Source organism: Moritella sp. Urea-trap-13 (genome assembly GCF_002836355.1).
Classification (GTDB): domain Bacteria; phylum Pseudomonadota; class Gammaproteobacteria; order Enterobacterales; family Moritellaceae; genus Moritella.
This window is the reverse complement of record NZ_PJCA01000031.1, coordinates 1,384,118-1,499,460: the sequence shown is the minus strand read 5'-3', so window position 1 is coordinate 1,499,460 and position 115,343 is coordinate 1,384,118. Positions and strand designations below refer to the sequence as shown.

Sequence of the window (115,343 nt, the reverse complement as noted above, 5' to 3'; positions counted from 1 at the left end):
TTAGTGTCGATGGTGATGCTTTCTGCTCGCGTGATTTTAGTGATCACGGTGTTAAATCTGATGTTGTGTTCCTTGGCAACACGTGTCCACAGCCCCTGCATTCCCTTGGGAAAAACGTAAACTTGTTTTTTGAAATGCGAGACTATGGTTGCCCAGTTGGCGTACTTCAGCACATAAGCTGTTGGCACATGATCCGCATAGCAATAGCCAAACCCCGTAAGGCATAAGCTAAAGACATCTGCTAAATCGGTGATTTTATTTTCTTTGGCAAATTGCCCAAACGGTACGGTGACGGAAGGATGAAGATTGTGAAAGCCTGGATGTTCCAGTTCTTTGTACTTGTTTAAAATTCGCCTATAGCGAAATACTAGCTGCCATAGTACTTTCAACTTTAGTATCAGCGATTGTTTAGGCAGTCGTTTGCCATTTTTGTTCACCATAATACTATGGCCAAAATCTGCTGGCGCGATAGGGACATTATATTTTTTTGCCAAGCGAAGAGGGATTATATTGTTAGCCGTTAAAATACCCGCGCCAAGCTCATAGCTTTTTGAGTTAACGTCGACACTCAAGCATTTTCCACCGGCATGATCACTACGTTCAAATAATGTGACGTGCTTATACCCTTTTAATTTGAGCGCCTCCGCCGCACTTAGCCCTGCGGCACCCGCACCTAAAATGGCAATACGTTGATTAAAATCTATTTTATTGCCTTGTTGACTGTCCATAGTAGGTTCTCCTTCAAAACTGTCGACGCACACAATAGCCCCGACATGGTGCCACCCGCGATACTTGCGGTCATGACATCTTGTCCCGAAAGAAACAGGTTTTTTATGGGAGTATGAATACGTAAGAATTTTTGTCTAAAACGCTTTGGAGAGTGTGCAAGACCATAAATCTCGCCTTGCTTATGCTGTGAAAAGTGGCGAGTACTGAGCGGTGTAGACACCTCATAATAATCTATCTTTCCTTTCAGCTGTGGTGCGATACGATACAACTGCTCTAGCATTTGTTGCGCTAATTTTTCTTTGAGCGCTTTATATTCGTCATCCCGCTTTTGCCATTTTGTATTCTCCCATTGAGTAAACCACTCATAAGGGACTAACATGATCACTTCGGCAGTTGATCTATCAGGACGCCTCTTTTCTGCTAAGGGGTCTTTCGCAGAAGGAAATGAAACAAAAGAAACCGGTATTGTGGCATTAAAGTCTTTGTACTCTTCTCGCCCTTTGTCGTGGTCATATTGATTAGGGTAAATCCAGTAATTACATTTCTTCAAGGCTAGCGATGTCGAAGACTCTTTCAGACCCACATATAATCCGACATGGGCGGTTGCAGGCTCCAGCTCGTCAAGTAACTTATCTAGCTTATGGCCCTTGCTCACTTTTTCCGGCAATAAATGTGAATATGTATTGGTAATACCGGCAGCACTGATAATGGTTTTAGCGTAAAGCGCTTCACCGTCTTTCATGCGCACACCGGTGGCAGTATTGTCTTCAACAATAATTTCATCCACATTGGCCAGTGTCAGGGCTATTCCTTCCGACTCATTAATAATAGGAATAATACATTCGGCAATTTTGGCTGCGCCTCCTACAGGGTAGGCAGCCCCTTCCATATAGTGATTGGCGAGCAATGCGTGCATGTAAAAACTGCTCTTTGCAGGCGTTAAACCGTAATCACCGTATTGCGCCGTTAGTACGCCAATCAGTTTAACGTTGTCGGTAATTTCTTTTAATGCTGCTAATGTCGTTTTATCGGAAACCTTAAGCGTGCTGCGACGTAAAAAATTACCCACTATTTTTGATAACATTGGCGGTAAGGTTTTTTCTAAATAGTAACCGCTGCCTAAGTTTTGAGCGTCATCGAGTAATGAGAAGTATTGATCGATTGAGATCCTGTCCTTTTCTTCTGGAAAATAGGCCTTTAACTTGGCCTTAAGATTATCTCTTCCTCTAGGGAATTGATATTCTTCATCACCGAATATAGCTCTGTCATAAATGTTGTCCAGCGGCTCCCATTTGAGTTTATCTTTCGCAATATAGCGAAAGACCTTATTCAATACGCTGCCCTCGATATGAACTTGGCCGACATAGTGCAAACCAACATCCCAAATATAACCACTACGTTCAAACGTATGCGTAAAGCCCCCGAGTACGTAATGTTGCTCTAGCAAAAGTACGCGTTTACCCGCTTGAGCCAAAAAAGAGGCGGCACTCATGCCCCCAGTTCCAGAGCCAATAATAATGACATCAAAGGTTCGTGCTTCTTTTGTTTGAGCCGACTTTATATAATTCCGGTATGTCTTGCTGGTCATGTTGCGCACCCACCATAACTATTTCGATTCAAGGGTCAGAGTTGCTCAAAAACCAACGGTTTTATCGAGCTGAAATTTTGGCTTCGAGCTAAGTGTTTTTTACCTATATATTTTGCCATTGTTTATTCGATACCAAAGATTGATGGTTTTTCTAAAAAGAAAATCCAATCATAAATTCACCCGTGGCGTCCTCGTTAGAAAATATAGCTCTGTCTGAGGTGTATTTTTCTTGGCGAAGTCCGGCGCTAAAGAACATGGGTGAGTTAATATAGGCGATGCCAACACGATAACCATAAGCATCTATATCTGCATTATCTTCGACAAAGTAATGGCTATACAACAAACCGAAATAGGGTTTTAGCTGCTCGGATGCGGGGAGATAATAAGTGGATTCTAAAGTGGCTTTTGATACTGTCGGTTTACCTGAAAACCAGTATTCATAAGCGGTACCAACAGCAAGGTTATCTAAGGCAAAGTAATTAATCGAGACACCTGCGACGGTATAGTCTTCTGAACCAATAGAAGCGCTCCCCAGTTTTATGCCCAGTGACTTACTACTTGCCGTTAATGAGGCTGAATAGGCAAGATTGCTGAATAGTAGGCAAGTAGTTAAAAGTATAAGTCTCATGATGTTCCCTTGCAAAATTAGCTTAGTCTATAAAGTTTATACCAATAATAGTCCTCTCACTTTCTTATGCTCAAACTTTATAATCCTGAAGTGTGTTCCGTGAAGCCTTTATTTACCTTATATGACATAAGCTGATAGATTTTTCTTATCAAATGACAGAATTTTCCAGTTATGTTTATTGCTAAGAAGCAGGTAGGGTAAAGATCTTATTGTAGAGAGTGAAGCATGCCCATGGCTGAACAAAAAACACACCCCGAAAACGATCCCCCAGTTGTTAACGATGCTGTCTTTAATGTGGATAGCCAGCTAGATACGCATAAAAATAATCAATCTCGCCCATATGCACTCTCACACTCCTCACATCAGGTAGGTGTTGCGACATGTTCTCTTCAGCATATTAATGGCGTAAACGTTAGCCTTGCAATTGACGCTGTGATTATTGAAGAGCCTTTAGAGATACGGCTTATTTATAGTGATAGCGCGGGCAAAGAGCAAGAACGGGTGTATTTAGTCACGATGCGTACACCGGGTGATGATCTTAACTTGGTGACAGGTTTGTTATTGGCGGAAGGAATCATCAACAAGGCTAATGATATTGTCGGTATTAATGAGCAATTTGATTTAGATGACATTTACCGCAATGGCCTTTACGACAATGACGCACGCCAAAACGAAATACATGTACAGTTATCACCAGATGTTGTTGTCGATTGGACGTTAATCAATCGTGATACCACATCTTTTTCCAGTTGTGGCGTGTGTGGCAAGTCATCGATAAAGTCTTTAGAGCTACGTAATATTGCCGACTTAGACCCAACCGAAGGCTGGTTATCTGGTCATGTCATCCCGCACTTTAGTGAGCAACTCCGTCAATACCAATCGATGTTTAATCAAACCGGTGGCGTACATGGCTGCGCTTTATTCGATGCTCAAGGGGCGTTATTAATGAGCTGTGAAGATGTCGGTCGTCATAATGCATTAGACAAATTGATGGGTAAATTAGCCAGAAGCTCTGAGTTTGATCAGCAAGGTAAAGTCGTATTCTTAAGCGGCCGTATCAGTTTCGAGTTAGTGCAAAAAGTGCTGGTGTCGGGTATCTCGGTACTGATTGCTGTTGGCGCACCCTCTAACCTTGCCATCAACATGGCAAAGCGCTTTAACCTGACACTGATTGGCTTTAGTCGCGATGGCGGCTTTAATGTCTACCATGGCGCTTTTCGTTTAAATCTACTTAATGACAATAGAACGCCTGAGATAGTTTGATATAGGCTATTGGATATCGAGAATCGACATGACAATTAAAAAATACACAGGGTCAGCTGGTGGCTGGGGTGCGTTATTAAGCACCACTCAACATCTGGTGAAAAGTGAAAATGTATCACGTAATATTCGCAATTTACTTAAAACTAACCAAGACAAGGGCTTTGATTGTCCTGGTTGTGCTTGGGGTGAATCAAAAGAACAAACCCGGTTTAAATTTTGTGAAAATGGCGCCAAAGCGGTGAACTGGGAAGCCACAAGTCGACGTGTAACGCCGGATTTTTTCGCACAACATCCGGTAACTTGGTTAACGCAGCAAAGTGACTATTTTTTAGAATCCCAAGGGCGGCTTAGTCATCCTGTTAAGTACAATCGTCTGACGGATTGCTATGAAGCAGTGAGTTGGCAGCAAGCATTTACCCTCATAGCCAAACATTTGAATGCCCTTGAACACCCTAACCAAGCCGAATTTTATACTTCGGGTCGAGCGAGTAATGAGGCGGCTTTTTTATATCAGCTTTTTGTGCGTAAGTTTGGTACCAATAACTTTCCAGATTGTTCCAATATGTGTCACGAAGCCAGTGGCGTTGGCTTAAAGCAAGCGATTGGTATCGGCAAAGGTACGGTAACACTAGAAGACTTTGAGCATGCGGATGCTATTTTTGTGTTTGGTCAAAATCCAGGAACAAATCATCCACGTATGTTAGATACGCTTCGTCAGGCATCGCGCCGAGGAGCGGCTGTCGTTACTTTTAATACCCTAAAAGAACGAGGTTTAGAGCGTTTTACCAACCCACAATCAGTGGCAGAGATGCTCACCGATGGCTCGACACAAATTAGCCAATGCTACTTCACGCCTAAACTCGGTGGTGACATGGCTGTTGTGCGCGGTATGGTTAAAGCACTTTGTGTGATAGATAAGGCTGAATTAGCAATAGGGCGGAAATCTATATTTGATCATGCATTTATTGCCGAGCATACCCAAGGCCTCGATGACTACTTAACAGCTGTTAAAGCAACGTCATGGAGTGAAATAACCGAGCAGGCTGGGTTATTCCAAGCTGAAATAGAGCACGCCGCCAACATTTATCGCCAAGCTAATCGCGTTATTATTACCTGGGCGATGGGCATTACACAGCATAAGCATTCGGTGAACACCATTCAAGAAATTGCCAATTTACAATTACTGTTTGGCCAGTTGGGACAGCAGGGCGCAGGGTTGTGTCCAGTGCGTGGGCACAGTAATGTGCAGGGCGATCGTACTATGGGCATAGATGAAAAACCGAGTGCAGCATTCATCGACAGCATATCTCAGCAATTTGATTTTTCAGCGCCGTCAGAACCTGGGCATAATACCGTTGCCGCGATCAAAGCGATGCTTGCTGGTGACAGTAAAGTATTTATTGGGCTTGGGGGCAATTTTGCGGCGGCCACACCAGATACGGCATTAACACAGCAAGCGCTTTCTAACTGTCATTTGACGGTTAATATCGCCACCAAATTAAACCGTACCCATTTGATATATGGTAAAGACTCGCTGATATTACCTTGCCTAGGCCGCACAGATATTGATATGCAAGCATCTGGACCGCAAAGTATTACTGTTGAAGATTCTTTTAGCATGGTGCATGCATCTGCTGGTGTGGTGGCAGGTGATACCGGCGAAATGCGCTCGGAGCCAGCTGTTATCGCTGGTATTGCAGAAGCAACATTGGGCAAGCAGCCTATTGATTGGCGTTGGGTGATTGAAGATTATGCTCGGATCAGAGATTTAATTGCAAAAAGCATTCCTGGCTTTGATGATTTTAATGACAAAATACAGCAACCAGGCGGTTTTTATCTTGGTAACAGCGCTGCTAATCGGCAGTGGAACACTGCCTCTAACAAAGCACAATTCATGCGTCATGATCTGCCTGTTCATTTACTGCCTGCAAACTTACGGGAGCTAAGTCAAGATCCTGTGTTGGTATTACAAACTATGCGTTCACATGACCAATACAACACCACTATTTATGGTTTTAATGATCGCTACCGCGGTATTTCTGGAGAGCGTAAAGTACTTTTTGTTAACGAAAACGACATTGCAGCATTAGGCATGGAGAATAGCCAATTAGTCGATATTGAATCGCTTTGGCCTGATGGTATTGAACGTAAAGTGTTTGGTTTTAAGCTGGTGGCTTATGATATTCCAGAGGGTAATATTGCTGCTTACTTCCCTGAAACTAATGCCTTGGTATCTATCGATGGCAGAGGGGATTTGAGTGATACGCCCATTTCCAAAGCTATCCCTGTTGTGTTATCCAAGACAGTGTTGGAGAGTAATAAAATTGATACTGTGACCGCTTAATCTGATTTTTAAACGCGGAGTTAGACAAGGACAGCCTGCTGAAATAGCAGGCTTTTTTGGTTTTAGGGAACCGTGAAAGTAATGCTTAGGCGGATGAAACTGCTGAAGTTAAAGGCTTAGGGAGTCAGTAACAGAAATAATCGTTATTGTGCAAGATCATAGTTCTAGGATATTGATGTCTGTAATTTACCGCGGTCATTTGCAATATTATCATTAACGATGCAATATAATATTTTATAATCCACAGTGGTATATTGTTTTGTTCCTGCCAGTAAAAAATAGCTTTCGGATCTACTTTGCTATTGCGATCTATGTAATGTGGGTAGTCATTTTTTCAGCATTAAATTATTTTAAAGAAAAACAGCACCTGTATTCTGAACTGGATGAAAAACTGAAAAATGCCGCGCTGACCATTCCCGCTATTTTACCCAAAGGATTTCATCATAAGGACATGAACAAAGCAGATCTGTCTAAGCAACAAGATCTTGCTATTACCTTAGCGCTATCTGAATATACTCAACGCACTGATATTGTGTATCTCTATACCTTGATCTTGCGGGATAATAAAATTTTCTATACCACTTCAAGTGCTTCTGATGCTGAACTGAAGTCCAATACGTTTGCGGTTAACTATTTTGAACATTATGACGATGCGGCTTCGGATCTTGCGGCTGTTTTTGGGCAACATTATAGCCAAATTAATGAAATTAGTGATAAGTGGGGCGATTTTCGTAGTATCCTCATACCGATCAAGGCGGATGATGGTAGCGTATATATTGTTGGTGCTGACCTTTCAATTAGCCATATTGATACGCTATTAAATGAAACCTTATATTTAACTTTAATCATCTCGGCGTTATTTTTATTGTTTGTCTGTCCGCTATTTGTTGTGCTTAGTTTAGAACCTCGTCGACAGGTTCGTATTTTGGCAAACAAGGTAACAAAACAAACATCAGAATTGGTTGAAAGTGAAGCAAAGCTCACGTCCATTTTTGAGTACTCTCCCGTTGGCATATTCCACTATGATAATAATGGTGTGATCCAAAAAACTAATAAACGTTTTGAAGAAATCCTCGGTGCTGACAGGGATACACTTATTGGTTTTAACATGCTGGAACGGCTTGAAGATACTGAAATACTCAACATGGTGAAACAGTCACTACAAGGTAAAGTGAGTGTGTATGAAGGTCCTTATACATCCGTATCTGGTCAACGGTGTATGCATTTACATGCCAATTTCGTCCCGCTTTATTCCAGTACTGGAGAGTTAGAAGGCGGTATCGGTGTCTATAATGACGTAACGGAAAAACAGCAAAGTACTGCGAACTTAAAAAAACTCTCTATGGTTGTTGAATACAGTCCTGAAAGTATATTTATAACAGATACTCGCGGTATTATTGAGTATGTAAATCCTAAGTTCACCGTTACCACAGGTTACACTGGAACTGAAGTTGTCGGTAAAAAAGCCAATTTTTTTCGTTCTAACGATACGCCTGATCGTGTATACAGAAATCTATGGGCAACGATATTAGCAGGCCAAGAATGGCGTGGTGAATTAAAAAACTGCAAGAAAAATGGTGAACTATTCTGGGCTAAAGTCTGTATTGTACCAGTCACAAATGAGGGGGTTATAACCCATTTTATTGGTATTCAAGTCGATGTAACCAAAGCAAGAATTTCGTCACGAAAAATTTCCTATCAAGCTACTCATGACATGCTGACAGGGTTAATTAATCGTTATGAATTTGAAAACCTCCTTGCGCAAAACATTACGTCAGCACAGCAAGATAATACGACTCATGCATTATGCTTCTTAGACCTTGATCAGTTTAAGATTATTAATGATACCTGCGGCCATATGGCAGGAGATGAACTGCTGCGCCAATTAGCTTTGTTGTTAAGTGAAAATATTAAACCACAAGACATATTAGCCCGGTTAGGGGGGGATGAATTTGCCATTTTAATGACCCAATGTGATCTCGCCCAGGCCGAGAAAACGGCGCAGGATATACAGGCATTAATTGCGAACTTTCAGTTTATGTGGGAAAAAAATATATTCAGTATCGGCGCTAGTATCGGTTTGGCTGAGATTAACAGTCAAACTAAAAATATCACCGAAATATTAATAGGTGTCGATTCAGCTTGTTATGCCGCTAAAGACTTAGGTCGTAATCGTATTCATATCTATCATTCAGAGGATGAACTGTTAGTTAAACGTGATGGTGAATTCCGTTGGGTTAATGAACTAAAATACGCATTAAATGAGAATAGATTTGAACTCTATGCACAGCCGATTGTGTCGCTTTCAGATTCATCGAAAAAGCCGATCTATGAGGTATTACTCCGCCTGCGCACTCGAAGTGGTGACATTGTCCCCCCTGGTGCATTTTTACCTGCCGCAGAACGCTATAATTTATCCAATGCGATAGACCGTTGGGTCGTCGATCATACCTTTGCTTGGATGGGACAGCATTTACAGCATTTAGACCATGTTGATCACCTCGCTATTAACTTATCTGGTGCATCATTGGGGAGTCTTACGCTACTCAGTCATATTATGCAGCAGATCACATTGCATAATTTACCGCCCAGTATGATCAAGTTTGAAATAACAGAAACTGCAGCGATCAGTAATTTGCGTGATGCGACCTTATTTATCAAAACATTACGTGACTTTGGTTGTCAGTTTGCGCTGGATGATTTTGGCAGTGGCTTGTCTTCATTTGCCTACTTGAAAAATTTACCTGTGTGTACGTTGAAGATTGACGGTATGTTTGTTAAAGATATTTTGGACGATCCGATCGATGAAGCTATGGTTAAATCAATCAATGATATTGGTCATGTCATGGGCATGAAAACGATAGCTGAGTTTGTTGAAAATGATGCCATTAGGCAGCGATTACAGGACATGGGCGTCGATTATGCCCAAGGTTATGGGATCGGTAAACCGGCTCCGATTAACGAAATCTTGCAATCGATGGGTAAAGGGACTTGAGTGATACGCCGATTTAGATAATGAAAGCCTGCATTGCTAGCAGGCTTTTTTGCTGAGGGGCGTTAACGCAAAAGTGATTAATTTATATGAAAAAAATCGATTGGACGATTACTTTAAATACAGTGGCTTACGAGTTTTCTGGGATGCCGATAACAATTATATTCAATCACAAGCTTGAAAACCCCATAAATAATCCACATTATTTAATTAAGCGCTCATCAGAGGCTTAACCGAATAAGAGCACTGCCGTTAGGAGTTAACTCTTATTCATTACAATTTAAAGATTAAACACATTAGTCATGTAATAAACGCGAATGATTCGGTTTATGTCACATGAAATATTGCTCAATGGAGAATATAAATATGCCTACTTTTGATTTCACACCACTATACCGCAGTGCAATTGGTTTTGAACGTCTAGCTCAGCTAGCTGAAACCGCATCTCAAACTCGTCAGTCGGGTAACAACTTTCCTCCGTACAACATCGAACAGCTTGATGAGAACAACTATCGCATCACTATGGCTGTGGCTGGTTTTGACCTAGATGAAGTAGAGATCGTGACACAAAATAACGAACTCCTTGTCAAAGGCACTAAAACGGCAGCCGAAGATAAAGACACCCGCAAATTCTTACATCGTGGTATTGCAGAACGTAACTTTGAACGTAAGTTTGAACTTGCCGACCATGTGTTTGTAAATGGCGCGGATATGAAAAACGGTCTGCTTTATATTGAACTCGAGCGTCAATTACCTGAAGCGATGAAACCTCGAAAAATTGAAATTAATGGCGCTAAGACACTGTCAGCTAAATAATTTCGACAAACAATTTCGACAAAAAATCAATTCTATTCGCTAACTGAACAAAATCAGTTGGCGAGATAGCATCCAAGATTTAAAAACTGAATTTAATAAATAGAGTGCTACTCAGTAGGCTCGACACTATAACTATGCTTTAAGGAAGATAGATTATGACAACACATTTTGATTTTACCCCATTATACCGCAGCGCTATTGGCTTTGATCGTTTTGCTCAAGTTGCAGAGCGCCTAACAGAGCAAGGTAAATGTACCGATTATCCTCGTTATAACATTGCTCAATTAGCAGATAATAAATATGAAATCACCCTTGCTGTCGCTGGTTTTGAGCTAAGCGAAATAGACATTGAAGTGAGAGTAGATGAAGTTATTATTGCAGGTAAGAAAGCGGCAAATACAGCAGGCGCAGAAAATGCTGATAGCCAGAAAGCAGCGGAATCTAAGTTCTTACATCGTGGCATTGCACTGCGTAACTTTACTCGCAAATTTGAATTAGCGGATCACATCGAAGTGAAAGGGGCTGATTTAATTAATGGCTTACTCACGCTATCGTTAGTACGTAATGTTCCTGAAGCATTGCAACCGCGAAAAATTGCAATAGGGGCGTAGTTGCTCTGATTGATATTTACTGATTAAGGCGCCGAGTGGCGCCTTTTTTGATCTTGTAAACTGTTTATATTAACGATTTAACTTACCCTAAACAACCCTCGAAAACATTACTTCCTTCTTCCGAGAATATTGATTTTACGTATTTTTTATCAAAAATAATCTTCTCAATACATTTAGCTCGCGGCGGTAATCATACTTAGATTACATAAAAAAAATCTCAAAATATAAAAAAGTTAAAATTTAATGAGAGATAGTTCACAGAGGGAAGTAAGTTTGATATTTATTTGTGTTCATAAAAAATGATCTTAAAAAACTCATTTGTATACTTATTTAACATATACGCCAAACGGTATTATTTAATGTAACAGTTTGTTTTATAGTTGTATTTTAATTTAACCTTAAGTGTGAAGTCTTAGTCATTCTTTATAGTGTACGTAATAATATACTTACCACTTGATTTAACTAATTCAAATTGAAACATATTTCAGATCACAAATTAAGTTTTTTACATTTGTAATAAAAAATACATTGGCGCAACATATACCTCAAAGGGGAGTGTGGCGGTTCGGCTGTTGATATCGATTGTCTATTTTCTTTAAATTATTTTAAATTTATTAATCAAGAGGTTATTAGAAATGATTAGAATTTTCCTTTGCTGTGCAGCAGGTATGTCTACGTCTATGGTTGTTAATAAAATGCGTAAGGCTGCTGAAGAAGCGGATATTAAAGCTGAGATTAATGCTTACTCTATTTCTGCATTCGAAACTGAAGTTAAGAACAATGATGTTTGTCTCGTCGCCCCACAAGTGAAATACAAGTTTGCTGAATTCAGTAAGCGTTGTGAAGAAGAAAATGTGGCATGTGGGCAAATTGACATGATGCAGTACGGCATGATGAAGGGCAAAGAAATTCTACAACAAGCGATTAACTTAAAAGGCTAGTGGTCGGTTGTATTAAATAATTAATCAGTGCGTGGTGTTATAGCTGCGCATTTTTTAAATGAATTCAATATACATTTTTATAAATAAGGAAGTTTTATGTCAATTATGAATTCCACCATGGATTTTGTAGAGCGAGTCATTGCGCCAGTTGCAGGCAAGGTTGCTAACCAAAAGCATATTTGCGCAATTAAAGATGGTTTCATTTCTACAATGCCATTCCTGATTGTTGGTTCTTTACTGCTGGTATTTGCTAATCCTCCTGGTACAGGTAACTGGTTCTTAGACGGCTGGCATGCAGTTGTTCAGTTCATCGGTCGCGATAACATTGTTGGCCCATTCTTTGTCAGTATGGGTATCTTCGCGCTGTACTCTTCTTACGGTATTGCATATAACTTAGCTGAGACGCTTAACACTAAAGGTGTTAGCCCAATGAACTCTGGTATGTTGTCTATGTTCTCTTTCCTACTCGCTGTTGCGCCAGCTGTTTGGGTTGGTGGCGAGCTAGGTAGTGTGATCCCTATGGCTTACTTAGGTGGTGCGGGTGCATTTACTGCTATCATTTGTGGTCTATTGGTGCCTACGTTACAAACTTTCTTGGTTGAAAAAAATATTCGTATCAAAATGCCAGAAGCGGTGCCTGAAAAAATCTCAGCGTCATTTGACCTACTTATCCCTGTAGTCGTAATGATCTTAATTGTACAAATTGTAAATGGTGTATTGGGTAACTTTGACCTTAATATTGCCACTGGCATCATGGAACTGTTCAAGCCACTTGTTTCCGCTTCTGATACCTTCTTTGCCTTTGCTCTAGCTATCTTATTAATCCAATTATTATGGTTTGCTGGTATTCACGGTGCATCAGTTGTTGGTGGCATTATTGGTCCACTACTGCTTATCAACCTAGGTGCAAACCAAGAAGCACTTGAAGCAGGTAAAGAATTACCGGCTATCTTTATCAACCCGGTGATGGACTTCTTCGTATTCGTTGGTGGTTCAGGCGGTACATTAGCACTTGTTTGTATGATGGCTCGTTCTAAATCCGCTCATTTACGTACTATCGGTAAAATGTCATTTATCCCTGGTTGTTTTAACATTAACGAACCTGTGACTTTTGGTACGCCAATCGTTATGAATCCAACCTTCTTTATCCCTTGGATTGCAGCACCATTAGTCAACGCATGTATCGTTTGGGGTGCATTCAAATTTGATTTAGTGTCTAAAGTTGTGGCTTTACCACCATGGACAATGCCTGCGCCAATCGGTGCTGTAATGTCGACGAATTCTATGTTCGCTGCCGTTATCGTTGCAACTTGTTTTACCGTGAGTGGATTAATTTTCTACCCATTCTTCAAAGCCTATGAAAAAGAATTATTAGCGCAAGAGAAATTTGAAGAAGTAGCTGAAGAAAAAGCATTATCACCAGCGACTGCAGCTTAATAAATAGCTGTAAGCATTCACAATAGCCATCTTTTACATTCAAATTTAAAGTAATAGATGGCTGATTAAAGCCCAAATTAAAATTCAAAGATTAGGAATGGATGATGGAAATTACAGAAGAATTTTTGATGACACTTTTATGCCAAGCCGGCGCAGCTCGTTCAGCAGTCATGCAAGCAATGCTAGAAGCAAGGCAGGGTGATTTCGAATCAGCAACTGCATCACTTAAAGCGGCAGATGAAGCATTAGAAGAAGTGCATAAATCACAGACCGAACTTATCAGCTTCGATGAAGGTGAAGGCAAAGTCAAAATGACGCTGATCTTAACGCATATTCAAGATCACATCATGAATGCTATGTTGTGTAAAGACCTCGCATTCGAAATCATTGAGCTGCAAAGACGAATTCAAAACGAGGACTAAATCATGTTAAAAATTACAATTATCGGTGGTGGTTCGAGTTACACACCAGAAATTATCGAAGGCTTCATTAATCGTCATCACGAACTGCCTGTAACACACATCGATTTGTTTGATATCGAGGAAGGTCGCTACAAAGTCGAGACTGTTGGCGCATTAGCAAAACGTATGATTGAAAATGCTGGACTCGATATTGAACTAAATATTGAATTTGATCGCCGTAAAGCATTAACGGGCGCTAACTATGTCTGCTCTCAGATGCGTGTCGGTATGATCCCTGCGCGTATTCAAGATGAATTATTGGGTAACAAGTACGGCATGATAGGTCAGGAAACCAATGGCATCGCCGGTTTTGCTAAGGCCATGCGTACCATTCCTGTGACCCTGTCTTTATGTAAAGACATGGAAGAGATCTGCCCTGACGCTTGGCTGATTAACTTCACTAATCCATCGGGTATCATCACTGAAACTGTACTAAAACATACCAATGTCAAAGTAATTGGCCTATGTAATGTGCCAGTGTGTACCCAGTTTGGTATTGAAGAACTGATGGGCACTAAAGATCTACAAGTGCAATTTGCTGGTCTAAATCACTTTATCCATGCATTCCATATTTGGGACCACGGTAAAGATCGTATTGGTGAATTAATCGATAAAGTTTGTTCTGGTGAAGAGTTTGCATTGCCTAAAAACTTAGGCGAAGTGACTTGGGTTCCTGAGCAATTAAAGCACTTAGGCGTACTACCGTGTGGTTATCATCAGTATTACTACAAGCAAGATGACTTAGAGCAAAAAGAAGTGAAGTCAGAAGGTTACGTTACTCGTGGTGAACAGGTTCAAGAAATTGAAACTGCACTATTCAAATTGTACGAAGATGTGAATCTTAATGTTAAACCAGCACAATTAGAAGAACGTGGCGGTGCCCATTATTCTGAAGCAGCGTGTGAATTAATTAATGCCATTCACAATGACAAGCGTACATTGATGCACGTAAATATTCGCAATAACGGTACTATTTCCGAATTACCCAATGATTGTGCAATTGAAGCGACATCTGTTATTACTTCATGTGGCCCTCAGCCGTTGAACGTTGCACCAATCACTAATCCGGCAATTCGCGGTACCTTACAATTGCAAAAAGCATTTGAAGAACTGGCTGTTGAAGCGGGTGTATTTGGTGATTATGGCGCCGCATTACAGGCATTAACAATTAATCCGTTAGTGCGTAAAGGCACTGTAACCAAGCAAATTCTGGATGAGATGATTGAACTGAATGCTAAGTATGTACCTCAGTTTAACACTAAGTAGCAGAGTGATTTATGAAACTAATCGTAAACATAGATGATTTAGGTCTAACTGAAAAAGTAAATGAGTCTGTTGTAGCATGTTTTAAAGTCGGTATTGTGCAGTCAACGACGATAATGATGAACCAACCTGCAACCGAGCATGCGATTGCATTAATCAAGCAGGGTTTAGTGCCTAATGTTGGTCTACATGTCACGCTAACCAGCGGCAAACCAATTTTAGATCCGAGCCTGGTGCCTGATTTAGTTGATAGTGATGGTTTCTTTTTAAAGCAAGATAAAGTGATCGCATCTGAGACACTCAGTTTTGACCAAGCTTATAGCGAGTTTAAAGCGCAATATGATAAAGCCATCAATGCGGGGATTAAATTAACCCATATTGATAGTCATCATTTCGCCGCAGTATTCCCGCCATATAAAGCAGCATTTATTGCTTTTGTGAATGACACGGGTATACCGGTACGCCGTGTTGATCATGTTGTTCCGGGTTGTGATGACTTAACCGTACCAACAACGGAAGCGTTTAGTGCCAAGTTCTACGACGATGGCGTTACATTGGCACGACTGCAAGCGGTGATCCTTGATTTTAGTACTCAGATCCCCAATGGCACGTTAGAGTTAATGAGTCACACCACGCTGGAGGGGGATACGCGATTGCCAACGCTTTCACGTTACGTTGATAAGCGTGTTGATGAGTTTAATATTTTGACGTCTCGAGCATTAAAAGACTGGTTAGAAATTCAGGGTATCGAATGCATAGGGTTTGATTCTCTTTAATTTAAAAATGACTAACTCACTAAAATGAATGCTCATTGCATTAAGGCAGGGGTAATGGGCATTCATCTCTTCAGTATAATGTGATAGCTAAAGTTAACCACATGTTACATTCTTTGCGATATGTTATAGATTTATGTACACTCCATACAAATCTATAGAGTATCGTATGAAACACAGTTCTTATTTTAAAAAATCAATGTTGCTTGCTAGTCTACTCAGTTGGGTTTTAGTCACGCTAATGCCTGTGCTTAACGCCAATAATAGCGTTGGTGTATGGGCGACATTGTGTACCGTCAATGGACTGGAACTGGTTCAGATCGAAAAAGGTAAACCTCAAAGTCATGAGGGGAAACCTTGTCCATTCAGTCACTTTTCTTCATTTCATGATCTTGCGTTATTAACCGCGCCAACATTGGTAGGCGTTAGCTTTTCAATCCAAGAACATTATTCGTTTTTAGCGCATAGCATGCGTTATCAATGGCAAGTACCTCGCGCACCGCCCGCAGTCCTTTCTTAACTTAAATCATCGCTGTACTCGTCACTGTACTGTTTACTGCTCTATGTCTATTTATTGCAACAGTGACTGTGAGCATACGGCGCATTCACGTGGTCAATATACCGTTAAGCTTTTGTGTTTATCGGAAATTGATGACGAAAAAAATTAGTTTATATGGATTACCATCGTTAACGCGATAGGGACTTTGTAGAAAGGAATATACAAAAATGTCGAAAACCTCTACGCCGATGAATAATAGGCCGATAAATAATGCTCCATCTCATAATGAGAGGCATGCACGTTCGAAGCATCGTTACTTTTTAACGTGGCGCTGGCACTTTTATGCTGGGCTATTTGTCGTACCGTTTATGCTGATGTTGAGCTTAACAGGTCTGGTCATGTTGTTTGATGATGAAATTGAATTTAGCCGTTACCAATCAGTATTAGAAGTCGTCCCACAAAACTCGGCTGTGGCTGTTTCTGCGCAAATGGATAATGTATTACTCGCTTATCCAGATGCAAAAATAACGCAATTCGTGCCAGCGCCAAGTTCTGATTTGGCTAACCGATTTTCCATTACCCTAGATTCTGGTAAGACGGTATTTGTGACTGTTAACCAATATAGTGGCGACATTATAGGCTCGATAGATCGCAGTGATAGTTGGTATCAACTTGCCAATGATATTCACGGTACTTTGCTGTTAGGCGATTGGGGAGATTACCTGATTGAAATAGCGGCAAGCTTGGGCGTGATCTTATTAGTGACAGGTGTTTATTTATGGATACCACGGGATAACGCCAGCAAAGCCGGCTTTCTTAAAATTAGAACGACAAATGGTCCCCGTATTTTGATGCGTGACTTACATGCCAATATTGGCGGGTTGTTGTCTTTGGTATTGTTGTTTTTCTTTATTTCCGGCTTAGCATGGGCAAGCGTTTGGGGTGGCAAGTTTGTGCAGGCGTGGAGCAGTTTTCCGGCAGAGAAATGGGATGATGTGCCACTTTCTAGCCAAAATCACGCATCAATGAATCACGGCAGTGAAGAAGAGATGCCATGGAATTTAGAACAAACGTTAATGCCTGAATCACATGATCATGCTGCGATGTTAGCAGCCATGTCAGTTACAGAAAATAGCCAGGATGGTGAGGCAGCTGATGATGCTAATATGAACATGGCAGCTAAATGGGGTGTTGATGACGTATTGGCACAAGCTAAGACACTTGGCTTTAGCCAGTTTAAAGTTAACTTTCCGCGCACTGATACAGGGGTTTATACCTTAGCGGAAAATACCATGAGCGGTGATATTACCGATCCAAGATTGGATCGAACCACGCATATCGATCAATACTCGGGCAGGGTTTTAGCCGATGTTACTTGGAACGAATATAACCCAATGGCCAAGTTTATGGCTGCCGGTATTGCCCTGCATCAAGGTGATGTAAGTGTATTGAACAAGATCGTTAATGTACTGTTTTGTTTGGCCTTTATATTTATCGCCATCTCAGGTGGAGTAATGTGGTGGATACGCCGACCTACGGGTAAAAAAGTACTTGGCGCACCGCCACGATTTGAGCATGAAGGTGTTTGGAAAGTTGGTTTAGTGACTATGATTGCATTGTCGTTTATGTTGCCAATGGCTGGAGGCACTATAGCGCTAGTACTGCTGGTTGATTGGTTAGTCATCAACCGCGTAAGTAAAGTTAAATTGGCATTGAGTTAATGCCTTAACATTTTATTAGTGCCTTAATTATTGATTATAATAGATAAAATAAAAGCCTGCTTAATCGCAGGCTTTTTGCTTTTCACTTCAAGAACAGCTAATTAAACGCTATTATGCTGGTAAACAAAGTGGCATTCTGAGCTAGTATTCAAATGAGTCCAACTCACATGCATTTAATTAAATAGCGAGGGTAGTATGTTTAAAAATATATCAGCAGCACTGGGCTTTGGTGGTGCAAAAGTAGATACCATTCTCGATCATAATGAAGTGGTTCAAGGTGCTCTGGTATCTGGACATGTAAAAGTAGTCGGCGGTAAGGTAGATCAGAGTATTGATGCGATCACTATTCGATTAATGACTAAAGTGAAGCAAGAAATTGATGGTAATGTTGAATTTGTGGATCATGTGTTGGCGCCATTCAGTATTTCAGACCCGTTTGATGCTAGGGCGGATACTGAGTATCGCTTTGATTTTGAATTTGACTTACATCCAGAAGCACCGATCACGACACTCGCGGTTGCTAACAACCAATGCGTAGTGTGGTTAGATACTCAACTTGATATCGATTATGCTATTGATGCGAGCGATAAAGACGTTATTCATGTTTTACCTTTACCTGTTATCGCTAGTATTATTCGCAAAATAATCGAAGATAAAGACTTAAAATTAGTCAAAACGGACATGGAATCAGGCACTATTTCGATGTCTGGATTTACCAATGAATCTGGCGCATATCAAGAAATAGAATTTCGTAAAAGTAGTATTTTTAGCCGAGGTGAACTCGAGCTTAGCTTTGCATTAAAAGGCGATACTATTTACGGCTTAGCCGAGATTGATCGCGTGTTAAGAGGTGATACTTATAAACGTTTTGATATCTCAATCCATGCTTCGGATGTAGAGATCGACGACTTAGTAGATTATTTAGTTTAAGTTTATTCGGTGTGAGTTCTGTGTAAATATTAATGCACAGAACTATATTTTTCTTCATTTAACTCTTCATTTAATTCTTCATTTTTATGTATTTCATTCTGCAATACCCCCCAAATTATACATCAAACAGTATAAGTATTTTCCTGCTTATAAATAATATTAGACCTCAATATGGCTGTTGTTTTTTTGTTGCAATTCAGTCTATTCCTTAGATTTATAATTATTATGGTTGAAACTATTAATTTATTTACGGCTAATTTACCTCTCGTTAACCAAAATTTAACGGTGGAACATTAACCTTTCAAAACAGTGGTTTAATCTTATATTTGTCATAAATATATGTATGGCATATTTGATTTTAACTAGACGAACTATAAAAACGGGGTTGATAGTTACAGCTCTAACTATTATAGTTGTTATTAATTGAGCGTTCAATTAACACTTATTGGCGACGTAATTAACAAAAACCAAACATGGAATGTTACTTTTTATGCCCAGACCAGTTATGAAAACCGTAAGGCAGCAACAACTGATTGACGCGACGTTGATCTCTGTTGAACGTCACGGTTTACACCACACAACTATCAATACTATTAGTGGATTCGCTGGATTGTCATCTGGCCTTATCAGCCATTATTTTGGTGGTAAACAAGGTCTGATTGAAGCAACGCTCAAATATCTACTTGAGGAACTGAAACAAGCATTATTAAGCCGCATCTTAGGTAAAAACTTATCTCCCGCGGAACGCTTGTCGATGATCGTCGAATCTAATTTCACTGAATTCCAACGCTCAACTGCAGCGACTAAAACTTGGTTAAGTTTTTGGTCTCAAGCCGCCCACGATCCGGGACTCGCGAGATTACAACACATTAACTGCCAGCGTTTGTACAGCAACCTCGCATTCTCTTTTAAACAACTCATGCCCAACGTTGAAGCTATCAACTGTGCCAAACAAACCGCGGCAATGATTGATGGTTTCTGGTTGCGAAGTGCCTTGAGCAGTTGTCCTGAACAAGAATTCGAACAAGCCCAAATTTTATGTAAAGCCTTTATCGAGGCGGTGATTACACCGCACGGAGAAAATGAATGTCGTTAATTACTTATCAGAATTATGTCCACGGACAGTCTATCGCCAATGAAACGGGCGAAACTTTTGAAGTTATCAACCCAGCCACCGGAGCGGTGAGTTATTTAGTTGAAGTTGCAGATGCAAGTGTTCAGCAAGCGGCAATTGACAGTGCAAAAGCAGGTTTTGCAATCTGGTCTAAAATGACGCCGATGGAGCGTAGCCGTATTTTATTAAAAGCCGTGGCTTTGTTACGTGAACGTAATGATGAGTTAGCTGCTATAGAAGTGCAAGACACAGGTAAACCTTGGCAAGAAGCCTCTGTGGTTGATGTTGTAACGGGTGCTGATTCAATTGAATTCTTTGCTGGTCTTGCACCAAGTATCGAAGGCAATCAACAACAGGTCGGTGATGATTTTTATTATACCCGTCGTGAGCCATTAGGCATTTGCGCTGGTATTGGCGCTTGGAACTACCCGCTACAAATCGCGTGCTGGAAAGCTGCACCGGCATTGGCTTGCGGTAATGTGATGATCTTTAAACCATCAGAAGAAACCCCACGTGGCGCGATTAAATTAGCCGAAGTATTTACTGACGCTGGCGTACCAAACGGCGTATTTAACGTTGTGCAAGGTGATGGCCGTGTTGGCGCTTGGTTAACCACACATGACGAGATTGCGAAAGTATCCTTCACTGGTGAAGTCGGCACTGGCAAGAAAGTAATGGCAGCAGCAGCGGGTTCGTTGAAACAAGTAACGATGGAATTAGGCGGTAAATCACCGTTAATCATCTTTGATGACGCCGACGTTGATAACGCGGTATCAGCTGCAATGTTAGCTAACTTTTATACCCAAGGTGAAGTATGCACCAACGGTACGCGGGTATTTGTGCAAGATGCTATTTATCCACGCTTTATCGAAAAACTACGTCAGCGCACAGAGAACAACATAATCTGTGGCGATCCGATGGATCCAGAGACTAACTTTGGTGCCTTGATCTCGAAAGATCATCAAGAAAAAGTGCTTAACTTTATTGAAATTGGTAAATCAGAAGGTGCAGAACTACTTACTGGTGGTCATGCCTTACAACCTGAAAATGCCCCGAACGGTTACTTTGTTGCGCCAACTATCTTTACTCAGTGCACAGATGAAATGACATTAAGCAAAGAAGAGATCTTTGGTCCAGTGATGTCAGTACTTACATTCTCAGATGAAGATGAAGTTGTACGTCGTGCTAATGATACTCGTTTAGGCTTAGCAGCGGGTGTATTCACCCAAGACATTACCCGGGCTCACCGTGTTATTCATCAAATGGAAGCCGGAATCTGTTGGATCAATGCGTATGGCGCATCACCTGCTGAAATGCCTGTTGGCGGTTATAAAATGTCGGGTATTGGTCGTGAAAACGGTAGCGAAACCTTAAAAGCGTATACCCAGATTAAAGCTGTGTATGTTGGTATGCAACCACTTGAAAGCCCATTTTAAGGGGCTATTTTTAAGAGGTTGTTTTAAGGCATTGTTTTAACACATGGTTTTAAGTTTTAATTTTAAGGAAAGGTTATGACTACATCACAAGGATTGTACGATTACATTATTGTTGGCGCGGGTAGTGCGGGTTGTGTATTAGCCAATCGCTTATCTGCCGATCCAGCTAACAAAGTCTTGCTGCTAGAAACGGGTGGCAGTGACAAGAGTATTTTTATTCAAATGCCAACTGCGTTATCGATACCGATGAACAGTAAAAAGTATGCATGGCAGTTTGAAACCCAAGCAGAACCTACGTTAGATAATCGCCGTATGCATTGTCCTCGTGGCAAGGTATTAGGCGGTTCGTCTTCTATTAATGGCATGGTTTACGTGCGCGGTCATGCCCGTGATTTTGATGAATGGCAGCAAGGTGGCGCCAAAAATTGGGATTATAGCAATTGCTTACCCTATTTTAAGAAAGCCGAAAGCTGGGCATTTGGCGGTGATGACTATCGTGGTGACACTGGTCCGCTTGCTGTTAATAACGGCAACAACATGAAAAACCCTTTGTATAAAGCGTTTGTGGCTGCTGGTGTTGATGCTGGTTACATGGCGACCAACGATTACAACGGTAAGCAGCAAGAGGGTTTTGGCCCGATGCACATGACCATCAAAAAGGGTGTGCGTTGGTCGACTGCAAATGCGTATCTAAGACCTGCTATGCAGCGTAGTAATTTAACTGTTATTACCCATGCTTTGGTACACAAGGTATTGTTTGAAAGTAAACAAGCCGTCGGCATTGAGTTTGAACGTAAGGGCAAATTAACGACCTTACATTGCAACAAAGAAGTGATCCTGTCTGCGGGTTCTATTGGTTCACCGCATATCCTGCAATTATCGGGTATTGGTAAAGCAAGTACGCTAGCAGAAGCGGGTATTGAGCAATTACATGAACTGCCTGGCGTTGGTGAGAACTTACAAGATCATCTTGAGTTTTACTTCCAGTTCAAATGCCTTAAACCGATTTCATTGAATGGCAAATTAGATCCATTAAATAAATTGTTTATTGGTGCGCGTTGGTTCTTCCATAAATCAGGTCTCGGCGCAACTAATCACTTTGAGTCTTGTGGTTTTATCCGTTCAAAGCCCGGTCTAGAGTGGCCAGATCTGCAGTATCACTTTTTACCTGCTGCGATGCGTTATGACGGTAAAGAAGCGTTTGCTGGGCATGGTTTTCAGGTGCACGTTGGGCATAACAAACCTAAGAGTCGTGGTTTTGTCAAAGTGGTATCGAAAGATGCACACGTGGCGCCGCATATTCAGTTTAACTACCTTTCTGCAGCTGAAGATATTGCAGCATTCCGCGCGTGTGTTCGATTAACGCGTGAGATCATCAATCAACCTGGGTTAGACGAATTCCGCGGTGAAGAGATCCAACCTGGTACCGCGATCCAAACTGATGAAGAGATCGACAGTTTTGTCAGAAGCACGGTTGAAAGTGCTTACCATCCTTCTTGCTCGTGCAAGATGGGCGAAGACGCGATGGCTGTGGTTGACTCTGAAACTAAGGTTCACGGTATCGATGGGTTAAGGGTGGTTGATTCCTCTGTTTTCCCAACCATTCCAAATGGTAATCTGAACTCACCGACTATTATGCTGGCAGAGCGCGCCGCCGACCTTATCCTTGGCAATACCATGCTTAAAGCGGATGAGGCTACGGTAGTGGTAGCGCCAGAATGGCAGACTACACAACGATTACAAGCACCAAAAAGACAACCTGCTTAATTGTTAATAAATAATATCGCTAATAAAGAATATTATTAATAAAGAGTACTGTTAATGCGTGATGAAAATGGCGCATTAGCTATTTAGGTATCTGACCAGCCTAAGCCGTTCTGGCTGAATGGTCTTTAACGCCAAACTCAATTTATCAGGGTTTAAATATCTGCAATATGATATTTAAGGTTTGAGGGTTAGTGCTATCTAAAAAGAGCCTAACTTAAACGTTGAGGTGGCTATATTAGAACACAAGAGGGATCAAACTTGTGTTTTATACAAAATTACATGGAGTTTAATTTATGATGACTAGTTGGCTTACCATAGGTATTTTATTTACCTTTGCTGCAATTGCATTTGTGATCTACCGTTGGGGTAATGTGAAATGCGTTGGTGTCACCCCCGTACGTACATTCACGTTTATCGCTATTCTATTTACCTCTGGTTTGGACGTGGGACTGATCATGTTCCCGCTGACTGAATTTGCTGGTTATGCAAATCTTGCAGCTAGTCCTGAATACAGCTTTAGTAATCCATTGGCGATTGAATTTGGGTTCTGGGCATTCTTAATTTGGGCATTCTACTTTTTAACTTGTTTCTATTTTTGTGTTATTGAACCAAGAGTAAAATTCTTTGAGATCCCACTAATCAAATTCGTCAATAACTTTATCATTATCGGTACGTGTGCCTTTACTGCTTACTTGTTACTGACTAATTTACCTTGGTATTTACCTGAATTAGGCGATGGCGAAACGATAGTGGGTAGTTTCTACCTGATTGTGTTTGTGGTTATCGCAGCTGCGGTTTATTCAAGCACCAGTATTCGTTATGTACGAATCTTAAGTTTAGCCAGTACTTGGTTGTTCTTGGGCCTTATCGTATTGATGTGGGCGGGCGCGTTCCTATCTGAAGGTTCAAGTGTGAGTGAATTCACCAAGACGTTTGCCTTGATTGGCGATTACTTTGGTAACTTGCATCACTTTGTTTTACCAATGAATGATTACCATGAATTTTACTTATTCTGGTGGTTCTCTTGGAGCATCATGATTGGTCAATTCACGTCGCGTTTTGTTGGCGGCATGAAGACTTACCAAGTACTAATTGCAATGATGGTATTCCCGTCTATTCCAATCGCAGTATGGTTCTCGGTACTTTATTACTACAGTGTTAATGAAATCGCGACAACGGGTTTCTATAACTTGGCGATGATATTAGTGGGCATCACCTTTGTGATCAACTCGTTGGATTCATTAGTACGACTGTATACTGATAATTTAAACTTAACTGTAGAACGTTTTGGTAAGGCTAAATACATCATAGGTAACGTTGCCCTGATGAGTGGCTTAACATTATTGTTCAAATTGGATTTCTTACAAATCCAGTGGGTTGGAGCATTAGCTATCGCGCTTATTCTAGGCTGTTTCGTGTATATATTAGCGAAAAAATACCAGCAGGTTGCGGCTATTGAGCAGTCACCAAAAGAGAATGAAATCGATTTTGATAAAATTGAATTGGCTAACTAACATATAAATAGTGCCTATTTTGGTAACAAGCAAAATAACGTGTAGGCGTTATTTTGTCTTTTTTATATTTGCAGTGTGAGTCGAGTTAATTTCTGTTATTGTTGCGGAAAATGACATGTTATCCATTCGGTTACCTGTTATCTATTCGGTTATCAATTTAGGCTATATTTATGGAAAAGTACGAAGAGCTATTAGTGTCATTGCGCCGTGTAATTAGGGCCATTGATATACATTCTCGCCAGTTAAATAAGCAATCAGGCTTAACCGGTCCTCAGCTTATGGTAATGCAAAATATTGCCTTGCTTGATGCGCCGTTAGCAAAAGATATTGCCAAAGAGATCGCACTCAGTGCCGCGACAGTGACAACCATTATCGACCGACTTGAAAGTCGAAATTTGGTGGTCAGAACGCGCAGTAAAACCGATAAACGTAAAGTGCACTTATCATTGAGTGATGCAGGAAAGACGCTATTAAGCAGTTCACCTAAACCACTGCAAGAGCATTTTATTACCCGTTATCAGAACCTTGAAGAATGGGAACAGAGCCAACTATTATCATCTGTCGAACGTATTGCATCTATGATGGATGCGGAAAAACTAGATGCTGCACCGGTACTATTGGTTGGCCAAATACAGGCCGAAGAGTAATGTAATTACTTGACTGATTTTACCCTGTTTTAATCATTATTTATAAATGCTTACCGTAAATGTTTTTAAGAATTTTGTACGGATGTTTACGGTTTTTGGTACTTATTTAAGCTTTTAGCAGCAATTTACTGTAGTATTGCTGATACTTCATAACAATAATAAGGATATTATTAATATGCGGAAGACTTTCGCTACGACCCTACTTATCGCTTCAACCTCTCTTTCTACCTTCGCTAATGCTAGTGAATGCGGCACTGTTACTATTGCTGACATGAACTGGAATTCAGCTACCTTAATCGCTAATATCGACCGCTTCATTCTCGAGCATGGCTTTGATTGTGACGCCGAACTTGTCCCTGGTGATACCATGCCAACGGGCACGGCTATGATTGAAAAAGGTCAGCCTGATATTGCCCCAGAATTCTGGAGTAACTCGATGAAATCGGCGCTTGATCAAGGCGTTGCAGATGGGCGTATTCGTTATGCTGGTGTCACCCTTAGCGATGGCGGTGAAGAAGGTTTTTGGGTTCCTGCCTATATGGTTGAGAAAGACCCAAGCTTAGCCACTATTGCTGGCATTAAAGCTAATGCAAAATTATTTAAACACCCAGAAGACCCTAGTAAATCTGCCTTTATGGGTTGCCCTGCCGGTTGGAATTGCCAAATTTCAACATCACAACTCTTTGACGCGATGAATCTTGCTGATTCTGGCTTTGATTTAATTGACCCAGGTTCAGGCGCTGGTTTGTCAGGTTCGATTGCCAAAGCCTATGAGCGCGAAGAAGCTTGGTTTGGTTATTACTGGGCGCCGACCGCTGTATTGGGTAAATACAAAATGGTTAAGGTTGATTTTGGTACCGGTATAGATGAAAAACATTTCAAAGAATGTATCACCCAAAATGATTGCTTAACACCGAAAGCAACCATGTATCCGCCATCTGCAGTAGACTCTGTTGTGACAGAAGAATTTGCGGCTAGAGCACCTGAAGTCATGGCTTATCTTGCTGCCCGCTCGTTCCGTAATGCGCAGATGAATGAGTTACTTGCTTGGATGGAAGATCAACAAGCTGACGGTGAATACAGTGTTGAACACTTTATTACCAACTATGAAGATACCTGGTCACAGTGGGTTGATTCAGCTACCGCGAAAAAAATCAAGAAAGCAGTCTCAGAGCTATAGCCTTTCACTATACCCGACTACTTCAGCATGCAGATTGTGCATTTGCAGTAGCTTGGGTATATATAGCCCGAGCGATTCGGGCTTTTTCATCTTAGGAAACAAATCATATGTCAGACAGTTCATGGCTTTCGGAAATACCGCAGCTAGATCGTCACCAATTACTTGATATTAGAAAAACATTGGATGGCGCTTATCGCGGTTTTTCGCGTGAATACGGTGATAGTATTGAAGCATTCTTTGATCCTTTACTTACTTTTCTTATTTGGTTTGAAAAATTATTACTTGGCAGCCCTTGGTGGTTAGTGGTTGCTGTATTAGCGGTATTTGCTTATGTCGCGAGTCGCTCATGGAAATTAACTTTAGGCGTTGCAGTTGCCTTTTTCCTCATTGGCTTCTTTGGTATGTGGGACAACACCATGCGTACCATGAGTATTATTCTAGTCTCCACTTTACTCGCCATACTCATTGGTATTCCAATTGGGATCGCGATGTCACGCTCTGACCGCGTGCAGTCAACTGTGACCCCCATTCTCGATATTATGCAAACCATGCCCGCTTTTGTGTACTTGATCCCAGTGGTGATGTTATTAGGTATCGGTAAAATTCCCGGCGTTATCGCCGTTATTATTTACGCCGTGCCGCCAGTGATCCGGCTAACCAATTTAGGTATACGTCTTGTTGACAAAGAAGTATTAGAGGCCGCAACGGCTTATGGTGCCAGTCCTACGCAACGTTTGTTTGGCGTGCAGTTACCACTGGCCATGCCTAATATTATGGCGGGTATTAACCAGACCATTATGATGGCGCTTGCTATGGTAGTTATCGCGTCGATGATTGGTGTGAAAGGCTTAGGTCAACCGGTATTGAAATCAATTACCAACCAATACTTCACCCTTGGCTTGATGAATGGTTTAGCGATTGTTGCATTAGCGATTATCTTTGATCGGATCTCGCAAAGTTATGCAAAACGTACATTACAAAATTTAGGAGGGCACTAATATGAATTCGCATAACAAGAGCAGTTCAACTGACATTAATTGTCCGAGTAAAAGTCCGTTAATTCGTATTAAGAATTTATACAAAATTTTTGGTAAAGATGAAAAAAAGATACTCGAACAAGTTAAAGCCGGTAAATCAAAAGATGCCATCTTAGCTGAGACCGGTCATACCGTTGGTTTATCGAATATTAATCTGGATGTTTATCCGGGGGAAATATTCGTGATCATGGGCTTGTCAGGTTCAGGTAAATCAACCTTGATCCGCCATTTTAACCGCTTGATAGAACCGACATCCGGTGAGATAGAAGTCGCGGGCAGTGATGTCATGCAACTAACGAGTAAAGACCTACAAGATTTCCGTCGTCATAAAATGTCGATGGTATTCCAACGTTTTGGACTGATGCCACACCGTACCGTATTAGAAAATATTGGTTATGGTTTGCAAGTACAGGGCGTTAAAAAGGTTGAATGGAAACAGAAGGCAACAGAGTGGTTGGAAACCGTAGGATTAGATGGTTATGCCAATCAATATCCAGGACAACTGTCTGGTGGACAGCAGCAACGTGTCGGTTTAGCCCGCGCACTGTGTACCGATGCTGATATCCTGTTAATGGATGAAGCATTTTCAGCACTGGATCCGTTGATCCGCAGTGAAATGCAAGACCAGCTGATTGAACTGCAAGAAAAACTGCATAAAACCATTATCTTTATTACCCATGATCTTGATGAAGCATTACGCTTAGGTGATCGCATTGCAATTTTGCGTGATGGGGTATTAGTGCAACAAGGTGAACCGGTTGATATTTTGCTTAATCCGGTTGATGACTATGTTGAAGCCTTTGTTAAAGATGTAAACCGTGCGCGTGCATTGACGGTGGAAACCGTGATGCAGCCGCAAATCTGCCGTATTTCGGCAGAAACAATCGGTGAAGCTGTTTTACAAATGCGTAAGTCAAAACAAGATTATGGCTATGTCGTAAACGAAGACGGTTATCAAGGGGTGCTTACCCAAGATACTTTAGACGGTGTCGATAAAAATGATTACAGCAATGTCCTTGATGCGTCGTTATTAGATGACGTACCAGCGGTACAAAGTGATGCGTTAATCGAAACGGTTATTCCTGAAATGCTGGATAATATATTGCCATTACCGGTATTGAATATTGATGGTGAAGTCGAAGGCAATCTGTGTCGTTCTACACTGGCAGATGTATTAAGTGATCAGCCTAGCGTGGAGGAGGACAAGGACAAGAAGTCAACTTACGCTTAATACGACGGCATTATGATGTGGTATTACGAGTAAGTTAAATATAAAAATGCCCATTACGCTCGGTCGAGGTAATGGGCATTAACTAATATCAATAACCAGTATCAATAATCAATAAATGATCGAAATCAATTAACGCTAATATATTCTATTGAATGATAAGGATGTTAGTGGGTAATTGACTAAAGTCATTCGCTAGTATTAACAGACTATTTACTATACTCCTTATGGACAGCAACTTATTCCTCATGAGTTGCAAATTAGGGGACGATTATTGTGGTTATTTTTAACTCTTTAGTGAATAAAAAAACTATATTTCAGCAAGACATACTTAAGAAAGGAGCCTTAGCTGCTATCACTGTGCTGCTGTTGATGGTCACTTTTTTTATTCCGCCAAGTTATGCGCTGTTTGTTAGTCCCCCCAAAGATCCTATGCCGTTTATTCAGGCGCAATTCCCCGATGCCACTGCGATTTCGGATAAAACCCCAACCAAAGTCGGTGGTTACCCTATCTGGACAGTACGTAAAAACGATGAAGTTTTAGGTTATGCTTTTGAAACCAACGATATTGCTAAGATCCCTGCTTATTCTGGTGAACCCGTCAATATGCTGGTGGCTATCGATCCACAAGGTGCCTACCTCACGGCCAAAGTATTAGAACATCATGAACCGATTATTCTTGCTGGTATTCCTGAGAGCAAGTTATGGGCTTTCACGGATCAATATGCTGGTTTATCCGTGCGCGATAGATTAAAGGTCGGTGGTAATAAGAACGAAGGCTACATCGCCATTGATGGTCTTTCCGGCGCTACTGTTACTGTTATGGTGATGAATGTTGGCATCACCAAATCGGCCAAAAAAGTCGCGCAAGCACTGGCTATTATCGAAACGTCCAACGGTATTATCCAACCTATTTCAACCATAAAAACTGAATTATTTACCGCCGCTGATTGGACTCAGTTAACGGGTGATGGCTCTATTCGTAAGTTATATCTGGATCGTAACGCGGTTGATAACAGTTTTGAAGGGACTGCTGCAGAGTACGTAGATGAAGCCAGTGCTGATGAAAAACAAGATATGTTTGCCGAGATCTATTACACCCTTGTTGATATTCCCACCATAGGTAAAAACTTGTTTAGCGCGACTGATTACCAATGGTTAACCGATCCCCTGAAACCGGGTGAGCATTTGATCGGGGTATTTGGTAATGGTTACTCATTTAAAGGTTCGGGTTATGTGCGCGGCGGTATTTTTGACCGTATCCAAATCCATCAGCAAGACAATGCTATTTCATTTCGAGACTTACAGCATGAGCGGGTGACCGATATATTCATTGCTGGCGCGCCAACGTTCAAAGAAATGTCAGTATTTAAAATCGAAGCGCATCACGAGTTTGATCCCGGTGCTGAATGGGCGTTCGAGTTGTTAGTTCGTCGTCAAACCGGCCCTGTAGACAGCTTATTTAACAGCTTTAAAGGCCAGTATGCCATGCTGGAAAAATATGTTGATACCCCGCCTGCAATTATGCCAGAACCCGAATTAACCCTGACTCAGCAAGTATGGCAAGAACGTCATACCGAGGTCGTGCTCCTGATTGCTTTACTCATCGTATTATTACTGATCTTGTTCTTCCAAGATGTGTTGGTTAGACATCCTAAATTTATGCATAACTTACGTCATGGTTTTCTGGTCGTCACCGTGGTACTCATCGGTTGGTCGTGGGGTGGGCAGTTATCCATTGTTAATGTGTTTACCTTTTTACAAGCGCTGATGCATGACTTTTCATGGGATCTATTTTTGCTTGACCCGATCATCTTTATTTTGTGGTGCGCAGCAGCTGTCACCATGTTGTTGTGGGGACGGGCGGTTTATTGTGGCTGGTTATGCCCGTTTGGTGCTTTGCAAGAATTGGTGAATGTGTTTGGTCGGTTTATTAAATTACCGCAACTGGAATTACCTTATGCCGTGCATGAACGTTTGTGGGCAATCAAATATCTGATCTTATTGGCTCTGTTTGGTATGTCGCTAGATTCATTAGCGATGGCGGAGCAGTTTGCGGAAATCGAACCATTTAAAACCACCTTTTTATTAAAATTTGATCGGGAATGGCCATTTATTGCCTGGGCAAGTCTGATGATCTTAACTAGCCTTGTTAATCGTAAAACATTTTGTCGCTATTTATGCCCGTTAGGCGCGGCTTTATCTGTGCCTAGCAAACTGAGTTTATTCCAGTGGCTTAAACGCCGTTCTGAATGTGGTCAACCTTGTAAAACATGTGCCAAAGAGTGTGAAATTCAAGCCATACAGCCAAATGGTGTGATCAACATGCGTGAGTGCCATTACTGTCTGGATTGTCAGGTGACGTATTTCAATGAGGAAAAATGCCCACCCTTGAAAAAATTGGCAAGAAAGAAAAGAAAAATCAGTGATGAGCAAATCATTGCCATTACCAACACTGAATAAAAAATGGAATAAAGAGCACTTAATCAAAAATCGAATAAAGAACACCTAGTCGCAGCAAAATAAAACAATTTTAATATCACGGAGAGTCTTATGATTGATAATAAAAAAAACGACAATATTGAAGTATCGGAAGAAACAACCCTAGAAAATGCTGATCGCCGTAGTTTATTTAGCAAAACCGCTATGTTAGGTGCGGGCGCTGTATTAGCCCCTATGTCCGCGGCAATGTTTTCATCAATGGCGCAAGCCAAGCGTGTTGAATATGCCAATAGCCCAGTAGTACATCCTGGCGAACTGGATGAGTATTATGGTTTCTGGAGTGGTGGTCATTCTGGCGAAGTCCGTATCATGGGTGTACCTTCAATGCGTGAATTAATGCGTATTCCTGTGTTTAATATTGATAGTGCGACAGGTTGGGGTTTAACAAACGAAAGTAAACGTATTAAAGGTGACAGTGCCCATCTGTTGGCGGGTGATTCACATCATCCTCACATGAGTATGACTGACGGCCGTTATAACGGTAAGTATGTGTTCATTAATGACAAAGCCAATTCTCGTGTTGCCCGTATCCGCTGTGATGTGATGAAAACGGACAAGATGATTACGGTGCCTAACGTGCAAGCTATTCATGGCTTGCGGGTACAAAAAGTGCCGCACACCAAATATGTGATCTGTAATGGTGAATTCGAAATTCCAATGAATAATGATGGTAAAGCATCAATGGAAGACGTAAGCACATACCGTTCATTGTTCAATGTCATTAATGCAGAAACCATGGAAATGGCTTTCCAAGTAATGGTCGACGGTAATCTAGATAATACCGATGCTGATTATGACGGTAAATATTTCGCATCAACTTGTTATAACTCTGAAATGGGCATGAGCTTAGGGGAAATGATTTCTGCTGAGCGCGACCATGTGGTGGTATTCAGTTTAGCGCGTTGTGAAGCGGCGCTAAAAGCCGGTAAATTTAAAACCTACAATGGTAATGATGTGCCAGTACTTGATGGCCGTAAAGGCTCTGATCTTACCCGTTATATCCCAGTGCCAAAATCACCACACGGAATGAATACCTCACCAAATGGTAAATATTTTGTCGCTAATGGTAAGTTATCGCCAACGGTATCTATTATTGCCATTGATAAACTTGATGCCTTGTTTGATGACAAAATTGAACCACGCGATAGCATAGTGGCAGAGCCGGAACTGGGGTTAGGTCCACTGCATACTGCCTTTGATAACCGTGGTTTTGCTTATACAACTTTATTCCTTGATAGCCAAATTGCCAAATGGGATGTCGAAGAAGCGATCCGTGCGCACAACGGCGAAAAAGTGAATTACATTAAGCAAAAACTCGATGTGCATTATCAACCAGGTCATAACCATACATCACAAGGTGAGACCCGTGATGCTGATGGCAAATGGTTAGTGTCTTTATGTAAATTCTCGAAAGACCGTTTCTTACCTGTGGGTCCTTTACGTCCTGAAAATGATCAGTTAATTGATATTTCCGGTGATGAAATGAAATTGGTACACGATGGTCCGGCATTCGCAGAACCACATGACTGTATTATGGTGCACCGTAGTAAAGTGAAACCACAGAAACTGTGGACCCGTGATGATCCTATGTTCGCAGACACAGTAGCAATGGCGAAAGCTGATGGTGTTAATCCGATGTCGGATAACAAAGTTATTCGTGATGGTAACAAGGTACGTGTGTACATGACCTCTGTTGCGCCTGTGTATGGCATGAATGAGTTCAGAGTCAAGTTAGGTGATGAGGTGACGGTTGTGGTTACTAACTTGGATATGGTTGAAGACGTTACTCATGGCTTCTGCATGACCAATCACGGTGTGCAGATGGAGATTGGTCCACAAGCGACAGCTTCAGTCACCTTTATAGCCGACAAACCTGGTGTGCAATGGTATTACTGTAATTGGTTCTGTCATGCTTTACACATGGAAATGCGTGGTCGTATGCTCGTTGAAGCATAACGTTAATAAAGGCGATAAGGCATAGACCTGTAATAGGTTAAGTCTTATTAAATAACAGGGAGTCGCACAGTGAAGACTCCCTGTTATTATCTTTTTATGACTGAAAAGAGAATGTTAATGGCTAAACATGCATTTACCGTATTAGCGTGGTTTATATTATTGCTCAGTGTGCCATTGGCTGTTTTGGCGAAAAACATTCATGTTACTCCTGATGACGATCTCCAAGCCTCGTTAAATCGTGCTGATGATGGCGACGTTGTCATTATTGCAGCGGGCGAATACATCGGTAATTTCATCGTTAATCAAGGCATCACTGTTAGTGGTGAAATAGGCAGTACTGCTGGTGAAACAGAGAGCCTAGCGGGTGCAAATCGCGCGGTGATTAATGCTAACGGTGTAGGTCATGGCATTGAGTTACGCAATTCAAATATTACTATTAAAAACCTGACTATTATTAACTGGGGCAGAGACTTAACAGAGCAGGACTCGGGTATTTATACCGACAAAAAGTCCACTAACATCACAGTGCAAGACAATACGCTAACGGGTGATGGTTTCGGTATCTGGGTGCAACGCAGCCAAGATGTATTAATCAAGCACAATCGAATCTCAGGTAATGCCAAATTGCGTACCGCTGATCGCGGCAATGGTATTCAGCTTTCTATGGTGACCAAGGCCTTAGTCGAAGGTAATACGGTAAGCGAGACCCGTGATGGTCTGTATGTTATTTCCAGCCAAGATAATGAACTCAGAAATAATACCCTGCATGATCTGCGCTTTGGGGTGCATTACATGTATTCGCATAATAACAAGGTAGTGAATAACTTCTCATATAACGCCCGAGTGGGTTATGCCTTAATGAGCTCGCGTAAATTAATCGTGTCGGGAAACCGCAGTTTGAATACCGAAGACTATGGCTTTTTACTTAATTTCATTACCTTTTCGGAGATCTCCAACAATCACGTAAAAGACGTTTGGACCAAGCCTGAAAACAAGGTGTTAGGACGTGATGGTAAAGGGCTATTCATCTACAACTCAGGTTACAACACCATCAAATACAATACTGTTGATACTGCCGAGATTGGTATTCATTTAACCGCGGGTTCTGAGAATGTAAAAGTATATGGTAACAACTTTATTAATAACCCCATTCAAGTGAAATACGTGTCCAATAAACGTCAAGAATGGAGTGTTGATGGCATCGGTAATTACTGGAGTAATTATCTCGGTTGGGACTTAAATGGTGACGGCAAAGGTGATACCGCATTTGAACCGAATGACGGTATTGATAAGATGGTATGGGAATACCCTGAGGCGAAAGTGTTACTCGATAGTCCGGCGGTATTGTTATTACGTTGGGTACAAAATCAATTTCCGATATTAAAACCCGGCGGTGTAAAAGACAGTCACCCATTAATGATGCAGAGCCGTATTGCCAGCATTGTTGATTCAGGCAGCGCGGCAGTTAATAACGACTCTTTAACCAAGAATATTTTCACAAAAAATAGCGAGGCAACAGACTCATTATGACCTCTTCAATTGTAGCAATGACCAATGTCAGTAAGCATTTTCAGCAATTAAAAGCATTAAACAACATTTCCCTTCAGCTTGCAGAAGGTGAAGTACTGGGGTTGTTTGGCCACAACGGTGCCGGCAAAACCACCATGATGAAAGTTATCTTAGGTATTGAAAAAGCCAGCAGTGGTGATGTCACTATTTTTGGTCGAGATCCGCAGTCAAAACAAGCCTGGCAAGATCGTCGCCATATCGGTTACCTGCCTGAAAATGTGAGTTTTTATGACCATCTCACTGGCGTGGAAGTATTACGTTATTTTGCCAAATTAAAGTCGGTGCCACGGAGTCAAGTTGCTGAGTTGCTGGCGTTAGTAGGCTTGACCCATGCGATGCAACGTCAGGTTAAAACCTATTCGAAAGGCATGCGCCAACGATTAGGTTTAGCGCAAGCTTTTCTTGGTGAGCCTAAATTGTTGTTACTTGATGAACCTACAGTGGGTCTCGATCCCACTGCAACCCAAGAGTTTTATCATTCGGTAGACAGCTTAAAGCAGCGTGGTGCCAGTATTATTTTATGCTCTCACGTATTACCAGGTGTTGAACAACATATCGAACGGGCGATGATCTTATCGGGCGGACAAGCTATTGCGATTGGCAGTTTGGCACAATTACGTCAACAAGCCCGTTTACCGGTGATTATTCAGACTCGGGGTATCAGTACGCAATTAAGTGCCGATCCGCTATTAACCCCTTTCATCCAAGAAAACGGTAGTTTACATGTGCAAGAGCATGAAAAAATTAGTGTGTTAAAGCAGGTCATGGCGTATGACGGTATACTTGATATCAGTGTCGAACCGGCTAGTTTAGAGCAGTTGTATCAGCATTATTTGGCTCATGCTAGCGCTATTCAAAGTTTGTCTAGTACAGCTGTAAAGCTTGCTGAAACGGCTAATGCAGCTGTTAGTGTCACTGTGACTGCAACGAAAGGAGTCGTATCATGAGTGCTATTTTAGCAGTTGCTACAAAAGAGTTTCAAGACGGGTTAAGAAACCGTTGGTTTGTGTCTATTACCGCGGTGTTTGCTATTTTATCGTTAGGCTTGAGTTATTACGGCGCGGCGGCATCGGGTGGTGAGGGGGGCGCTTCGCTGTCTTCAACGATTGCTAGTTTATCTAGCCTTGCAGTATTTTTGATCCCACTTATTGCATTATTACTGAGTTACGACAGCTTTGTCGGCGAGCAGGAAGCGGGCACCTTACTGTTGCTACTGACGTATCCGCTCAGTAAGGGACAACTGTTACTGGGCAAGTTTGTCGGCCAAGGCGCCATTATTACCTTAGCGACGGTACTGGGTTTTGGCAGTGCTGCCGTTATGATTGGCTTGCAATCTGGATTTGAGGGAGTGTTTGCTGCCTTTGGATTATTCATTGTCACTGCAACCTTGCTTGGGCTGGTATTTATCAGCGTGGCTTACGTGATAAGCATTGCGGTGAATGAGAAATCAAAAGCCGCTGGTATCGCCTTATTGGTGTGGTTTTTCTTTGTATTGGTATTTGATTTGGCGTTACTGGCGGCGTTAGTGGGGGTCGATGATGGTTTGACTCAACAAGGGCTAGTCAATGTGATGATGTTTAATCCTGCCGATGTGTTTCGCTTAATTAACCTAGCGGCGCTAGATAGCGGCGATGTCAATGGCGTGATTGCGGTGGCGATTAACTCTAGCCAATCTATCTCGGTGTTAATGACGATCATGGTGGCGTGGGTCCTCGTGCCTTTAACGGTGGCGAGAGTTGTGTTTGCCAATAAGAAACTTTAGCTCAATAGCATTAAATTAATGAAGGAACAGGTATGTTTAACTCGAAATTAAAAGGCTTTTTATTAGGAACACTATTAGATAAATCGTTAGGAAAGTCGTTAAGAAAGCCATTAGGAATGTCGTTAGTAATATTGTTCACCCTTGTTGGTTGCGGTGAACAAAGCGAGCAAAAAATGATGGTGCAGCAAGCGGTAAAGATTGAACAAGCGGATAGCTGCCATTTATGTGGCATGACAATCAGTAATTTCCCTGGGCCGAAAGGCGAAAGTTATACTGCCAACCAAGACAATATTAACAAGTTTTGCTCTACGCGGGATCTGTTTGGTTTTATTCTTCAACCTGAAAACAAACGTCAAGTGAAAGAAGTCTTTGTGCATGACATGAGTAAAACACCTTGGGGCCAACCAAACGATGAGCACTTTATTGATGCTAAACAGGCTTGGTTTGTTATTGGCTCAAGCAAGACAGGTGCGATGGGGCAGACGTTAGGTAGTTTTAGTACTAAATCGGATGCTGAAATTTTTGCACAGGAATTTGGTGGTAAACTGTATAAATTTGCTGATATTACGCTTGCAGACCTTTAATTAGAGCCTATGGTGAGCGTAGCTTAAACAAGCTGCGTTTACTGTTATATAGCTCGTTGTATTATGCTTTGAGATAATGTGATAAGAGGGTGTAATAAGGCATTTTATTAAAAAATGAAGGGGGAATAAGTAGTAAAAAACACACAAACAGTTCCGTTGTTATGTGTGTTTTCGGTGTGCATTACTGCACACTATATAACGTCATTAAGCAGTCAATCGTATAGTTAAACAGTCAATTTTATAGTTAAACAACTACGTATTGTTTTGCTTGTCTTGCTTCAACGATATATCTTCTTTTTAGCTTTTTAGCCATGTCTGGTGTTAGATCTGAATGCAGTAATTCTAACGTGCTTTGACCTTTACTTTTCAGGTAAGCAACAACTAATGGACGTGTTGGATCTGCGTGGTTTTTAGCCCATTCATAGCTTTTAATTGCGTTTGCTGGTGGTGTTTTCTTCGCTGCGATATAAACACTACCATCAGGAAAAGATACGCGGTAAATATTGATCATTGGTTTCTCTCTTTATTCTTCGTCATCAAAATACTAAATTCTATAACCTAGTATGACAGCTTTTTGAGTGTTAAACAGAATTAACAGGGTCTATTGCTTAATTTACGTATAATTAAACGCTGGTGGTTTAAGCAATTAACCCGCTTGTGTCCACACACCCCTGATAATATCGGTAACACTCTTTAAATTTAGCATATTAGTTGTTAATTTAAATGGAATAGCGTTGTACTTATAAATAAGCGATTTTTAAGGGACTATCGATAATGAATCAAGCAGTCAAGTACACAACGGTCGCGGCATGGAGCTTATCTATTGCGAATGCGCTAGATGCGATGGATTTCGATCCTAATGAAGTGTTTAAAAATGCTGGTATTTCATTAGCAGATATAAACGATGACCCAAATTCATTGCTAGATATAAAACAAATGACCGCGCTTTGGAAAGAAGTTGCGCTGATCACCCAGATGCCGCACTTTGGTTTGCTCGTCGGAAAATATTCAAATATAAAAAAGAATCATATTTATAACCACCTGATTAAAAAGTCAGATTCATTACTGCAAGTACTTGAAGGGCTACCGAGCTATTACGGTAAATTAAGTAATTCGGTATGTCTTACCTTGAATAATACCCCGCATTTACTTGGCGTTACTATTTCACCACTTGAAGGTGTCGAAATTAGTGATATGTCTATTGATGCATTCTTCTCTTCTTTTGTCAGTGTTATTAATGACTTTGTCGATTCAGATTCATTTATACATCATGTTGATCTGGTGCGCAGTAAACCTAAAAGTATCCGACCTTGGGTAGACAGCTTTAGTTGTGAGACTAAATTTGCTCAGGAAGTTAATTGCTTATGGTTGAATAAATCGGTGTTAACGCAGTTCTCAGTAAAAAGCCTGATGCATGAAAAGAAAATAGCCAGTGATACTGAGCTTGATAAAATGTCGTTAACTGAAAAAATTGAACGCTTGCTCCATAGCTCTATTGCTAATAGCGAACCAACGCTTGATGAAATTGCGGCGATGTTGAACATGAGCGTGCGCTCAATTAGCCGCAGTTTGAAAGAAGAAGGCTTGAGCTTTAGAGATATTTTAAAGCACAAACGCCAAGAACTGGCTGTGCATTATTTGACAAAAACAGCGGATCCAATCTTAACCATCTCGGAAAATTTAGGCTATAAGAATATGGGTAACTTCACCCGCGCATTCCAAACCTGGTTTAGTCAATCACCATCGCAATACCGTGAAAAGCATAATGAAGAGCGTGAAACGAAATAGTGTTTTATACTTTATAAAATAGAGGCTTACGCTTCTATTATTACGCACTAATAAGTGGGCGTAAAATGATAAACGGCTTGTTAATAAGTTGTGATACCTTATCGTCATCATCACTATTAATGGCTATATGGACATGTTCAATAAAAAGCACGTAAGCACACTTATTCAGAATAATATGCAGAATAACTTTAATTTAAAAAAGCATTTACCATTAGCAGTGATTGCTTCTGGTAGTTTGTTTTTAGCTGCTTGTGGCCCTAACACGGACGAGACATTATCTAGTACTAACCCTGACAAGTATGGTTTCACCGCGGCGTCTGAATATACCGTCGATCTGAATCAAGCTGTACTTGAAGAACTTCCTTTCGAAAATAAACAAGATTTTACTGATGCTAATCGTGGCTTTATTGCCACACTATCTGAGTTTGTTGTTAAATATAGCGATGGCACAACGATTATGGACTTGGCTGCATATGACTTTGTTAATGGCAAAGCGCCAAATAGTGTCAACCCCAGTTTATGGCGCCAAGCGAAGTTAAATAACATCAACGGTCTGTTTAAAGTGACTGAAGGCATTTATCAAATCCGAGGTTTTGATTTAGCCAACATGACTATTATTACAGGTAAAACCGGTTGGATAATTGTTGATCCACTCACTACTGCTGAAACCGCGAAAAAATCCCTCGAATTTGTGAATGAACAGCTAGGTTACCGTCCTGTCTCGACGATTGTCTTCACACACAGCCATATGGACCATTTTGGTGGTGTATCTGGCTTACTTGAAGCTGCAGGTAATGATGTTGCGGATATTAAAGTTGTCGCACCTGGTGGTTTTATGGAAGAAGCGACCAACGAAAACATTATCGCGGGTCCGGCGATGAGTAAACGTGCAAGTTATATGTACGGTAATTTATTACCACGCTCGGAAAGAGGGCACGTTGACGCTGGTTTAGGTAAAGCGGTACCGTTTGGTACCTTTAGTATTTTAGAACCAACGTTAACAGTAAATAGTGATGAGACTAAGGTTATTGATGGTGTTGAATTCGAATTCCAAATTGTATCGGGTACCGAAGCACCGTCAGAATTTACTTTCTATTTACCTGCAATGAAAGCTTATTGCGGTGCCGAAATGGTATCTAAAACAATGCACAATTTGTATACATTACGTGGCGCACAAGTGCGTGATGCGGTGGAATGGAGCAAATCGATTGATGCAGCTATCGAGGAACAAAAAGACGCTGAAATTTATTTTGGTAGTCACCATTGGCCGGTATGGGGACAAGAAAATATTAATGAATTCTTAGTCACCCAGCGCGATACTTATCAGTACATTCACGACCAATCAGTACGTATGCTCAACGCGGGTTTAACACCAAAAGAAATCGCTGAAGAAATTGAAATGCCACCTAAGCTCGCGAATACGTTTTCTAGTCGTGGTTATTACGGCACAGCGAAACATAATGCCAAAGCGATTTATCAAAAATACCTAGGCTGGTACAACGCCAACCCTGTAACACTTGATCCGCTGCCTGAATATCAGACTGCGTCTAAATACGTGAAATTAATGGGCGGTGTGGAAGCGGTGATTATTAATGCACAAGCGGCTTATGATAAAGGTGAATACCGTTGGAGTGCTGAGCTATTAAATCACGTAGTGTTTGCTGATGCAGATAATGAGCAAGCCAAAGAATTATTGGCGAGTAGTTATGATCAGCTAGGTTATCAAGCGGAGTCGGCACCTTGGCGTGATGTTTATCTTTCTGGTGCTTATGAGTTACGTCATGGCGCAGCAGACAAGGTTATTGATTTAGCATCAATGAAAGTGATTCTATTACAAACGCCAGTTGATAAGTTCTTTGAAAGTATGGCTGCGCGCGTTATTGGTCCTGATGCATTTGGTGAAGAGTTCACGTTAAACATTAATTTCACTGACTTGAAGAAAAACTATGTGTTAATACTGGATAACGCAGTATTACGTCATGAACTTGCAGCTAAAGATATGACAGCGGATGCGACATTAAATATTAGTCATGAGCTATTTATTGACTTGGTTATTGGTGTGGCAGGTGTTTCTGAAGTATTACTATCAGATGACTTAAGTATTGAAGGCAGTAAACTTGGTTTAGTTAACTTCTTCTCGTTGCTTGACCAACCAGAAGGGGTATTTAATATCGTTACGCCATAGTCGATATTGACAACCCATTAGGTCGAAAAGCACGCTAATTAGCGTGTTTTTCGGTTTTACAGGTTGTGCTAAAAGGTGTAATTAACCTTTATACCAAAAGTGCGCTCTGGACCAAACACGCCAATGACGGGACCTGATGTTGCACCTGAGCCATAACCATAGCCGTACTTCGCCAATGTGTACTCTTCATCGAATAAATTCTTGGCCCATAGGTTGATTGCAAGCTCGCCTGTTTTAAGCGGGATTTCTGCCAGTGTAAGATCTAAGTTTATTAATGAGAAACTGTCATTCTCTAATATGTCTAAACCGTTGTTACTGCTGTAAAATGCGCCTCTATAAATATTAGTTAGCAATACCGTTGGTTGGCCAAAGTCAGTTTTATCAAAGCGATAAATAAACGACGTTAGGATAGTTTGTTCTGGTGCCTGCGGGATCGCATCGGGTACATCACGGGTTATAGGGTTAATGATAGGGTTGGCACCTGGTATTCTTGATTTCACTTCATCTCTGTGGCTGTATTCATCATATTCCATTTGTAAGTACGAATAGTTGAATTTAACCATGGCGTTTTTAGATAGGAAGGCGAACAAATCTAGATCCACACCATACGAATGGGCTTTTTGTACATTGTAGGTATCGACCATTGTTGGATGTACGCGATTCGATGTATTAGCTTGGTGGTTATTTATGTCGTTGTAGAACGCAACAGCGTTTAGTTGTAGCGCGCGATTAGCAAAGTTACCTTGAAAACCGATGTCGTAGGTCATCATGGTTTCTTCATCAAAACCGCTTGCGAAATTTTCTACACCGGCAAGGGCATTAAAGCCACCAGGGTTCCAACCTTTACGTACTGAAGTATAAATGTTCTTCTCACGGCCGATTTCATAATTCAATTTAATTGAGGGTAATAGCATTTTGAATGAGGCAGAGCTTTCAACGTAAACGTCGTCAATATCATTGCCAGGGAGTGGTATTCCGGTTCCTTCCCAAGTACCAGGACAAAGAGCCCCTGCAATTGCAAGTGCAGTGCCATTATAGGGATTGGTCGGATCCATTATCACGCCACCAGTCGGTGTTAATTTACAATTACCATCGTACTGTTTATTGGCATCGACATTAACCCATTCTTGACGTAATCCAGTGGTAATGGTGAATTTATTATTAAGTATTGCCGGAATGAAGCTGGCTTCACCATAGACAGCGATATTTTCTAGTTCACCTTGCGTTGATGTTGCAAAGGTCGATGTCTGTACCCCTTGATATAATTGACCGGGCGCAAAGCCTTTATAGTCAGTGTTATTTACATAGCGTGAATTGTCTGCATATGCGGTTGAATCGCTGTCTTCGCTATAATACAAAGTACCGAGGCTAAAGTTAATTCGGTCGTTAACAACACGGCTGTTTAAACGAAATTCTTGTGACCACTGACTGACATCTAAAGTACCACCTGCAATAGACTCCTGTGTGCCGATAACTGCATCTGTATTGCCATCTGACATTCTGTACGAACTAATAGATTCAAATTTAGTACGCTCGTTAAATTGCCATTCAACGCCAAGACGATGTCCTTGTGCAGTATGATCATTGGTGTCTTCTAAATATAAATCAGTCGAAGCTTGACGCTCTTCATTAGCATCACCAGGGTTTAAGCTATCGCTGGCTAATAATTGAATATAAGGGCTGAGGTAATCGGCGTCAGAATAATCATAGGCATAATCGACGGTGAGGTGTTTGTTCGGCATCCAGCGTAATGCACCTGTAACCGCACTGGTATCAATATCGCCAAAGTTACCGGTCGCTTTTTCGCTGGTGGATGTTATCGCGCCCTCACGGCTAAAACTAGAAATACTGAAGCGTCCGCTTAGGGTATCGCTAAGCGGAATGTTAATCATGGTTTTTGATTTAAGCTCATTTTGGCTACCAACTGAAAACTGTTGTTGGAGTTCAAATTCGTCTTTTGGTTTAACTGAAACATAGTCAACACTACCGGCTAATGCATTGCGACCAACATTAGTTGTTGGTCCACGACTATAGACAACATCCTCAAGGTCGACTACGTCAGCAGCTAGACCAACGGTTCTGCCCATATAAACGTCATCATGGTTGATGGTAACGGCACTATTTTTTGTTGCTTGTGTGTCTAGGCTTGAAAAACCACGAATAAAAACAGCCCTGTTGGCTTTAGTTGTTGGCAGGGGGGCAAGGTTTATTTCTGGGATCTCAGTTTTGCTTGTAGCTGTAGTCGTTTCAGTCGTTGTAGTTACCGAAGAAATAGCGGCCACTTCTTGCGTTAATGTGATGGGCTCGGGCTCACTTACTACTTCCTTAGCAAATGATGTTAGTGGTAATAATGCACTGATAATGACGGGTGCAATTGGGATTGCTTTTGATTTCATCATGAAAACCTTTCCTTGGATTAACATTTGATTAACGATGACCGAAAGGTATCACAGCAAATACGCATGCTATTTATCATTTTACGCCATATGTAACAGGTTGTTTTTTTCACTAAGAACTTAGTGTATTAATTGTTATTTTATATCAGTCGCTTAATGATGTTTTATTTTAGGTTTTTGGCAGAAAAGACAGGGCGTCATGGTTGGCGTTAAATGATAAATTCATTGTTACGGAGCTGTGATATCTTGAACCTGTTTTCAATCACTCATGACTCACCACTAAGGAATAAATTCATGGATACGAATACAAAATTTCGATTAACAGCACTCTCTGCTGTCGTCACATTGTCGACATTGATGTCTGGTTGCTCGATGATTAATACCGATGCACAGCCAAAAGAACTCCCTAAGTATAAATTGACTGATTGGAAACCTGTTGGCGTACCCAACGCTGGGCCTATGAGTGATACGGTGCCGGTACTAAATACCTTCCATACTATGCACGGCAGTATTAATAATACTGACCAACTGATGATTGCTACCGCACCAGAGCAAAAGCTAGCTTGGGTTGCTGAAACTCAGTTTTATGTACCAGAAGGCCCGTCGATTGATCAGCAAGGCAACTTGTATTTTAGTCCTTTTCGCCCTAATGAAGATGTGAGTCTGGTTTCTCTTGATGGTGAAACGGGTGAGCGACGTTGGACACTACCTGCTAACGGCGACCTAAATGGCTCAGGTGCAACGCTGATTTTGAACTCTCCTGAGCATCAACAAGAAGTTATTTATCATTCGACGTATCACAATATTTGGGCGGTAAAGACTGATGGCACTATCTTATGGACCAAAAAAACCGGCCTAACATGGATTAATTCTGACTATATATCACCCCATGCTTGGGGGGTAAACTTCATACCGGGATTAAATGCATTAAGCGTGGTAACGGGGAATGGTAAAATTGTATTGTTTGATCGACTCACTGGTGAAGCATTACTCGATGAAGTATTTGATCTACCGGGTTCACCAGCGGTGAATAACCTTGAAGCTAGACCACCTGAGTTTGTGCGTAATAGGGCTGATGAAGCCGCGGCAGAGCAATTTGGTAAACCACAAAGTGGAGACGGCCTATTTACTACTATCACCGATATTATCTTTGGTGGTGGTAGTGAAGTGACTAACTTTTATGCCAGCGACCCAATCTCGAATCGTTTGTACGTAGCTGCAACCGCCCCTGATGAACTTGATGGCACCAAAGATAATGTATCAGAGCTTGGTGCATTGTATGCGTTGGATATTGTCGAAACTACAGAGGGGCGTTACAAATTAGATATTGCAGGGCGTTTTGATTTCGATGGTGGTACAGGGGCAACACCATCAGTAAGTAACGATGGTCAAAAGGTGTTTACTACGGATGAACACGGCAATATTATTGCACTTTCTCGTGATTTAACCGAAATTTGGCGTGTTAATGTCGGTGAGCAAATTGCGGCATCTCCGGCAATTAGTGCTGATAATGGTGAAATATACGCGATCACTATGCACAAAATTGTGAAAGTGCAAGACAATGGTGATTCAGGTGAATTAGTGTGGGACGCTAATATTGATGTATTCCCTGGTTTTGATTCCATTAATGCATTAACACCAACGATTACCGCTAACGGCATTGCGGTGAGTATTGGTGCGGTGAACAGTTTTGGTAGCGTTGATTTAATGGTTGGTGTCGGTTTTGGCTTACTTGATAAAGATACGGGTAATGTGATCAGTTTTGTCGAGGGTGCAGAGGAGTCGATTGCAGTAACGGTTATCGCCCCTGATGGTGGTTTTGCAATTGGTCATTCACCAACACGTCGATTAGCCGCTAAAGGTATATTAAGTGCTAACGCTGCGCCGCTCATTGGTGGTATTGCCCGTTACGTACCGACGAATCCCGAATTACTTGCCCGTGATGCGGTATGTATGGCCGTTCGTTATACTGAGCGCCAACAAAGTTACAGTCAAATTGATAACTCCCAAGCTTACCAGTGGGATAATAAACAAATTAATGTGTTAGTTAATCAGGCGAGCAAAGCGTTAGGACGTGAAATCGGTGATTTAACCCAAGAGTGTGCAGCATTAACGGTACAACTCGATAAAGTTGGTAATACGGCCACTTAATAAACCGCTAAGTATTAATTAATGAGAGAGGATTACAATTTTTGTAATCCTCTCTTTTTTTATTCAATAAAAAATGATCTTAACAAGGAAAATATCAGTGATTTAGATTAGAATCCTCTCCCTATATTAGCGTGCCGAACCCGTTCATCCATGGAGTAATAATGGCTTTTTATGATAAACCTGCTGAGATGTCAGCGTTTAATGCAAAGTTTGAAGCACAAAAAATTGCCTTTTCACCCGTTGCATTTCAAGTAGCACGTTGCCTACTAAAGTTTGGTATTTTAAAAGCCGTAGACGAAGCTGGCAAGCAAGGTGTTAGTTTAACAACGCTGACTCAGCAGTTAGATACCAGTGAATACGGTATTAGTGTATTACTTGATATGGGACTTAGCATGGGGCTAGTGTGGCAACAAGAAGACAACTTCATCTTAGATAAAGTGGGTTACTTTTTGTTAAATGATGACATGGCATTAAAGAATCTCGATTTTACCCATCATGTTTGCTATCAAGGTTTATTTGATTTAGATAAAGCCATTGAGACTGGTAAACCAGAAGGGCTGAAAGTATTCGGTGATTGGCAAACCATTTATCCAGGTTTAAGCCAATTACCAGAAGAAGCAAAACGCAGTTGGTTTGAATTTGATCATTATTATTCCGATCATGCCTTTCCTGAAGTATTAGCATTATTGTTCGAACATAATCCAAAGCACATTTTAGATGTGGGCGGTAATACCGGTAAATGGTCATTAGCCTGTACCAAGCATGATGCTGACATTAACGTCACTATTATGGATCTACCGGGGCAACTTAATGTGGCACTGGCAAATGCCAAAGCCGCAGGTGTAGCAGATCGTGTCCACGGTCATGAAACCGATTTACTTGATGAAAACCGTACTTTCTTTGCTGGCGCAGATACCATCTGGATGAGCCAATTCTTAGATTGTTTTAGTAAAAGTGAAATTTTAAGCATTCTAAAACGCGCTGCAGATGTCATGACGACCGATAGCCGTTTGTATATCTTAGAAACATACTGGGACAGACAACCTTATGAGGCAGGTGCTTATTGTGTCAATGCGACATCTATCTACTTTACGGCTATGGCCAATGGTAATAGTCGTATGTATCATTCAAAAGACATGATGCGTTTGATCCAAGAAGCGGGCTTGTATGTTGATCAAGATACCGATGATCTCGGTCTCGGACATACGCTGTTAGCCTGTAAGAAGAAATAGTGATAATAAAAAGTAAATCAATGAGATATTTTGTAAGCGAAAGTAAGCGTTATGAATTGCTGGGATTACAATCAAATAGCCATGGTTATGTTATAAAATAGAATAAAGCAACTCCCCTAAGTTATTGATAGATATTGTTATTACTATTTAGTTATTGATTTGTTACTGATGATTAATTATTATGGCGGCATATTTATTGTCGCCATTTTAGTTTAAGGAGAAACCATTGCAGTTACATCTAGAAAGTATTAGCTCGTGGTCAACTTTCGACGCTGACAATAATAAAGTAAATATACCTGCTTGGCCTAAATTGGAGTTTGTACCTGCGATGCAACGTCGTCGTTTAAGTCCGTTCGCCAAGATTGCCTTGTATGCAGCTGAAAATGCGCTCTCTGCACCTTCTACATTAGCTGAAATATCACAGTCTGAAACATCACAGTCTGAAACACCAGAACAGGCTGCACAAATTGATATTGTGTTTTCCAGTCGTCATGGTGATTTGCATAAAACCGCTGAACTATTAACAGAATTAACCGCAGACCAAGACATTTCCCCAACTGCATTTAGTACATCTGTACATAACGCGGTACCAGGGTTATACAGTATTCTTAAGCAAAACAAGCAAGCCATCAATGCCATTTCTGCCGGTAAAGACAGCTTCTTTTATGCCTTGGTTGATGCGTATGCACGGTTAAAATCAGGGCGTTCTAATAAGCTACTTATCGTCCATGTCGATCGGGTACTACCTGAATTGTATTTACAGTTTGCAGATGAGCAGCAAGTCGATCACGCCGTGGCTATGGTGGTTACGTCAACATCTACGCCAGCGACAATCGCCAGTATTGAGGTTGATTTTAACGCCTGCATTGAAACTGATAAGCAAGACACTACAGAATTAAACTTACCTGCAGCGTTATGCTTTATGCACTGGTTTGATGCGACAGAAAATTCAGCGTTGCCATCATTACAGCCGTTACAGTTTCGCTCTGATCGTCATGCTTGGACTTGTGAGTTAATCACTGGAATGACGGATGTTTAAGGCGCTTAACTATTTATTTAAGGCAGTTAACTACCTTTGGCGGTTATTTGCTACTGCCCTGTGCTTTAGCTTGTTTGGTGTGGGTGGACTGATACTGACGGTATTGGTATTTCCGCTACAGAAATTGTGTATTCGTGGCGAGCAAGCGCAAAAACGTGCCGCGCGTAAAACCGTACATTATAGTTTTCGTTTTTTTATTGCCACTATGGCATTTACTCGGATCTTCGAATTTGATTTGCGTGATCGCGTTGAACTGGCGCAGTTACAAGGGCAACTCATTCTTGCCAATCACCCGTCGTTGATTGATGTGGTGGTTTTGCTTTCTATGTTACCGAATGCAGACTGTGTGGTGAAAGCGCATTTATTCCGCAATCCGTTTATTCGTGGGGTGATCAAAAATGCCGGGTATATCAGTAACGCTGATCCAGAAGCCTTGCTTGCAGCGTGTAAATTGTCGTTAGCGCAAGGTAATAACCTGATTGTGTTTCCAGAAGGGACACGTACTGTTCCGGGGCAAGCATTGGCATTCCAACGCGGGGCTGCCAATATCGCCTTACGTTGCCAAGTACCAATTACCACTGTCATTATCAAGGTGACACCAAGTACATTAACTAAAGCAGAGTCTTGGTATCAAATTCCAAGTCAAAAAGCTAAATTCATACTGCAATTGACGCGCGACGTTCCCGCAATTGCAATTGCCGACGAAATACCGATGAGTAAGCAAGTTCGCCATTATTGTCGTGAACTTGAATGTTATTTTAAACAGGAACTACAATCCCATGACTGAATTAAAAACTGAGCTTAAACAGCTTATCATTGCTGAGTTAGACCTTGAAGATATTACCGTAGAAGATATCAATGACGCGGATGCATTATTCGTTGAAGGTTTAGGTTTAGACAGTATCGATGCACTTGAGTTAGGCTTGATCCTGAAAAAACATTACAACATCAAAATCGATGCAAATTCAGAAGAAATCAAACAACATTTTTCATCGATTAATGCATTAAGTGCATTTATTACTCAGAATCGCACCGCGGCTTAATTAAGGATTTTCCATGCAAACCAGAGAACATATCTACCAAACATTAGCCGATATCTTAGTTGAAGAATTTGAAATCGAAGCCGACGACATTAATATGAGTGCAAATCTTTACACAGATTTAGACTTAGACAGCATCGATGCGATTGATCTAGTGATTAAACTGCGTGATATTACTAATGAAAAAATTGAACCTGAAGTGTTCAAATTAGTACGTACAGTAGAAGACGTGGTTAACGAAATTGAAAAACTAACGACAGCGAAATAATCGCGGTCTGCTTAGTGTATAGCAACATTATATGTTGAAGAAACTCGTTACTGTACTGCTCGGATTATGCTTATTGCTGTATCCCTTTGCGGTTTATTTAGGGCTCAATTATGTGAGTCCTTTTTGGCTTGCGCTGGGTTTATTAGTCTTGTTACTGTCGCGCTTAGTGATGCTGCGTGGGGTATTAAATAAAATGCCCTGGTTACTGCCTGCAACAGCATTGGGCGGCTTAGCGATTGTTACCTCGCTATTCATGGACTCTGCTATTGGTTTTAAGTTATATCCGTTGATGGTTAACTTTGCCATGCTCGCGGTATTTGCTTACTCCTACCTGAAACCACCGACTGTGATTGAAACTTTTGCGCGTTTACAAGATCCCAACTTACCTGATCATGCATTAAGTTATATCCGTAAAGTAACCTTGGTGTGGTGTGGTTTTTTCATCATTAACGCCAGTATTTCATTGTATACCGCGCTGTATAGCAGCTTTAAAGTGTGGACACTGTATAACGGTTTTATCGCTTACATTTTGATTGGCAGTTTAGCTGGTATTGAGTTTATCGTGCGCTTGTTTATACAACGAAGAGATGTGCAACGTCGAAAGGAAAGTGTAAGTAATGACTAAAGCAGCGTTAAATCAGCGTGACATTTGTTTTCATATCAATGACCTGGCAATTAGTTTTAAGCAGTTCAGTGCTGACATTAGCCATGCTCGCTGGGGTATAGCGCAAAGTGATGCTGACAGTGTATTGCTGTTTCATCAATCAAGTTATCAGTTTGCGGTGGGCTTTTTTGCGCTGGCACTCGAAGGTCGCCACATTGTTATGCCACCGAATGCACAGCAGCAAACGCTCATGCATATCGCGCCGCAATGTCAGGCTACGTTAGGCGATATCAGCGTTGATGGGCTTGCTGCGATTAATATCGGATTAATCGACACGCCTTTAATTAACTCAAATAGTAGCGCTCAGCTTGATGCTATTGATGAACAAATTGCAGCATTAAATAATCGAGCAGATCTGTTTACGCCATTAGACTGTCAAATCACTTTTTTTACCTCGGGCTCGACAGGGCAGCATAAACCGATTGTGAAACAGTTTAGTCAACTTAACTGCGAGGTTGATGTACTGATTAAAACCTTCACTGCTCGCTTAGACGCCACGCAGTTACTCGTCAGTACCGTTTCTCATCAGCATATCTACGGGTTGTTATTTAAACTGTTTTTGCCGTTGAAATCTGGCTTGGCCATTGTCAATGATACCTTTGAATACCCAGAACATATTAGTCAGCTTTTAGCCGCCACTCTTAATAAAGAATTAAATAAAGAATTGAACCTCGACGACAGTCAAACGGCGTTATTAATCTCTAGTCCTGCGCATCTAAAACGCTTGAGCTTAGACAATGTATTAATGGCGAATAAAGCCCAATTACAAGGTGTGTTTAGTTCCGGCGGGCCCTTACCGTTTGCAGTAGCGCAAGACTTATTTAGTCAGTTAGGACAAGCGCCAATCGAAGTGTTTGGTAGTACTGAAACCGGCGGTATCGCCTGGCGACAGTGCCATGAGTCAAGCCCAAGTGCGTGGCGTGTTTTCCCTGATATCAGTTATCGAGTGATGGCTGAAACGGCACAACTGGTATTAACATCACCGTATATTGCGGGTGATGATTACGTTACCGAAGATCGCGTCGAGCGTATTGATGAACAACACTTTGCCATGTTAGGCCGCGCTGATCGCACCATTAAACACGAAGAAAAACGCATTAACCTCGACCATATGGAACGTTGTTTACAGCAACATGAATATGTTAATGAAGTGCGAGTGATAGTCCTTGATGGCGAGAAAAAACAAGTATTAGCCGCGGTTATTGAATTGACCGAAGCTGGGCAAGCATTGCTGCAGCAACAAAGTAAAAAATCATTAAATGACAGTTTGAAGCAGCATTTACTCGGTGAATTTGAACGTATCTGTTTACCTAAGAAATGGCGCTATCCAGTACTTATGCCGTTTAATTCTCAAGGTAAATTAGTGATTAAAGAATTGGAGAAATTGTTTGACTGAATTAGTAAAAGTGAATGCAACTATCTTGAGTAAAGTGCTGAATACTGGGTTGAATAAAGGGCTTAGTGAAGACAGTGCTATATTGACTTTGCATATCCCCACCGACTTGGACTATTTTAAAGGTCACTTCGATCAAGCGCCAATCTTAGCGGGTGTGGTACAACTGCACTGGGCGGCCGAATTAGCACAACAATATTTAGACATTGCCCCAACGGATGTGATGGGTATACAAGTGCTTAAGTTTCAGGAAATGATCTTACCGGGTCATGAAGTCGTGCTTACACTGACTAAGAAATCCACCGAGAAAGTGCTATTCAGTTATCAGTCGACAATGGCAAATGGTGATGTGAAATCGCATTCATCCGGCCGCCTTATTTTTGCCGCAGCTGAGTCAATTAATATATCAGCAGGCAGTAAGGCGGGTGAGGTGTGAGTTATTGTATTGTCATTCCGAATTATAATCACACAGTGGTGATTGATAAGCTGTTAGGCGATTTAGCTGCATATAACTTACCTGTGATCATGGTTAATGATGGCAGTGATGCTGACAGCGCCGCATTTATGCAAACTTTGGCGGATAAGTACGATTATGTCACGCTGGTCAATCATAGTCATAATCAGGGCAAAGGTGCAGCGGTACAGACAGGGTTGAAATACGCCAATGGTATGGGCTTTAGCCACGCGCTCCAAGTCGATGCCGACGGTCAACATGATATTACTGATATCACTAAGCTGGTGGCATTATCGCAGGCACAGCCTCATCAGTTAATTAGTGGCCAGCCTATTTATAATGAGTCAGTACCCAAACACCGTTATTACGCCCGTTACTTCACCCATGTTTGGGTGTGGATCGAAACGTTATCGTTTGATATCAAAGATACCATGTGTGGTTTTCGCGTGTACCCATTAGCCGAAACGTTAGGTTTATTGGCTAAGCACCACAGTATTGGTGAATACATGGCGTTTGATACCGAAATTATGGTGCGGTTATATTGGGATGGCGTAACAACCACCTTCTTACCGACTAAAGTGAATTATCCTGAACATGGTGTGTCACATTTCCGCTTATGGGAAGACAACGTGGCGATCTCATGGATGCACACACGCTTAGTATTCGGCATGTTGAAACGCTTACCGCAGTTATTATGTCGTAAATTAAGGGCGTAATTTAGGGCATTATTAGGAACAAGCACAATATGACAACCACAGTTCATTGGTCAAAAATGCAGGAGCGCGGTACGTTTCTGGGCATGAAAATCCTGCTTTTTTGTTATGCTATTTTCGGCCGCAGAGGTTTATCTATTATTCTGTATCCGGTGATCGTGTATTTGTATTTCACTGGTGGTGAAAGCAAAAAAGCATCATTAAATTATTTAGCAAAAATTGCTGAGCGTAAAGGTTGGGCTAAACGACCGGGTCATCGCGAAGGCATCAAGCATTTTTATACGTTTGCGCAAGGTGCATTTGATAAGATCGACGCTTGGACTGGCAAGATCACCATGGATCAAGTTAATTATAATTATGATGATAAATTTAAAAAACTACTTGAAGAAGAGCAGGGCGCGGTATTTATTGGCTCGCACCTAGGTAACTTAGAAGTATGCCGGACCTTAAGTGTCGGTAAATACAAGAGCCGTATTAATGTCCTGGTGTTTACCCATCACGCGGTTGAATTTAATAAAATAATGCAAAAGATTAACCCCAATGTGAACGTCAATTTTATTCAAGTAAAAGACGTCGGTGTTGATCTGGCTATTTTGTTAAAACAGCGTGTTGAAGCGGGTGAGAAAGTGGTTATTGTTGGTGATAGAACCAGCACCACAAGCCCTGGTCGAGTGGTTTATGCCGACTTTTTGGGTCAGCAAGCACCGTTCTCACAAGGGCCATTTATTTTAGCGTCATTGCTAGAATGTCCGGTGTATTACCTGTTTTGTTTAAAAGACGGTGAAAAATATAATCTGATTTTCGAACATGTAGCAGACCAATTAAAGTTTGCCCGTAAAACCAGACAAGCCGAGATTGGCGAGTTAATTAATCAATATGCACAAAGGTTAGAACACTTTTGCCTGCAATACCCGTATCAATGGTTTAACTTTTTTGATTTTTGGCAAGAAGACCATAAAGTCGACCGTAAGCACAGTTTGGAGAAGTAAGTGGCTAACATGAAAGAAACAATTAAGTTTGGCGAATCACGTTTAACAATTGAAGATATCGTTGCAATCGCAAAGCAAGAAAAGCATGTCAGTATTAGTAATGCACCAGAATTAACCAATAAGATTGATTCAGCACTGGCCTTCTTAGACAGTTTATTAAAAGAAGACGGGGTTATTTATGGCGTAACGACGGGTTATGGCGATTCAGTTACAGTCAAAGTACCGCTTAATTTAGTCCATGAACTGCCATTACATCTTACCCGTTTTCACGGTTGCGGTTTAGGCCAGTTGTTTAGTGTTGCCGAAGGCCGTGCTGTGTTAGCGACACGTCTTACTTCATTAGCACAAGGTTACTCTGGCGTAAGCTGGGAAATGCTGCATTTATTGGCTGCCTACTTAGAACACGACATTATCCCTGCGATCCCACAAGAAGGCTCGGTAGGCGCAAGTGGTGATTTAACTCCACTTTCTTATGTCGCAGGCGCATTAATTGGCGAGCGCGATGTCTATTACCAAGATCAGATCCGCAACAGTGGTGAAGTGATGCGCGAACTGGGTTTAACCCCATTGGTATTGCGACCTAAAGAAGGTTTAGCAATCATGAATGGCACTGCGGTAATGACAGCTATTGCTTGTTTGGCGTTTGATCGTGCTAATTATGCAACTAAACTGGCGGCGCGTATTACCGCCATGGCGAGCCTGTCTATTCAAGGTAATAGCCATCATTTCGATGAGATCTTATTCTCGGTAAAACCGCATCCAGGCCAGCAACAAGTGGCCACGTGGATCCGTAATGATTTAAACCACGCAGAACATCCGCGTAATGCTGACCGTTTACAAGACCGTTACTCGATCCGTTGTGCACCACACGTGATTGGCGTGCTACAGGATTCATTGCCTTGGTTCCGTCAAATGATTGAGAACGAGCTGAACTCTGCTAACGATAACCCGATTATTGATGGTCAAGGTGAGCACGTTCTGCACGGTGGGCATTTCTACGGTGGTCATATCGCCATGGCAATGGACAGTATGAAAACTGCGGTGGCTAACTTAGCCGACCTTGCTGATCGTCAGTTAGCCTCGTTAGTTGATACTAAATACAGTAATGGCTTGCCATCCAACTTATCCATGAGCAGTGAAGAACGTCGTTATATTAACCACGGTTTCAAAGCCATGCAGATTGGCGCGTCAGCTTACACCGCGGAAGCATTAAAACAAACTATGCCTGCCAGTGTGTTCTCACGTTCTACCGAGTGTCATAATCAAGACAAAGTGAGCATGGGCACGATAGCGTCGCGTGATGCAATGCGGGTTTTACAGCTTACCGAGCAAGTGTTGGCAACGACATTGTTAGCGACAGTGCAAGGTTTACGTATTCGTATTGAACGTAAAGAATTAGATTTAGCCAGCTTACCAACTGCAGTTCAAGACATGTATAACGACATTTGCAGCTTCTTCGAACCGTTAGTAGAAGACCGACCAATGGAAAGTCTCTTACGTTTTACCATTGACGCGATCCAAACCCAGCGTTGGGCGCTTTATCAGTAAGCTGAGCGATAAGAACCTGGTGCGTAATAAGCCGTTTGTACGCATTGGGTGCTAAGTAATAGAAAGGAAATAAAATGAGTAAAAACAGTTTATTATCAGAATCCGTTATTATTGACGTACCGTTTCATGATTGCGATCCTATGAATGTTGTCTGGCACGGCAATTATGCCCGTTACTTTGAAGTGGCGCGCAGTGCATTATTACGTAAAATGAATTACGATTATGAAGATATGAGTAAATCAGGTTACATGTGGCCGATTGTCGATATGCGCGTGAAGTATATTGCTTCTGCGCGTTATGCGCAGAAGATCAAAGTTGATGCGCACTTGGTTGAAGTTGAATCTCGGCTGAAAATGGAATATCTGGTTACCTGTGTAGAAACGGGTCAGAAGTTAACCAAAGCATCAACGATCCAGTTAGCGGTAGACTTAGAAACCCAAGAATTGCAATTTGTCACACCCGCTGCTTTTACTGACAAGTTACAAGGCGAGTTGAATGGGTCATTAGATGGGTAGCCGGATGGATAATTTCATGAGTAGCTGGTTACGACTACTGCTGTTAATGTCATTGGCTGGCAATGTATTTGCTGGCGATGATGTAAAAACCTTAAGCGCAGCATCCACATCAACAACATCAACAACATCCACTACACCTGTAGCGCCGTTGGCTCTATTGTCGCAGTTTAAACCGCTGACGATAGCCAGTGGCACATTTGTGCAAAACAAGTATTTCACTGTGCTTAACAATCCAGTGACTTCTACGGGTGAGCTGTATTTAGATCAAGCCTTAGGATTTGTTTGGCATACCAGTAAACCGATTGCGTCGACCATGATACTCAAAGACGATGGGCTCTTTACCATAGATCATCGTCAGCAGCAGCAACAGATTAAAAATGCCACGCCCATTGCCACTGTACTTATGAGTGCCTTGTCGGGGGATCTGACTGCATTAGAAAGTCAATTTAGCCTAGCTGCATCATCCACAAATACATCATTAACAAAAGCAGTATTAACAAAAACAGCATCTACCAGCCAAACCTGTATTGAACTGACGCCAAAAGACGAGACTATCGCCAAAGTGATGCGCGTTATTGAATTGTGCGGCGGGGATACGGTTGAGCATTTAGTGCTGTTTGAAACATCCGGTAATCGTACCGAGATAGAACTTAGTTTGACTGCGGTTGCTGAACTGCCAAAGGCCATCCGTGAGCAACTCTAACCTTAGTGCTAACAACTGTAACCAACGCCATGATAGTAAAATAAGTAGCAAAAGCAGTCATAAAAAACGTGGCTTGAAGTTATATCTATTGCAATTGCTCGCCGTATTGCTGTTAGCGGGCTATCAGCTCGGCTGGGGTCAATGGCAGATAGAGACCAATATCTTGTCGTTATTGCCTCATGACAATCAAGCTCAGGCTAGTCAGAAACAAGATATCAATCAAGCCAAATCAGCGCTATTCCAACAAGCCAATCAGCGTGTGCTGGTGGCGATTTCTGGCGAGCAGGCAATACCAGCTTATAAACAACTAGCTAAAACGATCAGCACATTTGATGGCATTGAAAATGAAGCCATGACAGTGCCGGATATCAAGGACATTATCGCCTTCTATCAGCCTTATCGTGATAGCGTCATGACAGCTGACTATCAAGCTTTACTGACAGAGTCTTCAGCGACATTAACCACAGCCCAAGCCATTAATAACTTTGTGTTAGGTAAGCTGACCCAAGTTAGCGACCCATTTGTCAGCGGCAGTTTAGCGATTGCCCCACGGTTAAATTTGGCCGATTTCTTAGCGACAGGTCTAGCGCAGTTACAATCGTTCGAAACAGAACAGGGCATTATTGTCGTTAACCAAGACGGCTTAAAACATTACATCATGCCGATTAAGGTTGATGTTGATGGTTTCTCGGTTAAACAAACACAAGCTTTTTCGCAGCAGTTACAAGCGGATTTTCAGCAATTAGAGACCCAGTTTGATGTAGATGTGCTTTATAGCGGGGTATTGTTTCATACTGCAGAATCAAGTCAGCAAGCCGAATTTGAAATGTCGACCTTTGGCGTGATCTCACTGCTGGCGGTGTTACTGATGATTTTGGCGGTATTTCGCAGTGCCAAACCGGTAAACTTAGCCTTGTTGGTATTAGCCATCTCGGTGGTTTATGGCTTAACGGCGGTCGTTACTTTATTCAATCAACTGCATTTACTTACTTTAGTTTTCGCTGTGACCTTAATTGGTATTGTCATTGATTACTGCTTTCATGCTTTTGTTAATCTCAGTGTTAGTTGCAATAGCAATAGCCAAGGTGGCATTAAATCGATTCGTACTGCGTTATGTCTGGGCTTTATTACCACGGCATTGGGTTATGCGGCGTTAATCATGTCGCCATTATCATTGCTTAGCCAGGTGGCGGTATTCATGATTTTCGGTTTATTTGGCGCACTGTTAACGGTGTTGTTATTACTGCCGTATTTAAACCTCAGTGGCAAAATCAGTGTCACCCCAAGTGTATGGATCTTAACGGACAAGTTGAATGTGTGGTTAAGCCGTTTACATCAGCAACGCCGCGTTATATTTGTGGTGTTAAGTGTTGGTTTAGTCAGTGCTGTGGTTATCGATGATATTAATTTTAATGATGATATCCGCTTACTTAATTCCAGCCCGGCGTTTTTGATTGATAACGAAATCAACATGGCGAAGCTAATGGGCTACCAACACAGTCAGCGTATTGTTATCAGCGCTGATGACAGTGAAACCTTGCTGCAACGCCAAGAAGCATTATTAGCTCAGTTAGCAACTCAGCCTGATTTAACGGTGAAAAGTATGGCCAGTTTATTGCCATCAGTTGCTAAACAGCAGCGTAATAATGCCTTATTGAAACAAGCTGAGCAGCAACAGCACTTTGCTGTGGGACTCGGCACGTTAGGCTTGGTTGATGCGGTAGATGACTTTGCGCCGCTGACATTGGCTGAATTTAATGCTGGACCACTGCAGGCACTATCATCAATATATATTTACCAATATCAAACGGGTGATAGCAGCAGTAATCTAGATAACAGTCGCAATGTTAAAGATCATAAATACGCACTCTGGGTTGAAACCTCGGGTGTAGCACTAAATAGTGAATTACAGCAATGGATTGCAACGCAAGCAGACATGAGTATAGATAACAAACCTGCGGAAGTGACAGCAGCATTAAGCCATTACCGCCAAGCATTATTCTTGCTGTTTGCAGGCGCGGTATTGGTGGTGACGATTGTATTGTGTCTACGCTTTGGTTTAACGCAAGGGTTATTAGGCTTACTCAGTATTGTGCTGAGTGCTGGTGGGGCGTTATTGTTAACGCAATTCAGCTTAGGCCATCTTAATATCTTTAACTTGTTAGCTGTGTTGTTGATCCTTGCCTTGGCTATCGATTATGTGATCTTCTATCAAGAGCATGGTTTACAGCGCAATACCGTTTTAGCTATTACCTTATCGGCTATTTCATCGGCCTTGGTATTTGGCGTACTTGCGCTAAGTGTGACGCCAGCGGTGGAAAGTTTTGGCTTAACTGTTATGTTTGGCATTTTACTGGTGTTTCTATTAGCTCCCTTAAGTGCGAAAACATTAGCTCTCTTAAGCGCAAAAGCAACAGCGCCGTTAAGTGTGGTGAACTCCGAGGTTGAAAAATGAAATTGAGCTGTTTAGCTAAACTAAGCTTACCGAGAATAAGCGCTGTACGATGCTCGATGTTAGTATTGACGATGTTAGTATTAACCGGTTGTATCAGTATGCCGCAAAGCCATTTAGTCACTATGGCGCCTAATGTCACCTTACAGCTCACCGCGCCGCCGCAAGCATTACAAATGCAGGCGAAAACCCAGTTAATTGAAGCAGAGTTTAACGGTGAGAGGCAGAGTTTATTAGCGCAGGTTGAGTTCACCGACACGCAGATTAAACTCGTGGCGATGACCCCCTCTGGCATTCCGCTGTTTGATGTATTGTGGAGCGTGGAAGATGACGCGATTATCAACCAATATGTGCCAGTACCGGGATTAGATATCAGTTATGTGATTGCTGATCTGCAATGGGTTAACTGGCCGTTTTCACAATTGCAGTTAGCAACCAATGGTTCATTTACTGAAGAGTTTAATAATAACGTCGGTCAAACCACAACTGATTGGACGCGCACTTTAAGCCAAGATGGACAAGTCATTCTAACTGTCGAGAAGTTCGATAATCGCTATATCCTTAAGCATTTATTACGTGATTATCAAATAACAATAACAGAATTAACCAAGGTGTCACTGTGAGTATCTGTCTAAAAGATTTTGGTGTGGTATGCGCACTAGGTGATTCAAAAGCCTCGGTAGCCGCTGGATTATTGCAAGGTAGTCGTGAAGGCTTGGTACTCGATAGTGAGTTACCCAATGCTGAAGCGCAATATGTCGGTCGGGTGGCAGATTCGACTTTTGATAAAACAGTGGCAAATATTAGCATGGACAGCAAAGGCCAACAGCTGACTCGTAATGACAAGCTTGGTCAATTAGCTTATTTACAGATAGCCGATACCCTGGCACCTTTGCTTGCTGAATTTGGTCAACACCGTATCGCAGTCGTGATCGGCACCAGTACCTCGGGTATTGAATATGGCGAGCAAGCATTAAAACATAAGATGGCTACGGGTGAATACCCTGAAAATTACCATTACCGCATGCAGGAAATGGGTACAACGGCGCAGTTTATTGCTGATTTATGCCAAGCTAAAGGCCCTGTTTATAGTATTTCTACTGCCTGTTCCTCGAGCGGTAAAGCCTTAGTCAGCGCGCAGGCATTACTTGATACTGACTTAGCTGATGTGGTGATTGCGGGTGGCGTTGATAGCTTAGCTAAATTGACTGTTAATGGTTTTAAAGCATTAGCATCAACGGCAACTGCGCAGAACAACCCGTTTGCGGCAGACCGTGACGGCATTAATATTGGCGAAGCGGCGGCCTTATTTATCGTCACCAAAGAGCAAGGCGGCATTCAATTGTTAGGCGCGGCGGAAACTTCTGATGCCCACCATTTATCGGCGCCCCATCCTGAAGGTGAAGGCGCGTTACGGGCGATGCAATCGGCATTGGCTGAAGCGCATTTGCAAGGTGAGCAAGTCGATTATGTAAACTTACATGGTACAGGCACACCGAAGAATGATGACATGGAAGCCAAAGCCATGCTCAACGCTTGTGGCAGTAAGGTATTGTGCGGGTCGACTAAGGGCATGACTGGACATACATTAGGTGCAGCAGGCGCATTAGAAGCGGGTATCTGTTGGTTGTTATTGCATGACGAATATAACCCATTAAACAAAGTACCAGCCAATGTTAGCGATGGTGAGCTTGATAGCAGCCTTGCGCAGATCAACTTAGCGGATGCAAATAGCACTACAGCTAAATTACAAACGTGCATGAGCAATTCATTTGCTTTTGGCGGTAACAATATCAGTCTAGTGATAGGAAAACAGCAGTGAATAAATCTCCAGTAGCGAGCAAGTACCCAATAGCGGACGTATTACCGCATAGCGCGCCAATGATCTTGCTTGATGAACTGGTGAGTTATGACGACGAAAACGTCAGTTGCCGCGTGACTATTACGCCGACTATACCTTTCTTTGATAACGCCAAACAAGGCGTACCCAGTTATGTTGGTTGTGAATACATGGCGCAAACTATTGCTGCATACGGCGGCGCCCATGCACTCGATGATGCTGGTGAAGTGAAAATAGGTTTTCTATTAGGTTCGCGAAAATACCACGCCGAAGTGGGAGTCTTTAAAGTCGCGCAGACCTTGTTAATCGAAGCAAAAAAACTAATTCAAGACCAATCAGGACTGTGTGTTTTTGATTGCGTTATAAAAGATGAAGAGAATGCGGTGTTAGCACAAGCTAAAATTAATGTATTCCAACCGCAGGACCCAGCACAATTTTTAAAGGATAATCATGAGTAAACGTATTTTAGTAACAGGCTCAAGTCGTGGACTGGGTAAAGCGATCGCACTGCAATTGGCCAAAGACGGCTTTGATATTAGCGTGCATTGTCGTTCTGGCGTTGCAGCCGCGAAGGATACGTGTGCGCAAATTGCGGAACTCGGTCAAGCGACTAGCTTATTACAATTTGATGTGTGTGACAGAGCGGCAGCTAAAGCGAGTATTGAAGCCGACATTGCTGAACATGGCGCTTATTATGGCGTAGTGTGCAATGCCGGTATTACTCGCGACATGGCATTTCCATCAATGGAAGGTGAAGACTGGGATGACGTGATCCGCACTGGATTAGATGGTTTTTACAATGTGATTCACCCAACCGTTATGCCGATGGTACGTGCTAAACAAGGTGGCCGAATTGTCACCATGGCCTCTGTTTCTGGCATCATGGGTAACCGTGGCCAAGTCAATTACAGTGCTGCTAAAGGCGGTATTATTGCGGCCTCAAAAGCGTTATCTCTGGAGTTAGCAAAACGTAAGATCACGGTAAACTCGGTCGCGCCGGGTTTAATCGAATCTGACATGACTCATGATCTACCGCTAGATGAAATCAAAAAAATGATCCCATTAAAACGCATGGGTAAACCGGAAGAAGTCGCGGGTACAGTGTCATTCTTAATGTCTGATTGCGCAGCGTACATCACTCGCCAAGTTATCTCTGTTAACGGTGGATTAGTTTAATGAGAAGAGTTGTTGTAACAGGCATGTCTGCGATCACCGCGCTTGGTGATGATTGGACTACCTTTAAAGCGGGCTTAGAGAAGGGCGAAAATGCCGTTAAAGTGATGCCAGAGTGGGATTATCTTGACGGTTTGAATACCCGTTTAGCGGCGCCAGTATTGCATTTTGAAAAGCCGAAACATTATAAGCGCAAGCAAGTACGTTCTATGGGTCGAGTATCATTGATGTCGACGCGGGCAACGGAATTGGCGTTAGAACAGGCACAATTATTAGATCACCCGGCATTAACCGATGGCAGTACCGGTATTTCCTACGGTTCATCAGTGGGTTCTACCGAGCCGCTGATTAACTTTAGCCGGATGATGGACACGGGTAATATGTCTGGCGTCACAGCGACCAGTTATATTCAAACCATGTCTCATACCGCGCCTGTGAACGTGGGTGTATTCTTTGGTCTGACGGGGCGTGTGATCACTACAAGTTCTGCCTGTACCTCGGGTTCACAAGGTATTGGTTATGCGTATGAAGCGATTAAATTTGGTCGTCAAAACCTCATGGTTGCTGGTGGCGCAGAAGAACTGTGTATTACCGAAGCGGCGGTATTTGATACCTTGTATGCAACCAGTGTTAAAAACGATACACCAGCACTGACACCGCGCCCATTTGATAAAGACCGTGATGGTCTGGTTATTGGCGAAGGTGCTTGTACGCTGATTTTAGAAGAGCTAGAGCATGCACTTGCACGTGGCGCGACGATTTATGCTGAAGTGATCGGCTTTGGTTGTAACTCGGACGGTAAACACGTTACCCAACCAACCGCTGAAACGATGCAAATTGCCATTGAACAAGCGGTTGCAGATGCCAACATCGATATCGCTGAAATCGGTTATGTGTGCGCGCACGGTACAGCAACAGATCGTGGTGATATAGCGGAAACTAATGCCACTGCCAATGCCCTTGGTAGAAAACCAATTAGTTCATTAAAGAGCTATTTAGGCCACACCTTAGGTGCGTGTGGTGCGATTGAAGCGTGGGCATCCATCAACATGATGCAAGACAACTGGTTCGCACCAACGATTAATCTCGATAGCATAGCTGAAGAGTGTGGCGATCTGGATTACATTCGCGGTGAAGGTCGCGAGATCCACACCGACGTGGTGATGAGTAATAACTTTGCCTTTGGTGGTATCAATACCTCGCTGATCTTTAAGCGTTGGAATACATAGCGTTAGAATAAATCGCATTGGAATAAAAACGCGCCTTACTTGTCATCAAGTGGCGCGTTTTTTTATGCTTGAATTTTGACAGTGCTAAATGTTTTTAGTTAAGAAGTTAATCACGTAATCACTGGCTGCTTTACTATCAGGGCAGTGACCAACCTTACCAAAAAATGCCGTTTCACCTTGTGATGACAATGCGGCGGTTTTCTGCACATCTTCAGGCATCGCCACTGGATCTTTATTGGTATTGATGGCTAACAATGGCGTATCAATTCGCGCTTTACCATCAAAGTAACCACGGGTTGCCAGTGAATACTTAGCTGCGTTATTTATGTAGTAGTTCATATCACTCGGGTCGCCACCTAAACGTGCAATCAGTGCATCTGCTGACATGGCAGGAATGAAGTCGAGTAACTTCGCATTTGTTAACGGTCCATCAACCAAGGAGCAACGTGCGACTACCGCTTTTAATTTTGGCTCGTTAAGGGCAAATTCAAGCAGGGCAGGGCCGCTACCAGAAGAACCTAGTACACCAATACGATCAGCGTTGATATTGTCGTTTTGTTGTAAAAATTTAAAGGCCGCGTTATGGGAACTATCCAGCTCACCTAGTGTTAATGCATGTTTGTAATCTAATCCGCCGCCAGGCATATCAAAGGTTAATACCGCGTAACCTTGAGCATTTAATTTTAGCACTGATTCGTGGTGTTCGATTAGGGTTTTATCTACACCGCCAGACCAGATCACCGCAGGCAAGTTAGTGCCTTGTACTGGTAAATGTAAGATACCTGGAACGCTTGTGCCATCGGCTAGCGGTAAGCGTACAAGTTCGACATTATCACCGGCTAGTTGCAGTGATTTAACGTAACTGTTTACGGCATTATCGAGCGCGAAAATTTCATTCGGGCGCTTTAGATTCGGGTAACTGGCAATAAGGTACATGGTGGATGCTTTCATGTAGGCTTTTGCTGCCGCTTTAGGGTCTTTTAATTGCTGTGCTTGCTGTAGTAATAAATCAGCCGCTTGCGAGAATTCATAAGTCCAATATGTCGGTAAGTTCAGGTTTTCTGCATCTCTTAACTTACCATCGCTGTTAATAGCTTGTAATACTTTCTTAATTTCTATTTCAGCCAAACCGGTTTTGGTCCAATCTTCAAAGCGTAAACCGCGATAAAAGTCTTGTTGGATCTCGTCTAAATTATTCTTAAAACTAGAGTGACTAGCGATATTGGTATCTGTCGTTTGTGCTTGAGCGCTTAACGACAACATTGGCGCCACAATTGGCGAAAACATTGACGACAAGAGTAATGGTAAGAGTAGTTTTCTCATTATAATTGTATGCCTATCCTTGGTGGTTATGATTATTATAGACAATTTAATGTCGAATTTTTGTCGTGATGGCGGCTATATTTATTCGCTCGAGTAAAAAGTTTATAAGCGCGAGTGAAAATGTTTTTGGACAGATCTAATTTACTGTAGACTTATCGCATATATTTAAACGGTTTAGAGATGCGTAATGGAATCATTCGACAAAATATACCACCGAGCAGCGGAACGTAAGGGTGGAGAGCAAGCATTAGCATATTTGATATCGCAACCACTGACAAACGATGAGCTTGTTAGAGTGACGGACAGCGATGTATTAGCTGAGTTTACTCGGGCGATCTTTAAATCAGGGTTTGTATGGCGAATTATTGAAATTAAGTGGGCCGGATTTGAAGAAGTGTTCTGGGGTTTCGACATTGATAAACTGATCTTAATGCCTGATGACATGTTAGAACGTAAAGCCGCTGATACTAAAATCATTCGTAATTACACTAAAGTAAAAACAGTGCGTGATAATGCCCAGTGGCTAAAAGAGATCTGTGAAGAATACGGTTCGGTATCTCAATGGTTAGCGCAATGGCCTGCAGATGATGTTGTTGGCTTGTGGCAATACATGAAAAAACATGGCAGTCGTTTAGGGGGTAATACTGGTCCTTATGCACTGCGTCGATTAGGTAAAGATACCTTTATTTTAAGCTCTGACGTGGAAGCTTATTTCCGCGGTCATAAACTTATCGATGGTGGCCTAATGACAAAACGTAGTTTGACGACGATTCAAAATGCCTTTAACCAGTGGCAAAAACAGTCCGGTTATAGCTTACAAGAGCTAAGCCAAATTATCGCTTATTCGGTTGGTGATAACCGTGTTGGTTTTAGTGCCGAGACTTTTAATGAAGACAAAGAGAGTCAAAATGATGAATAAGTTAATACTTACCGTGTTATTGCTGTGTGCCTCGATATTGCCAGCACAGGCGCTGACCGTTAAATTTAGTGAAGCAGAACTACAAGAAAAAGTCAGCAAGCAGATGCCGTTAATAAAGAAAACTTCTTTTATGACGGTCGAGTTAACCAATCCGATACTAACGTTAGCGAAAGACAAAAATGAAATTGAATTGCAGCTAAACGTTAAACTGTTAATGGGCGAGTTAGAGAACCAAGGCTATGCTCGACTCACAGGTTCATTGAGCTATAAAGCTGCTGATGCGGCGTTTTATGTCACCAATATGCAAGTGCATGAAGTGAGAGTCGAAGGCATGCCTGAATTCTTTACCCCACAAGTGAAGCAAATGGCGGAGCAGGTGGTTAATCCGGTACTGGATAAAATGCCAATTTATAAACTCAAAGATGACGTAACCCAAACCATGGTTAAAGCGGTATTAGAGTCCATTGAAGTACATAATAAGACCTTAATTGCGACGCTTAGTGTGATTTAAGCATTATGTTAAGCGGTATTTTTTTGTCTGTAATAACCTAGATCGCAATAATAATATTGTGATCTATGTCATGTTTTGGTATTATCCCTATAGAGGTACTTTAGATTGCTGGTTTAGCAAATTCTACTGTTCTCGAGAATCTGTTTTCTAAAGTAAGGATATTTTATTTTGACAATTCAACAGTCTATACAGGTCCGTGATCGCGATTGTGCTAAACAGATCGTGGGTGATAGCCACCAAGTTAATTGTAAGGGTGACAAGATAGAGAATATTGCACAGCTGTTAATGCATTTAGGCATGGACGACATCAAGGATAAGTGTGATGACTGTGATATTGAGGTTCGTAATGCTTGTTTAGCCAAGCAGTCGCAGACCGAACTAGTCAAGCGGGCTAAAATAGCTACTGAGAGAATGGTTACTGAGAAAAAAATAGCTGAGAAAAGAATAGCTGAGAAAGCAGACACTGACAGCCAGTGTGTTGAGACGCATTTGTTAAGCAATCGGTTGTTGAACGGCAAAGAGCGTAGCATAGAAAATAAGCTTATTTTAAGCAGTATTTTTGCCAGTATGTTTGTTGTCGCAATGCGATTTTAATAACTAGATTTAATAGCTCGATTTAATAACAAATAGGCCCTGTATAAACAGGGCCTATTACGTTTAGTCAAACAGTTAAACGATTCGCTTTAACCAGTAAACATTATAGTTTAAACACGCCAACCATATCACCAAGACGCATCGACAGATCACGCAGTTCGTGACTTGATTTCGCTAAACCTTCCGCGGTATCTGCAGTACTCTGAGTGATGTCATTAATCTCAACAATATTCTGGTTAATTTCATTCACCACTGTCGACTGTTCTTCTGTTGCTGTTGCCACTTGGGTATTCATGTCCGAGATCATGCAAATACGCTCACCGATAGACACTAATGCTGCCGAGGTATCTGTTGTCGCAATTGTCCCTTGTGTGGTTAACTCACGGCTTTTCAGCATAGCTGCAACGGCACTTTTCGCTTCATTTTGTAAGTTATCAATCATAGTTTGAATTTCGTTGGTTGATTGCGCAGTACGGCTGGCTAAATTACGTACTTCATCAGCAACCACGGCAAAACCACGACCTTGCTCACCGGCACGTGCAGCTTCAATTGCAGCATTTAAAGCCAGTAGGTTGGTTTGCGCCGAAATGCTGCTAATCACTTCTAAAATACTACCAATCGCTTGGGTATTATTGGCTAATGAGTCGATGACTTGGCTCACTTCATCAACATCACCTGCTAGCTGGTGGATAAGGCTACTGGCTTGAGAGACGACATGTTGGCCATTACGGGTGTCGGTTTCAGCGCTGTGTGCTTCACCTGCTGCATTGGATGCATTCGTGGCAATCTCATTAACCGTAGCGCCCATTTCATTAATGGCTGTTACCACAAGGAAAGTACGATCGCGTTGTTCATGGCTATTATCTAAGGTAATTTGCGCTTTGTTAGCAACTTCAGTAGCCGCGTGCTGCAAGGCTTCACCTGTACGTGATACTTCTTGCATTGAATCGTGGATCTTAGTAATGAAGCTATTAAAGCCCAATGACAGTTGCGCTATCTCATCATGACCTTGAATATCGATACGTTGACGTAGATCGCCATCACCATTACCAAGCTCTGCAAAAACATCAGCGATACGTTGAATTGGGCGGGTAATATTGTTACCTAACCAGATAGCAATGAAGGTAAAGGCGAGGGCAATGCCCAACGTCCATAACATGATCTTATTATTGGCTTGTGACAACGTTGCAAACGCTTCTTCGGTCGGTAGTTCTGCGATCACATACCAATCCATTGACGGAATATAACTACTGGCAATAAGTGTGTCACGCCCAGCTACAGTCGACTCACTCATATTAAACGTGTTTTTTTGTAATAGCGTTGTTGCGACATCACGGTTATATAGACTACCTAAGTCCGCTTTACTGATTTGGTTATTATCTTTGTGCAAGCGTACGGTACCGTTGGCATCAACCAGGTATACAAAACCAGTTTGTTCTAGTTTGAATTGGTTAATAAAATCAACCATGTCATCAAGTGACTTAGAGAAACCCGCCATTCCCAAACCATTGAGCTGTTGGTAATTAATGAATAACTTGGTTTCGCCGTTTGATTCTTTAAAAATACTCACCGATTGGGATTTATTACCGCTGGTGAAATTATAGAACCAGCTATCTTGTTGGTGATTTAACTGACGTAAAAAACCATCTTGATTCCAGTAGTTGCCATTCGTACGGTTAGCAATGGAAGCATCAATAAGTTGATATTGATTTTTAACATCATTCAACGTTTGTACTAATTGTTGTTCTTGTTGCGGCGTCGTTGTTTCTGCAAGACGTTCTAGCATAAAGCGGTTTGTGGCTAACTGCTGAGCGGCTTGTTGTATGGTTGATATTTCTTTATCGACTTCATTACGGATCTGCATTAGTTTCGCTGGTAGCTCAGATGTCGTTAAGCGCGTTTCGATGACGTCTTTGGCTAGGTTTTTACTCACGAATCCGACGAGTAAGGTCGCTGTGATCACAGCACTAATCATCGTAATGATCAGTTTTTGTTTGATGCTAAATTGACTGAAATTCATTAGGGTATTGTCCTAGCCTATAGATAAGAAAATTTGAATTATTATAATTATGTTTCACATAATACGTTAATTAACTGGTTAACGGCTGAAATGCTGAAACCTTTAGTTATATAAGTTAACTTTGAAGATATTTTTAACTAATTAAACTACCGAGTGTTTAAAAAATGGCATTTTTATAGTATAAGAGCGGGTTGAATTAAGAATATCCCCAAATTAGGAACTGAAAATGTCTAAAATGTTTTTCAAAGGTCGTATTGACGCAAGATTAAGTCACGTTAAAGCGGGTTATAACACTAAACGTGATATTAAACTTGGGACAGAAGAATCGCCTTTAAACTTGATCGTTCAAACGCCAGAGCGTCAAACTGAAATTGAAGCAATTTTAGCGGAAACAAAATTAGTTGCGAACATTGAAGTAAATGCAGATAAAGAAGAAAATATCCGTGATTTAGACGGTATGTTAAATAAACCAAAAACAACTGTATTCGAAAAAACCCCGAATCGTAATGAACCTTGCTTATGCGGCAGTGGTAAAAAATACAAAAAATGTTGTGCTTAAGCTGTTTTAGCTATACATATTTTTAATGTTTAAACTATTTATTATTAAGCCCTTAATTATTTGATTAAGGGCTTTTTTTTATCTGCGTGCTTATTGTTAATCGCGACCGTTAGCTTCAATTATCGGCAATGTTACCGGTAACATAAGCCACTTAACTTGCCATATCGCCACTGACTTAATCAGCGCTATTAATATAATCTGATGTTACTAAAATTACGCACATATAAATAAGGAGATCTATATGAGTTTGTTGTATTTTTTTTGGTGGCTTGCGTCTATCAATTAAACTCGTACAGCACGTTTGCTGACAGGGATGCAAAAAAGATTGAATGTAAATCAGCCTGGCAGGGATGAAAAGAAGTGCTTCTACACTTAAGTAATGTTTCTTTACATTCAATCTTTAGCATAAAAATAGCCTTACTCACTATGTGATAAGGCTATTTTTTTACCTATTTTTTATACTTACATAATTCCCAAGCTTTGTTTTAACAGTTTCAAGTAACGGCGGCTTACCGGCAGTGTTTGACCACTGTTGGTCATGATCTCCGCCAAACTATTATCCAATAGCTGGATCTCTTTAATGGCTTTTAGATTAACTAAGTATTGACGATGACAGCGGATCATCGGGGTTTTCTCTTCCAATATCTTTAACGTTAACTGACTTGTCGCTTCTTGCTGACCGGTATTAATGTATACGCCTGATAGCCCACTGTGGGCAAACTCAATATCTTGTGTCGCGATAATCAAAATACGATTGTGACCAATACAAGGTATGTGTTCTAAGTGTGCTTTTGTTATGGCATCATAACTTGGTAGTTGAGTTGATTTAACCAAGCGTGCAACGGTTTTTTGTAAGCGCGCGGGATCAACCGGTTTAAGCAGATAGTCAAAGGCATTTTCTTCAAACGCTTGTACGGCATACTGGTCATAAGCGGTTGAAAACACCACTTTAGGCATGGTATCAGTATTCAACATTGACAGCATTTCAATACCGGTGATCTGCGGCATTTGAATATCTAAAAATATAACATCAGGCTTTAATTTATTAATTAATTGTAAGCCTTCAATTGCATTTCCTGCTTGCTCAATAACTTGGATCTGCTTGGTTTCATGTAATAATTCGATTAACTCTTCACGAGCATACTGTTCGTCGTCAATGACAATAGCATTAAGCATGAGTTAGTATTCCTTATTCGTTGTTATCGTATTGGTTGGCAGCAAAAATGATACTTGGGTCAGCTTATTTTTAGTGACTGAAATCTGCAGACTGGAGCGCTCATTAAAATGATTAATCAGCCGCTTATCTACTATTTTAAGTCCTAACCCGGTGTTTTCTTCTTCGCTAGTGACAAATGTACCGGCATTATCGGTGACAAAAATACGGATGCCTTCTGGCGTATTATGACTGTATATCTCTAATTTACCTGCGCTTAACATCGTTGAAATACCGTGCTTGATGGCATTTTCAATCAGTGGCTGCAGGGTAAAACTGGGCAGTTTGATATCCATTAATGCGGGTGATATATCAACGCGGACACTAAGCCTGTTAGTCAGTCTGGCTTGTTCTATCGTCAGGTAAGCATTTACATGTGATAACTCTTCACGCAAGCTCACCGATTCGATGTTCTGTTTTAGATTCTTGCGGAAAAACTGCGAAAGATGCTGGATCAATATCCGCGCTTTCTCCGGCTCACGGCGGGTAACTGCGCTGATCGTCGTTAAGGCATTAAACAGAAAGTGTGGGTTAACTTGCGCGTGTAGTAATTTCAGTTCAGCTTGGGTTAACAAGGTCTGCTGTTGTTGGTAATGACCCAGTAATATATGACTAGACAGTAATTGGGCGATACCTTTTGCCATGGATATGTTGATGTTCGACAGCAGTTTGCGACGTGGTTCATAGAGTTTTATGGTACCGACTACTTTGTTATCGCCATTGCGTAGCGGTAAAATAATTGCTGTACCTAGGCTACATTTTCTGTCAATCGCACACTGGTAGACATTGGTGGTATTGTTTAAATCAATGATGCGGTTTTCATCGATAGATTGTTGGATGTGGCTGGAAATCGGCACGTTAGTACGATGGTGCTGTTCGCCGACGCCAACAAAGGCAAGGACATGATTAGTGTCTGTGATGGCGATAGCGGCGACGTTAGTCTCTTGATGAATGATGGTGGCGATGGTATGCGCACTTTCAGCATTCAAGCCCTGATTGAGAATACCGACACTGCGATCGGCAATTCTGAGTGCACGTTGCGAGAATACCGTTGAATACTTTTCATAAATCGACTTCCGATCTTCGATAATACTCATGAATAATACCGCACCTATGGTATTAGCTGTGATCATTGGCAGTGCGACTTCACGGACCAGACTATACGCTTGCTCATAAGGTTCAGCGACAACTAGTACAATCGCCATCTGTGTCAGCTCTGCCACAAGGGTGACCAGAAAGACAACTTGCGGCTTGAATAAATAGTTGATCTTATTATTTCGAAGCAGATAAATATGCAATAAGCCACCGATTAAGCCTTCAACGGATGTTGATATCGCGCAGGCCACGTCGGTAAAACCGCCCATGAAGTAGCGATGTATACCACCAGTCATACCAACTGCCAAACCCACAACTGGGCCACCAAATAGTCCGCCCATGACAGCGCCGATAGCACGGGTATTAGCGATTGCACCTTCGTATTGCAGACCAAAGTAACTGCCCATAATGCAAAATATCGAAAACAATACATAACAACTTAGCTTATGTTCCCAACGCGAGGATATGTTTAATAAAGGCATGAAAATGGGGGTTTTGCTAAGCAAGTAAGCAAACACCAGATAAACACACATTTGTTGTAATAGAGAGGGGATCAAATCCATAATTGCATCTCATTTTATATATGTATAACAAACAGTAACGTTATTTTTATACGTTATGTGTATAACGTAATTAGCTAAATTTACTGTTTATTTATGAATGAGTCAGGATACACAAACTTGTAAAAAAAACCTATTAAATATAATAGTTTAGATGGATTTGGTGGTTATTTGAATGAATAATAACATTTCGCTTAAATCGACTGCAATTTTGTACTGTCATTTAATAATACCAAAGGAGTAATGTGATACTTTCCAATTATTTATCCATAGTATTTACAGGGGGTAATAGTTATAATTGGTTATTCATCATTGTAAACGGAATTTATATGTCATTAATGCACCAAGTTATTCAAAGTTTCCCAGGATTAATGGCTGTTAAGAAATTAACTGGTGAACATGTCGTTGTAAATGAAAGCTATAAAGGCTTTTTTCCATTCGATGTACATGGACTAACCCTTGATGACATTATAGATAAAATTGAAGACAAAGATGTGATTGACCTATTACTCCAGTGCAAAGCCAATGATGCAGCGGCGTTAGCTGAACCGGATAAAATGAAAACCAGTATTGAAACTTTTCTTGATACTAGCTTTGAATCGGTACGCTATATCATGCAAGAGGGTGGTGATGAGTTTATGGCGTTATTGTCTTGGGATATCACCGAAAAAGTAAACACGGCGAATAAGCTTAATGCACGTTTACAACATGATGATTTAACTGGCATAGCAAATAAATCGGCATTAATGCAGCGTACTTTTAATAACAACAATACTGTGGTTTATCTGGACCTTGATAATTTCAAACGAATTAATGATACTTTTGGTCATCTGAAGGGTGATGAGATGTTGATTAAGTTTGCATTATTTATCAATAATCAGTTACGTGATAAAGACACGATATATCGCGTTGGCGGTGACGAATTTGTGCTGGTATTTGAAAATGTTAGTGAAGCTAAAATAGAGCAACGGTTATCGCGTATACGCTCATGTGTAGAGCAAGATGGTGATTTCCTTGGTATGTCATTTAGTTTTGGTATGCGGGCTATGCAACAAGACATTAGCTTGGCAGGAGCATTAGATATTGCCGATAAGCAATTGTATATTAATAAGAAAAAGCGTAGAAATCTACGTGTATAATGACAGTTAGCAGCATACAGATACGCTGCTAACCTTTTAAATCACGAGAATGCTAATTCGATATCATTTTTTAATTGTACTAACTCACTGCACATCGATGGTGAACCTTCGTTAAAATCAAAGGTTTTATCATTTAGCGCACAGATAGTGCCAACGACCACACCTTGATTCACCAGTGGAAAACCAAGATAAACCCCTAAGTTGAATTTCACGTAATCTTCATTGCCTTTCCATTCGTCATCAATACTGGCGTCGGGAATAAATACCGGTTGTGCCGTATCAACAACGCGCTCGCAATACAATTCGTGACAACCTGGTTGTCTACTTTTAGGGCCACAATCACCAACATTATAAATAGTTTGTTCATTGGCCACGACAACTTCCATTGTGTCCGGCTTTGACTCCATGATCAGGATTGAGTGTAAACCTGAATGTTCAGCAAGCGTATTAAGGCGCTCTTGCCATTCACCGAATGATTGTGTGATGTTATCAAATGGCATATTAAATTCCTTATTTCCGTATTTGGAGTTTTTTGATTATACCTATTAAGAGTGCTTTTTTAGTTGATTAGATCGCACTTTTACAAACTTAACAGTAAATTATTGTCAGCGAAACGGCATACATTAATATCTTAATCCTGCTGACTTTTAGCCTATGTCGATACTTACTGTAGCAGCAGTTGCTGGTTGCAGCAATAGCATGGTTAATTGGCCATGCTATGGTGCGAGCTCTTTGTTACAAGATTAAAACGGTGCTGGATAGCGTTTAAACACGGCGCTAATATCAGCTAATGCTTGCGGTGTTAACGGCGTTGCAAAGGCATTAATGTTTTCTGTCAGTTGCGGCAGGGTCGTCGCGCCGATAATCGTCGAGGTGACACCATCGACTTGGTCGCACCAAGCTAAAGCTAATTGTGCAGGAGTGATACCATGCTGGTGGGCAATCTCTGCATATTCAGCCGTCGCAAGTTGGGCTGCATCAGTGTTTCTATACAGCTTATTCGGTGGCGAGAATGTCCAGCGGCTGCCTTCCGGTCGCGCATTGTTTAAATACTTACCAGATAGCATACCTGTTGCCAGCGGTGACCAAGGTAAATAAGCGATATCTTCATGCACGCAGTTTTCGATTAAATACGGCCAGTCTTTGGCGTGTAACAAATTGAATTCGTTTTGAATCGATACCATGCGTGGTAGGTCATATTGTTGGCTGAGTTTCAGGTAGGTATTAATGCCCCAAGTAGTATCATCAGACAAGCCACAGTAGCGGATCTTACCTGCATCGATACAACGTTTTAACCCTTGTAATATATCCAGCATTTGCGCGGTATGGTCAGCCGCGTTGATATCACTGAAACGGGTATCGTTGGGTGCGTGGCGGCTAAAATGCGGGTTAGGGCGGTTTGGCCAGTGCAGTTGGAACAAATCGATATAGTCGGTCTGCAAACGTTTTAACGAGGCATCCACAGCTTGCACGACTGCATCGCCAGTGATCGGCGCGCCATTACGTACCCAAGGTAAACCTGGACCGGCAATTTTAGTGGCAAGCACGATGTCTTTACGGCGATTAGGGTTTGCCGCTAGCCAATTACCGATAATGGTTTCTGTTTTGCCATAGGTATCTGCTGACGGCGGCACGGCATACATTTCTGCCGTATCGATAAAGTTCACGCCTTGCGACAGCGCGTAGTCAATTTGTTGATTGGCGTCTTGTTGGTTGTTCTGAAACCCCCATGTCATGCTGCCTAAACAGACTCGTGATACAGACAAACCGCTACTACCGAGTATTGAAAATTGCATTGTCATCCTTATGCTGCTTGTTCTTTTTCATCGTTATAGGTTAGGGCAATACTAACAAACATTTGTTCACAATTAATGAATGCTTCAACAACCGCTGGATCAAAGTGGCTGCCATTACCCGCTAAAATTATTTCTTTGGCTTTATCGTGACTAAACGCCGGTTTATAAACCCGCTTAGAAATAAGCGCATCATAGACATCGGCCAGTGCCATCAAGCGTCCCGATAGGGGAATATCATCACCACTTAATTGATAAGGATAACCACTGCCATCCCATTTCTCATGGTGGCTGAGGGCAATTTCACGGGCGATAGCCAGAAAGCTGTTTGAGCCCATTTGTTTTTCGGCTACGGCAATGGATTCTGCACCTATCATGGCATGGGTTTTCATGATGGTAAATTCGGCATCAGTCAGTTTGCCGGGTTTCAGCAAGATGGCATCGGGGATACCGACTTTGCCAATGTCATGCAGCGGTGCTGATTTGTAGAGTAAATCAACCGTCTCATTAGTTAAGTAATCACGGTATTTAACGTGACTCTGTAGTTGAATAGCCAATGCGCGCACATATTCCTGAGTACGTAAGATGTGACCACCGGTTTCATTATCGCGAGCTTCTGCTAATGCTGACAAACCGACAATCGCCACATCTCGGGTTTGTATTATTTCGTCTTTACTTTGCGCAAGCTTGTTGAGCATATCATTGGTGTAATAAGCAATAATCCCCAGTTCACCTTGATGTGAAACCGGTACGCGCGCACTGAGGTCACCGTTGGCTGCAGCGATCAATACTCGTTGCTGATTATCTAATAATAGTCGTAATAACTGTAACCAATGATACATGATAGTGCAGGTATAAATAATCAGTACCACAGCGACAAATACAAATTCTTTGATGATACTCACAAGTGCTGCTTGCTCTTCGATTTGGCCGATATTGTCGGTTAACCAACGCACATCTTTTACCATGATCATGGCTAAAATAGTGGTCAACATAATAACGATAAACACCACTAACGTGGCAAGTTGGCTGGCAATGGAATGACGCATGTGGGTCATCTGCTCTGGCAACTGTTGATATTCGATGTGTGGGTAATGTTTGACTTGCGCCTGCAGCGCGAGATCAAGACTAATCAGTGTACCTAAACAACCAATGCCGAAAATGACTTTTAAATTACTTTCTACTGGAAAGTCGTAATAGCCGTTATACCAAACTGAAAGCGCGAGGGCACCACCAACAAAAATACTTAATTCGAGTAACGCATTTTTAAATCCGACACGATCTTGGATCAACTTTGTTCTGACAACAAACATGGCGGAGAAAGCGATAAAAGCATAAGCGCTAGTTTGCCAGATTGAAATGGATTCGATAAATGGACATACACGACCACCATAAATACTGAAAATAACGGCGGCACAGAAATAGTGTAGCGCAGCGCGTTGTTTTGTTAGCATTAACATCGTCATAGATGCATTCCTTAGCTTAAAATTACAATCAGTATACGGATTTTTTATCGAGATACCATTCTCCATGTTGGCTATTATTCTATACATTATTAAAGACGTTAGCGGTAACTTTATAAAATATTTAATATCTTTTTAAATCATACTCTTATATGTTTATTTGCATGGGTAAAATCCATCTTTTACAAGTCAAAAAGCTCCGACCAGTCATTTTTCATTTCTATTTTTCGATCGGGTGCACATAAACGTTAAGCTTTGTCACATTATTTGATTATTACATTAGGAGTACCTAGTTATTAGTATTATTGAGTGCTTTAATGATTTTCTAATGCAGGCAGTTAAAGTATTAGCACTGAGTATTGCAATAAAGTTAAGCCGTTCAGGCTTTATAGGATTGATAAATGGATATATCTCACGAATCAAGTGCATTGGATGCTTACATGCAACAGGTCAATAAAAATAGTAAGTTATTGACGAAAGAAGAAGAATACGACATTGCTGTGGCTGTTGCTAATGGTGATTTAAACGCCAAGAATCGGATGATTGAAGCTAACTTACGCTTGGTGATCAGTGTCGCTAAACGTTATCAATACAGCGCTATTCCGTTAGTTGATATTATTCAAGAAGGTAATACCGGATTAATTCGCGCGGTTGAGAAATTTGATGCCAGCAAAGGTTATCGTTTTTCAACGTATGCAGTGTGGTGGATCAAGAACAATATCGAGCGTTGTATTATGAATAGTGCCCGTACTATTCGTATCCCCATTCATATCGGTAAAATGCATAAAAGCATTGCTAAGGTGGCCAGAGAACTCGGGCTTGATGTTGGTAGTGATAATGATTTGGTGGTGATTGCCAAGGTATTAGAAACTGATATTACTGAAGTGATGGATGTATTGTCTTACTACTTTAATGAGTTAAGTTTAGATAAAAACATGATAACGGAGAATGATGCTGTCACTACACTTGGCGATATCATTGAAGATGAATCAAATAGCACACCGAGTGCGGAAATTGAAGGCGGTAATACCCGAGATTACCTGTTAGCGTTATTAGAAAACTTGCCTAAAACCGAACGTCGTGTTGTTGAACTGCGATTTGGATTAACCGGTGAGGAACCGCTGAGTTTATTACGTATTGGCGAACGCTTATCTATTTCCCGTGAAAAAGCCCGCACTATCATTCGCACCAGTCTGCGAAGACTCAAACCTAAGTTACTGGTTAACAGTGTGCAGCAACATGATTATATAGCGTAATGCTTCACTGACTCATATTGTTAATCCATAACGTCTTGTTAATCAATAGCGTCGCCTTTAATCGATTTAAAGGCGACGTGTTATCCAGCCTTAACTGTATTGTTCAAGTGATAACAGTTGTTGTTTTAATTCTAAACCATAAGCATAACCAACCAGCTTATTATTAGCACCGATGACCCGGTGACAAGGAATAATAATCGGGATTGGATTTTTGTTATTGGCCATTCCTACCGCCCGTGATGCATTGGGATTGCCCAGACCTGCCGCAATGTCTTTATACCGGCGTGTTTCCCCATGCGGTATCTTGATTAATTGTTGCCATGCATGGCGCTGAAACACTGTGCCAGCAGGATTCAGTTTAAGGTCAAAAGCCTTTCTTTGATGATTAAAATATTCACGTAATTGCTGTTTAGCCTCATTGAAGTAGGTGCTGGAGTGTTGCCAGTCAGCTGATATTTCAATGACTTTAGTGCCATTATCGACCATGAGTTGGGTGATACCAGCGTCATTACCGGCTAAGATGATATGACACTCTTGCTCACCTGTGGTTGCGGTGTAGGAAATGGTGAATTTATCGTAATACATAACGGCTTTACAACTTAAACGGTAGGATCATATATACTAAAGTTTAATTGAAATTTACAACATTTATTGTTATCTGGATCAGATTAATTGCACTTAATTCATTGTTACCATCAGCGCTCAGACAGAGTCGCAGTCACCGTGATAGCCCTGACATAATAATTACCATCGATAGGTTATTGATAATATCTACACCGTATGTTAATTATACCTCAAATTAATATATCGACATTCCTATATAACATATCGTAATAAGTAGACTCTTTTATGGATAACAATTTAAATAAAAATTTGTTGCGAACGATTCAATTAATACCGATTGTCTTAAGCTCGGTATTTACTTTGATTATCATTGCGTTGTTGCTTATCAATAATAGAATCGAACTTAAAGAAAACATTAGTAGCTTACGTACTGAGTTCAATGAACGCCAAAAACGGCAGATTAAAAACAGAGTTGATACGATTTACCAGCAGGTCAGTTACGAACGTGATCGCATGGAGAACTTACTCAAGGCCGATATTAAAGAAAAAGTGTATCAGGCATACGATATCGCCAACGCTATTTACAATGAAAATAAAGATAAACCTGCAGAGGATGTCCATGCGTGGATCGTGACCGCGCTAAAAAGCATCCGCTTTAACAACGGCCGGGGTTATTATTTTATCTATGATATGGATGGCAATAATATCATGTTGCCTCACCACCCAGGCAAAGAGAAAACCTATCTACGGGATATGAAAGATAGTCGTGGTCGCTATCTTATTCGAGAGTTCATCGCGCTAGTTAAAGATAAGGATGAAGGTTTTATTCATTGGTGGTTCGATAAACCTAATAACATTAACATTAACATTAACAATAACAATAACAATAACAATAACAATAACAAAAGCACCAAGACCCAGGATAGGGAAAAAATTGGATTTTTGAAGCATTTTGAACCTTACGGTTGGATCATCGGCAGCGGAGAATATGTTGAGAATTTTGAAACCACAGTAAAGAAAGACCTCTTGCATTGGATATCAACGATTCGATTTGGCAGTAACGGTTATATATTTGTGCTGGATGATAGTGGCGTAATTTTGGCTCATCAGAATAATGAATTAATTGCCCAAGATTATGGTGACTATCAGACTGCAGAACAAGTTGATAGCATGTTTGATACCGCCAAAGAGGGCGGTTATGTAAAATATTCCAGCCTATACCAGCCCGATGATGTGTATGGACCGGATAAAATTAGCTATGTTAAGTGGTACCCTGATTGGCAGTGGGTGATGGGGTCGGGTGTATATGTCACCGCGATGGAAGAGTACCTGCAACATAAACAAAAAATTATTGTGCAGCAGAACAGTAAGAAGTTACTCGTATTAATTTGCTTTAGCTTGGTACTTATTCTGGTTGTAGGCTTTTTTACCCATTATCTGAAAATATTACTGACACGACGATTCTCCCAATTTGAAACGAAGATAGAAAGCAATTTTATTAAACTGAAAAATGCCAATGGTGCGATGCGACATATGACCTTGCATGATCCGCTTACTGGCCTTCCTAACCGCACAGCGCTGGATAAATTTGTGCAACAACGCCTGAACGATGGCAATGATCAGTGTCTGGCTATTGCTTTTGTTGATATCGATAATTTTAAATACGTAAATGATCTATACGGGCATACCGTCGGTGATGAACTGCTGTGTGCGATCAGCCGACAGTTTGAAAGTATCTTGGAGACTGGTGATATGGTCTGCCGTTTTGGTGGCGACGAGTTCTTGTTCTGTTTTTCTGGGTTAAATATGGACGTGGAGATCGCCGCCAAAATTGCCAAGATTAAGGCTATATTTGACACCAAAATGCAATGTACTGAGCGCGAGATTAAATCCAATTGTAGCGTTGGTGTCTCCGTTTTTCCTGACGATGGTCAAACGCTGGAAGTCTTGATTGGCAAAGCGGATATCGCCCTCTATAAAGCCAAGGGACGGGGTAAAGGTGAGATCTGTTTATTTGAAGCTGAGTTTGATATCCAGCTAAAGCGTCAACATAGAATGAAAGAAGAACTTTATAAAGCGTTGGAGCGAGAGGAATTCACGCTTAATTATCAACCTCAGGTTAATGCCAAAAATCAGCTGATGGTCAGTGTTGAAGCGCTCTGTCGTTGGAACAGTCCTATTTTTGGTGTGGTTAGCCCGGTAGAATTTATTGCCACGGCTGAAAAGTGCGGTGCTATCCACGAGCTGGGTTTAGCGGTTATTAAGATCGCCTGTGAAGAGATCTTATCCATATCGCCGAATGGTCACCAAGCCTTAGCGTTATCTATTAATATCTCGCCGATACAGGTTATTGAACCTGAGTTTTTGACTCATATTAAACGGATTGTTAACGCATCGGGGATCGATAGTTCCAGGGTGACTTTTGAGCTTACCGAAAGCGCGGCAATTGACAGTATATTGTGCTTGTTGCCATTATTTAATGAATTAAGACAGTTTGGTTGTGGTTTGTCGCTTGATGATTTTGGTACTGGTTTTTCGTCACTGAGTTACTTGAATGATCTGCCTTTTAGTGAGATCAAAATTGACCGGTCATTTATTAATAAGTTTTTAGATAACGAGCAAAGCGATGCCTTGGTCAAAACCATTATCGCTATCGGTAATTCATTTAACATGACAGTGGTTGCTGAAGGGATCGAAACTCAAGCGCAGTATGAGAAGCTAAGGCAGTATAATTGTGATTTATTGCAGGGGTATTTCTTTGCTAAACCGCTGTGTCTGAATGAGCTTGCGCAGCATATCAGTATTGCTCCAGCGGCATCATAGCCCAATCCCATGTCTGCAGCTCAAACCATAGCCGGTGAACTGCAGACTCGGGATTCGTTATCGGTTTGAGCTGGCGGGAATAAAGGTGTTAGCTAGGTTACTAATGGCATTGATGTCGTGTTTCAACTCATCCATTTGACTGACTACCGTATCGGTATGTTGCCAGTTAAGCTCTGAACCTTGTTTAATGTCGATAACGTGATTATTGATCTCGTTGGACACCACGCTTTGCTCTTCAGCCGCGGTTGCGATCTGCATTGATAGTTGTGACAGTTGCTGCATTTTTTCGTGGATAACCGCAATTGCCTGATCTGACTGTTCTGCTTGACCGACACATAGGTCAGCATTATCTTTGTTTTTCTTCATCATGATTAACCAATCATTAATAGTTTCTAACATAGTCGATAAGCTGGTATGAATGTCTTTGGCAGTATCTTGGGTACGCGATGATAACGTACGTACTTCATCTGCTACTACCGCAAAACCACGGCCTTGTTCACCAGCACGCGCCGCTTCAATTGCAGCGTTTAATGCCAGTAGGTTGGTTTGATCGGCAATCGCTTGAATGTTAGTCATCAAGCTGCCGACGTTTTGGGCTTCGGTGTTTAGCTTGTCAGCGGCAGTAGAGGCTTGTTCAACTTCTCTGGCTAGCTGCTTGATCTCGACTGTCGTGGTATTGATACCACTTTGCGCGGTTTCACATAGCATAAATGTCGCATTGATTTCATCAGAGGTTTCGACACTATTACGTACAATTTCACCCGTCGAGGTGAGCATTTGCGACATTGCAGCGCTGACTTCCGTTAGTTCTTGTTGTTGATTAAGCAAGTTAGTACGGATCTGGTCGGTACCAGCTGACACTCTTTCAATAACCAGTTGTACCGGTTTAGTCGAGTCTAATGTACGTTCTAAAATGGCTTTAATTTTGATTTTAAGCATGCCCATATTAAAGTCAAACACGCTGGCGGTGCCTTTGCCGAAATAGACTTGGCGGCTGACACTGTCAAACATGGATTGCATGCGCTGGGCTTTTTTCGCCATTGGCACGATGTCTTGCCAGAATATGATGATAGGTGTGACAGCTGAAAATAAAGCAATCAGTGATGCGGCTAAACCCAACTGCGTATAGATAAAGAATTGTGCCACTATGCTAATGAGGCTTAACAGGATAAAACGCTGAGTACGGGTAAATTCAAATAACAGTCCCTTGCCTTGCAGGTTTTTGTAGACGTTACTGGCACGGTTTATCATTTGCGGTGTTGCGCGGGTGCTTACTTCTTGATAACCGACAATTTTACCGTTTTCAAACTGGGGAGTGATAAAGGTATCGAGCCAAAAATCATCACCATTTTTGGTTTTTTTACAGATAACACCTTGCCATGAAAAGCCTTTTTCTAAGGTTCTTTTCACTTCTGCTATTACGGCTGCGGGCATGGTTGATGAGTCGAGTTCTCGGCTATTTTTTCCTAATAACAGATCGGGTGAAAACCCCAGTGCATCACTGTATTGCTGGTTAATATAAGTGTATTCACCGTTACTGTTTACTAATGAAATGAATTGCGCAGAGTTGTCAGCCATCAAGTTACCTATTAATGTGTAAATAGTCGATTAATTAAATAAAATAACATTGAACTTAATGTTAGTCATCTGATACTTACTTGTTATGTGGTTATTGTCGATGATTGATACGGCTAATGTAGTTAATCGTGATGCAGAAGCAGCAAGCAAGTGCAGAACTCACTTTAGACGGTTCCAAAGATTGACCAGTACTTAGCCATAGGGCAAACTCACAGCCAATATAATCCAACACTGATTTTCATAGGGAAACAAACATGAGCGGCACGAACAGAGCAGACATTCAAAAAGGTTCATCAGTATCGATTGTACTGAAACAAGACCAACGCAGTGGTAACTTGACTGACGGTATCGTCAAAGACATTTTAACTAAATCACCGAATCATCCACACGGCATTAAAGTACGTTTAGAAAGTGGTGATGTAGGAAGGGTTAAGGTTATTAAAGACTGATTTGATGAAATGTAATCGTTAAGCTTATTTATTGAGCATAATTGATAGACTTAAAGCACACTGTAATAATAAAAATGTTTATAATTTTATATACTGTAGACATTTTGTTGATTTACTGATTTTCACCCTCTAAAGTAGCCCTCCTAGTTGTGGTATTATTACCGATACTAAATATTCATTCACAATTAAGTTATACCTCATTCAGCTAACTGGCGGAAATATGACCGAATCATTGAGCTTTAAACAAGCTCTTTCTGTACTATCAAAATCATCACCATATTCAGTTGCCACGGAACGGTCACAATCAATATCAACGGGTCTGGATGGTGTGAAAAAATATTTATATGTTGAAACAGACATTGAAAAAGACTTTGAAAAAGAGCTTTCAAGTTTGTCTGTTGGCCAGCGAAAAATCATCTTTTTGTGTGGCAGTAGTGGCGATGGTAAATCTGAGATCTTGACTAAATACAGTCAAAAATTTAAATCTCGAGCCAATTTTCATTTAGACGCTACACATAGTTTTAGCCCGCAAGATACCGCTATTCAAACGCTAGATAAGTTGTTTGATACATTTAGCGATAACAACCATCCACTCGTTGTTGGTATCAACGTCGGTATGTTAGGTAATTATGCCGTTGAGGGCGAAAATGAATGTGTAGCCAATTCAATTCAAGCATTTTTAAATAACAAATCTACACATGAAGAGCACGTTTTCTTAGATTTTGAGCAATATCCAAAGTTCAAGCTTGAAGTGGCTGGACATACATCCGAATTTGCTAAAAGCTTATTACAGCGTATCACTGCGACAGACGATAATATTATTCGCCAATTCTTTGATAAAGAAATCGAAAGTGATTCATGTGATAAACGTTTGTGCGCCAATTATGAATTACTAAGTATTGATGCTGTACAAGACGTCGTGATTGATTTGTTGTTTAAAGCGCGATTGATGAAAGATCAGTTTTTAACTGCCCGTGCATTATTAGATTTTATTTATCACTTACTCACAGCGCCGAAGTATCTTTTTGATAATTTGTTCATTCCTGATGAGAATGAACTAGCGGCTAAAGTAGCTGAGTTTGATCCTGCGAACATTCGCTCTAAGTTAACTGATGATTTTGTATTATCACATAGCTTAAGACTGCCTGATGAGAGCTTAAACGAATATAAAAAAGCATTGCGTACATTAAACATCACTATTACAACCGCAACACATGCATCATCATATTTACGCTTGTTTTACGTGCTTCGTAAACATGAATTTTCAAATAACTATCATCAAAATTTTAATGCTGTGTTTAAAGAATCTCTAATTGAAACATATTCTAGTGTATGGCACTTACACCAAGGCTTTGATAACTCGACCGAGCAGAAGCATGCATTACGTACTTTCTATAAAGATGTGGTGGTCACGGCTATTCATAAATACAACAATCGTAACGCCGTGGGTTTTCATAAGGGTGACTTCTTTATTTCTAAACACAACGAATACTATTTAGCTTCGTCATTAGAAATTAAAGCAAATATGAATGACATTAAATTTGATGTGGAAAAAACGGTGGCTCATTTTAATGCTTACTTGAAAATTGGTACAGAGACGGTGTCATTACAAATAAACAGTAATTTACTTAGCTTAATGTTACGTATCGTTGAAGGTTATAGACCAAATAAACATGATAAAAGCACGGTCGTGTTGTTGGATGAAGTTGTTGAAAAAATAGCTGAGCTTGCTAATGCATCTGACACGCTTTACATAATCAAAGATAAAAATAGATTTAATATTACGAATGTTGATGACGAATTTGAGGTAAGTGGAATATGAGTGACTTATTAAAAAGTGGACTGCCTCAAGAAGCCAGTGAAGTAAAAGTTAACACTATTAGTAGTAACAGTGGTTATTTCCCTATTCGTACCAAAGATCGTACAGATATTTTTGATTGGGATAGCGTACTTGGCCATGTAGTTAAAACGTCATACCGAAAATCGTTAAGTATTGATGGTTTAGAAGATTTTAAAATCAAATGTGAAAAATCATTTTTAGAAAAGTTAGATGAACACGAATTATGGCCGGTGCTTGAGCAAATGTATTTCGAAGGTGATGAGCTTTATAAAATTGCACCTGAATTCTTATTGTTCAAAACACAACAGCAATCAGGTAGTACGCCAAATGCGCGCCTTGGTAATATGTTTGCTAGCTTACTGGACACCTTCTTTTTTGAAGATAAGCCTGCAACCAAATTAAACTTTTTAGAACAACAATTATTCGATGAGTTAAATAACAATCTAAGTTCGAAAGCGGATAAAAAAGCTAAGAAAGGCGTTAATGAAGCGCCATATTTACCATTCATGGCAACGCATTTTCAAGAAGATTTACGTTTTTTAGGTCGTCGTCCTAAGTATTTATTGAGTGTATTTAAAGAATTTTTAAAGCTTTACTCGCACCTTTACACGGCGCAACTGGCATTAAATATAAGAGACTGGCGCTCAGGTGAGCCACAGCCAAAACCTAACTATTTCATTTTAGATAGTGAAAAAGCCAGTGATGAACGCTCATTAATTAAAGCACATGGTCATAGCCAACTATTTAAAGCACTAGGTAACGTATTTCCTTATATTGCGATGAATGACAGTTTGCAATCATCAGACAAGAAAACTCAGCCATTGTGGGCATTAGCACAAGATATAGCGGGGAATGTTGGCTCAGCAGAGATACTTAACCGTTATGCAGCGGCCTTTAAAGAAAACCGTAAATTAGATATAACGTTAACACAAAATTCAGATCCACTTGATGCGTTATCTGATTTGTTAAAACTAGCCACAGGCCAGTTTGCACGTGGTGAAAGCCGCCATGAGATCAATACACAATACGTGCGTTCGATTGAATCTGAATTATGTTCACACTTCGTTCAACGCCGTGGCCGTGCGGGTCAAGTATTGGTATTTAACCAAGATTACCTGATTTTATTGACCAATTTAGCCATTGGTGAAAAAGAAAAATTACGTTTTCATGAGCTTATTAAAGCATTTGAATCTCGTGGCGTGTTCTTTGATAAACAAACACAACAAGTATTAATTGAATTTTATGAACGCATTGGCAATGTCGAGCGTATGAGTGACAGTGGAGATGCAGTTTATGTTAGCAAAACAATTTGAATCATTTTTAGCAACGCAATTTCTTGAGCAAGGTGCGAAAAATTTAAAACCGGGCTATCGCTATCAATTTCAATCACCAGATGGTCAAAATAGTAAACGACTGCACGGTGCATTTTTAGCAGAAACGAATTCAACTGTTACTGTACAAGGTATCGAGTTACAGGCATTGAAGGTTGGTGGCGTAACGTTATTACCTGTACTGCACAATGACGATGGCGATGGTTACTCAGAGAACTTTATTTCTCATCTTCGTGATGAAGTTGCTGGTCAGCAAAACAAACTAAAAGGCACTGCATTACTTGTTATTCATAACAGTATGCTTGATACGTTGATTAACTCTGCAGAAGATGTGGCGCAATTAGACTCATCGTGGCATCCAGAAGAAATCAAAAAAGCTATGTATGGGTTAATCAATCAATATGATGATGCATCTGCTGTATCAGAATGCTTGCTTGATTTACGTTTTAATCAAATCGTTGATGATGGCGCAACCATGTTCGGCTTTGAGAAACTGTACAACGCGTTACTTGATGGCGATTTAAAATTCTCTGAGTTGGATTTATTAAATGATCCAGCGATGGTCGAGTTATCAAAAGGCGGTAACCCTGGGCAAATTAATAAACGTTTAGAAGAAAACAAAGCCTTATTTGAAAAGCTAGATCGTATCACTCACCATTTCCCCAATGAGCTTGAAGATAAATTATCTGAAATGTACTTTGGTGAAAAGTTTATCAAAGACAACTTCGGTGGTGAAGATCCTGAACGTTGGAAGGAAGGTTTAGACTTTAGCCAATGCATGCAAGAACAAATGCATAACCGTAAAAATGTGTTGGAGTTTGAAAAAGAAATTCTCACACAAGGTGAATTGATCTCGAAGAGTAAAGGCGAGAAGGGCGCTGGCATTCGCGAACGTCACTTGATCTTATTACTTGAACCAGAACAGAGTAGTTTCGATTTTGAGTTGAGCTTTATCGGTGGAAAAATTGAGTCTAAGCAATGCAGCATTAAACACAATAAAACCGACGCAATTACGATAGCAAAGCCAAATAACACGGGTGGTAAGCGTAGCCGCGTTAGTGTGTCTGGTGAATATTCTAATAAAGCTATGTTCTTCTCGTTTGAACTTAAGCGTGAGATAACCGCTGAATGTTACAAGTTTAGAGTGTTAGTGGTTCGTGCTGGTGATTTTCATATTGACGGATTCAAACATAACTTCTTAATCGTACCTAAGCCCAAGTTGGTAGATTGTCGTGTTATCTTACAAACGGAAGAAAACTCATTTATTTTAGGTGAGCACGGCAGTGATTCAGTATTAGAAGAAAACGGTCAAGTTTTTGATAATGCAGAAATAGCTGAAATTGATTTTGAAAAGATATCGAATGAATCTGACCTACTGCACTTTATCGTTAAAAGTGGTGAGACAAGCTTAACTTTTAATGTTGAGGGTGGTGTGTCGACGGGTTCAGTATCTTTACCCTTGATTCTTGATACCGACCGTTTCGTTAATCTATATAAAGATGATTACTTTGCGGTATTTAATCGTAGTAAAGAAAAAATCTTAGTTGATGGTAAAGAGTTTGCACCAAAAGGACAGCGCTTAACATTATTACGTAGAGAAGCCGAATTCGTTGATCTTAAAATACTGACTAAACGTTTGTCAGATGAAGATAATATTAGCTTAGAATCAATTGAAGAAAGCTACCCTGAGTTATACCAGGCTTACAATAATTTATTTGATTATTGCGCTAAGCATAAGACGTTACCAAGCCTAAGTGGTTGGGGGGCTGAATTCAGAGAATTAGTGAGAGAGTTAGTTGAAGCTTATGATCACGGACTTGCTGAGATTGGCTTTGATGTGTTGTTAACTAAAGAACAAAAGCAGCTTGTTAATATTGGTTTCTGTACTTATCGCGTGGATGATGGCGAGCAAGAGTTTATTAGCCCATTCAATCCGCTGGTATTATCGTATTACTTAAACTTAACCGAAGCGATTGTTGCAGATGAATCGGGAAGCTTTAAGCACTTACCAAAAGTAACACTCGAGCGTTTAAATCCTCAAGGGCTGCTACCATTCATCTATCATCCTATCCATGGTTTTGCTTATAGCCAGCTAGCTAAAGAAAATTCGTTATGGTTACAGCTAGTACCTCAAAAAGACACAAGTTATGCATATGTGCGTAAATTGGTTAAAGAGAAAATTGGTGAGTTTAAAGACGCATTTTCGTCATTATTTGAAGCGGGCCCACGCTCTAGCTTAATCATTAACTCGGTGAATAATCACAGAAACCATGAATTGTTTATGGGTATTTTGGATTATGTAAAGAACCAAAAAGGTAAAGTCTGCCATATTCACGTTAACCTTTATGACGAAGAGTTAGTGTATAGCGAGTTTGATCGTTTTTCTGAGATCGCCAGCTACGATGATTTAAAAGACATTTATGAATTAAATAAAGGTCCGATTCGTGAGCAAGCAGATACGATTATCGATCTGTTACGTACACGCGTTACATACAGTAAATTCAAGCATAAAGTAGGCACAGAACAAGCTTATGCACACTTAAGCTTCTTCCGAAATAATGATCGTGTTGAACCGACAGATGTGAACGTTGAAGAAGAGCTTAGTGGTATTGTTTGTAATGGTTTGTTAGCGGGTGAAGCGGCAGCAAATAAAGAAGACAGTTACTTCACTGCCTTTGGCCTTAAAAATGTCGATACCTACAATCAAACACACCTAACAATTGCAAAACGTTTAGGTGGTTTAATCAAACCTGCACGTAAATCAAATGAGCAACACAGCCGCTCTAAATCATTAGCGCTAGCGGTGAGTGACAAGTTTAAAGATTTGTTAGAAAGTTCGTACCAAAGCTCGATTTGGACAACGATTATCGATCCTAAAGTGACGTTAGATTTCTTCGATAGTAAGAAAGACGTTGTGTTGATCCATTATTCTGATAACTACACCAACTCTACGAATTACGATGCAATCACAGTGACAAAGCAAACTGACTTGTACAAGAAAGTACTTGAGCAGGATGAAGGTGGCTTAATTGAAGAGTTTAATGCCTTCAATGGTGAATGGCTGCTGAAGATGATCACAGCCTCTGCCAATGATCGTAAAGAGAAGCGTGGCATTATCGGTGCTTACAAATTTGTGAACTGCTTGCTGTCGCAATCTGATATTACCTGGGTACCATTGTCAGTCGCTGAAATGGTACGTGTGGCGGGTAATATCGGCTTGAAAATGTCTGATAGTGACTTTTCGCGTCATGTACAGGGTTACAAGTCTGGTGCTATTTCTGATGATGTATTATTTGTTGGTTTTAAAGACCATAAGCTTTACCTGTTACCGTTAGAAGTAAAAGCAGGTCTTAAGCAAACCCATAAGAAAGGCGTAGAGCAAGCTAAAGAATTGAAACGTTATTTAACCGAAGATATTCTGGGTCGTGATGATTTAGCTGGTTTCTTATATCGTGGCTTGTTTATTCGTCAAATCTTGATGCAAGTTGATAAATACAAACTGTATAACTTGTACGAAGATGGCTACTTTGATAAATCGTTGTTAAACCAGCGTGAGTGGTGGTTACAAGGCGATTATGAGTTAGCGACGATTGCTGATTACCCAGAAGGCTTCCTTGTGTCTGTGGTCGAGAATGACACCTTCTTTGAAACTGAATTTGAAGAAGTTGATGACATTCTTAAAATTCAGATACCAGTGAGCTACCTGAAAGGCTTTTTGAGTACGCCACTACAAACCATGATGAACGAAGTTTGTCCTGAAAAGCTCTGCTATGTGAATGAAAAGTATTTGCTGCAAGCAGATGCCAAAATTCAAAATTTTGCCACGTCAGCTACTAAACCTGCAGATAAAGAGCTGCAGGTTTCAGAGATTAAGGAAACTTCACGTACAGCTGAATATGTAAGTTCGACAGTAGATACGACAAGCCCTGAATTAGACGTTAAATCTGCCACGGATACGCTTAAAGTACTCATCGGGCACGATGTTCGCGATTCATCGCCAATCTTGTGGGAACCGACAAACACAGCCAAGTTCATGAATACCAACTCCGGTATTATTGGCACCATGGGCACGGGTAAAACCCAGTGTACTAAGTCTGTAGTGACTCAACTTTACCGTAATCAGCATAACAATGTTGATGGTAAACCAATTGGTATTTTAATCTTCGATTACAAGTCGGATTATGTTGATGATAAGTTCTTAACCGTAACGAACGGTAAGAAGTTTAACCTACATAAATTGCCGTATAACCCGTTAAGTTTGTTTGGTGATACACCAATGCTGCCAGTGCATACTGCTCGTGGTTTTTCTGAAACTATGGGGCGAGCATTTGGTTTAGGTCAAAAGCAGCAACTGAGATTGCGTAAGCTAATAAGTGAAGCGTATGAACTTGCGGGTATCAAAAAGGCAGATAAATCGACATGGAGCAGACCAGCACCAACCATTGCTGATGTCTGGGCTTTGTTTGAAGAAAGTGAACCAACAGAAGATTCATTATACGCTGCGCTTGAAAGCTTGTATGAGTTAGAGATTTTTGAAGATAACGTTGATAAGTGCACGAGTTTATATGAGCTTGTGGACGGTGTTACGGTCGTTGAATTAGCGGGTTATCCTGGTGAAATTCAAAACTTGGTTGTTGCCTTAACATTGGACTTATTCTATTCACAAATGCAGAAACAGGGTAAACCTGAAGTGCAGGGCGACTTTAGACAAGTAAGCAAGTTACTGCTGGTGGATGAAGCAGATAACTTCATGTCACAAAACTTCCCTAGCTTACGTAAAGTGCTGAAGGAAGGTCGTGAATACGGCGTTGGTGTGATTCTGTCTACGCAAGATATCACACACTTTAAAACGGGTGAGAACGATTACTCGGCTTATATTCTAAGCTGGATTGTGCATCGTGTTGGTCAAATCAAGAATCAAGATATTAAATCTATTTTCAATAAGGATGATAAAGCCGATCAAGAGCAACTGATGAAAACCATCCGTGAACTTGATAAGCATTACAGCCTGTATGTTGATGGTGATAAGAAGCTCACCAAGATCAAAGATAAAGCGTTTTGGGAGTTGTTGAAAGACTCTTAACCTTTCATAACGTGTATTGATTAGCGCTGAGCATTATGTGGTTAGCGCTTTTTTATATCTATCCACTTGAAATTTAAGAATTAGATATCTGTTTATGCTGATTTGTTTTATGATTTAACTAATTACTTAAATGATAACGTTTGTGGCTACGTGAATTACATGCAACAACTAAGTTAAAATTGATTAGAGGTGTTGAGTGAAGAGCAAATTTCCTGGTTATATAGATAATTATCTAGAAAATAATATACTAAACAGTAAGAAAGTTTTGGTTTCATTTGATACAAATATACTATTAAATTTGTACAGATATGAAAAATCGATATCTGCTGATATTATATCTCAAATTAGATCTCTCAAGCGAAATAAGTTTTTCGACATATGGCTACCTCATCAGGTAGCTTTAGAATTTAATCTGCAACGAAAAGCGACATTTAAGAAACAAGAAAGAGCTATTCATGCAATAGAAGATGAGTTTAAATCCTTTAAAAAAACTATTGAGGGTTTGTCAAAAATTGGTGGTAAAAATAGTGAAGTCTTTCCACTTAAAAAAGAGTTAGGAGTTCATTTCGATACTATTGGTAACATTATTAAAGACTACTTACCTAAAACTAGAAGTCAGGATAGTAGCGATCCCGTTATTAATAATGTTTATGATATATTTAATGGCGTCGTAGGTGACTCGTATTCTCAAGAAGATATGGCAAATATTGAAAGGGAAGGAGAGTTTAGATTTTCTAATAATATTCCCCCTGGATATGATGATGAAGGTAAAGAAATAATTTATAGTTATTCAGGAGTGAAGATCAATGCTAAATATGGTGACTATATCTTATGGAAGCAGTTGATTGATAAAGCCAGTCAGGAGCAATTAACCGTAGTACTTGTAACTGGAGATGTTAAATCAGATTGGCAATCGAAAGAATATAGTAGGGTTAGACCAGATTTAATTACTGAATTTAAGTTGAAGACAGGACAGGACTTTTATGCTCTTACACTCCCTGACTTTCAACGTTTTTTTGATTCTAAGCTAAAACGTAAGTTATCAGATAAAACTACAAATGAGATGATTGAGCTTACTGCGAAAGATAATTCTGGCTGGCTAAATGAAATCTTATCTGCTTTTGAACATTTTGATAATCCATTAACATTAAAAGAGATTTATAAGTTTATTGCTTCGCATTCAGATAGAGATCTCCCACCTAGTTGGGAAGTTATTATTCGAAGAACTGTATATAACCATTGTTCTGATGTTTCTGCTTATTTAGGAAAAAAGGACTTATTTGAGAAAATTTCTAGTGGTTATTATCGATTAAGATAAATAGAATAAGTACCTTAATTGAAACATGTGAATTTGTGGGTTTAAACTAGTTGGAATAAATTTCCATATGATTTTATTTATTTTAAGTGTGATATTATTTGAAAATATCACTTTTTTGATTTTTTCTGGGGGGTATATGGCTGATTCCAATCAGCACGTTAATGTATTAATTGAACATTTTAAAAATGTTATAAAGCCTGCATTTTTAAATGTTAGGGTGATTTCTTATATTTTAGTTTCGGTAGTATTTGTAGGTGGTGCGGGTATATGGATGCCATGGGCGAAAGAAGCACAAATAACATCTTGGCTACCTGGAAGTACAGTTTTCACTTATTCGTTTGCATTACTTGGCTCAATTATTTGTAATCGACTTTATTTTTATACCAGTTCACTTAAAGAAATTAGGAGTTATTTTAATCAAAATCTAGATGATACTGAGATCGATAATCGTTTTAATGAATATGAAAAACGTTCGATATTATCTGCTTGGGGTATGTTATTAGGAAGCTTTATTATCCTGTTAGTTACATTTTCTTATGCAAAGTACTATGCATCTGATTCAGTTGTTGGGTGGTTAGGTTTAATTCTTTCAATACTTTTATATTTTTTTGCTTCGGCAGAAGATGTGGATAATAGCTCAAGTGTATTACCTGTTCCAAAATCGAAACAAGATGCGGAACCTATTTTTACACCTCAAGATGATGACACTTCTTTAAACAGTGATTTTTTTGGAAATGGTAGCGATGACTAGAAGACTAATTAGTGAAGAGTTCGAATTTCCTTGTATAAAGGTCGAACAAAGTTTTGGTGTTTTTTTCGCTTGCTCAATAAAAGCTAGAGATTTATTAATGATTAGTGAGCCTGTTAGGGCTGAAGTTTTAGACGATGAGATTGATAATGATCCCTTAGACTTTTCAATAAATAAATCTAAGGGTACTCAGAGGCAATTAGGCAAAAAAAGACCTGAACAAATAGCTGAATATATTAAATCAGGTACAGCTGCATTTCCTAACTCTATAATTTTGGGCGCGAATATTTCTTTAGACGGTTATTTATTAGAAAAAGATGAAAGAAATTGGATATTTGAAAATGATCGTATTGTTATTAAGAATGATGCATTAACAGCAGCTATAATTGATGGGCAACATAGACTAGCAGGGTTTGAACTATTAGATAAGAATGATCCAGCGCTTAATGACCATTTATTATGTTCAATATATCTTGATATCCCCATGACCTACCATGCGCAGGTATTTTCAACAATTAATTCAACACAAAGGAAGGTTAGTAAGAACCTTATCTATCAGCTTTATCAAATTGATATGGATGAGAAAGAGCCTAAATATTGGACGCCAGAGGTACTATCGGTATATTTATCTAGGGCATTAGGCGTGGATAAAAAATCACCTTTAAATAAAAGAATAATTCTGGCTGTAACCAAAGAAGATGATAAAAAGTGTGAGGACTGGAACGTTTCATTATCTTCACTTGTAGAAGGTATACTTAGATTATTTTCTTCTTATCCACGAGAAGATAGGGATACTTTTTATTCGAAGAAAATGGAAAGTAAAACCCGTTCTTGCCTTAAAGGAGATTCATCTCCGCTGCGAAACCTTTTTTTAAATATGAAAGATAAAGATATCTACAATGCTTTGCTCTCTTATCTCAGTATTTGTTATGGAGCCATTCCTGAAGGATCCGCTTATCAAAGTAGTATTGGCTGTGCAGCTTTGCTAGATGCGTTTAGAGTTATACTCGATAAAAATAATGGTAATTTAGAAGAGGTCAATTTATATGCTCAACAATGTTTACTTACATTAAAGCATAGTGAAATCCCTGTAATAAAAACTTCAAAAAATAAGAGCTTATTACGAGATATAATAATTGCTAGCTTTATGAAAAAGATAAATATAGAACATAAATTTTATCAGAAAGATGCAGATTTTTTCGATAAATACCTTAAATAATAAGATTGAAACTCATATTGCGAATTATAAAAGCGCCTCAAAGAGGCGCTAAATATATTAGTTTAAGATCGAAAAAGTCAATATACTCTTATGATTCCTAAGAGCAGCTATACCATCCTCAACATGGGCCGCCCAAGCGGCCTGTAATTCTCTACCTTCAAGTTCAGGGTACTTCAGTTTCAATACTTGTTCTGTAATCAGCTGAGTTTCACCTAACCAAGTGATCTTATCCAGTACTAAGCTACCATCGAGTTTCTTCTCTGCATCATTCACATAAGTAAACCCTGATTCCACAGAACGGAAAAAGGCGATACGTGCTGATACGTTTGGTGTGATGTCAGTATTTTTCTTTAACCGTTTAAGTTGTTCTTCAACAGTTTTTGAAAGTTGCATGCGGTTTGGTAACATTACACTGTCTCCAAAATAGAATCTTGTTGCCAGAAGTAGCCTTCTTTAAGACTTGACGATTTAGTATTGCCATCAAATTGGATCTCGTAAGCATGTGAGATGCTTTCTGCAAATCGACCCTGATTAAAGTACTTCTCATCGACTTCTGTATCAGTAGAAAGAATGATTACCTGATGACTTGCATCTGGGAAGTAACGTTCTACCAATTTGTCTCTGTGGTGTGAATCTAAGCGACCTAATGGTGTATCGATGATGATAGGTAGCTTACGACCCGATGTCTTACCTAACGCTTCTAGAATAGCGATAGCGTAGATTTGCTTTTCACCAGCAGACAGCGCTTTACGGTTGATCACGTTTTGCTGCTCATCAATCAGCTCAACATCAAACGTTTGAATGTTGATACGTGCAGAGATATCTAAATCATCTTTACGCGCTAGCTTCTGATAGCTCTTAATGAATTCAGTTTCTAACTGCTTAACACGTACTTCCGTTAACTGTTTAGCAAAATCATTCAACAGTTGATTGGTCGATTCAGCATTTGTAACAGCTTCACTAACATTGCTCGCAGAACGATATTTGTCATGCAGCTTCTGAATGTTCTTCGCCAACTCAATTGCTTTAGAAATACTGATCTTAGCTTCAGCTAACTCAGCGTTACGTTTTACAACGACCGCAATTTTTTTACTATTTAACTCGCTAATCACATTCAATTTTTCAGCTACGCGCTCTTCATCAGGTGCGCGTGAAATATTAACTGCAGCGTTGTCTATATCATCTTCAACTTGAGTAAGATGAGACTTTAGCTCTTCAAATATTTGATGTGATGTTGGTGCTGATACTTCCACTTGATGTACTATTTGTGCGCGTTCTCGTTCAGATAAATCAAGTTGTAGTGACGCTTTTTCTGTACTTGCAGAGTATTGTGCAAAGCTTTCGTTAACTGCTGTGATTGCAGAGTCATTACCACCAAGTTTTTCAGCTACAGTATCAAGGTAGGCACTTAGCTCTTGCGTGAAAGCTTGCTTTTGTTTAACTGCCGCCTCTTTATCAAGCGTGTTAAGTAAGCCTTTAAGTGTATTAGCTGCAAGTGATAAAGGTAATGAACTTTCCATCTCTTTACGAATACCAGCTTCAAGAGTTTTCTTCTCAATCTGTAATTCGGTAACGCGTGCTTCTTCTTGTTTTTTGGTCTTAGCCCAAGCGCCACCCAAGTTCATCATTTCTGAATGTGCTTGGTCAATCTCTTTGTTTAACTCAGTAATTTGTGCAACATACTGGTCGGCCGTATTAACTAACACATCAGACGCTTGCTCACAGTCTTTCTTTTGTTCTTCTAAGTCTGCAATTTCTTGCTTCACTTTTTGTGGCATAGCTTGGCTTTGATGCGGTTTCAAAAAGATATTTAAATCGTTTTTAAGACGGTCAATAACATCAATACCTAATAAACGGCGTACTGCTGTTTGTAATACTAAACCTGATTTATCTTCTGCCAGTTCTGCAATTTTCTCACCATCAAAGAAGAATAAGTCTGCAATACCAGTCGGGATCAATTCATTTAAAAAAGCTTGGCATTGGTCGTAGCTTAAGTTCGATTCAAGTACATCGTTAGTATAAAGCAATAACTTGTCTTTCTTATTGCGTTCCCATGAACGAATAACACGATACTCGTTTTCTTGGCCTTGCTGGTTGTATGAAAATACTAATTCAATTGATGCACTGTTAGGTTTAACAGTCGAACCTTGGTGAATAAGACTAGCAAGCTGTTCTTGATATTCAGTCGCTGACATATTGAAACCAAATGCCGCGCGTCCATACAGCGAAAGCTGTACAGCAGTTAGAATAGACGTTTTACCTGCGCCATTCAGACCACCGAATAAAGTGATCGGCTTGTTATTACCTTGCGCATCAGTTTTAGGTGCAAGATCGATATTATGCACACCGCTAAATACTCTGAAATTGTTAAGAGAGAGACTTTTAATAATCATGCTTAAAATTCCTTACCCATTAATGTATCAATTTCAGCTAACTTGCGATCAAGTGTTTCAATTTCTTCTTGGAAAACATCGTATGCGGCTTTTGATTGCATGCCTTCTTGTTTCTCTTTAATTTGTTCTAACGTGCCCCAATCTTGTTTTAAGATGGTGCCGATTTTGTTTTGTACACCAGTACGACGGCTCAGACCTTCCATTGATATTTCAAGGTCGAGTAGTTTCATTACCATCTCAGGCACAATGTCATGTTCTTTACTTAGCTGAGCTAAGATCTGTGCGCCTTGATTATCAAATGTTGAGTTATCATTAATAACCCAATCAAGATCCTTTCCATAAACATCGCGGTATATTTGCGGTAATGAATCGTTCCAATCTGGTTCGTTTGGATCGTTCAGCCATTCTTGACGAATTGCATGCAATTCAGGTTCAGTAATCAGCTCAATGATATGACCGTCTTCATTGAATTGCTTTTCTTGAACGAGTAATTCTTTTAGCCATTCCTTACGGTATCTTAACCAATAAGGACCTGGTACATGTGCTCGTTCTTCACTGATCTCTTGACCATCTTTAGCGCGTTGGAAATTAACTTTACCAATTCGACGTTTGTAATTTCGGAACTGATCTTTATTCTCAGGGATAGAAGTAAACGCTAATTTATCGCGGAATGTTAGAAGTGGTTTCATCCACTCTTCACCATTTTTGATCAGACTTTCCATTGCTCTGTCTTTGCTTACAACAGTACAAGTCCAGCAACCAAAACGTGAGTTACCACAAGATGGGGTACTGTCATCGATAACTAGTGGGCATTCGCCTTGATCTGAAGAGTCCATGTATAGGGTCCAAAGAGGGCGGTTGTTACCACCCCAAGGGTTTTCCCACTCTTCAATATCATCTTTTGCATATCTAAACGCACCACGAATAATGTTCCAAACATCATTCACATCCCAATTATCAATCGGGGTGTAGATAAACGCATTTGCTAATGTGGTGTGGCGAGCTAGACGCGTACCATCAATCTTATGTTTAGCGATAACCTGGGCACGTGAAGCACTTTCGTCAGAACGTGAACCAAGCAATACGATCACTTCGTCGTATTGAGATACTTTTTCTTTAATGAATGAGCTTACAGGATCAATTTTCATACGCTCCGTACACCAACGGAAACTCTTTGTTGGTGCTGGATAGCCTTTACCTAATAGGCAAGCCCAGAACGATTCTGTTGCTTGAGGTACAACCTTGTGACTGGTAATTGGTAAATTGTTTAGCTTTGCGCTTTTACCAATTAACTCTAATGAACGAGTGATGTGATCAACAACCACAGGCGTTTCAACAAGAGTATCTGAAGACACGACAAAAACAGGTTTGTGTCTGTCTTTTGGTTCTAAACCCATTAGCGCAAGATGGACTAATGTCACTACCGCTGTTGAATCTTTACCGCCTGAATAACCGATCACCCAAGGTCGTTTGTCACCCATATAAATACGCTGAACTTCAGCTACGTACTCAGCTAGGGGTTTACCGGAGAAGATTTCTTTATTAATAAAATCTTCGTAATCTTCTAGGTCGTATACTTGCTGCAATTCACTCATTATTTTACCTGTAATTCTAATGCTCGCTCTTCTGGAGTTAGTGGTAACTCTAGGGCGATTTTAATATAATTTGAAACTAACTGAATATTAATCGTTGCTTTAGATAAACGACCTTGTTGGTTAATGCAACGTTTTGCTAAATCGGTATTTACTTTTCGCCAATCGATATCATTCAATTTTCTGAATGTTTCTTTCCATGTGGATGGCTGTTGTGTTAGTAGTGAATTACCCATTAAACCAATGGCTTGTAATCCAATGCCATGCGCATGAATATAGTCTAAACGAAATTGTGATGGCGTTAACTTCTTATCACAAACCATTTTCCACTCGGGAGTATTATTAAATACTGACTTCCAAAATTCTGCTGCTATCGCTTGTTCTGTTTCTGTGTATTCTTCTTTAGGGCCTTTGCCCATGAGTGCTCTAGTTGCTTGCTTTAAACTACTTAACGTAAACAACTTATTACTTGATGAGCTAATATTTGATTTTTCCATTTCCGTAAAGCCTTTGAATGGTTCTACGTTTGAGGATAAAAAGCGGGCGATTATAGCACCATGGTCGCGAGTATCATAACAATCTGCTAATGATGTACTCGGTTTTACGGCATATTTGTTTAAATCCACGAACATTTGTTGGCTACGAACTAAGCCTTCATCAACAAAAAATAGCACTGGAATATTATCGTGACCTAGATCTGGATTTTCTTTTAACGCTTCTTCGATAGCTTTTCGGCGATGTTGACCATCATTTATTAGAATTTGTGCATCTAATGGTACTTTTAACGTACCTAAATTTGGAATGCTGTCTGCATCACTTTCGATAAAGGTAACGGTTGAATCAACTGAAACGGTTAATGCTGAAAATACGTAGTCGTTTGGATTTTCTACAAGGTATTTAACCATCGCAGGAATACGGGATTTATTGAGAGAACGTTGTGCTCGTAATTCCGGTGGCACTTCTTCTTCATCGAAGACGAAAATTTTAGGAATTGTACGAAGCGGGCAAGTGGCAATATAAAAAGGTCGACCTGCTTGTGTGCCACGAACTGCTGGAAATGAAAAACAATAGCCAGAATCTTGAGTGCTACTCATAATTACGTCCTACGTGATAAAAAACTAATTATAACGCACGTAACGTAATCTGCAAACATTACTAACGTAATACGCAAGCGTTAGTAACGTAAAAATATTACGTTACTATTTGTTGTTGGTGTTATTTAACACACTTTACTACATATAATAGATAATTACCTGTTTTTATTTACAGTGTTTTGTTTATGTGGAATTTATTCCCTTTTAGCTTCACTCCTCGATATTGAAATACTTTTTGCAACATATCCCAGTCTGGGAATTGTTCTTTTGGTATGCCCTCTAACTGTTTCATAAGGCGTTTTTCAAAGGATATCTGAGGTTTCAACTGCGGTGAATCTGATTGTAGGTAAACGGATTTATCATAAAGCGGTTGTAAGGGGAATTCATCTCCATAGGTGAAGAAGTCTATGTCCAAATCCAGCAAGCGGATCTTGGTGCGTTCGCAGAGTAGTGGCAGGGCTTTATTTTCAAAGTCATCATAGCGAAGTAGGGTTACTTTACCTGAACGAATATGGGCTTTGAGTAAATCGATATTATCTAAGTCGCCATACAGCTGAATGGCACAACCAATATAAACACGCAGTACTGGCGGCATGCTGTTTAGCAGTTGCTTATCAAAAATATAAGAGTGGCTTTGCACTAACTGGCCACATTCGAATTGTGCATAGCCTTGCTCACAAACGGCTGCAATATTACTGGGTTTACCGACTGAGAATAACAGTGCTTTTGCTGCATCAATACAGCTAGTATAAGAGTCAAAGAGCACTTTAATGTCTCGCTGTAACCTGGCAGGTATGTGTGCTTTGGCTTTTCGTTTTTCAAATAGACTTAACGCAAAGTAAACCAATACGTCATCACGTCGTTGCTGTTGTGCTAATTCAAATTCGGTTTGTTCAACGCTGCTCTGTAATAATTCAAAAGCTTTCTTATGACTGCCTGTAACAGCTCTGATGTTATCACTGAGTTCAAACTCATCATTGGCGGGGAGGCGGCCCAGAAATAAGCATTGCTGCCAAAAATCATTAAATAGATCGATATGCTTTTCGTATAAAGTCTTCTTAACGGCTTGGCTTTGTGGTTTTGCTATTGGTCGTGTAGTTTGTTGTTGCCATGTGCGCTTTTGATATTGGCGGTTTAGGTAAAACTCTTCTTCTAAATCTTTATCTTTAAATACGGCAAATATACCTTGTCCCATTGCCACTGCATTGGTCTTTAGTACTTGTTCTATGTAAGAACGTATCTCTGCTTGAGCATAGTATTTCTGAAACGTATCACGTTGGGTAATAACCCCGTCTTTGTAACGTTTAAATTGACTGATTCTGGCATCGCCACAAACCATCACCGATACCATTAAAATACGGTTGGCATGTTGCCATGCTTTAATTAACGTTTGCTGACGTTCACTTTGATCTTCAATGACGTTTAGTACAAAACCAAGATTAACGATGTCACTGGCTGTGAGTTTCCCTTCTGGATTATGCACAGGGTCCCAGCTATTAATATCAAGCCCATGTGCTTCTAATTCACGCGCGTCATCACCCTTGCCACAGCCGTAATCAAATACGCTGTAATTGCCGTTTAAATAATCATGCTGGGCTAATTTCTGAAATGGAGCGGATAGTTTATCTCTGTTAATGGCTGTTCGATGACGCTGAATTACGACGGACGAATCAGCTGTTGCTGTGGGACTATCAGTACTAGAAGTATCGGTTAATTGCGCTAAAGGCTGTAATCGTCCTAATTCATCAAGCTGATATCCTTTACGTTTAATCAATCGTTGCCACTGATGCTTAAAGCCTATGGTCTTGGTGTTTTCATACAGCCCAATACCTTCACCTTCTGCGGTGACTGCTCGGTATGTGTCTATTTCTGGATGATGTTCTAAAACAAAGGTTTCTTTACGATGCAATATCGGTGGGTTTTCAGATTTACTGTAATTAGCGGTGCGATAGGTTAATTCAGTTAAGTCGATAGTCGTGCTTTGTACGAGTGGGGGATAAGCGTAATCATTAAAATCAGGATAGTGGAGCAGAGTAACTTTGAAATCACGCTTGTAAAGCTTGATTAGGTTCCAATCGACCGTGAGTTTGAGCGTTGATATTACCTGACGAATAAACTGCAGCAGTACGTCGGGCAGAACTTCATCTATTGCTGAGGCGTGTAAGTAAATTGCAGTAGGTAGCTTTTTACCTTGTTTAACAGACTTTATTAGCTCGCGGTATTGGATGAAGTTCATTATTAGAAGCCCTCTATAACAGTAAAACTGAAGAATAGGTAGATTTTATAATAATGCATTTTAGTTCGATTTAGCTAACTTTGTTGAGCCTCTGGTTATGTTGTTACTCTCTACGGTTGTATAACCAATTAGCTCCAAACCCCATTTGTGTGCCTGTTGCAGTTAAGCTTGTTAGTGTGCTGTGCAATGCTCGTTCAAAGCTGTTTGGGTTTTGCAGTTCATCGAAAGATAAGCGTAAATCTGTAGCGTGATCAACCATACTTTTTTGCCACTGTAATGATGAGAATACGAGTTTAGTTTGAGTCACTAAATGGAATTGTTGCTCGATCATCTTATCTATATAATAGTGATGTGGGATATGATTACTTTTTGATGAATTAGCACTACTCGTCACTGGAATAAGGTTCCAAAGTTGATCGTGTGCCACTAATGACCAAGGCATATAATGGTCTAATGCATAAACTGTTTTGTCAGTTGCACTAAATTTATCACCGGTATAAATGCAATATGTCGGCTTGTTAGATAATGCTATTTGCCAGCTTTTCTGTTGCTTTGATAGTGAGATCCGTTTTAGCGGTGGCTGGATCTTAGATGAGATGGCCGGTGTATTCGGATTACGCTTTTGTAAATACAGCACCAATGAAAAATCACACCAGTATTCGACGATAGCTAGATTGGAATAGATGTATTGCAACCAATCTGGATGTATAGATATGAACTTGTTATTTTTAATCGTTGAAATTTTGTAAAGCGGTTTTACGGAATCAAAATGTGTATCGGCTAATTGCGCAGTTAACGAGTTTTTAACGGCATCTTTTTGTCCGCGTAGTTCAGCAGAAAAAAAGGGACTAAGTAGTCGATAAGGCACATATGTTAGTAATTCAATTGCATTGATATCATTGAACTGTTGTTTGATCGCTTTACGTAATTCTTTATATGTATTTGGATTGGTAACAACAATTTTGTTTGGGTCAAAGACTAACTTATCAAGCACGGCGTTAGTTTGGTCTTGAATACCAAACGAGAGATGAAAAAACTGTTGTGGATACCAACACAAAGCTACCATTTCTTCAGCTAAATCATTAAAGGTAAAAGTAACCATCTCATTGTGATTAATAGCTAAGTTAGATTCTTTCAATTTATTCAGAATAGCTTTAAAGAATATCAGCTTATAAGAGTTAGTTGTACTTGCAAATAGCTGACTAAATGCAGCCACATTAATGTCATTCGCATGAGGTAGTGTAGCCATTATGAGTTCTTTTGTAGTATTACGTTAATCCAACATTCACTCTCACGCCCAGGTCTTAAATCCCCTGTTAGCCAGTTATCTTTCACTGTTAAGTTTGTATCTGCAATAAATGTGTTTAGCCGAGTTTCATTTGCATTGGTAAAATAACGACCACCGCGTTCGACATCATCATTACCGTATTTGAATGAGCAATAGAAAACGCCCTGTGGTTTTAGTTGTGAGGCTAAGTGAGTGAATACTGCGGGTAAGTCGGCACTAGGAACATGTAATAACGAAGCACAAGCCCAAATAGCGTCAAACTGTTTTTCGATTTGAAAATCTTGAAATAAACATTCGTGTACTGGTTGGCCAATCAAAGCCGCTGCGGACTCTGCTAATGCTTTACTAGCGTCCATTGCAGTCACACTAAAACCATTATTAATGAAGTGCTTACTATCACGACCTGAACCACAACCAGCATCTAGAATATGTGCATTCACAGGTAATAGCGGCAGGAACTTCTGATATAAACTGATCATATCAACGGCAATTGTGCTGCGTATAAACTCATCTGCATTGTTGTTGTAAAACGAGATTGAGTTGGTGTTATTGACCATGACAGCGTAAACCTTCATTGATTTTATAGCGGTAAGAGATGATAACACTTTATTTTATTGGCGTTGTTTAATTCATTTTATTGAATACCAAATGTACGCTTGCGGACATAAGTATTTCAGTACTTCTGTGAGAATATCCTTGGTTGAATCTCTATATGATGAAGTTAGTAGAATCGTTTTGTTTCAGAATGATATAAATGGGTAACTTCGATTGGTATTTTTGATAAAAAATGGTCTAAATATATCTTCTTAACCATTTATTTTATAAACGAAATAGCCAGCCATGAATAATATCGTATGCTCTAAAGTTAGCCGATTAATCAGTCATGCTTATTTCACATGGGGAAACACATGAACATCAAATCAATCACTAGCCTAAATCAAGGCGATCTATGTCCTAAATGTGGCTTAATTATTTGCATGCCACCGAATTTAATGGCGAATTGCTTGGGTTGTGGTTACCTGTTAACCGAAGACTAGTTATCCATCTATAATTACTAGTTATAACTATGTTCAATGTCGATTACATCAATACCATATCGACATTGTTCGTTCAGAATACGCGACCAATTACCCAGCCATAACTTAACAAAGAGCATCATTAATGCAAAAAGACATCCAAGCGCAGTTTCAGCAAAGCAGTAAAGAGCTGCTTGATATGGGATTACGGGGTAATACTTTACTCAGTTTTAATAAATCAGCGAAAACCTTAGACATTGTCGATGAAAAATCAACGCAAGTATTCGATTTATTAGTTGAGAAAAAGAAGGCAATGAACTTTTTGCCAATCCCTTCAGACTTGGATGACGAAGATGCAGACGACAGCACCGGCTTGACATTAAAAGCGCTGCAAACCCATTTAGAAGAAAGCAAAGGGGGCGATCGCCACCTTGATGCATCATTACAAACGCAGCTGACCACAAGACAGTTAGAGCAACAATTGATCCGTTTGAATGCCGATGCACTGACCTTTATTCAAGAACAAGGTGTTGACCTGCTTTACCTTGCCACTGGTTTTATCAAATGGCATGAAAGTGATGTTTCAGATAAACCGCGTTATGCGCCATTAGTCCTTATCCCTGTTGAAATGACGCGTAATGCTGCGGGTGAATCATTCAAAATCAACTTTACTGATGCAGAGCTCGGGCCAAACTTAACCTTAGCTGCCAAGCTAAAATCAGAGTTCGGCATCATACTACCTACATTTGAAGTGGATGAAGAATTTACTTTAGAAGGCTATTTTGAACAAGTCAGCCAAGCCATCAAAACAGAACCAAGATGGGCGCTGGAACCGAATAAGATCGCAATGGGCTTCTTTTCATTTGGTAAATTCCAGATGTACCAAGACCTGTCTGATGATGCGTGGCCAGAAGGTAAAAAGCCCCATCAACACAGCGTAATATCAAAGTTGTTCGGTGACGGTTTTGAAGTTGACCGTACCGAACTTGCTGGCGCTGATATGGATGTAAACACGGTTGAGAAGTTACATCTGGTGCTTGATTCTGATTCCAGTCAAACAGAAGCTGTGCTTGCAGCGAAAGCGGGCAGTAACTTAGTGATCCAAGGACCACCCGGCACGGGTAAATCGCAAACCATTACTAACATTATCTCGCAGGCGTTGGCAGATAATAAAAAAGTACTGTTCGTTGCCGAAAAAATGGCGGCGTTAGAGGTCGTAAAACGTCGATTAGATAACTGCCATCTTGGTGATGCGGTACTGGAATTACACAGTCATAAAGCCAATAAGAAATCAGTATTAGCCGCGTTAGAATCAAGCTTGTTACAAGATGAGCCATTAAGCCCATCACGTCACGAGGATATCCACAAACTCACCGAACTACGTGCCAAGTTGGATCAATACTGCGAAGCAGCCAACACCTCAATACTAGGCAGTGATAAATCTTATGTAACCGCACTGGGTGAGTCATTAAAGTTCGAACGTCTGACCTTGGGTATTGATGCGCAACCGCTGCCAATGGCGACGCAATGGAACGCACGCGAATACAATCAAGCGTTAGGCAAGATCCAAGAATTAGTCACCCATTTAGACGAACACCAAGCGCCAAACAATAATTGCTTTAGTACGACTAGCCTTGATGATTTTTCTCCGGTATTACAAAAACAAGTAAACAGCACTTTAATCAAAGCGATTGCAGAGACTGACAAGTTAATCGCTGAAACACTGCAAATTACCTCGATGCTTTCTCTAACGACACCCGAAGTATTAGCCGATTGTTATGCTGTTATCGCCCAGACAATTACGATGATTGAAAAGCCTGACTTCGGTGATATCGATTGCAGCAAAGCGTTATGGTTAAAACACGGTGATAAGCTTGTTGAACTTATTACCCAAGGCATCGAGCTAGATAAACAAAAGCAAATACTGGCAGAAACCTTCATTGATGCTGCGTTTGATTTTGATTGGTTATCTGTACGTTCAGGATTGGTTAACTACGGCAGTAAATGGTGGCGATTCTGCTCAGGTAATTACCGCAGTGCCAAAGCAAGTTTGGCTGGCATGATGAAACAGGGCTTACAAGGCAATGCGACTGATTGGTTGAGCCAAGTGGATGCCTTGCTGGCTTATAAAAGTGCTTGTCAGCGTTTTAATGAACAAAACACCTTATTGGTAACAAGTGTTGGGAGTGATTGGCAAGGTAGTCAAACGGACTGGCAGCATGTACAGACCGCAGCATTGTGGTTACAGCAGTGTTATTTATCAATACCAGCGAAACAACAAGAACAAGCACAAGATGGAAGTGATGTGTGGGAGTCGTATGTCACCCAGCCATTGCCTGCTGAGTTTGACCAAGCATTTGTTGTGCGGATAACCCAATTACAAACCGATATAACAGCGCTGTTGAATGAGTTAGCGACACAATTACACATTGAGTCACCGTTATTGATTACACGTTTGCAGTTAACCTTGATTGATCAAATGGTAGCTGATGATACACATGCGTGGACGATTGATTTAGATGACGTCTATGCACTGACTCGTTTTAATCGTTTGAAGGCAGAATGTCTGGGTCTTGAACTGGAAGATTGGGCATTAAGTGCTGCGGGTTGGCAGCATGAACCTATGTTACTGAAGCAGCAATTTGAGCTGAGCTATTACCGTGAATTGATTAACTATGCGTATAGCAATATTGACGAGATCCGTTATTTTGATCGCGTTGCCCATGAAAAGGTTATCGAAGAATATAAACTGGTTGATAGCCAGCTGTTCACATTTTCACAAGAAGCCTTAGTACGTCGTTTATTTGACAATCAACCGGATGCAACCGCGAAAGGTGAAGTAGAAATATTGCGCCGTGAGTTTAATAAAAAGCGTCGACAATTACCGTTACGTCGTTTGCTTATTCAAGCGGGCAGAGCAGTGCAGCAGATTAAACCTGTGTTTATGATGAGCCCTATGTCTGTTGCGACGTATTTACAACCTGGTGTTGTCGAGTTTGATCTAGTGGTGTTCGATGAAGCATCACAAGTGAAAGTCGCCGATGCTCTTGGTGCAATATTACGCGCCAAACAAGTGATTGTAGTGGGTGATACTAAACAGATGCCACCGACTGACTTCTTTGGTAAGCAACTAGAGATTGATGACGAGGAAGCTGAAAACAGTGTTACGGCAGATATGGAAAGTATCCTCGGCATGTTCTTATCCGCTGGTACACCAGAGCGTATGCTGAAATGGCATTACCGTAGTCGTCACGAGTCATTGATTGCCGTATCAAACCAAGAATTTTATAACAATCAGTTACTGATATTCCCATCGCCGGGTATTAATCCTATGGCGAAAGGTCTGTCGTTTAATCATGATCCGTCAAGTAGTTATGACAAAGGCAATTCGCGTACTAACTTAGTTGAAGCGCAGACTGTGGCAAAAGCGGTTATGTTGCACGCGCAAACTAAACCCAGTATGACCTTGGGTGTGGTTGCCTTTAGTATCGCGCAAAGTAATGCGATCTTGTTTGAAGTTGAACGCTTGCGTAAAGAACAACCTGAGCTAGAGCACTTCTTTGCTAATCGTGACGATGGCGAACATTTCTTTGTGAAAAACCTAGAGAATGTACAGGGTGATGAGCGTGATACTATTTTCATTAGTATTGGTTATGGGCGTACCGCAGAAGGGCGTTTAGGATTGAGCTTTGGGCCACTTAATCGTGATGGTGGTGAGCGTCGCTTAAACGTATTGATATCACGTGCACGTATGGCGATGGAAGTATTTGCTAACTTCACGGCGACAGATATGGGCACCAGTGATGCGTCACCGTTTGGCGTACGCGCGTTAAAACACTTCTTACAGTATGCAGAAACAGGCGTATTAGTGAAACAAGAAGAAACGGGTAAAGCCCCTGATTCACCGTTTGAAGAAGAAGTTATCTATGCGATCCAGCAATTGGGTTACAAAGTCGAACCGCAAGTCGGTTGTGCTGGTTTCTATATTGATATTGCAGTACGCGATCCGAATAATCCGGGCCGTTATATGCTGGCGGTGGAATGTGATGGCGCGACGTATCACAGCTCTCGCAGTGCCCGCGACCGTGATCGTATCCGTCAAAATGTATTAGAAGGGCTAGGGTGGCGCTTTCATCGTATTTGGAGCACTGATTGGTTCCGTAATGCGCACAAAGAAACACAGCGATTAGATGATTGTATTAAAGCATCAATTGCCTTTTATCAAGCATTAGACGCACAGCCTGCCGACTCGGCGATTGTGGTTAATCACAGTAATGTTGTTGAGAAAGCGGCGATTGAACGTGTTGCTGTTGAGCGTACCAATCATCAGGTGAATTATACTTGTTGTGCGTTAACGACGCTTAATTTAACGGTAAACCATACTATCCCTGAAGTATCGACGAGTGTATTGGCACAAGATATTGCGAGTATTGTTAATGTTGAGTCACCTATTCACATTAAGCAAGTGGGTCAGCGTTTACTTTCCGCTGTCGGTTCGACGCGTTCGGGGGCTAAAATCAATCGTTCTATCCTTGCTGCCACACAAATGCTGGTAGGTAGAGGAGAGGTTAGCTTAGACGGTGATTACCTATTATCGAGCACACATAGTAAGCAGACGGCAAGTAATTTGCTTACGTTTACCGTGCGTCACCGTGGCGAGTTACCCAATAGTGAGCGTAAGTTAGACCTGATCCATGATGATGAAATTAAAGCGGCAATCCGTACTGTTGTTGAAGGGGCTTATTCGATATTAGCGCAAGATACCATGGCATCAGCAATTGATTTACTTGGCTTTGGCAACTTAAGTGCGCAAATGAAACAACGCTTAACCCAGCTGGTTGATGAAATGGTGCAAGACAATGTGCTTAGTTCACGTGGTGATGTATTGAGTCTGGAAGCATAGGTGATTCATGATTAACAGCTAGTATGAATGACTAATCTGTCATCATTAGGTTAACCGTAATAAAACAGCTTCACATCGAGGCTGTTTTTATAACTAGAGTACTATTTTATCTTCTTGCCTTTATCTATTCATACAATTCTAAGCCTATCGTATGAATAGGCTAATAAGCCTAACAATAACCACTATAATGACAGCTGGTATTTAAAACATGAAGGTCATCACTAAGCATATACTCTTGTGTGATAGTTCAGTTGCGATTACTCCCTTGTGAGCGACATTAAAGTTAATAGTTGATGAGTTCGTACCTGTTGAATTTAACTATTCATTAATGCATTTAAGATTCTGATTAGGATATTTTTAGTGACAAGTCTATTTGATTCATTTAACGCCCCTGAAGATGCAGAAGCAAACCAAGTGCGTGAGCAACTAAAAGCACTTTTAACTCAACACGGCGACCCTGAGTTTATCGCCAGAGAGTCAGCATCCATCACATTAGCAACAGTGAGGGAAGGCTTGTCTCCCTGCATTCTTGTCATCAATGGTTATCTTTCCGAAGAGGGTGAAGAGGTATCTGATTGGCTAAGTGTGGTTGATGAACTGTTTCCTCAAAACAAAGTTGTCCATGTACGTTGGAACGCGGGTGATATTATTGATATAGCGTGTAATGGCGATACAGTTAATGAAGATAGTCTTAATCAAGATATGACTACCGCTGATGTAAACGATGATAAAGCGGCTGATAAATGGTTAGCAGCCGCCAAGGTCGCAAGCGATATGAGCCCTGCGGGTATTGCTGCTTTGATTGGTGGCTTAGTCGCAGATAAGCTTGTCGGGCATTGGCATAAATCGTTTAATGAAACATTACATGCTGGGCGTGATTTAGCCAAAGCAATTGAAGATGACGAACGTTTACATGGTGCTATCTTAATGGGTTATTCATTAGGTGCCAAGGTTGCTTGCCAGGCGTTGAAAAACCTAGATGCCAATAAAGTATCTGTGTGTTACTTGTTGGCGGGTGCAGTGTCTGCAGAATCGGCACAGTGGCTGCCTATATTACGTAAACACACTGCACTGCGTATTATTAATTGCTACAGCGATAATGATGACGTATTGAAAAGTGCTAATGGGGCTGGGACCATATTTGCTCATACCCCAGTCGGGCTTACCGAAATAGAACACCATGATACTCAGCAAGTCATCAATCTGGATGTATCCGCGTTTTCATCTGGGCATATGCACTTTAAAAATGAAAGAATGGGAAAAATATTGGCAAATACTGTTGGTAGATAGCAGTGACAGATATTGTTGGTAGATACTGTCGGTAGATAGTATTGGCTCCATTAACGTTTAACAATTCATAACGCATATTTAAAACTACCATGCCCCCATCCTATACCGTAAAGTAAAATATCAAACCACAAAACTACACTACTAAATAGCGAGAACCCATGGACGGCATTCACGGAAAAACCATTATAGTTACAGGCGCGTCAGAAGGTATTGGCCGCGCACTGGCAATCAAACTCTCTCAAGCGGGCGCTAAATTAATGTTAGCCGCGCGTAATCAAGATCGCTTGCAAGCGTTAGCTGATGAATTAACTGGAGAGGTAAGTATCTACCCGTGTGATGTCAGTGATCAGCAACAGTGTAAAGCTTTGGTCGCGGCCACGTTGGAGCGCTATCAATGTCTAGATATTGTGGTGAACAATGCCGGGATAACCATGTGGGGCCGATTCGATGAGATGCAAGATTTAGCCATATTCGAGCGTATGCTGCAAGTGAACTATCTTGGCGCTGTTTATCTTTCCCATGCCGCGTTACCCGCCCTAAAAGCAAGTAAAGGCAGTATCGCGACAGTTGCGTCGTTAGCAGGATTAACCGGAGTACCTTACCGTACTGGTTATTCGGCATCAAAACACGCTGTCGTAGGATTCTTTGATTCATTACGCATTGAGTTAAAAGATGATGGCGTTGATGTGACGGTTATTTGTCCCGATTTTGTGGTCACCGAAACGCACAAACGCGCAATTGGTACTGATGGTAAGGCCTTGGGTGAAACGCCAATGAATGAAAGTAAATTAATGACAGCAGAACAGTGCGCGGCATTATGCCTTGATGCTATTAGTGGTCGGCAACGGTTACTTATCACCTCGTTACGGGGGCGGTTAGGGCGCTGGCTTAAATTATTAGTGCCCGGTTTAATAGATCGTATTGCCGATCGCGCGATACGCAATCGACATTAAGTATTATGGTGTATTTTCCGCTAATGCCTTCCGATAACGACTCGGTGAGCAGCCAAAGTATTTTCTGAAACGGTGGGTAAAGTTGTACGGATCTTTATAACCCAAGCGCTGAGCTATCATCGAAATTGTCCACTCCCGATATTGCAGTAAATCAGCCGCTTTCTCCATACGTAAATAGATCAGCCGAGTTCTGGGTGACATGCTGTATAGATTTTTGCTGATCCGATTCAGCTGTTCCTCACTAATAAAGCAGCGTGCAGCCATCTCTTTCACTGTCCACGGTAAATGCAGCTGACTTTCAACTTCATTAAATACGCTATGCACACGAGACGCAGAGCGGGTCAATTTAGATTCCACACCCGTCAATATCAGGTTTAATTCGCTGACCAACAAACGTCGAAAAGTAGTGCGGCCATTAATTTCGCAATGGATCAAATTCAGCAACGACCATATTTGTTCACATTGAGTATAAGGTAAGATTGTTTGCCCCAACGCCGCGAAATGCTGCCACTTAGCGGTAGGTTGAGGTAATAGCCATACCATCTTCCAATAGTTATCGACCCTGTTCAGCTCAAACCGAAAGGGGGTATGCGCAGGTATCACCAGCAAGGTATAAGGTTCGATTAATTCCACCCGATCTGCCGTGGTTAAAATACCGCTGCCTGCTAAGGTGAAAACCAAGGTGTGAACCGCAACGCCATACCGCTCGACATGATAACCGTCGGCCAGCTCTGCCATACCCGCCATAAAAATGTCTTCCTGACTCAACTCGGGAATGTCAGAGGTAGTCAGAAAACGCTCTTTACAGGCATCGGCTAAATAGACCTCGTCATGCCACTGTGATTTAGGTTGCATGGTGCTAATGACGGATTCGCACAGGTTTTGTCTATTTTCGCACATTTTCTTTTCAATCCTTTTTCCCTATAGTGGCCTTTCAAAATAAGGAAGACCAATGACTGTTAAAAACTACACCAATTTAAGTGCTAATGCCATACCTGACGGCATGCTATCTAAGATGTTTAAGCTGGGATTCCCGGTTGCTATCCAAAGTGCATTGGTGGCAATACTCGCGTTAGCCGATGTATTAATGGTCAGTGATTTTGGTATCGAATCTACCGCGGCAGTGGGAACCGCCTCAAAATGGCATTTTGTCGCCATTATGATCATGGCTGGTATGGCATCCGCCAATGGGGTATTAGTCGCGCAATACTGGGGTAAACAGGATCGCTGTGCGGCAAAAACAATCACGCTGTTGGCAATGCAGTGCGGTGTTAAAATATTAGTACCAGTCACCTTAATTATTACGCTGTTTTCCGGCTACATCATGTTACTGCAAACCTCGGATGCTAAGGTGATTGAGTTAGGGTCAACCTACCTCTGGTATAGTTTTCCAGTACTGCTACTCACGCATTTGGTCATGATATGTGAATCGGCGCTGCGTTCTTCAGGTGATACTGTTACGCCGTTATATCTGAGTGGACTCACCATCATAGTCAACATTGGCTTGAACTTCTGGTTGATCAACGGCGGCTTTGGCATACCGGCCATGGGCGTAGCTGGAGCGGCTTTAGCGACAACTATTTCCCGCTTGCTGCAGGTGGTGCTTATGTTCGGATTTTTATATTGGCGTAAACATTGGTTGCTCAGTGCGACTACCCAGGCAGATCCAAGCCGATTATGGGCGGCATACAAATACATTGCGATCCCGTCTACTGCCAGCGCGGTGTTATGGGCAATCGGTATGCTGAGCTATCAGATGATCTTCGGCCATATGGGCACCACCGAATTGGCCGTATTTAGCCTGCTCGGACCCTTTGAATCCTTGTGCTATTCGGTGTTTTTCGGTATATCAGTGGCGTGTTCGGTGCTGTTAGGGCAAGCATTAGGCCGCGATGAATTTACCGAAGCCTTTACGATGTCGAAATTCTTCATTAAAACGGTGTTAGGATTCGGCTTGGCTATCGGGTTATTACTGTTACTGGGTAAAGATATGATCTTGTCCTGGCTAAACCTCAGTAGTGACGAATTATATCCGCTTGCTTCTCCCGCGCTGATGGTACTTTGCTGCGCGATATGGCTGCGCATGCTTAACATGATTATTATCAACGGTATTTTACGTGCTGGTGGCGACAATCACTTTTGTTTACGTATGGATCTCATTGCTATGTGGATAATTGGCGTACCGTTGACCGCATTTGCTGCTTTGGTATTAGATTGGGATTTTAACCACGTATACATGTTGCTGTTGGTTGAAGAAATAGTAAAACTGTCGTTGTGTTTCCACCGCTACTTAAGTGGTCGTTGGTTAAATAACCTCACCATAGCAGCGCATTAGCGAGACATCATCGACATGAATGCCTTGTTAGCTGAAACAATTAGACTTTGTTGTGAGGGAAGGATAATGTGTTGCACTGGTATATTCGCAACAGGTTGTCATCAATGGAGTCGGTAATGAGTGATGTGAGTCTAGATAAAGTCGGTTTAATCGTTGAAGGTGGTGGGTTAAGAGCCATGTTTGGCGCGGGTGTTTTAGATCATTTTCTCACCTGTGCTATTCACTTCCCTTATGTGTCAGGGGTTTCTGCTGGCGCGCTTTATTCGGCATCGTATGTGTCGAAACAGCATAAACGTAATCTGAATATTCAGCTTAAATACCATGATGATCCCCGCTATATGGGCATGAAGCACCTGCTTAAAACCGGCAGCTATGTTAACACGCCCTTTACTTTTCATGCGATGGCCAAGCAACTGGTGCCGTATGACTTTGATATGTTATTCAATATGAAAGAAGTATTCGAAATAGGGGCGTTTAATTGTAAAACCGGCAACACTGATTACTTTTCTTCTCAGCAATTAACCACCCAAGATCAGGTTTTAGACAGCCTTATTGCGACCTCAAGTTTACCGTTTATTTCTAAACCCATGATGATTAATAATATGCCTTATCTTGATGGTGGCATTATGGACCCCATTCCCGCAGAACATGCTTTTGAGTCGGGGTGCGACCGCTTGGTTATTATTTTAAGCCAGCATGAAAGTTACCGAAAATCAGCCATGAAAATGGATTTGGCTTGTCGTATAGCTTGTTATAAATACCCGAAGTTATATCAAGCGCTGCATGCACGGCATGATAATTATAATAACGCCTTGGATAAGATCGCGGAGTGGGAACGACAAGGTAAAGTGTTTGTTATTCGCCCGCAAGCACCGTCTGATATTGCGCGACTAGAGAAAGACAAGCATAAGGTGAAGTTGCGTTATGAAGAAGGCGTGACTGAAGCGCAAGCTTGTTGGGGAGCACTGCAACAATGGCTAGCGACTCCCGCAGTGACGACTAACAGCCGCCAAGCTATTTAAACAGTTATCGAACAAGCTATCTAACAAGGCATCTAACAAGAAATTTAAATTTAGTCTTGCTCTAATCCGGGAAAGTGGCTTAAGGCAAGATCGGCAATACGCTGCAATTCTGCTGGACTAATACCATTTGTTGCCTGGATCGTCATGCCTTGAATAATAGTCGCTAAGTAATGAGCAAGTGACTCTGCGCTGTATTTAGTGCTTAAATCTCCCTGTTGTTGCGCTGCTTCTAAGCGCATTTTAAGGGCGTTTTGGTGATTGCAGCGACGTTCAATCAATGCTTGTTTGACTGATTCACTGGCATCGCTGCCCGTTAGCGCACTTTGAATTATCATGCAGCCTTGCGGGTTGCTGCGATCTGATAAACTTTTTGCCGCGCCATTTAGCATCGCTGTAATAACCGCTTTACCCGTCGCTTCTTCTAATGCTGGAGTGAAATAGCCACAGGGTCTTTGTTCATATAAATCAACGACCTTAAGGAATAACTCTTCTTTATTGCCAAATGTTGAATACAGGCTTGGTTTATTGATCCCCATAGCTTGGGTTAAATCAGTAAGCGACGTGCCTTCATATCCTTTCGCCCAAAATACCGCTAATGCCTTTGTTAAGACGTCATCAATATCGAAGCCTTTAGGGCGGCCAACGCAATTTGTATGACTTGTTTTAGACATATTTTTTAGCCCTCCTATTACCTTTATGTATACCTTCATTTATGCGCATAGGATAGACAGTGTGTCGTCTTCTGTCCAGTGACTTTAC

Annotated in this window: 92 protein-coding genes (1 of these 92 cut by a window edge); 69 read left to right on the top strand and 23 right to left on the bottom strand. The window is 40.9% G+C overall.

What is annotated here, in order from left to right; all coding sequences use genetic code 11:
• The 3 genes from CXF93_RS14670 to CXF93_RS14660 form a co-directional block, all read right to left on the bottom strand.
• Positions 1–728: the 5' portion of an FAD-dependent oxidoreductase gene (locus CXF93_RS14670; RefSeq protein WP_101063216.1), read on the bottom strand. Its footprint begins 583 nt before the window's first position; the window shows 728 of its 1,311 coding nt (coding positions 1–728); it begins with the start codon at positions 726–728; the stop codon falls past the left edge of the window.
• A complete protein-coding gene (locus CXF93_RS14665; RefSeq protein ID WP_101063215.1) occupies positions 701–2,317 on the bottom strand; it encodes an NAD(P)/FAD-dependent oxidoreductase in 1,617 nt (538 codons plus the stop codon). Before CXF93_RS14665 ends, CXF93_RS14670 begins: the two co-directional genes overlap by 28 nt.
• A gap of 151 nt (positions 2,318–2,468) precedes the next feature.
• Positions 2,469–2,945 (bottom strand): ferrodoxin oxidoreductase beta subunit, encoded by a 477-nt coding sequence (locus CXF93_RS14660; RefSeq protein ID WP_232784227.1) that lies wholly within the window; start codon positions 2,943–2,945, stop codon positions 2,469–2,471.
• 231 nt (positions 2,946–3,176) lie between these two features.
• Here CXF93_RS14660 and fdhD point away from each other — a divergent pair, with 231 nt between their 5' ends.
• The 27 genes from fdhD to CXF93_RS14525 all read left to right on the top strand — a co-directional run bounded on the left by fdhD (position 3,177) and on the right by CXF93_RS14525 (position 37,292).
• Complete coding sequence (fdhD, locus tag CXF93_RS14655; RefSeq protein WP_101063214.1) at positions 3,177–4,208, top strand: formate dehydrogenase accessory sulfurtransferase FdhD; 1,032 nt, start codon at positions 3,177–3,179, stop codon at positions 4,206–4,208.
• Between the two features lie 28 nt (positions 4,209–4,236).
• Complete coding sequence (locus tag CXF93_RS14650; RefSeq protein ID WP_101063213.1) at positions 4,237–6,552, top strand: FdhF/YdeP family oxidoreductase; 2,316 nt, start codon at positions 4,237–4,239, stop codon at positions 6,550–6,552.
• Between the two features lie 316 nt (positions 6,553–6,868).
• Positions 6,869–9,547 carry an EAL domain-containing protein gene (locus CXF93_RS14645; RefSeq protein ID WP_198551665.1) on the top strand — a complete coding sequence of 893 codons (2,679 nt, stop codon included), beginning with the start codon at positions 6,869–6,871 and terminating at the stop codon, positions 9,545–9,547.
• 363 nt (positions 9,548–9,910) lie between these two features.
• Complete coding sequence (locus CXF93_RS14640; RefSeq protein WP_101063212.1) at positions 9,911–10,360, top strand: Hsp20 family protein; 450 nt, start codon at positions 9,911–9,913, stop codon at positions 10,358–10,360.
• Positions 10,361–10,515: 155 nt separating this feature from the next.
• A complete protein-coding gene (locus CXF93_RS14635) occupies positions 10,516–10,971 on the top strand; it encodes an Hsp20 family protein (protein WP_101063211.1) in 456 nt (151 codons plus the stop codon).
• A 635-nt stretch (positions 10,972–11,606) separates the two neighbouring features.
• Complete coding sequence (locus tag CXF93_RS14630) at positions 11,607–11,912, top strand: PTS sugar transporter subunit IIB (RefSeq protein WP_101063210.1); 306 nt, start codon at positions 11,607–11,609, stop codon at positions 11,910–11,912.
• 96 nt (positions 11,913–12,008) lie between these two features.
• Positions 12,009–13,349: a PTS sugar transporter subunit IIC gene (locus CXF93_RS14625; protein WP_101063209.1), complete on the top strand. Its 1,341-nt coding sequence runs from the start codon at positions 12,009–12,011 to the stop codon at positions 13,347–13,349.
• A 101-nt stretch (positions 13,350–13,450) separates the two neighbouring features.
• Positions 13,451–13,771, top strand: coding sequence for a PTS lactose/cellobiose transporter subunit IIA (locus CXF93_RS14620; protein WP_232784226.1), 321 nt, complete (start codon positions 13,451–13,453; stop codon positions 13,769–13,771).
• A gap of 3 nt (positions 13,772–13,774) precedes the next feature.
• Entirely contained in the window at positions 13,775–15,076 is a 1,302-nt protein-coding gene (locus CXF93_RS14615; protein ID WP_101063207.1) for a 6-phospho-beta-glucosidase, read from the top strand.
• A gap of 11 nt (positions 15,077–15,087) precedes the next feature.
• Positions 15,088–15,849, top strand: coding sequence for a carbohydrate deacetylase (locus CXF93_RS14610; protein ID WP_101063206.1), 762 nt, complete (start codon positions 15,088–15,090; stop codon positions 15,847–15,849).
• A 166-nt stretch (positions 15,850–16,015) separates the two neighbouring features.
• A complete protein-coding gene (locus tag CXF93_RS14605; RefSeq protein ID WP_101063205.1) occupies positions 16,016–16,366 on the top strand; it encodes a hypothetical protein in 351 nt (116 codons plus the stop codon).
• Positions 16,367–16,572: 206 nt separating this feature from the next.
• Entirely contained in the window at positions 16,573–18,066 is a 1,494-nt protein-coding gene (locus CXF93_RS14600) for a PepSY domain-containing protein (protein ID WP_198551664.1), read from the top strand.
• A gap of 195 nt (positions 18,067–18,261) precedes the next feature.
• Complete coding sequence (locus CXF93_RS14595; RefSeq protein ID WP_101063204.1) at positions 18,262–18,996, top strand: sporulation protein; 735 nt, start codon at positions 18,262–18,264, stop codon at positions 18,994–18,996.
• A gap of 490 nt (positions 18,997–19,486) precedes the next feature.
• A complete protein-coding gene (betI, locus tag CXF93_RS14590; protein ID WP_101063203.1) occupies positions 19,487–20,092 on the top strand; it encodes a transcriptional regulator BetI in 606 nt (201 codons plus the stop codon).
• Positions 20,083–21,546 carry a betaine-aldehyde dehydrogenase gene (gene betB, locus CXF93_RS14585; protein ID WP_101063202.1) on the top strand — a complete coding sequence of 488 codons (1,464 nt, stop codon included), beginning with the start codon at positions 20,083–20,085 and terminating at the stop codon, positions 21,544–21,546. Before betI ends, betB begins: the two co-directional genes overlap by 10 nt.
• A 75-nt stretch (positions 21,547–21,621) precedes the next feature.
• Entirely contained in the window at positions 21,622–23,313 is a 1,692-nt protein-coding gene (betA, locus tag CXF93_RS14580; protein ID WP_101063201.1) for a choline dehydrogenase, read from the top strand.
• A gap of 296 nt (positions 23,314–23,609) precedes the next feature.
• On the top strand, positions 23,610–24,827 hold the full coding sequence (locus tag CXF93_RS14575) for a BCCT family transporter (protein ID WP_101063374.1): 1,218 nt from the start codon (positions 23,610–23,612) through the stop codon (positions 24,825–24,827).
• A gap of 170 nt (positions 24,828–24,997) precedes the next feature.
• On the top strand, positions 24,998–25,474 hold the full coding sequence (locus CXF93_RS14570) for a MarR family winged helix-turn-helix transcriptional regulator (protein ID WP_017221247.1): 477 nt from the start codon (positions 24,998–25,000) through the stop codon (positions 25,472–25,474).
• 175 nt (positions 25,475–25,649) lie between these two features.
• On the top strand, positions 25,650–26,654 hold the full coding sequence (locus CXF93_RS14565; RefSeq protein WP_101063200.1) for an ABC transporter substrate-binding protein: 1,005 nt from the start codon (positions 25,650–25,652) through the stop codon (positions 26,652–26,654).
• 107 nt (positions 26,655–26,761) lie between these two features.
• Entirely contained in the window at positions 26,762–27,652 is an 891-nt protein-coding gene (locus tag CXF93_RS14560) for a proline/glycine betaine ABC transporter permease (protein WP_101063199.1), read from the top strand.
• Position 27,653: 1 nt separating this feature from the next.
• Positions 27,654–28,922, top strand: coding sequence for a glycine betaine/L-proline ABC transporter ATP-binding protein (locus CXF93_RS14555; protein WP_101063198.1), 1,269 nt, complete (start codon positions 27,654–27,656; stop codon positions 28,920–28,922).
• 273 nt (positions 28,923–29,195) lie between these two features.
• The gene (gene nosR / locus CXF93_RS14550; RefSeq protein WP_101063197.1) at positions 29,196–31,382 is read left to right on the top strand and encodes a transcriptional regulator NosR; all 2,187 of its coding nucleotides are present in this window, start codon (positions 29,196–29,198) and stop codon (positions 31,380–31,382) included.
• Positions 31,383–31,472: 90 nt separating this feature from the next.
• On the top strand, positions 31,473–33,377 hold the full coding sequence (nosZ, locus tag CXF93_RS14545) for a TAT-dependent nitrous-oxide reductase (RefSeq protein WP_101063196.1): 1,905 nt from the start codon (positions 31,473–31,475) through the stop codon (positions 33,375–33,377).
• 117 nt (positions 33,378–33,494) lie between these two features.
• Complete coding sequence (locus CXF93_RS14540) at positions 33,495–34,907, top strand: nitrous oxide reductase family maturation protein NosD (RefSeq protein ID WP_101063373.1); 1,413 nt, start codon at positions 33,495–33,497, stop codon at positions 34,905–34,907.
• Positions 34,904–35,893: an ABC transporter ATP-binding protein gene (locus CXF93_RS14535; RefSeq protein WP_101063195.1), complete on the top strand. Its 990-nt coding sequence runs from the start codon at positions 34,904–34,906 to the stop codon at positions 35,891–35,893. The genes CXF93_RS14540 and CXF93_RS14535 overlap by 4 nt, the downstream gene beginning before the upstream one ends.
• Positions 35,890–36,708: an ABC transporter permease gene (locus CXF93_RS14530; protein ID WP_101063194.1), complete on the top strand. Its 819-nt coding sequence runs from the start codon at positions 35,890–35,892 to the stop codon at positions 36,706–36,708. The genes CXF93_RS14535 and CXF93_RS14530 overlap by 4 nt, the downstream gene beginning before the upstream one ends.
• A gap of 32 nt (positions 36,709–36,740) precedes the next feature.
• Positions 36,741–37,292, top strand: a complete 552-nt coding sequence (locus CXF93_RS14525; protein WP_369832218.1) for a nitrous oxide reductase accessory protein NosL — start codon at positions 36,741–36,743, stop codon at positions 37,290–37,292.
• A 244-nt stretch (positions 37,293–37,536) separates the two neighbouring features.
• On the opposite strand, the gene CXF93_RS14520 is transcribed toward CXF93_RS14525, so the two are convergent.
• Positions 37,537–37,803, bottom strand: coding sequence for a hypothetical protein (locus tag CXF93_RS14520; protein WP_101063193.1), 267 nt, complete (start codon positions 37,801–37,803; stop codon positions 37,537–37,539).
• Positions 37,804–38,066: 263 nt separating this feature from the next.
• Here CXF93_RS14520 and CXF93_RS14515 point away from each other — a divergent pair, with 263 nt between their 5' ends.
• Positions 38,067–39,080 (top strand): AraC family transcriptional regulator, encoded by a 1,014-nt coding sequence (locus CXF93_RS14515; RefSeq protein ID WP_101063192.1) that lies wholly within the window; start codon positions 38,067–38,069, stop codon positions 39,078–39,080.
• Between the two features lie 133 nt (positions 39,081–39,213).
• Positions 39,214–41,265 (top strand): alkyl/aryl-sulfatase, encoded by a 2,052-nt coding sequence (locus CXF93_RS14510; protein ID WP_101063191.1) that lies wholly within the window; start codon positions 39,214–39,216, stop codon positions 41,263–41,265.
• Positions 41,266–41,333: 68 nt separating this feature from the next.
• Here CXF93_RS14510 and CXF93_RS14505 read toward each other — a convergent pair whose 3' ends face one another.
• On the bottom strand, positions 41,334–43,664 hold the full coding sequence (locus CXF93_RS14505; protein ID WP_101063190.1) for a TonB-dependent receptor: 2,331 nt from the start codon (positions 43,662–43,664) through the stop codon (positions 41,334–41,336).
• A gap of 291 nt (positions 43,665–43,955) precedes the next feature.
• Here CXF93_RS14505 and CXF93_RS14500 point away from each other — a divergent pair, with 291 nt between their 5' ends.
• From CXF93_RS14500 to CXF93_RS14405, 20 genes are all read left to right on the top strand, one after another.
• Complete coding sequence (locus CXF93_RS14500; protein ID WP_101063189.1) at positions 43,956–45,812, top strand: PQQ-binding-like beta-propeller repeat protein; 1,857 nt, start codon at positions 43,956–43,958, stop codon at positions 45,810–45,812.
• A gap of 161 nt (positions 45,813–45,973) precedes the next feature.
• Complete coding sequence (locus tag CXF93_RS14495; RefSeq protein WP_101063188.1) at positions 45,974–47,044, top strand: class I SAM-dependent methyltransferase; 1,071 nt, start codon at positions 45,974–45,976, stop codon at positions 47,042–47,044.
• A 226-nt stretch (positions 47,045–47,270) separates the two neighbouring features.
• Entirely contained in the window at positions 47,271–48,083 is an 813-nt protein-coding gene (locus tag CXF93_RS14490; protein ID WP_101063187.1) for a beta-ketoacyl synthase chain length factor, read from the top strand.
• Complete coding sequence (locus tag CXF93_RS14485; RefSeq protein ID WP_101063186.1) at positions 48,076–48,870, top strand: 1-acyl-sn-glycerol-3-phosphate acyltransferase; 795 nt, start codon at positions 48,076–48,078, stop codon at positions 48,868–48,870. Before CXF93_RS14490 ends, CXF93_RS14485 begins: the two co-directional genes overlap by 8 nt.
• Positions 48,863–49,126 (top strand): phosphopantetheine-binding protein, encoded by a 264-nt coding sequence (locus CXF93_RS14480; protein ID WP_101063185.1) that lies wholly within the window; start codon positions 48,863–48,865, stop codon positions 49,124–49,126. The genes CXF93_RS14485 and CXF93_RS14480 overlap by 8 nt, the downstream gene beginning before the upstream one ends.
• A 13-nt stretch (positions 49,127–49,139) precedes the next feature.
• The gene (locus CXF93_RS14475) at positions 49,140–49,391 is read left to right on the top strand and encodes an acyl carrier protein (protein WP_101063184.1); all 252 of its coding nucleotides are present in this window, start codon (positions 49,140–49,142) and stop codon (positions 49,389–49,391) included.
• Between the two features lie 31 nt (positions 49,392–49,422).
• Positions 49,423–50,016 carry a hypothetical protein gene (locus CXF93_RS14470; RefSeq protein ID WP_101063183.1) on the top strand — a complete coding sequence of 198 codons (594 nt, stop codon included), beginning with the start codon at positions 49,423–49,425 and terminating at the stop codon, positions 50,014–50,016.
• Entirely contained in the window at positions 50,009–51,451 is a 1,443-nt protein-coding gene (locus tag CXF93_RS14465) for an AMP-binding protein (protein ID WP_101063182.1), read from the top strand. The genes CXF93_RS14470 and CXF93_RS14465 overlap by 8 nt, the downstream gene beginning before the upstream one ends.
• A complete protein-coding gene (locus CXF93_RS14460; protein ID WP_101063181.1) occupies positions 51,444–51,884 on the top strand; it encodes a hypothetical protein in 441 nt (146 codons plus the stop codon). The genes CXF93_RS14465 and CXF93_RS14460 overlap by 8 nt, the downstream gene beginning before the upstream one ends.
• Complete coding sequence (locus CXF93_RS14455) at positions 51,881–52,618, top strand: glycosyltransferase family 2 protein (RefSeq protein ID WP_101063180.1); 738 nt, start codon at positions 51,881–51,883, stop codon at positions 52,616–52,618. The genes CXF93_RS14460 and CXF93_RS14455 overlap by 4 nt, the downstream gene beginning before the upstream one ends.
• A gap of 29 nt (positions 52,619–52,647) precedes the next feature.
• The gene (locus tag CXF93_RS14450) at positions 52,648–53,604 is read left to right on the top strand and encodes an acyltransferase (RefSeq protein WP_101063179.1); all 957 of its coding nucleotides are present in this window, start codon (positions 52,648–52,650) and stop codon (positions 53,602–53,604) included.
• 9 nt (positions 53,605–53,613) lie between these two features.
• Positions 53,614–55,152: a histidine ammonia-lyase gene (gene hutH, locus CXF93_RS14445; protein WP_198551685.1), complete on the top strand. Its 1,539-nt coding sequence runs from the start codon at positions 53,614–53,616 to the stop codon at positions 55,150–55,152.
• Positions 55,153–55,226: 74 nt separating this feature from the next.
• Positions 55,227–55,667, top strand: coding sequence for a thioesterase family protein (locus CXF93_RS14440; RefSeq protein ID WP_101063177.1), 441 nt, complete (start codon positions 55,227–55,229; stop codon positions 55,665–55,667).
• A 16-nt stretch (positions 55,668–55,683) separates the two neighbouring features.
• Complete coding sequence (locus CXF93_RS14435; RefSeq protein ID WP_232784225.1) at positions 55,684–56,370, top strand: outer membrane lipoprotein carrier protein LolA; 687 nt, start codon at positions 55,684–55,686, stop codon at positions 56,368–56,370.
• Positions 56,357–58,825 carry an MMPL family transporter gene (locus tag CXF93_RS14430; protein ID WP_101063175.1) on the top strand — a complete coding sequence of 823 codons (2,469 nt, stop codon included), beginning with the start codon at positions 56,357–56,359 and terminating at the stop codon, positions 58,823–58,825. Before CXF93_RS14435 ends, CXF93_RS14430 begins: the two co-directional genes overlap by 14 nt.
• A gap of 56 nt (positions 58,826–58,881) precedes the next feature.
• Positions 58,882–59,445, top strand: coding sequence for a DUF3261 domain-containing protein (locus tag CXF93_RS14425; protein WP_232784224.1), 564 nt, complete (start codon positions 58,882–58,884; stop codon positions 59,443–59,445).
• A complete protein-coding gene (locus CXF93_RS14420) occupies positions 59,442–60,644 on the top strand; it encodes a beta-ketoacyl-ACP synthase (RefSeq protein WP_101063173.1) in 1,203 nt (400 codons plus the stop codon). Before CXF93_RS14425 ends, CXF93_RS14420 begins: the two co-directional genes overlap by 4 nt.
• 59 nt (positions 60,645–60,703) lie before the next feature.
• Positions 60,704–61,120 carry a hotdog family protein gene (locus CXF93_RS14415; RefSeq protein WP_101063371.1) on the top strand — a complete coding sequence of 139 codons (417 nt, stop codon included), beginning with the start codon at positions 60,704–60,706 and terminating at the stop codon, positions 61,118–61,120.
• Positions 61,113–61,838 (top strand): 3-oxoacyl-ACP reductase FabG, encoded by a 726-nt coding sequence (gene fabG, locus CXF93_RS14410; protein WP_101063172.1) that lies wholly within the window; start codon positions 61,113–61,115, stop codon positions 61,836–61,838. The genes CXF93_RS14415 and fabG overlap by 8 nt, the downstream gene beginning before the upstream one ends.
• Positions 61,838–63,064 (top strand): beta-ketoacyl-ACP synthase, encoded by a 1,227-nt coding sequence (locus CXF93_RS14405; RefSeq protein WP_101063171.1) that lies wholly within the window; start codon positions 61,838–61,840, stop codon positions 63,062–63,064. The genes fabG and CXF93_RS14405 overlap by 1 nt, the downstream gene beginning before the upstream one ends.
• 84 nt (positions 63,065–63,148) lie before the next feature.
• On the opposite strand, the gene CXF93_RS14400 is transcribed toward CXF93_RS14405, so the two are convergent.
• Entirely contained in the window at positions 63,149–64,387 is a 1,239-nt protein-coding gene (locus tag CXF93_RS14400) for an alpha/beta hydrolase (RefSeq protein ID WP_101063170.1), read from the bottom strand.
• Between the two features lie 187 nt (positions 64,388–64,574).
• On the opposite strand from CXF93_RS14400, the gene CXF93_RS14395 reads away from it, so the two are divergent.
• From CXF93_RS14395 to CXF93_RS14385, 3 genes are all read left to right on the top strand, one after another.
• Complete coding sequence (locus CXF93_RS14395; protein WP_101063169.1) at positions 64,575–65,306, top strand: DNA-3-methyladenine glycosylase I; 732 nt, start codon at positions 64,575–64,577, stop codon at positions 65,304–65,306.
• Complete coding sequence (locus CXF93_RS14390; protein ID WP_232784223.1) at positions 65,296–65,817, top strand: DUF1439 domain-containing protein; 522 nt, start codon at positions 65,296–65,298, stop codon at positions 65,815–65,817. Before CXF93_RS14395 ends, CXF93_RS14390 begins: the two co-directional genes overlap by 11 nt.
• Before the next feature lie 168 nt (positions 65,818–65,985).
• Complete coding sequence (locus CXF93_RS14385; protein WP_101063167.1) at positions 65,986–66,411, top strand: hypothetical protein; 426 nt, start codon at positions 65,986–65,988, stop codon at positions 66,409–66,411.
• 103 nt (positions 66,412–66,514) lie between these two features.
• Here CXF93_RS14385 and CXF93_RS14380 read toward each other — a convergent pair whose 3' ends face one another.
• Complete coding sequence (locus tag CXF93_RS14380) at positions 66,515–68,431, bottom strand: methyl-accepting chemotaxis protein (protein ID WP_101063166.1); 1,917 nt, start codon at positions 68,429–68,431, stop codon at positions 66,515–66,517.
• 226 nt (positions 68,432–68,657) lie between these two features.
• Here CXF93_RS14380 and CXF93_RS14375 point away from each other — a divergent pair, with 226 nt between their 5' ends.
• A complete protein-coding gene (locus CXF93_RS14375) occupies positions 68,658–68,990 on the top strand; it encodes a PBPRA1643 family SWIM/SEC-C metal-binding motif protein (RefSeq protein WP_101063165.1) in 333 nt (110 codons plus the stop codon).
• Between the two features lie 462 nt (positions 68,991–69,452).
• Here the strand turns inward: CXF93_RS14375 and btsR are convergent, their stop codons facing one another.
• Together btsR and CXF93_RS14365 are read right to left on the bottom strand one after the other, a co-directional pair.
• The gene (gene btsR, locus CXF93_RS14370; RefSeq protein ID WP_101063164.1) at positions 69,453–70,166 is read right to left on the bottom strand and encodes a two-component system response regulator BtsR; all 714 of its coding nucleotides are present in this window, start codon (positions 70,164–70,166) and stop codon (positions 69,453–69,455) included.
• Positions 70,167–70,169: 3 nt separating this feature from the next.
• Complete coding sequence (locus CXF93_RS14365) at positions 70,170–71,861, bottom strand: sensor histidine kinase (RefSeq protein WP_101063163.1); 1,692 nt, start codon at positions 71,859–71,861, stop codon at positions 70,170–70,172.
• Between the two features lie 326 nt (positions 71,862–72,187).
• Here CXF93_RS14365 and CXF93_RS14360 point away from each other — a divergent pair, with 326 nt between their 5' ends.
• Positions 72,188–72,997 carry a GGDEF domain-containing protein gene (locus CXF93_RS14360; RefSeq protein WP_101063162.1) on the top strand — a complete coding sequence of 270 codons (810 nt, stop codon included), beginning with the start codon at positions 72,188–72,190 and terminating at the stop codon, positions 72,995–72,997.
• A gap of 41 nt (positions 72,998–73,038) precedes the next feature.
• Here the strand turns inward: CXF93_RS14360 and CXF93_RS14355 are convergent, their stop codons facing one another.
• From CXF93_RS14355 to CXF93_RS14345, 3 genes are all read right to left on the bottom strand, one after another.
• Entirely contained in the window at positions 73,039–73,497 is a 459-nt protein-coding gene (locus CXF93_RS14355) for a GAF domain-containing protein (protein WP_101063161.1), read from the bottom strand.
• 243 nt (positions 73,498–73,740) lie between these two features.
• A complete protein-coding gene (locus CXF93_RS14350) occupies positions 73,741–74,793 on the bottom strand; it encodes an aldo/keto reductase (RefSeq protein ID WP_101063160.1) in 1,053 nt (350 codons plus the stop codon).
• Positions 74,794–74,801: 8 nt separating this feature from the next.
• On the bottom strand, positions 74,802–76,256 hold the full coding sequence (locus CXF93_RS14345) for an HD-GYP domain-containing protein (RefSeq protein ID WP_198551663.1): 1,455 nt from the start codon (positions 76,254–76,256) through the stop codon (positions 74,802–74,804).
• 398 nt (positions 76,257–76,654) lie between these two features.
• Between CXF93_RS14345 and CXF93_RS14340 the strand changes: the two genes are divergently transcribed.
• Entirely contained in the window at positions 76,655–77,509 is an 855-nt protein-coding gene (locus CXF93_RS14340; RefSeq protein ID WP_101063159.1) for an RNA polymerase sigma factor RpoD/SigA, read from the top strand.
• A 90-nt stretch (positions 77,510–77,599) separates the two neighbouring features.
• On the opposite strand, the gene CXF93_RS14335 is transcribed toward CXF93_RS14340, so the two are convergent.
• Positions 77,600–78,094: a methylated-DNA--[protein]-cysteine S-methyltransferase gene (locus tag CXF93_RS14335; RefSeq protein ID WP_101063158.1), complete on the bottom strand. Its 495-nt coding sequence runs from the start codon at positions 78,092–78,094 to the stop codon at positions 77,600–77,602.
• A 264-nt stretch (positions 78,095–78,358) separates the two neighbouring features.
• Here CXF93_RS14335 and CXF93_RS14330 point away from each other — a divergent pair, with 264 nt between their 5' ends.
• Complete coding sequence (locus CXF93_RS14330; protein WP_101063157.1) at positions 78,359–80,896, top strand: cache domain-containing protein; 2,538 nt, start codon at positions 78,359–78,361, stop codon at positions 80,894–80,896.
• A 57-nt stretch (positions 80,897–80,953) separates the two neighbouring features.
• Here CXF93_RS14330 and CXF93_RS14325 read toward each other — a convergent pair whose 3' ends face one another.
• Positions 80,954–82,474, bottom strand: coding sequence for a methyl-accepting chemotaxis protein (locus tag CXF93_RS14325; RefSeq protein ID WP_101063156.1), 1,521 nt, complete (start codon positions 82,472–82,474; stop codon positions 80,954–80,956).
• Positions 82,475–82,728: 254 nt separating this feature from the next.
• Between CXF93_RS14325 and CXF93_RS14320 the strand changes: the two genes are divergently transcribed.
• From CXF93_RS14320 to CXF93_RS14290, 7 genes are all read left to right on the top strand, one after another.
• Positions 82,729–82,923 (top strand): YwbE family protein, encoded by a 195-nt coding sequence (locus CXF93_RS14320; RefSeq protein ID WP_101063155.1) that lies wholly within the window; start codon positions 82,729–82,731, stop codon positions 82,921–82,923.
• Between the two features lie 220 nt (positions 82,924–83,143).
• Positions 83,144–84,745 carry a DNA phosphorothioation-dependent restriction protein DptF gene (gene dptF, locus CXF93_RS14315; protein ID WP_232784222.1) on the top strand — a complete coding sequence of 534 codons (1,602 nt, stop codon included), beginning with the start codon at positions 83,144–83,146 and terminating at the stop codon, positions 84,743–84,745.
• Positions 84,742–86,076, top strand: coding sequence for a DNA phosphorothioation-dependent restriction protein DptG (gene dptG / locus CXF93_RS14310; protein WP_101063154.1), 1,335 nt, complete (start codon positions 84,742–84,744; stop codon positions 86,074–86,076). The genes dptF and dptG overlap by 4 nt, the downstream gene beginning before the upstream one ends.
• Complete coding sequence (gene dptH, locus CXF93_RS14305) at positions 86,057–91,177, top strand: DNA phosphorothioation-dependent restriction protein DptH (RefSeq protein WP_101063153.1); 5,121 nt, start codon at positions 86,057–86,059, stop codon at positions 91,175–91,177. The genes dptG and dptH overlap by 20 nt, the downstream gene beginning before the upstream one ends.
• A gap of 196 nt (positions 91,178–91,373) precedes the next feature.
• Positions 91,374–92,495 (top strand): PIN-like domain-containing protein, encoded by a 1,122-nt coding sequence (locus CXF93_RS14300; RefSeq protein WP_101063152.1) that lies wholly within the window; start codon positions 91,374–91,376, stop codon positions 92,493–92,495.
• Positions 92,496–92,562: 67 nt separating this feature from the next.
• On the top strand, positions 92,563–93,246 hold the full coding sequence (locus tag CXF93_RS14295) for a hypothetical protein (RefSeq protein ID WP_101063151.1): 684 nt from the start codon (positions 92,563–92,565) through the stop codon (positions 93,244–93,246).
• A complete protein-coding gene (locus tag CXF93_RS14290) occupies positions 93,239–94,462 on the top strand; it encodes a DGQHR domain-containing protein (RefSeq protein WP_157824452.1) in 1,224 nt (407 codons plus the stop codon). The genes CXF93_RS14295 and CXF93_RS14290 overlap by 8 nt, the downstream gene beginning before the upstream one ends.
• 57 nt (positions 94,463–94,519) lie before the next feature.
• Here the strand turns inward: CXF93_RS14290 and dndE are convergent, their stop codons facing one another.
• The 7 genes from dndE to CXF93_RS14255 form a co-directional block, all read right to left on the bottom strand.
• Positions 94,520–94,870: a DNA sulfur modification protein DndE gene (gene dndE, locus CXF93_RS14285; RefSeq protein WP_101063149.1), complete on the bottom strand. Its 351-nt coding sequence runs from the start codon at positions 94,868–94,870 to the stop codon at positions 94,520–94,522.
• Entirely contained in the window at positions 94,870–96,855 is a 1,986-nt protein-coding gene (dndD, locus tag CXF93_RS14280) for a DNA sulfur modification protein DndD (protein WP_101063148.1), read from the bottom strand. Before dndD ends, dndE begins: the two co-directional genes overlap by 1 nt.
• A gap of 2 nt (positions 96,856–96,857) precedes the next feature.
• Entirely contained in the window at positions 96,858–98,450 is a 1,593-nt protein-coding gene (gene dndC, locus CXF93_RS14275; RefSeq protein ID WP_101063147.1) for a DNA phosphorothioation system sulfurtransferase DndC, read from the bottom strand.
• Positions 98,450–99,541, bottom strand: coding sequence for a DNA sulfur modification protein DndB (dndB, locus tag CXF93_RS14270; protein WP_101063146.1), 1,092 nt, complete (start codon positions 99,539–99,541; stop codon positions 98,450–98,452). The genes dndC and dndB overlap by 1 nt, the downstream gene beginning before the upstream one ends.
• A 169-nt stretch (positions 99,542–99,710) precedes the next feature.
• Complete coding sequence (locus tag CXF93_RS14265) at positions 99,711–101,777, bottom strand: DNA phosphorothioation-associated putative methyltransferase (protein WP_101063145.1); 2,067 nt, start codon at positions 101,775–101,777, stop codon at positions 99,711–99,713.
• Positions 101,778–101,880: 103 nt separating this feature from the next.
• Positions 101,881–103,026, bottom strand: coding sequence for an HNH endonuclease domain-containing protein (locus tag CXF93_RS14260; RefSeq protein ID WP_101063144.1), 1,146 nt, complete (start codon positions 103,024–103,026; stop codon positions 101,881–101,883).
• Complete coding sequence (locus CXF93_RS14255) at positions 103,026–103,622, bottom strand: bifunctional 2-polyprenyl-6-hydroxyphenol methylase/3-demethylubiquinol 3-O-methyltransferase UbiG (protein WP_101063143.1); 597 nt, start codon at positions 103,620–103,622, stop codon at positions 103,026–103,028. The genes CXF93_RS14260 and CXF93_RS14255 overlap by 1 nt, the downstream gene beginning before the upstream one ends.
• Before the next feature lie 351 nt (positions 103,623–103,973).
• On the opposite strand from CXF93_RS14255, the gene CXF93_RS22375 reads away from it, so the two are divergent.
• From CXF93_RS22375 to CXF93_RS14240, 4 genes are all read left to right on the top strand, one after another.
• Positions 103,974–104,102 carry a hypothetical protein gene (locus CXF93_RS22375; protein ID WP_255418839.1) on the top strand — a complete coding sequence of 43 codons (129 nt, stop codon included), beginning with the start codon at positions 103,974–103,976 and terminating at the stop codon, positions 104,100–104,102.
• Between the two features lie 124 nt (positions 104,103–104,226).
• Positions 104,227–108,984: a DUF3320 domain-containing protein gene (locus CXF93_RS14250; protein ID WP_101063142.1), complete on the top strand. Its 4,758-nt coding sequence runs from the start codon at positions 104,227–104,229 to the stop codon at positions 108,982–108,984.
• Positions 108,985–109,344: 360 nt separating this feature from the next.
• Positions 109,345–110,274 (top strand): DUF726 domain-containing protein, encoded by a 930-nt coding sequence (locus CXF93_RS14245; RefSeq protein WP_101063141.1) that lies wholly within the window; start codon positions 109,345–109,347, stop codon positions 110,272–110,274.
• Between the two features lie 158 nt (positions 110,275–110,432).
• Positions 110,433–111,227: an SDR family oxidoreductase gene (locus tag CXF93_RS14240; protein WP_101063140.1), complete on the top strand. Its 795-nt coding sequence runs from the start codon at positions 110,433–110,435 to the stop codon at positions 111,225–111,227.
• 3 nt (positions 111,228–111,230) lie between these two features.
• Here the strand turns inward: CXF93_RS14240 and CXF93_RS14235 are convergent, their stop codons facing one another.
• On the bottom strand, positions 111,231–112,127 hold the full coding sequence (locus tag CXF93_RS14235) for an AraC family transcriptional regulator (RefSeq protein ID WP_101063139.1): 897 nt from the start codon (positions 112,125–112,127) through the stop codon (positions 111,231–111,233).
• Positions 112,128–112,179: 52 nt separating this feature from the next.
• Between CXF93_RS14235 and CXF93_RS14230 the strand changes: the two genes are divergently transcribed.
• Positions 112,180–113,562 (top strand): MATE family efflux transporter, encoded by a 1,383-nt coding sequence (locus CXF93_RS14230; RefSeq protein ID WP_101063138.1) that lies wholly within the window; start codon positions 112,180–112,182, stop codon positions 113,560–113,562.
• Between the two features lie 116 nt (positions 113,563–113,678).
• A complete protein-coding gene (locus CXF93_RS14225) occupies positions 113,679–114,584 on the top strand; it encodes a patatin family protein (protein WP_101063137.1) in 906 nt (301 codons plus the stop codon).
• A 50-nt stretch (positions 114,585–114,634) separates the two neighbouring features.
• Here the strand turns inward: CXF93_RS14225 and CXF93_RS14220 are convergent, their stop codons facing one another.
• The gene (locus tag CXF93_RS14220) at positions 114,635–115,255 is read right to left on the bottom strand and encodes a TetR/AcrR family transcriptional regulator (RefSeq protein WP_101063136.1); all 621 of its coding nucleotides are present in this window, start codon (positions 115,253–115,255) and stop codon (positions 114,635–114,637) included.
• Positions 115,256–115,343 lie beyond the last annotated feature (88 nt).

Coding starts and splice junctions, on each gene's coding strand:
- CXF93_RS14535 (WP_101063195.1), top strand. CDS start 34,904: ATGACCTCTTCAATTGTAGCAATGACCAATGTCAGTAAGCATTTTCAG.
- CXF93_RS14250 (WP_101063142.1), top strand. CDS start 104,227: ATGCAAAAAGACATCCAAGCGCAGTTTCAGCAAAGCAGTAAAGAGCTG.
- CXF93_RS14440 (WP_101063177.1), top strand. CDS start 55,227: ATGAGTAAAAACAGTTTATTATCAGAATCCGTTATTATTGACGTACCG.
- CXF93_RS14600 (WP_198551664.1), top strand. CDS start 16,573: ATGTCGAAAACCTCTACGCCGATGAATAATAGGCCGATAAATAATGCT.
- CXF93_RS14515 (WP_101063192.1), top strand. CDS start 38,067: ATGAATCAAGCAGTCAAGTACACAACGGTCGCGGCATGGAGCTTATCT.
- CXF93_RS14340 (WP_101063159.1), top strand. CDS start 76,655: ATGGATATATCTCACGAATCAAGTGCATTGGATGCTTACATGCAACAG.
- CXF93_RS14650 (WP_101063213.1), top strand. CDS start 4,237: ATGACAATTAAAAAATACACAGGGTCAGCTGGTGGCTGGGGTGCGTTA.
- CXF93_RS14225 (WP_101063137.1), top strand. CDS start 113,679: ATGAGTGATGTGAGTCTAGATAAAGTCGGTTTAATCGTTGAAGGTGGT.
- CXF93_RS14635 (WP_101063211.1), top strand. CDS start 10,516: ATGACAACACATTTTGATTTTACCCCATTATACCGCAGCGCTATTGGC.
- CXF93_RS14465 (WP_101063182.1), top strand. CDS start 50,009: ATGACTAAAGCAGCGTTAAATCAGCGTGACATTTGTTTTCATATCAAT.
- CXF93_RS14390 (WP_232784223.1), top strand. CDS start 65,296: ATGATGAATAAGTTAATACTTACCGTGTTATTGCTGTGTGCCTCGATA.
- CXF93_RS14240 (WP_101063140.1), top strand. CDS start 110,433: ATGGACGGCATTCACGGAAAAACCATTATAGTTACAGGCGCGTCAGAA.
- betI (WP_101063203.1), top strand. CDS start 19,487: ATGCCCAGACCAGTTATGAAAACCGTAAGGCAGCAACAACTGATTGAC.
- CXF93_RS14640 (WP_101063212.1), top strand. CDS start 9,911: ATGCCTACTTTTGATTTCACACCACTATACCGCAGTGCAATTGGTTTT.
- CXF93_RS14325 (WP_101063156.1), bottom strand. CDS start 82,474: ATGGCTGACAACTCTGCGCAATTCATTTCATTAGTAAACAGTAACGGT.
- CXF93_RS14470 (WP_101063183.1), top strand. CDS start 49,423: ATGTTGAAGAAACTCGTTACTGTACTGCTCGGATTATGCTTATTGCTG.
- CXF93_RS14505 (WP_101063190.1), bottom strand. CDS start 43,664: ATGATGAAATCAAAAGCAATCCCAATTGCACCCGTCATTATCAGTGCA.
- CXF93_RS14665 (WP_101063215.1), bottom strand. CDS start 2,317: ATGACCAGCAAGACATACCGGAATTATATAAAGTCGGCTCAAACAAAA.
- CXF93_RS14610 (WP_101063206.1), top strand. CDS start 15,088: ATGAAACTAATCGTAAACATAGATGATTTAGGTCTAACTGAAAAAGTA.
- CXF93_RS14405 (WP_101063171.1), top strand. CDS start 61,838: ATGAGAAGAGTTGTTGTAACAGGCATGTCTGCGATCACCGCGCTTGGT.
- CXF93_RS14480 (WP_101063185.1), top strand. CDS start 48,863: ATGACTGAATTAAAAACTGAGCTTAAACAGCTTATCATTGCTGAGTTA.
- CXF93_RS14565 (WP_101063200.1), top strand. CDS start 25,650: ATGCGGAAGACTTTCGCTACGACCCTACTTATCGCTTCAACCTCTCTT.
- betA (WP_101063201.1), top strand. CDS start 21,622: ATGACTACATCACAAGGATTGTACGATTACATTATTGTTGGCGCGGGT.
- CXF93_RS14435 (WP_232784225.1), top strand. CDS start 55,684: ATGAGTAGCTGGTTACGACTACTGCTGTTAATGTCATTGGCTGGCAAT.
- CXF93_RS14255 (WP_101063143.1), bottom strand. CDS start 103,622: ATGGTCAATAACACCAACTCAATCTCGTTTTACAACAACAATGCAGAT.
- CXF93_RS14520 (WP_101063193.1), bottom strand. CDS start 37,803: ATGATCAATATTTACCGCGTATCTTTTCCTGATGGTAGTGTTTATATC.
- CXF93_RS14605 (WP_101063205.1), top strand. CDS start 16,016: ATGAAACACAGTTCTTATTTTAAAAAATCAATGTTGCTTGCTAGTCTA.
- CXF93_RS14380 (WP_101063166.1), bottom strand. CDS start 68,431: ATGAATTTCAGTCAATTTAGCATCAAACAAAAACTGATCATTACGATG.
- CXF93_RS14615 (WP_101063207.1), top strand. CDS start 13,775: ATGTTAAAAATTACAATTATCGGTGGTGGTTCGAGTTACACACCAGAA.
- btsR (WP_101063164.1), bottom strand. CDS start 70,166: ATGCTTAATGCTATTGTCATTGACGACGAACAGTATGCTCGTGAAGAG.
- CXF93_RS14395 (WP_101063169.1), top strand. CDS start 64,575: ATGGAATCATTCGACAAAATATACCACCGAGCAGCGGAACGTAAGGGT.
- CXF93_RS14475 (WP_101063184.1), top strand. CDS start 49,140: ATGCAAACCAGAGAACATATCTACCAAACATTAGCCGATATCTTAGTT.
- CXF93_RS14620 (WP_232784226.1), top strand. CDS start 13,451: ATGATGGAAATTACAGAAGAATTTTTGATGACACTTTTATGCCAAGCC.
- CXF93_RS14530 (WP_101063194.1), top strand. CDS start 35,890: ATGAGTGCTATTTTAGCAGTTGCTACAAAAGAGTTTCAAGACGGGTTA.
- CXF93_RS14235 (WP_101063139.1), bottom strand. CDS start 112,127: ATGTGCGAAAATAGACAAAACCTGTGCGAATCCGTCATTAGCACCATG.
- dndE (WP_101063149.1), bottom strand. CDS start 94,870: ATGTTACCAAACCGCATGCAACTTTCAAAAACTGTTGAAGAACAACTT.
- CXF93_RS14625 (WP_101063209.1), top strand. CDS start 12,009: ATGTCAATTATGAATTCCACCATGGATTTTGTAGAGCGAGTCATTGCG.
- CXF93_RS14540 (WP_101063373.1), top strand. CDS start 33,495: ATGGCTAAACATGCATTTACCGTATTAGCGTGGTTTATATTATTGCTC.
- dndB (WP_101063146.1), bottom strand. CDS start 99,541: ATGAGTAGCACTCAAGATTCTGGCTATTGTTTTTCATTTCCAGCAGTT.
- hutH (WP_198551685.1), top strand. CDS start 53,614: ATGAAAGAAACAATTAAGTTTGGCGAATCACGTTTAACAATTGAAGAT.
- dptH (WP_101063153.1), top strand. CDS start 86,057: ATGTTAGCAAAACAATTTGAATCATTTTTAGCAACGCAATTTCTTGAG.
- CXF93_RS14260 (WP_101063144.1), bottom strand. CDS start 103,026: ATGGCTACACTACCTCATGCGAATGACATTAATGTGGCTGCATTTAGT.
- CXF93_RS14375 (WP_101063165.1), top strand. CDS start 68,658: ATGTCTAAAATGTTTTTCAAAGGTCGTATTGACGCAAGATTAAGTCAC.
- CXF93_RS14265 (WP_101063145.1), bottom strand. CDS start 101,777: ATGAACTTCATCCAATACCGCGAGCTAATAAAGTCTGTTAAACAAGGT.
- dndD (WP_101063148.1), bottom strand. CDS start 96,855: ATGATTATTAAAAGTCTCTCTCTTAACAATTTCAGAGTATTTAGCGGT.
- CXF93_RS14350 (WP_101063160.1), bottom strand. CDS start 74,793: ATGCAATTTTCAATACTCGGTAGTAGCGGTTTGTCTGTATCACGAGTC.
- dndC (WP_101063147.1), bottom strand. CDS start 98,450: ATGAGTGAATTGCAGCAAGTATACGACCTAGAAGATTACGAAGATTTT.
- dptF (WP_232784222.1), top strand. CDS start 83,144: ATGACCGAATCATTGAGCTTTAAACAAGCTCTTTCTGTACTATCAAAA.
- CXF93_RS14330 (WP_101063157.1), top strand. CDS start 78,359: ATGGATAACAATTTAAATAAAAATTTGTTGCGAACGATTCAATTAATA.
- CXF93_RS14525 (WP_369832218.1), top strand. CDS start 36,741: ATGTTTAACTCGAAATTAAAAGGCTTTTTATTAGGAACACTATTAGAT.
- CXF93_RS14230 (WP_101063138.1), top strand. CDS start 112,180: ATGACTGTTAAAAACTACACCAATTTAAGTGCTAATGCCATACCTGAC.
- CXF93_RS14510 (WP_101063191.1), top strand. CDS start 39,214: ATGTTCAATAAAAAGCACGTAAGCACACTTATTCAGAATAATATGCAG.
- CXF93_RS14450 (WP_101063179.1), top strand. CDS start 52,648: ATGACAACCACAGTTCATTGGTCAAAAATGCAGGAGCGCGGTACGTTT.
- CXF93_RS14355 (WP_101063161.1), bottom strand. CDS start 73,497: ATGCCATTTGATAACATCACACAATCATTCGGTGAATGGCAAGAGCGC.
- CXF93_RS14425 (WP_232784224.1), top strand. CDS start 58,882: ATGTTAGTATTGACGATGTTAGTATTAACCGGTTGTATCAGTATGCCG.
- CXF93_RS14345 (WP_198551663.1), bottom strand. CDS start 76,256: ATGACGATGTTAATGCTAACAAAACAACGCGCTGCGCTACACTATTTC.
- CXF93_RS14335 (WP_101063158.1), bottom strand. CDS start 78,094: ATGTATTACGATAAATTCACCATTTCCTACACCGCAACCACAGGTGAG.
- CXF93_RS14360 (WP_101063162.1), top strand. CDS start 72,188: ATGTCATTAATGCACCAAGTTATTCAAAGTTTCCCAGGATTAATGGCT.
- betB (WP_101063202.1), top strand. CDS start 20,083: ATGTCGTTAATTACTTATCAGAATTATGTCCACGGACAGTCTATCGCC.
- CXF93_RS14595 (WP_101063204.1), top strand. CDS start 18,262: ATGTTTAAAAATATATCAGCAGCACTGGGCTTTGGTGGTGCAAAAGTA.
- CXF93_RS14570 (WP_017221247.1), top strand. CDS start 24,998: ATGGAAAAGTACGAAGAGCTATTAGTGTCATTGCGCCGTGTAATTAGG.
- CXF93_RS14630 (WP_101063210.1), top strand. CDS start 11,607: ATGATTAGAATTTTCCTTTGCTGTGCAGCAGGTATGTCTACGTCTATG.
- CXF93_RS14220 (WP_101063136.1), bottom strand. CDS start 115,255: ATGTCTAAAACAAGTCATACAAATTGCGTTGGCCGCCCTAAAGGCTTC.
- CXF93_RS14320 (WP_101063155.1), top strand. CDS start 82,729: ATGAGCGGCACGAACAGAGCAGACATTCAAAAAGGTTCATCAGTATCG.
- CXF93_RS14290 (WP_157824452.1), top strand. CDS start 93,239: ATGACTAGAAGACTAATTAGTGAAGAGTTCGAATTTCCTTGTATAAAG.
- CXF93_RS14645 (WP_198551665.1), top strand. CDS start 6,869: ATGTGGGTAGTCATTTTTTCAGCATTAAATTATTTTAAAGAAAAACAG.
- CXF93_RS14495 (WP_101063188.1), top strand. CDS start 45,974: ATGGCTTTTTATGATAAACCTGCTGAGATGTCAGCGTTTAATGCAAAG.
- fdhD (WP_101063214.1), top strand. CDS start 3,177: ATGGCTGAACAAAAAACACACCCCGAAAACGATCCCCCAGTTGTTAAC.
- CXF93_RS14485 (WP_101063186.1), top strand. CDS start 48,076: ATGTTTAAGGCGCTTAACTATTTATTTAAGGCAGTTAACTACCTTTGG.
- CXF93_RS14660 (WP_232784227.1), bottom strand. CDS start 2,945: ATGAGACTTATACTTTTAACTACTTGCCTACTATTCAGCAATCTTGCC.
- dptG (WP_101063154.1), top strand. CDS start 84,742: ATGAGTGACTTATTAAAAAGTGGACTGCCTCAAGAAGCCAGTGAAGTA.
- CXF93_RS22375 (WP_255418839.1), top strand. CDS start 103,974: ATGAACATCAAATCAATCACTAGCCTAAATCAAGGCGATCTATGTCCT.
- CXF93_RS14560 (WP_101063199.1), top strand. CDS start 26,762: ATGTCAGACAGTTCATGGCTTTCGGAAATACCGCAGCTAGATCGTCAC.
- CXF93_RS14400 (WP_101063170.1), bottom strand. CDS start 64,387: ATGAGAAAACTACTCTTACCATTACTCTTGTCGTCAATGTTTTCGCCA.
- CXF93_RS14575 (WP_101063374.1), top strand. CDS start 23,610: ATGACTAGTTGGCTTACCATAGGTATTTTATTTACCTTTGCTGCAATT.
- CXF93_RS14365 (WP_101063163.1), bottom strand. CDS start 71,861: ATGGATTTGATCCCCTCTCTATTACAACAAATGTGTGTTTATCTGGTG.
- CXF93_RS14500 (WP_101063189.1), top strand. CDS start 43,956: ATGGATACGAATACAAAATTTCGATTAACAGCACTCTCTGCTGTCGTC.
- CXF93_RS14555 (WP_101063198.1), top strand. CDS start 27,654: ATGAATTCGCATAACAAGAGCAGTTCAACTGACATTAATTGTCCGAGT.
- CXF93_RS14295 (WP_101063151.1), top strand. CDS start 92,563: ATGATTTTATTTATTTTAAGTGTGATATTATTTGAAAATATCACTTTT.
- fabG (WP_101063172.1), top strand. CDS start 61,113: ATGAGTAAACGTATTTTAGTAACAGGCTCAAGTCGTGGACTGGGTAAA.
- CXF93_RS14415 (WP_101063371.1), top strand. CDS start 60,704: ATGATCTTGCTTGATGAACTGGTGAGTTATGACGACGAAAACGTCAGT.
- nosZ (WP_101063196.1), top strand. CDS start 31,473: ATGATTGATAATAAAAAAAACGACAATATTGAAGTATCGGAAGAAACA.